This window comes from Kribbella sp. NPDC003557 (assembly GCF_040610805.1).
In the GTDB taxonomy this organism is placed as follows: Bacteria; Actinomycetota; Actinomycetes; order Propionibacteriales; family Kribbellaceae; genus Kribbella.
This window is the reverse complement of the sequence record NZ_JBEXMY010000011.1, coordinates 110,184-221,239: the sequence shown is the minus strand read 5'-3', so window position 1 is coordinate 221,239 and position 111,056 is coordinate 110,184. Positions and strand designations below refer to the sequence as shown.

The 111,056-nt window shown below is 69.8% G+C and carries 102 protein-coding genes, 7 tRNA genes and 2 pseudogenes (1 of these 111 only partly in view); 50 read left to right on the top strand and 61 right to left on the bottom strand.

Annotated features, from left to right (window positions below):
- The 6 genes and pseudogenes from ABZW60_RS37185 to ABZW60_RS37160 all read left to right on the top strand — a co-directional run.
- Positions 1 to 434, top strand: a 434-nt coding sequence (locus tag ABZW60_RS37185; RefSeq protein ID WP_355485051.1) for a WhiB family transcriptional regulator, incomplete at its 5' end; no start/stop codon positions are given.
- A gap of 40 nt (positions 435 to 474) precedes the next feature.
- Positions 475 to 675 carry a hypothetical protein gene (locus ABZW60_RS37180; RefSeq protein ID WP_355485049.1) on the top strand — a complete coding sequence of 67 codons (201 nt, stop codon included), beginning with the start codon at positions 475 to 477 and terminating at the stop codon, positions 673 to 675.
- A gap of 13 nt (positions 676 to 688) precedes the next feature.
- Positions 689 to 1,468 (top strand): annotated as a pseudogene (locus tag ABZW60_RS37175) (replication initiator); the annotation flags it as partial.
- A gap of 41 nt (positions 1,469 to 1,509) precedes the next feature.
- The gene (locus ABZW60_RS37170) at positions 1,510 to 2,343 is read left to right on the top strand and encodes a replication initiator (protein WP_355485047.1); all 834 of its coding nucleotides are present in this window, start codon (positions 1,510 to 1,512) and stop codon (positions 2,341 to 2,343) included.
- A 15-nt stretch (positions 2,344 to 2,358) separates the two neighbouring features.
- Complete coding sequence (locus ABZW60_RS37165; RefSeq protein WP_355485045.1) at positions 2,359 to 2,541, top strand: helix-turn-helix domain-containing protein; 183 nt, start codon at positions 2,359 to 2,361, stop codon at positions 2,539 to 2,541.
- Entirely contained in the window at positions 2,541 to 3,659 is a 1,119-nt protein-coding gene (locus tag ABZW60_RS37160) for a site-specific integrase (RefSeq protein WP_355485043.1), read from the top strand. The genes ABZW60_RS37165 and ABZW60_RS37160 overlap by 1 nt, the downstream gene beginning before the upstream one ends.
- A 247-nt stretch (positions 3,660 to 3,906) precedes the next feature.
- Here the strand turns inward: ABZW60_RS37160 and ABZW60_RS37155 are convergent.
- Positions 3,907 to 3,982: transfer RNA gene (locus tag ABZW60_RS37155), tRNA-Thr, on the bottom strand.
- An 832-nt stretch (positions 3,983 to 4,814) separates the two neighbouring features.
- On the opposite strand from ABZW60_RS37155, the gene ABZW60_RS37150 reads away from it, so the two are divergent.
- From ABZW60_RS37150 to ABZW60_RS37100, 11 genes are all read left to right on the top strand, one after another.
- Positions 4,815 to 4,890: transfer RNA gene (locus tag ABZW60_RS37150), tRNA-Pro, on the top strand.
- Positions 4,891 to 4,984: 94 nt separating this feature from the next.
- Positions 4,985 to 5,058: transfer RNA gene (locus ABZW60_RS37145), tRNA-Arg, on the top strand.
- Between the two features lie 2 nt (positions 5,059 to 5,060).
- Positions 5,061 to 5,134 (top strand) — tRNA-His (locus tag ABZW60_RS37140).
- 127 nt (positions 5,135 to 5,261) lie between these two features.
- Positions 5,262 to 5,335 (top strand) — tRNA-Leu (locus tag ABZW60_RS37135).
- A gap of 72 nt (positions 5,336 to 5,407) precedes the next feature.
- A complete protein-coding gene (locus ABZW60_RS37130) occupies positions 5,408 to 5,854 on the top strand; it encodes an HNH endonuclease (protein ID WP_355485041.1) in 447 nt (148 codons plus the stop codon).
- 33 nt (positions 5,855 to 5,887) lie between these two features.
- A tRNA-Gln gene (locus ABZW60_RS37125) sits at positions 5,888 to 5,960 on the top strand.
- An 86-nt stretch (positions 5,961 to 6,046) separates the two neighbouring features.
- Positions 6,047 to 7,192 (top strand): RtcB family protein, encoded by a 1,146-nt coding sequence (locus tag ABZW60_RS37120; protein WP_355485061.1) that lies wholly within the window; start codon positions 6,047 to 6,049, stop codon positions 7,190 to 7,192.
- 42 nt (positions 7,193 to 7,234) lie between these two features.
- Positions 7,235 to 7,325 (top strand) — tRNA-Ser (locus ABZW60_RS37115).
- A 126-nt stretch (positions 7,326 to 7,451) separates the two neighbouring features.
- Positions 7,452 to 8,279: an alpha/beta hydrolase gene (locus ABZW60_RS37110; RefSeq protein ID WP_355485039.1), complete on the top strand. Its 828-nt coding sequence runs from the start codon at positions 7,452 to 7,454 to the stop codon at positions 8,277 to 8,279.
- Positions 8,280 to 8,419: 140 nt separating this feature from the next.
- The gene (locus tag ABZW60_RS37105) at positions 8,420 to 8,689 is read left to right on the top strand and encodes an isoprenylcysteine carboxylmethyltransferase family protein (RefSeq protein WP_355485037.1); all 270 of its coding nucleotides are present in this window, start codon (positions 8,420 to 8,422) and stop codon (positions 8,687 to 8,689) included.
- 350 nt (positions 8,690 to 9,039) lie between these two features.
- Entirely contained in the window at positions 9,040 to 10,953 is a 1,914-nt protein-coding gene (locus tag ABZW60_RS37100) for a heparinase II/III family protein (RefSeq protein ID WP_355485035.1), read from the top strand.
- On the opposite strand, the gene ABZW60_RS37095 is transcribed toward ABZW60_RS37100, so the two are convergent.
- From ABZW60_RS37095 to ABZW60_RS37060, 8 genes are read right to left on the bottom strand one after another with little or no spacing between them, the layout of a single operon-like run.
- Positions 10,933 to 12,228: an alpha-L-fucosidase gene (locus ABZW60_RS37095; RefSeq protein ID WP_355485033.1), complete on the bottom strand. Its 1,296-nt coding sequence runs from the start codon at positions 12,226 to 12,228 to the stop codon at positions 10,933 to 10,935. The two genes, ABZW60_RS37100 and ABZW60_RS37095, sit on opposite strands and share 21 nt — an antisense overlap.
- Entirely contained in the window at positions 12,225 to 13,592 is a 1,368-nt protein-coding gene (locus ABZW60_RS37090; protein ID WP_355485032.1) for an FAD-linked oxidase C-terminal domain-containing protein, read from the bottom strand. The genes ABZW60_RS37095 and ABZW60_RS37090 overlap by 4 nt, the downstream gene beginning before the upstream one ends.
- Positions 13,582 to 14,448 (bottom strand): U32 family peptidase, encoded by an 867-nt coding sequence (locus tag ABZW60_RS37085; RefSeq protein ID WP_355485030.1) that lies wholly within the window; start codon positions 14,446 to 14,448, stop codon positions 13,582 to 13,584. Before ABZW60_RS37085 ends, ABZW60_RS37090 begins: the two co-directional genes overlap by 11 nt.
- Positions 14,445 to 15,689: a DUF2088 domain-containing protein gene (locus tag ABZW60_RS37080; RefSeq protein ID WP_355485029.1), complete on the bottom strand. Its 1,245-nt coding sequence runs from the start codon at positions 15,687 to 15,689 to the stop codon at positions 14,445 to 14,447. The genes ABZW60_RS37085 and ABZW60_RS37080 overlap by 4 nt, the downstream gene beginning before the upstream one ends.
- A 59-nt stretch (positions 15,690 to 15,748) precedes the next feature.
- Complete coding sequence (locus ABZW60_RS37075) at positions 15,749 to 17,569, bottom strand: IlvD/Edd family dehydratase (protein ID WP_355485027.1); 1,821 nt, start codon at positions 17,567 to 17,569, stop codon at positions 15,749 to 15,751.
- Positions 17,566 to 19,041 (bottom strand): aldehyde dehydrogenase (NADP(+)), encoded by a 1,476-nt coding sequence (locus ABZW60_RS37070; RefSeq protein WP_355485025.1) that lies wholly within the window; start codon positions 19,039 to 19,041, stop codon positions 17,566 to 17,568. Before ABZW60_RS37070 ends, ABZW60_RS37075 begins: the two co-directional genes overlap by 4 nt.
- A complete protein-coding gene (locus tag ABZW60_RS37065) occupies positions 19,038 to 19,931 on the bottom strand; it encodes a fumarylacetoacetate hydrolase family protein (RefSeq protein ID WP_355485023.1) in 894 nt (297 codons plus the stop codon). The genes ABZW60_RS37070 and ABZW60_RS37065 overlap by 4 nt, the downstream gene beginning before the upstream one ends.
- Positions 19,932 to 19,958: 27 nt before the next feature.
- Positions 19,959 to 22,673: a UxaA family hydrolase gene (locus ABZW60_RS37060; protein ID WP_355485021.1), complete on the bottom strand. Its 2,715-nt coding sequence runs from the start codon at positions 22,671 to 22,673 to the stop codon at positions 19,959 to 19,961.
- A 117-nt stretch (positions 22,674 to 22,790) separates the two neighbouring features.
- On the opposite strand from ABZW60_RS37060, the gene ABZW60_RS37055 reads away from it, so the two are divergent.
- Genes ABZW60_RS37055 through ABZW60_RS37045 form a run of 3 tightly spaced genes read left to right on the top strand, consistent with a single transcriptional unit; the run spans position 22,791 to position 24,537 of the window.
- Positions 22,791 to 23,471 (top strand): GntR family transcriptional regulator, encoded by a 681-nt coding sequence (locus tag ABZW60_RS37055; RefSeq protein WP_355485019.1) that lies wholly within the window; start codon positions 22,791 to 22,793, stop codon positions 23,469 to 23,471.
- Positions 23,468 to 23,878 (top strand): hypothetical protein, encoded by a 411-nt coding sequence (locus ABZW60_RS37050; protein ID WP_355485017.1) that lies wholly within the window; start codon positions 23,468 to 23,470, stop codon positions 23,876 to 23,878. Before ABZW60_RS37055 ends, ABZW60_RS37050 begins: the two co-directional genes overlap by 4 nt.
- A gap of 29 nt (positions 23,879 to 23,907) precedes the next feature.
- Complete coding sequence (locus tag ABZW60_RS37045; RefSeq protein WP_355485015.1) at positions 23,908 to 24,537, top strand: hypothetical protein; 630 nt, start codon at positions 23,908 to 23,910, stop codon at positions 24,535 to 24,537.
- A 4-nt stretch (positions 24,538 to 24,541) separates the two neighbouring features.
- Here ABZW60_RS37045 and ABZW60_RS37040 read toward each other — a convergent pair whose 3' ends face one another.
- From ABZW60_RS37040 to ABZW60_RS36955, 18 genes are all read right to left on the bottom strand, one after another.
- A complete protein-coding gene (locus ABZW60_RS37040; protein ID WP_355485013.1) occupies positions 24,542 to 24,880 on the bottom strand; it encodes a VOC family protein in 339 nt (112 codons plus the stop codon).
- Between the two features lie 38 nt (positions 24,881 to 24,918).
- Complete coding sequence (locus tag ABZW60_RS37035; RefSeq protein WP_355485012.1) at positions 24,919 to 26,115, bottom strand: Gfo/Idh/MocA family oxidoreductase; 1,197 nt, start codon at positions 26,113 to 26,115, stop codon at positions 24,919 to 24,921.
- A 65-nt stretch (positions 26,116 to 26,180) separates the two neighbouring features.
- Positions 26,181 to 26,858, bottom strand: coding sequence for a glycerophosphodiester phosphodiesterase family protein (locus tag ABZW60_RS37030; protein WP_355485010.1), 678 nt, complete (start codon positions 26,856 to 26,858; stop codon positions 26,181 to 26,183).
- Positions 26,855 to 28,174, bottom strand: coding sequence for an ABC transporter substrate-binding protein (locus tag ABZW60_RS37025; protein ID WP_355485008.1), 1,320 nt, complete (start codon positions 28,172 to 28,174; stop codon positions 26,855 to 26,857). The genes ABZW60_RS37030 and ABZW60_RS37025 overlap by 4 nt, the downstream gene beginning before the upstream one ends.
- A gap of 2 nt (positions 28,175 to 28,176) precedes the next feature.
- Positions 28,177 to 28,989 (bottom strand): carbohydrate ABC transporter permease, encoded by an 813-nt coding sequence (locus tag ABZW60_RS37020; protein ID WP_130387921.1) that lies wholly within the window; start codon positions 28,987 to 28,989, stop codon positions 28,177 to 28,179.
- Positions 28,986 to 29,936 (bottom strand): sugar ABC transporter permease, encoded by a 951-nt coding sequence (locus ABZW60_RS37015; RefSeq protein ID WP_355485006.1) that lies wholly within the window; start codon positions 29,934 to 29,936, stop codon positions 28,986 to 28,988. Before ABZW60_RS37015 ends, ABZW60_RS37020 begins: the two co-directional genes overlap by 4 nt.
- Positions 29,937 to 29,938: 2 nt before the next feature.
- Complete coding sequence (locus ABZW60_RS37010; protein WP_355485004.1) at positions 29,939 to 30,727, bottom strand: inositol monophosphatase family protein; 789 nt, start codon at positions 30,725 to 30,727, stop codon at positions 29,939 to 29,941.
- A 41-nt stretch (positions 30,728 to 30,768) separates the two neighbouring features.
- Complete coding sequence (locus ABZW60_RS37005; RefSeq protein WP_355485002.1) at positions 30,769 to 32,154, bottom strand: MFS transporter; 1,386 nt, start codon at positions 32,152 to 32,154, stop codon at positions 30,769 to 30,771.
- On the bottom strand, positions 32,151 to 32,612 hold the full coding sequence (locus ABZW60_RS37000; protein WP_355485000.1) for a MarR family transcriptional regulator: 462 nt from the start codon (positions 32,610 to 32,612) through the stop codon (positions 32,151 to 32,153). Before ABZW60_RS37000 ends, ABZW60_RS37005 begins: the two co-directional genes overlap by 4 nt.
- A gap of 22 nt (positions 32,613 to 32,634) precedes the next feature.
- On the bottom strand, positions 32,635 to 33,330 hold the full coding sequence (locus tag ABZW60_RS36995) for an MgtC/SapB family protein (RefSeq protein ID WP_355484998.1): 696 nt from the start codon (positions 33,328 to 33,330) through the stop codon (positions 32,635 to 32,637).
- Between the two features lie 21 nt (positions 33,331 to 33,351).
- Positions 33,352 to 34,371: a 2-hydroxyacid dehydrogenase gene (locus ABZW60_RS36990; protein ID WP_355484996.1), complete on the bottom strand. Its 1,020-nt coding sequence runs from the start codon at positions 34,369 to 34,371 to the stop codon at positions 33,352 to 33,354.
- Positions 34,368 to 35,828 (bottom strand): FGGY family carbohydrate kinase, encoded by a 1,461-nt coding sequence (locus ABZW60_RS36985; RefSeq protein WP_355484993.1) that lies wholly within the window; start codon positions 35,826 to 35,828, stop codon positions 34,368 to 34,370. Before ABZW60_RS36985 ends, ABZW60_RS36990 begins: the two co-directional genes overlap by 4 nt.
- A gap of 12 nt (positions 35,829 to 35,840) precedes the next feature.
- A complete protein-coding gene (locus ABZW60_RS36980) occupies positions 35,841 to 36,641 on the bottom strand; it encodes a DeoR/GlpR family DNA-binding transcription regulator (protein WP_355484991.1) in 801 nt (266 codons plus the stop codon).
- On the bottom strand, positions 36,638 to 37,255 hold the full coding sequence (locus ABZW60_RS36975) for a histidine phosphatase family protein (protein ID WP_355484990.1): 618 nt from the start codon (positions 37,253 to 37,255) through the stop codon (positions 36,638 to 36,640). The genes ABZW60_RS36980 and ABZW60_RS36975 overlap by 4 nt, the downstream gene beginning before the upstream one ends.
- Positions 37,252 to 38,586, bottom strand: a complete 1,335-nt coding sequence (locus ABZW60_RS36970) for an FGGY-family carbohydrate kinase (protein WP_355484988.1) — start codon at positions 38,584 to 38,586, stop codon at positions 37,252 to 37,254. The genes ABZW60_RS36975 and ABZW60_RS36970 overlap by 4 nt, the downstream gene beginning before the upstream one ends.
- Before the next feature lie 140 nt (positions 38,587 to 38,726).
- Positions 38,727 to 38,960, bottom strand: a complete 234-nt coding sequence (locus tag ABZW60_RS36965; protein WP_355484986.1) for a hypothetical protein — start codon at positions 38,958 to 38,960, stop codon at positions 38,727 to 38,729.
- 318 nt (positions 38,961 to 39,278) lie between these two features.
- Positions 39,279 to 41,930, bottom strand: coding sequence for a hypothetical protein (locus tag ABZW60_RS36960; RefSeq protein WP_355484984.1), 2,652 nt, complete (start codon positions 41,928 to 41,930; stop codon positions 39,279 to 39,281).
- A gap of 25 nt (positions 41,931 to 41,955) precedes the next feature.
- The gene (locus tag ABZW60_RS36955; protein ID WP_355484982.1) at positions 41,956 to 42,180 is read right to left on the bottom strand and encodes a hypothetical protein; all 225 of its coding nucleotides are present in this window, start codon (positions 42,178 to 42,180) and stop codon (positions 41,956 to 41,958) included.
- A gap of 144 nt (positions 42,181 to 42,324) precedes the next feature.
- On the opposite strand from ABZW60_RS36955, the gene ABZW60_RS36950 reads away from it, so the two are divergent.
- The 3 genes from ABZW60_RS36950 to ABZW60_RS36940 all read left to right on the top strand — a co-directional run bounded on the left by ABZW60_RS36950 (position 42,325) and on the right by ABZW60_RS36940 (position 44,618).
- The gene (locus tag ABZW60_RS36950) at positions 42,325 to 42,534 is read left to right on the top strand and encodes a hypothetical protein (RefSeq protein ID WP_355484980.1); all 210 of its coding nucleotides are present in this window, start codon (positions 42,325 to 42,327) and stop codon (positions 42,532 to 42,534) included.
- Between the two features lie 118 nt (positions 42,535 to 42,652).
- A complete protein-coding gene (locus ABZW60_RS36945) occupies positions 42,653 to 44,056 on the top strand; it encodes a glycoside hydrolase family 43 protein (protein ID WP_355484978.1) in 1,404 nt (467 codons plus the stop codon).
- Positions 44,057 to 44,069: 13 nt separating this feature from the next.
- The gene (locus ABZW60_RS36940; RefSeq protein ID WP_355484977.1) at positions 44,070 to 44,618 is read left to right on the top strand and encodes an NADAR family protein; all 549 of its coding nucleotides are present in this window, start codon (positions 44,070 to 44,072) and stop codon (positions 44,616 to 44,618) included.
- Here ABZW60_RS36940 and ABZW60_RS36935 read toward each other — a convergent pair.
- Genes ABZW60_RS36935 through ABZW60_RS36925 form a run of 3 tightly spaced genes read right to left on the bottom strand, consistent with a single transcriptional unit; the run spans position 44,602 to position 47,082 of the window.
- Positions 44,602 to 45,372 (bottom strand): hypothetical protein, encoded by a 771-nt coding sequence (locus tag ABZW60_RS36935; RefSeq protein WP_355484976.1) that lies wholly within the window; start codon positions 45,370 to 45,372, stop codon positions 44,602 to 44,604. The genes ABZW60_RS36940 and ABZW60_RS36935 overlap by 17 nt on opposite strands.
- 49 nt (positions 45,373 to 45,421) lie before the next feature.
- On the bottom strand, positions 45,422 to 46,243 hold the full coding sequence (locus ABZW60_RS36930) for a carbohydrate ABC transporter permease (protein WP_355484974.1): 822 nt from the start codon (positions 46,241 to 46,243) through the stop codon (positions 45,422 to 45,424).
- Positions 46,240 to 47,082: a sugar ABC transporter permease gene (locus tag ABZW60_RS36925; protein WP_355484972.1), complete on the bottom strand. Its 843-nt coding sequence runs from the start codon at positions 47,080 to 47,082 to the stop codon at positions 46,240 to 46,242. Before ABZW60_RS36925 ends, ABZW60_RS36930 begins: the two co-directional genes overlap by 4 nt.
- A 161-nt stretch (positions 47,083 to 47,243) precedes the next feature.
- Between ABZW60_RS36925 and ABZW60_RS36920 the strand changes: the two genes are divergently transcribed.
- Positions 47,244 to 48,440, top strand: a complete 1,197-nt coding sequence (locus ABZW60_RS36920; RefSeq protein WP_355484970.1) for a transposase — start codon at positions 47,244 to 47,246, stop codon at positions 48,438 to 48,440.
- 38 nt (positions 48,441 to 48,478) lie between these two features.
- On the opposite strand, the gene ABZW60_RS36915 is transcribed toward ABZW60_RS36920, so the two are convergent.
- Positions 48,479 to 49,762, bottom strand: a complete 1,284-nt coding sequence (locus ABZW60_RS36915) for an extracellular solute-binding protein (protein WP_355484968.1) — start codon at positions 49,760 to 49,762, stop codon at positions 48,479 to 48,481.
- Between the two features lie 311 nt (positions 49,763 to 50,073).
- Between ABZW60_RS36915 and ABZW60_RS36910 the strand changes: the two genes are divergently transcribed.
- Both ABZW60_RS36910 and ABZW60_RS36905 read left to right on the top strand, forming a co-directional pair.
- The gene (locus ABZW60_RS36910) at positions 50,074 to 50,787 is read left to right on the top strand and encodes a hypothetical protein (protein ID WP_355484966.1); all 714 of its coding nucleotides are present in this window, start codon (positions 50,074 to 50,076) and stop codon (positions 50,785 to 50,787) included.
- An 87-nt stretch (positions 50,788 to 50,874) separates the two neighbouring features.
- Complete coding sequence (locus ABZW60_RS36905) at positions 50,875 to 51,594, top strand: hypothetical protein (protein ID WP_355484964.1); 720 nt, start codon at positions 50,875 to 50,877, stop codon at positions 51,592 to 51,594.
- 1 nt (position 51,595) lies between these two features.
- Here the strand turns inward: ABZW60_RS36905 and ABZW60_RS36900 are convergent, their stop codons facing one another.
- A complete protein-coding gene (locus tag ABZW60_RS36900) occupies positions 51,596 to 52,324 on the bottom strand; it encodes a metalloregulator ArsR/SmtB family transcription factor (RefSeq protein WP_355484962.1) in 729 nt (242 codons plus the stop codon).
- 66 nt (positions 52,325 to 52,390) lie between these two features.
- On the opposite strand from ABZW60_RS36900, the gene ABZW60_RS36895 reads away from it, so the two are divergent.
- Entirely contained in the window at positions 52,391 to 53,533 is a 1,143-nt protein-coding gene (locus ABZW60_RS36895; RefSeq protein WP_355485059.1) for an MFS transporter, read from the top strand.
- A gap of 123 nt (positions 53,534 to 53,656) precedes the next feature.
- Here ABZW60_RS36895 and ABZW60_RS36890 read toward each other — a convergent pair whose 3' ends face one another.
- On the bottom strand, positions 53,657 to 55,627 hold the full coding sequence (locus tag ABZW60_RS36890; protein WP_355484960.1) for a serine/threonine-protein kinase: 1,971 nt from the start codon (positions 55,625 to 55,627) through the stop codon (positions 53,657 to 53,659).
- 61 nt (positions 55,628 to 55,688) lie between these two features.
- On the opposite strand from ABZW60_RS36890, the gene ABZW60_RS36885 reads away from it, so the two are divergent.
- Both ABZW60_RS36885 and dhaK read left to right on the top strand, forming a co-directional pair.
- Positions 55,689 to 56,249, top strand: a complete 561-nt coding sequence (locus ABZW60_RS36885) for a sigma-70 family RNA polymerase sigma factor (RefSeq protein ID WP_355484958.1) — start codon at positions 55,689 to 55,691, stop codon at positions 56,247 to 56,249.
- A 46-nt stretch (positions 56,250 to 56,295) separates the two neighbouring features.
- Complete coding sequence (dhaK, locus tag ABZW60_RS36880; RefSeq protein ID WP_355484956.1) at positions 56,296 to 57,300, top strand: dihydroxyacetone kinase subunit DhaK; 1,005 nt, start codon at positions 56,296 to 56,298, stop codon at positions 57,298 to 57,300.
- Between the two features lie 38 nt (positions 57,301 to 57,338).
- Here the strand turns inward: dhaK and ABZW60_RS36875 are convergent, their stop codons facing one another.
- The gene (locus ABZW60_RS36875; protein WP_355484954.1) at positions 57,339 to 58,334 is read right to left on the bottom strand and encodes a transposase; all 996 of its coding nucleotides are present in this window, start codon (positions 58,332 to 58,334) and stop codon (positions 57,339 to 57,341) included.
- Positions 58,335 to 58,438: 104 nt separating this feature from the next.
- Here ABZW60_RS36875 and dhaL point away from each other — a divergent pair, with 104 nt between their 5' ends.
- The 3 genes and pseudogenes from dhaL to ABZW60_RS36860 all read left to right on the top strand — a co-directional run bounded on the left by dhaL (position 58,439) and on the right by ABZW60_RS36860 (position 61,494).
- Positions 58,439 to 59,065 carry a dihydroxyacetone kinase subunit DhaL gene (gene dhaL / locus ABZW60_RS36870; protein WP_355484952.1) on the top strand — a complete coding sequence of 209 codons (627 nt, stop codon included), beginning with the start codon at positions 58,439 to 58,441 and terminating at the stop codon, positions 59,063 to 59,065.
- A pseudogene (gene dhaM / locus ABZW60_RS36865) lies at positions 59,062 to 59,442 on the top strand (dihydroxyacetone kinase phosphoryl donor subunit DhaM); the annotation flags it as partial. The gene dhaL and the pseudogene dhaM, both read left to right, overlap by 4 nt.
- A gap of 84 nt (positions 59,443 to 59,526) precedes the next feature.
- Positions 59,527 to 61,494, top strand: coding sequence for an HPr family phosphocarrier protein (locus ABZW60_RS36860; RefSeq protein ID WP_355485057.1), 1,968 nt, complete (start codon positions 59,527 to 59,529; stop codon positions 61,492 to 61,494).
- Here ABZW60_RS36860 and ABZW60_RS36855 read toward each other — a convergent pair.
- The 3 genes from ABZW60_RS36855 to ABZW60_RS36845 form a co-directional block, all read right to left on the bottom strand.
- Positions 61,473 to 62,123, bottom strand: coding sequence for a hypothetical protein (locus ABZW60_RS36855; RefSeq protein ID WP_355484950.1), 651 nt, complete (start codon positions 62,121 to 62,123; stop codon positions 61,473 to 61,475). The genes ABZW60_RS36860 and ABZW60_RS36855 overlap by 22 nt on opposite strands.
- Positions 62,120 to 62,662: a GNAT family N-acetyltransferase gene (locus ABZW60_RS36850; protein ID WP_355484949.1), complete on the bottom strand. Its 543-nt coding sequence runs from the start codon at positions 62,660 to 62,662 to the stop codon at positions 62,120 to 62,122. Before ABZW60_RS36850 ends, ABZW60_RS36855 begins: the two co-directional genes overlap by 4 nt.
- A gap of 69 nt (positions 62,663 to 62,731) precedes the next feature.
- Positions 62,732 to 63,436 (bottom strand): DUF1707 domain-containing protein, encoded by a 705-nt coding sequence (locus tag ABZW60_RS36845; RefSeq protein ID WP_355484947.1) that lies wholly within the window; start codon positions 63,434 to 63,436, stop codon positions 62,732 to 62,734.
- A gap of 168 nt (positions 63,437 to 63,604) precedes the next feature.
- On the opposite strand from ABZW60_RS36845, the gene ABZW60_RS36840 reads away from it, so the two are divergent.
- Together ABZW60_RS36840 and ABZW60_RS36835 are read left to right on the top strand one after the other, a co-directional pair.
- The gene (locus tag ABZW60_RS36840) at positions 63,605 to 64,198 is read left to right on the top strand and encodes a sigma-70 family RNA polymerase sigma factor (RefSeq protein ID WP_355484945.1); all 594 of its coding nucleotides are present in this window, start codon (positions 63,605 to 63,607) and stop codon (positions 64,196 to 64,198) included.
- Positions 64,185 to 65,018, top strand: coding sequence for a hypothetical protein (locus ABZW60_RS36835; protein ID WP_355484943.1), 834 nt, complete (start codon positions 64,185 to 64,187; stop codon positions 65,016 to 65,018). The genes ABZW60_RS36840 and ABZW60_RS36835 overlap by 14 nt, the downstream gene beginning before the upstream one ends.
- On the opposite strand, the gene ABZW60_RS36830 is transcribed toward ABZW60_RS36835, so the two are convergent.
- Entirely contained in the window at positions 65,011 to 67,374 is a 2,364-nt protein-coding gene (locus ABZW60_RS36830; protein WP_355484942.1) for a beta-L-arabinofuranosidase domain-containing protein, read from the bottom strand. The two genes, ABZW60_RS36835 and ABZW60_RS36830, sit on opposite strands and share 8 nt — an antisense overlap.
- Positions 67,375 to 67,619: 245 nt before the next feature.
- On the opposite strand from ABZW60_RS36830, the gene ABZW60_RS36825 reads away from it, so the two are divergent.
- Positions 67,620 to 68,591 (top strand): LacI family DNA-binding transcriptional regulator, encoded by a 972-nt coding sequence (locus tag ABZW60_RS36825; RefSeq protein ID WP_355484940.1) that lies wholly within the window; start codon positions 67,620 to 67,622, stop codon positions 68,589 to 68,591.
- Here the strand turns inward: ABZW60_RS36825 and ABZW60_RS36820 are convergent.
- Positions 68,580 to 69,074: a DUF1707 domain-containing protein gene (locus tag ABZW60_RS36820; RefSeq protein WP_355484938.1), complete on the bottom strand. Its 495-nt coding sequence runs from the start codon at positions 69,072 to 69,074 to the stop codon at positions 68,580 to 68,582. The two genes, ABZW60_RS36825 and ABZW60_RS36820, sit on opposite strands and share 12 nt — an antisense overlap.
- A 186-nt stretch (positions 69,075 to 69,260) precedes the next feature.
- Between ABZW60_RS36820 and ABZW60_RS36815 the strand changes: the two genes are divergently transcribed.
- Positions 69,261 to 69,893 (top strand): hypothetical protein, encoded by a 633-nt coding sequence (locus tag ABZW60_RS36815; protein ID WP_355484936.1) that lies wholly within the window; start codon positions 69,261 to 69,263, stop codon positions 69,891 to 69,893.
- Between the two features lie 7 nt (positions 69,894 to 69,900).
- Here ABZW60_RS36815 and purL read toward each other — a convergent pair whose 3' ends face one another.
- The 4 genes from purL to purS are packed head-to-tail and all read right to left on the bottom strand — an operon-like array spanning position 69,901 to position 75,155.
- Positions 69,901 to 72,162: a phosphoribosylformylglycinamidine synthase subunit PurL gene (purL, locus tag ABZW60_RS36810; RefSeq protein WP_355484934.1), complete on the bottom strand. Its 2,262-nt coding sequence runs from the start codon at positions 72,160 to 72,162 to the stop codon at positions 69,901 to 69,903.
- Between the two features lies 1 nt (position 72,163).
- Positions 72,164 to 74,191 carry a hypothetical protein gene (locus ABZW60_RS36805; RefSeq protein WP_355484932.1) on the bottom strand — a complete coding sequence of 676 codons (2,028 nt, stop codon included), beginning with the start codon at positions 74,189 to 74,191 and terminating at the stop codon, positions 72,164 to 72,166.
- A gap of 50 nt (positions 74,192 to 74,241) precedes the next feature.
- The gene (gene purQ / locus ABZW60_RS36800; RefSeq protein WP_355484930.1) at positions 74,242 to 74,910 is read right to left on the bottom strand and encodes a phosphoribosylformylglycinamidine synthase subunit PurQ; all 669 of its coding nucleotides are present in this window, start codon (positions 74,908 to 74,910) and stop codon (positions 74,242 to 74,244) included.
- The gene (gene purS / locus ABZW60_RS36795) at positions 74,907 to 75,155 is read right to left on the bottom strand and encodes a phosphoribosylformylglycinamidine synthase subunit PurS (protein WP_355484928.1); all 249 of its coding nucleotides are present in this window, start codon (positions 75,153 to 75,155) and stop codon (positions 74,907 to 74,909) included. Before purS ends, purQ begins: the two co-directional genes overlap by 4 nt.
- Before the next feature lie 112 nt (positions 75,156 to 75,267).
- On the opposite strand from purS, the gene ABZW60_RS36790 reads away from it, so the two are divergent.
- The 5 genes from ABZW60_RS36790 (at position 75,268) to ABZW60_RS36770 (ending at position 78,970) form a co-directional block, all read left to right on the top strand.
- Entirely contained in the window at positions 75,268 to 75,786 is a 519-nt protein-coding gene (locus tag ABZW60_RS36790; protein WP_355484926.1) for a PadR family transcriptional regulator, read from the top strand.
- Entirely contained in the window at positions 75,786 to 76,460 is a 675-nt protein-coding gene (locus ABZW60_RS36785; RefSeq protein ID WP_355484924.1) for an ABC transporter ATP-binding protein, read from the top strand. Before ABZW60_RS36790 ends, ABZW60_RS36785 begins: the two co-directional genes overlap by 1 nt.
- Complete coding sequence (locus ABZW60_RS36780; RefSeq protein ID WP_355484923.1) at positions 76,460 to 77,782, top strand: FtsX-like permease family protein; 1,323 nt, start codon at positions 76,460 to 76,462, stop codon at positions 77,780 to 77,782. Before ABZW60_RS36785 ends, ABZW60_RS36780 begins: the two co-directional genes overlap by 1 nt.
- Complete coding sequence (locus ABZW60_RS36775; RefSeq protein WP_355484921.1) at positions 77,779 to 78,399, top strand: CDP-alcohol phosphatidyltransferase family protein; 621 nt, start codon at positions 77,779 to 77,781, stop codon at positions 78,397 to 78,399. The genes ABZW60_RS36780 and ABZW60_RS36775 overlap by 4 nt, the downstream gene beginning before the upstream one ends.
- 82 nt (positions 78,400 to 78,481) lie before the next feature.
- Positions 78,482 to 78,970: a hypothetical protein gene (locus tag ABZW60_RS36770; RefSeq protein ID WP_355484919.1), complete on the top strand. Its 489-nt coding sequence runs from the start codon at positions 78,482 to 78,484 to the stop codon at positions 78,968 to 78,970.
- Here ABZW60_RS36770 and ABZW60_RS36765 read toward each other — a convergent pair.
- A complete protein-coding gene (locus ABZW60_RS36765; protein WP_355484917.1) occupies positions 78,967 to 79,842 on the bottom strand; it encodes a phosphoribosylaminoimidazolesuccinocarboxamide synthase in 876 nt (291 codons plus the stop codon). The two genes, ABZW60_RS36770 and ABZW60_RS36765, sit on opposite strands and share 4 nt — an antisense overlap.
- Before the next feature lie 21 nt (positions 79,843 to 79,863).
- On the bottom strand, positions 79,864 to 80,925 hold the full coding sequence (locus ABZW60_RS36760) for an FAD-dependent monooxygenase (protein ID WP_355484915.1): 1,062 nt from the start codon (positions 80,923 to 80,925) through the stop codon (positions 79,864 to 79,866).
- A 53-nt stretch (positions 80,926 to 80,978) separates the two neighbouring features.
- On the opposite strand from ABZW60_RS36760, the gene ABZW60_RS36755 reads away from it, so the two are divergent.
- Positions 80,979 to 81,557, top strand: a complete 579-nt coding sequence (locus ABZW60_RS36755; protein ID WP_355484913.1) for a TetR family transcriptional regulator C-terminal domain-containing protein — start codon at positions 80,979 to 80,981, stop codon at positions 81,555 to 81,557.
- On the opposite strand, the gene ABZW60_RS36750 is transcribed toward ABZW60_RS36755, so the two are convergent.
- The 9 genes from ABZW60_RS36750 to ABZW60_RS36710 all read right to left on the bottom strand — a co-directional run bounded on the left by ABZW60_RS36750 (position 81,541) and on the right by ABZW60_RS36710 (position 89,215).
- Entirely contained in the window at positions 81,541 to 81,963 is a 423-nt protein-coding gene (locus ABZW60_RS36750; RefSeq protein WP_355484911.1) for a hypothetical protein, read from the bottom strand. The genes ABZW60_RS36755 and ABZW60_RS36750 overlap by 17 nt on opposite strands.
- Before the next feature lie 138 nt (positions 81,964 to 82,101).
- Positions 82,102 to 82,602: a hypothetical protein gene (locus ABZW60_RS36745; RefSeq protein WP_355484909.1), complete on the bottom strand. Its 501-nt coding sequence runs from the start codon at positions 82,600 to 82,602 to the stop codon at positions 82,102 to 82,104.
- Positions 82,603 to 82,606: 4 nt separating this feature from the next.
- Positions 82,607 to 84,634, bottom strand: a complete 2,028-nt coding sequence (locus ABZW60_RS36740) for a glycosyltransferase family 39 protein (protein WP_355484907.1) — start codon at positions 84,632 to 84,634, stop codon at positions 82,607 to 82,609.
- 1 nt (position 84,635) lies between these two features.
- A complete protein-coding gene (locus tag ABZW60_RS36735; protein ID WP_355484905.1) occupies positions 84,636 to 85,853 on the bottom strand; it encodes a bifunctional glycosyltransferase family 2/GtrA family protein in 1,218 nt (405 codons plus the stop codon).
- Between the two features lie 63 nt (positions 85,854 to 85,916).
- Positions 85,917 to 86,309, bottom strand: coding sequence for a hypothetical protein (locus ABZW60_RS36730; protein WP_355484903.1), 393 nt, complete (start codon positions 86,307 to 86,309; stop codon positions 85,917 to 85,919).
- A 1-nt stretch (position 86,310) separates the two neighbouring features.
- Positions 86,311 to 86,667 carry a hypothetical protein gene (locus ABZW60_RS36725; protein ID WP_355484901.1) on the bottom strand — a complete coding sequence of 119 codons (357 nt, stop codon included), beginning with the start codon at positions 86,665 to 86,667 and terminating at the stop codon, positions 86,311 to 86,313.
- A 3-nt stretch (positions 86,668 to 86,670) separates the two neighbouring features.
- On the bottom strand, positions 86,671 to 88,107 hold the full coding sequence (gene purB, locus ABZW60_RS36720) for an adenylosuccinate lyase (RefSeq protein WP_355484900.1): 1,437 nt from the start codon (positions 88,105 to 88,107) through the stop codon (positions 86,671 to 86,673).
- A gap of 15 nt (positions 88,108 to 88,122) precedes the next feature.
- Positions 88,123 to 88,734 (bottom strand): hypothetical protein, encoded by a 612-nt coding sequence (locus ABZW60_RS36715; protein WP_355484898.1) that lies wholly within the window; start codon positions 88,732 to 88,734, stop codon positions 88,123 to 88,125.
- Positions 88,727 to 89,215 carry a SigE family RNA polymerase sigma factor gene (locus ABZW60_RS36710; protein ID WP_355484896.1) on the bottom strand — a complete coding sequence of 163 codons (489 nt, stop codon included), beginning with the start codon at positions 89,213 to 89,215 and terminating at the stop codon, positions 88,727 to 88,729. The genes ABZW60_RS36715 and ABZW60_RS36710 overlap by 8 nt, the downstream gene beginning before the upstream one ends.
- Before the next feature lie 277 nt (positions 89,216 to 89,492).
- Here ABZW60_RS36710 and ABZW60_RS36705 point away from each other — a divergent pair, with 277 nt between their 5' ends.
- Positions 89,493 to 90,077 (top strand): hypothetical protein, encoded by a 585-nt coding sequence (locus ABZW60_RS36705; RefSeq protein ID WP_355484894.1) that lies wholly within the window; start codon positions 89,493 to 89,495, stop codon positions 90,075 to 90,077.
- 59 nt (positions 90,078 to 90,136) lie between these two features.
- On the opposite strand, the gene purD is transcribed toward ABZW60_RS36705, so the two are convergent.
- The gene (purD, locus tag ABZW60_RS36700; RefSeq protein ID WP_355484892.1) at positions 90,137 to 91,414 is read right to left on the bottom strand and encodes a phosphoribosylamine--glycine ligase; all 1,278 of its coding nucleotides are present in this window, start codon (positions 91,412 to 91,414) and stop codon (positions 90,137 to 90,139) included.
- A 97-nt stretch (positions 91,415 to 91,511) separates the two neighbouring features.
- Here purD and ABZW60_RS36695 point away from each other — a divergent pair, with 97 nt between their 5' ends.
- The 3 genes from ABZW60_RS36695 to ABZW60_RS36685 are packed head-to-tail and all read left to right on the top strand — an operon-like array spanning position 91,512 to position 94,705.
- Complete coding sequence (locus ABZW60_RS36695) at positions 91,512 to 92,447, top strand: sugar ABC transporter permease (RefSeq protein WP_355484890.1); 936 nt, start codon at positions 91,512 to 91,514, stop codon at positions 92,445 to 92,447.
- Positions 92,444 to 93,286 carry a carbohydrate ABC transporter permease gene (locus tag ABZW60_RS36690; RefSeq protein WP_355484888.1) on the top strand — a complete coding sequence of 281 codons (843 nt, stop codon included), beginning with the start codon at positions 92,444 to 92,446 and terminating at the stop codon, positions 93,284 to 93,286. Before ABZW60_RS36695 ends, ABZW60_RS36690 begins: the two co-directional genes overlap by 4 nt.
- A 15-nt stretch (positions 93,287 to 93,301) precedes the next feature.
- Complete coding sequence (locus tag ABZW60_RS36685; protein WP_355484886.1) at positions 93,302 to 94,705, top strand: ABC transporter substrate-binding protein; 1,404 nt, start codon at positions 93,302 to 93,304, stop codon at positions 94,703 to 94,705.
- Positions 94,706 to 94,965: 260 nt separating this feature from the next.
- Here ABZW60_RS36685 and ABZW60_RS36680 read toward each other — a convergent pair whose 3' ends face one another.
- Entirely contained in the window at positions 94,966 to 95,691 is a 726-nt protein-coding gene (locus ABZW60_RS36680; RefSeq protein ID WP_355484884.1) for a hypothetical protein, read from the bottom strand.
- Between the two features lie 175 nt (positions 95,692 to 95,866).
- Entirely contained in the window at positions 95,867 to 96,727 is an 861-nt protein-coding gene (locus ABZW60_RS36675; RefSeq protein ID WP_355484883.1) for an alpha/beta hydrolase, read from the bottom strand.
- A gap of 81 nt (positions 96,728 to 96,808) precedes the next feature.
- Here ABZW60_RS36675 and ABZW60_RS36670 point away from each other — a divergent pair, with 81 nt between their 5' ends.
- Positions 96,809 to 97,180: an FKBP-type peptidyl-prolyl cis-trans isomerase gene (locus ABZW60_RS36670; protein WP_355484881.1), complete on the top strand. Its 372-nt coding sequence runs from the start codon at positions 96,809 to 96,811 to the stop codon at positions 97,178 to 97,180.
- A gap of 59 nt (positions 97,181 to 97,239) precedes the next feature.
- Here the strand turns inward: ABZW60_RS36670 and ABZW60_RS36665 are convergent, their stop codons facing one another.
- On the bottom strand, positions 97,240 to 100,935 hold the full coding sequence (locus tag ABZW60_RS36665) for a S8 family serine peptidase (RefSeq protein WP_355484879.1): 3,696 nt from the start codon (positions 100,933 to 100,935) through the stop codon (positions 97,240 to 97,242).
- A 142-nt stretch (positions 100,936 to 101,077) separates the two neighbouring features.
- Here ABZW60_RS36665 and ABZW60_RS36660 point away from each other — a divergent pair, with 142 nt between their 5' ends.
- Genes ABZW60_RS36660 through ABZW60_RS36650 form a run of 3 tightly spaced genes read left to right on the top strand, consistent with a single transcriptional unit; the run spans position 101,078 to position 103,958 of the window.
- Entirely contained in the window at positions 101,078 to 102,061 is a 984-nt protein-coding gene (locus ABZW60_RS36660) for a hypothetical protein (RefSeq protein ID WP_355484877.1), read from the top strand.
- Between the two features lie 54 nt (positions 102,062 to 102,115).
- On the top strand, positions 102,116 to 102,730 hold the full coding sequence (locus ABZW60_RS36655; RefSeq protein WP_355484876.1) for a hypothetical protein: 615 nt from the start codon (positions 102,116 to 102,118) through the stop codon (positions 102,728 to 102,730).
- A 10-nt stretch (positions 102,731 to 102,740) separates the two neighbouring features.
- Complete coding sequence (locus ABZW60_RS36650; protein ID WP_355484874.1) at positions 102,741 to 103,958, top strand: glycosyltransferase; 1,218 nt, start codon at positions 102,741 to 102,743, stop codon at positions 103,956 to 103,958.
- A gap of 163 nt (positions 103,959 to 104,121) precedes the next feature.
- On the opposite strand, the gene ABZW60_RS36645 is transcribed toward ABZW60_RS36650, so the two are convergent.
- From ABZW60_RS36645 to ABZW60_RS36635, 3 genes are all read right to left on the bottom strand, one after another.
- Positions 104,122 to 109,347, bottom strand: a complete 5,226-nt coding sequence (locus ABZW60_RS36645) for an AAA domain-containing protein (protein ID WP_355484872.1) — start codon at positions 109,345 to 109,347, stop codon at positions 104,122 to 104,124.
- On the bottom strand, positions 109,344 to 110,510 hold the full coding sequence (locus ABZW60_RS36640) for a M48 family metalloprotease (RefSeq protein WP_355484870.1): 1,167 nt from the start codon (positions 110,508 to 110,510) through the stop codon (positions 109,344 to 109,346). Before ABZW60_RS36640 ends, ABZW60_RS36645 begins: the two co-directional genes overlap by 4 nt.
- 78 nt (positions 110,511 to 110,588) lie before the next feature.
- Positions 110,589 to 111,056: the 3' portion of an ABC transporter ATP-binding protein gene (locus ABZW60_RS36635; protein ID WP_355484869.1), read on the bottom strand. 426 nt of this gene lie beyond the right edge of the window; the window shows 468 of its 894 coding nt (coding positions 427-894); its start codon lies beyond the right edge, outside the window; the stop codon is at positions 110,589 to 110,591.

Sequence of the window (111,056 nt, the reverse complement as noted above, 5' to 3'; positions counted from 1 at the left end):
TGAGAGATTCCTCGAAGAATCACGCGGTGACCGCACCCACGTCCACACCCGGGCCGGCCACCACCACGTCGTACACCACTCTGCTGGACGCAACTGCCTGCCTCGGCAGCACCGATCCCGCGTTCACCAGCGAGGAACCCACCGCCAGGGAACAGACCGACGCAGCGCAGACCGTCTGCGCGATTTGCCCGGTCCGCCGATCCTGCCTCGCCTCCGCACTGCTCAACGACGAACAAGGCGTTTGGGGCGGCACCACCGACACGGACCGGGACGCCATCACAGCCAAGCTCGCCGGACTCTCGGCGTACTGGGCACGGATCGCGCCCTGGCCGCTCCCCGCCGCCTGCCGAACCGAATGGACGCCGGGACCCAAGGCGCTCGACCCCACCAAGCCCCTTCCGGTACCGCGCGACGCAGAGAGAGCCGCAGCATGAGCAACGCCGGCCGAACCTTCGCTGGCTGGGCGGCCTTGTGATGACCGTGCAAATGCGTCTGTCCGGCGACCCAGCGGAGATCGAGGTCATGGTCAAGGTCCTCGCCGTTGTGTTCCAACTCGACGGCTCCGGGCGGCTGGACACCAACCAGGGAGCCGCGGGCGCTCGCTGCTACGTCACCGCCCGAATCCCCAACAAACACGACCGATCCGAGCCGCTGACGCCGGATCAAATCCAGTAGGGAGGTGGTCCAGATGACCGACACCGCAACGCACGGCAGGATCACGCTGGACCGCTTCCCGCTGGACGTCGTACAAGATCTCGCGATCACCAACGGCGTTTGCGTCCGGCCGATCCTGAACCGCGTTGTCGACACCGAGACCGGCACCGAGCGCATCGTCGGTGTCTCCTGCGGGTCGACCCTCGTCTCGAAGTGCCCGCCTTGCGCTGAGGCCAACCGGCGACTGCGGATGCAGCAGTGCCGCGAGGGCTGGCACCGAGACACCGAACTCGAACTCCCCGCCGACACTGACCAGCTCGAGGACGAGGACCAAGCCGAACCCGAGGACGCCGGCACCGACGAGGACTCCACTCGCCGGGTGCGCTCGACCCGTCGACGCCAGGACGCGCCGGACCTGCCGCGGGTCCCGATGAGCAAGCGCACGGTCGGTACGACGTTCCACGCACCCAACGGCAAGACCTACCGCCCCTCGATGTTCATCACCGTCACACTCGACTCGTACGGCGCGACACACCGTCTCCCGTACCGGGTCAAGGGCAAGCTCGTGCCGTGCTCGTGCGGCGTCCACCACAGCCTAACCTCGCCCGTCCTGTCGACGCCGGTCGACCCGTCGACGTACGACTACCGCCGCGCCGCACTCGACGCGCTGCACTTCTCCAAGGGCGTCGACCGCTTCGTTCAGAACCTGCGCAGGTGCGCCGGGTACAAGGCGCAGTACTTCGCCGTGGTCGAGCCACAGAAGCGCCTCGCGCCGCATCTGCACATGGCAGTCCGGGGGACCGTGCCGCGTGAGCTCGTCCGTCAGGTCGCCGCCGCGACCTACCACCAAGTCTGGTGGAGACGCCCGTCTACGGCGCTCAGACCGGCTGTGATCTCCCTGTCTGGGACGAGGACACTGAACGCTTCCTCGACCCCGCCACGGGCGTCCTGCTGCCCACCTGGGACAACGCCTTGGACGACCTCGCCGCCGACCCCGCCGCGCAACCCGCGCACGTCGTCCGCTTCGGTGAACAGGTCGACTACAAGGGCATCGTCGCGGACTCAGACGCCAAGGTCGGCAAGGCAATCGGCTACCTGACCAAGTACCTCGGCAAGGCGATCGGCGAGACCTACGGCGACGACCGCGCCGACCTGCACCCGGCCCAACTCGACCACTTGAACCGGCTTCACGAGCACGTCAAGGTGCTGCCCTGCTCGCCGGCCTGCGCGAACTGGCTCCTCTACGGGATCACCCCGAAGGACGCGACCGGCAACCTCGTCCCCGGCGAATGCGACAGCAAAGCCCACGACCGTTCACATCTCGGCCTCGGTGGTCGCCGCGTCCTGGTCTCCCGTCAGTGGACCGGCAAGACCCTGACCGACCACCGCGCCGACCGCGCCGAAGTCATCCGCCATACCCTGGCCGCCGCCGGCGTCGAGATGGACGACCAAGCCGCGCTGTCCGTCGACCAGACCACCAGCGACGACGAGCAACTGCGGTTCATCTGGCCCCCCGTCCGCCCCGGCGACGAGGACGCACCCACACAGAAGGAAGTCCTGGCCTACAGCATCACCAAACGCATCCGCTGGCGCGAGCAATACGAGGCGGCCAAACAACGCGCCCGCGACGGCACATCACCACTTGACGAACCCAATTCGGCAACCGGCACCGCCGCGTCTGCGGCCTGAACACGAGGGATACCCATGCAAGACATCAAGCTCCTGTACCGCGTCCCGGAGGCCGCGCAAGCGCTAGGCATCAGCCGCGCGAAGGTGTATCAGCTCATCCAGTCAGGCGCTCTGCGGTCGGTCAAGATCGACAGCTCACGCCTTATCCGAGCCGCCGATCTCATGGAGTTCGTGGCTGACCTGGATCGGGCCGCCTGATGGGGAAGCTCAAGGACGGCGTGATGAAGCGCGGCAAGACGTGGTCGTACGTCATCCGCGTGATCGATCCGGACACCGGTCTGAGCAAACCCAAGTGGGTCGGCGGCTTTGCGACCGAAGACGACGCCAAGGAAGCCCGCGACGATGCTAGACGGGCGGCACGACGAGGTGAGTACGTCGACCGTTCGGCAATCACCGTCAAGGAGTACCTCGGTGACTGGCTCGATGCTCACGCCCTGGAGACCAAGCCGCGGACGTTGGCCGGCTACCGCTGGCTCATTCGGCAGTACGTCGAGCCGCGCATTGGCCGTCAGCGTCTCCAGGCGATCCGGCCCACCACGTTGACGAAGCTGTATCAGGATCTTCTTAAGGGTGGTCGAGCCGACGGCGACCCGCTCGCTAGGGCAACCGTCGACAAGGTTCACGCGGTACTGCGGAAGGCGTTCAACGATGCCGTGAAGTTCGAGGGCGTTCTGTCGAGTAACCCGGCTGACCGCGCGAAGCGTCCACGGCGTACCGCTCGCCCGTCTGTGGAGGTTTGGAACGCCGACGAGCTGCGTCTGTTCCTGGGCCTCATGGCCACCCATCGACTCCGGGCGTTCTACCGGCTGGCGGCGTATACAGGCGCTCGGCGTGGAGAGCTGCTGAACCTGCGATGGGCTGACATCGACTGGAAGGCGCCGGCTGTCCGAATCCGCGGCTCGGTTGGCATCGTGGAGGGCGAACGGGTGGAGGGGACCACGAAGGGCGGACGGGAACGGGTCGTGAGTATCGACCCCGACACGGTGACGGAACTCAAAGCACACCGCCGCCGCCAGATGGCGGACCAAGCCAAGATCGGAGACGCCTGGCCTGACACCGGCCACGTGTTCACGACCGGGCTCGGTGAGCCGATCTATCCGGACACGGTCACGCAGTTCATGGGCAAGGTCATCCGCGCGTACAACATGCCCGACCCTGAGAACCCGGACAAGACGCCGCTCCCCCACGCGCGGCTGCACGATCTGCGGCACGTTCACGCGACACTGCTTCTCATCGCTGGCGTACCGGTGCATGTCGTGGCCGAGCGGCTGGGCACGCTGATCCGGCCATCACTCTCCGGATCTACGCGCACGTGATCCGGACCCACGCAGCCGGCGTCGCCGGCATCTTCGCCACTGCCGCTGCAAAGTCGGAGCCTGCTAACACATACGAGGACGACGCCGACGAGCCAGACGATGAAGACGGTCCGGAGGCCTCCGCGCTGGTGCCCAGTTAGCAAGGGTGTTAGCAAACTCGCACCATGAGTGGCACCACGAGACAGCTCGGACATGCAGAACCCCAGGTCATGTTGCCCGTGACCTGGGGTTTCTCCGTCTACCGGAGTGGAGCCGCCTGTCGGAATCGAACCGACGACCTTCTCATTACGAGTGAGACGCTCTGCCGACTGAGCTAAGGCGGCGTGTACCGAGGCAAGAGTGTAGCGGGAGGAGGGCGTGGATTCCGAATCGGATCCTTGGTGAGGGTACGGCGGGGTGGCGGGTGTGGTCGGAGTCACCTTCCTCGGGTCTGGGGTACGGGGGCGCCATGACCGGCAATAGGGCCGCGCAGCGGGTCACAAGCCGCGGCACACCGGTCGGCCGAGGGCGCCGTACGACGGGAGGGGTCGATCGCGTGGGTGGGCCGGGCGCAGCCGGGCTGCGACGGAACTGACGACGCCGACGTACGACGGAGCTGACGCCGGCGAATACAGCCGGGACATCAGCCGTCGGCGGGAATGCCTCGTGGGATGCCGCGCGTGGATGCGGAACCGACTGCACAGGGCGGCCGTCGGAGGGGTGTGGAAATGGTGGGGGAAGAATTGTTTCGGGAAATGCGTTGACTTGAACCGACGTGCTGGGTGAGACTATTTCCCGCAAGACCGAGAAACCTGAGGAGAAGATCGTGTACGGGACGGACATTCTGAACGAGGCCTGGCGGCGGCGCCGTGTGGTCTTGTCGGTGTGCCTGCGACCCGTGGGCGACATGGCCTTCGAATACCACCAGCTCAGCCCGCGTTCGGGCGGTCCGCCTGGGTGATCTCCGTGTTGGGAGGTCTCCAGCGAGCCGTCTGAGCCGGGTTCCGGCAGCAGGCGGCTCTTTTCTTTTGCCCGGGAACGGGCCACGTCGGTGCGCAATGGTTGCGGACCGGATTCCAAACCCGCGTCACGAGGGTTCGACTCCTTCCACCGATGCTTTTCCGGTATTCACGGATATCGGCACGAACAATTGACAACTGGATATCTATCGCAATTCCAGCTGTAGGCCAGCGGCCAGGCCACCTCATTTGGGTTGAGGGGATCGGAGGTTCGAGTCCTCCCAGCTGGACCAGGCGCCCGCAGGATGCTCTGCTACCGGCCGAGCGGGCGCCACAAGCGTGCCCTGCGCCGGAAATCCGCAGTACATCCGGCGCAGGGCGCCACGAACGCCCGTGGCTCAACCGGACAGAGCGCCTGCCTACGAAGCAGGAGGGTGCAGGTTCGAATCCTGCCGGGCGTGCTGTGTCCGAGGCAGAAGCGGGCGATGCGCCGGGATGTGGACCCGGAGGAAGCGGGTTCGAGCCCCGCCGGACACCCTGAGTGGCACCCGGGATGACACCTCGGGTGACGCCCGTGCGACACACCGTCGCCACACGCAACCGTCGCCGTACGCGACTGTCGCCGTACGCGACTGTCGCCGTACGTAACACAACGCAGTACCCCGCGGCTCTGGCCCAACTGGGAGAGGCGCCTGGCTTAGGACCAGGAGGTTCAGGGTTCGAATCCCTGGGGCCGCACGCACTGACCGACACCGATTTCCCCGACCTGCCGACCGCGGGTCGGGCACACTGGGAGGGAGGAGGAACCACATGAGCGGTGTGATCGTCCTGAACGCCTCGTACGAGCAGCTGCACGTCGTGTCGATCCCGCACGCCATCCGGATGCTCGTCCGCGAGGTCGCGGTCGTCGAGGAAGCCCACGACGGCGCCAGCATCGGACCGTTCCCTCTCCCGCGCGTGCTCCGGCTCGTCCGGTACGTCGTGATGAAGTGGCGCTACGCCTCCGGCCGCCTGCAGTACACGCGGGCCGGCGTCCTGAAGCGCGACAAGTACACGTGCGCGTACTGCGGCAAGCTCGGCGCCACCACGATGGACCACGTGGTGCCACGATCACGGGGTGGACGGGGCGAGTGGCTGAACGCCGTCGCCGCGCACTCCGCGTGCAACGAGAAGAAAGGCTCGCGAACACCGGAAGAGGCCGGCATGCCGCTGTTGTGGCAGCCGTGGATCCCTTCCCGTGCCGAGATAGCGCTCTGACGCGACACCCACCGGTGCCGCCGACGAGCGCGATGCCAGGTGGGCGACGGTGACCCACCCTCGGTTCTGACCCGAGGTCCCGCAGGTTCGAGCCCTGCCCTGGCAGCTGCATGCATGCATCCAGACAGACGAACGAGGAGGGGAATCGTGGAGCTTCCGGTTGAGCTGAGTGGGGCGAAGAGCTCCACGCTCATGTGGGCGCAGGAGTACGACGTCGACGCGAAGGCGCTGCAGCAGCTGCGGAACATCGCGGCGCTGCCGTGGGTGCACGGCGTCCGGGTGATGCCGGATGTGCACCTCGGCAAGGGTGCGACGGTCGGGTCGGTGATCGCGATGTACCAGGCCGTGTCGCCGGCGGCGGTCGGGGTCGACATCGGGTGTGGCATGGAAGGTGTGCTGACCTCGCTGACGGCGGCGGACCTGCCGGACGACCTGTCGGCGATCCGGTCGCGGATCGAGGCCGCCGTACCGGTCGGTTTCCGGGCCCACGAGGACCCGGTCGGCGTACGGCGGCTCGGGCTGGACCCGCGTCCGTGGGACCGGCTGTGGGGCGGGTTCACGAGTCTGCACGACGGGGTGCAGGACCGGGAGCGCAAGGCCAAGCAGCAGATGGGGTCGTTGGGCGGGGGCAACCACTTCATCGAGGTGTGCCTCGACGACGAGGACCGCGTGTGGCTGATGCTGCACTCCGGCAGCCGGAACATCGGCAAGGAGCTCGCGGAGCGGCACATGCGGATCGCGCGGGAGCTGCCGCACAACGCCGATCTGCCGGACCGCGACCTGGCGGTGTTCCTGTCCGGTACGCCGGAGATGGACGCGTACCGCCGGGACCTCACGTGGGCGCAGGAGTACGCCGCCCGGAACCGGGCCGTCATGCTCGCGCTGGTGATGCAGGCGGTGCGGGAGTCGTTCGAGGTCGACGTACGGTTCGAGCAGCCGATCTCGTGCCACCACAACTACGTGGCCGAGGAGCAGTTCGACGGGCTCGACCTGCTGGTCACCCGCAAGGGCGCGATCCGGGCGGGGCGCGGGGACCTCGGGCTGATCCCGGGGTCGATGGGCACCGGTTCGTACGTCGTCCGCGGGCTCGGCTCGGAGCGCTCGTTCTACTCGGCCTCGCACGGGGCAGGCCGGCGGATGAGCCGCAACGAGGCGAAGCGCCGCTACACCGTCGACGACCTGGTCGCCCAGACCAAGGGCGTCGAGTCCCGCAAGGACGCCGGCGTCGTCGACGAGATCCCCGCCGCCTACAAGGACATCGACTCGGTCATCGCCGCCCAGTCCGACCTGGTCGAGGTCGTCGCCCACCTGAAGCAGGTCATCTGCGTCAAGGGCTGAACAGGTTCCTGCCGTGTTCAGGGGACACGGCAGGAACCTCGAGGTGAGGTCCGCCTGTTGGTAGGGGCAGCGGTTTGCTGAACCGTCGGTCGGCTGGCATGTCGGCTCGTGAGTTCGAATCTCACTCTCACCGCTGGGTGGCCGGGATGGACCGGCCACCCTGCCAACCCTGGGTACGTGGTTGTTCGCAGGGGTGGTCTGAGCAGTTTGGGTAGTTCTTCCGAAGCGGGCGTGCGGCGTCGCCTCTTACGTTGGCGTCATGATCGAGCGGGAGCGGCTGCTGGACGGGCTGCCTGTCGGTGAGCGACGGGTGGATGTCGGCGGTGTGTCCACGGTCGTTCTCGAGGGTGGGAACGGGGCGCCGCTCGTGCTGCTGCACGGCGGGATCGAGTGCGGAGGGGCCTATTGGGCGCCGGTGATTCCGGCGTTCGCGCAGCAGCACCGGCTCGTCGTACCTGACGTGCCGGGGCTCGGCGAGTCCGAGCCGGTGGCCCGGCTGGACCAGGCGACCTTCGACGGTTGGCTGGCGAAGCTGCTCGAGCTGACCTGCGAGCAGCCGGCGGTCTTGGTCGCGCACTCGCTCGTCGGCACACTGGCCGCGGGCTTCGCCGCGCATCACAGGAAGCAACTGCAGCGGTTGGTGCTGTACGCCGTACCTGGCGTCGGGCCGTACCGGCTGCCGATCGGCCTGCAGATCACAGCGATCAGGTTCGCGCTCCGTCCGTCCGAGGCGAACATGGTGCGGTTCGAGCAGTGGGCGTTCGCCGACCTCGACTCCGCCCGCCGCCGCGACCCGGACTGGATGCACGCCTTCACCACGTACACCAGGACCCGCGCCCGCGTGCCGCACGTCAAGCGGACGATGCGCCACCTCGTCACCACCTGCACGAAGCAGATCCGCGACCACATCGACGTACCGACGACGCTTCTCTGGGGCGCGAAGGACCGATTCGTACCGCTGAGGCTTGCCGAAGAGGCCGCGAGCAGGCTGAACTGGCCGCTGAAGGTGATCGACGACGCCGGGCATGTCCCGCACATCGAGCGACCCGGCGCCTTCCTCGAGGAACTCACACGGACACGAGGCTGACCAACATCCCGATCCCCGAAGCCACCGTCGCCGGGATCGCGATCGGGTTCGCCCTCGAGCAGCTACGCCCGGGGCATCTCCGCAGGCGCCGCGCCGGGTGGGCGCTCGTCGCCGCCGGCGGCCTCGTCATCGCGGGCGCGTTGCGAGCAGCAACAACCACCGACCTCGCCCACCCCCGGCAACTCGTCACCAGCGGGCCGTATGCACTGAGCCGGAACCCGATGTACGTCGGGTGGTCGCTCATCCATCTCGGGATCGGGCTGGCTGCAGGGTCGGTGTGGGTCGTGGCGACGGTGCCGCCGGCCGGGGTGGTCGTCCACCGAGAGGTGCTGGCCGAGGAGCGCCGGCTGGAAGAGCAGTTCGGAACCATGTACCGGCAGTACCGCGCGACCGTACGCCGGTACGTCTGACAACAACCATCAGAGAGGAGGACCGGCCGTGGCCGACCTCAGGAACAGGAAGCGAGTGCCCAGTGGCAGGACCGGTGCTCCAGTCCGGCAGGGACACTCGATGCGACGCGTGCTGCTTGCCTGCGGGCATGTGCAGCGCGATCGGATCGCCCAGCGTGGGGATCACGTGTGGTGCGAGGCCGAATGCTCCGACTGGATCCGCGTGGTCTCTGTCGAAGAGTAGTCACCCGATCACGCCGTCCCAGGCAACAAAACCCGCCGCAACTTTCTCCGCCGGTTGACCATCGTGGCGGTTGTACAGGTTGTCACCGCCGGGCTGGGGGGCCGCGGACGAGTGGGTGGGGAAATGCATGATCAGATGGTTGCCGGTGCTCGGCCTGGTGGCCGGCGGGCTGGCGGGTACCGCCGGTATCGCTGCGGCCGAGACCGGTCCGGGGATCGCGATCGCCGCGGATCTGCCGGAGCCGCAGGGCGCACAGTTCATGCCAGGGGCAACAAACGTCGTCCCGGCGACCGCTGTGGTCGCGAAGAGTGCCCGAGCGATCACTACCGGGGCAGGTGGCACCTACACCTGCCCCGGTTTCAGCACGGTCGACGACGCCACGCCGGTGTCGTCGATACTCCAGGACACCTACACCTGGGGCGGATTCAAGCCGTACAAGGTTGGTGACGGCAACGGAAACGTCAACTGGCGACTGAATCCGTACAACAATCCCAGCTGGTACATGTGGCTCCACTCGCTTCGTTGGCTGGGCCAAGGAATCACCGCGGCCGCGCAGGGCGACACCGCCGCGCTCGACCGCGTGACGACGATCGTCCGCGACTGGGTCCGCGACAATCCGTACTCCTGGAAGGGTGATGTCGGCGCCTGGGAGTCGACGATGCACCGCACCAACGTGATCATTTGCACTCGGCAAGCAGTTCTCGCCGCCCTGGACGCCACTACGCTGCCGGCCCAGTACGGCTGGCTCGACGCGGCGCTGCTCGACCACGCCCAGTTCCTGGTCAACAACTGGAGCGGCGCCTGGAACCACGGCACCGACGAGAGCATCGCGCTGTTCGGCGTCGGCTGCACGCTCGACCGCCCCGACTACCTGACGCTCGCGCAGCAGCGCCTCGACACCGGCATCACGACCTCGATCGACGCCGAGGGCTCGACCAACGAACAGTCGACCGCGTACGCGCAGTTCAACTACTCCCTCTGGGGCCGTGCCGTCGACGTCCTGCGAGCCTGCGGCGCCGACCCCGGTACGACGATCGCGGCGCGCCGCGCACTGCTGGCCGACTGGCTCACCCTGGCAACGAACTCCCTGGGCAACCTCCACCAGATCGGTGACTCCGAGGTCGTCCGTACTGCGGCCGTCGCCGGAACGCCGCTCGAGTACGCCGGAAGCCTCGGCGCGACCGGCACCGCGCCGACCGAGCGTGTCGGCATGTTCTCCGCGGGCTATGTCTTCGGCCGGTCCGGATGGAGCAAGTTCGCGGACCAGTCGTCGTACAGCATCAGGTACGGTCCGACGCGACAGTTGCACGGTCACAGCGACCACACGTCGCTCACGTACACCGCTCGCGGGCGGGACATCCTGATCGACGGCGGGCACGCCGGCTACCAGAACGACGTCTGGCGGACCTGGGCGAAGAGCCCCTTCGCCGGCAGCGCGATGACGACGCCGCTGTCGGCGGACACGCGGCCGGTAACCAAGCTGACCCGGTCGCAGGTCAAGCCGAACGCCGATTTCTTCGAGTTCTCGGACGTGCCGGGAGCCGGCATCAGCCGCGTCCGCGGCGTCCTCGTGCTCAGCAATCCGGACCTGGTCGTGACGCTCGACCGTGCGTCGTCCAAGACCGCGCAGCAGTTCCAGACGCTGTGGCACCTGCCCGCGGACCAGAAGGCGACCGTGTACTCACGGACCACCGCCCTGGCGGCGAAGCCGGGTGAGGACACCCGGACGATCCTCTTCCAGGTGCCGTACCGGCAGGCCCTGCCGCCGGGCGCGATCCTGCTCAAGCAGGCGCAGACGAACCCGATCCAGGGTTGGACCTACCCGAACATCAACACGCGGCTCCCGGCGCCGACCCTGATGTTCGCGCGGTCCGGCACCACGGCATCGATCCTGTCGTTCATCGCGCCCGTCAGGGCCTCCGGGGGCGTCACGTACGCGACCCGCTGGTCCGGTACGACCTACGTCGTCGACCTGAGCGTGGCCGGCGTCCGCACGTCGATCGGTATCACCGCGGGCGGCTCACTCGTTCGCCTGGCCTGACCGATCCAGCAACGGGTCGAAGTGGACGGTCAGCGAGACGTCCGTTTCGGCCCGGCTGGACAGGACCCGGACGCGTACGTCGGCAGGCGTGATCGGCGAGGGCAGCGTCAGCAGGCGACGATGCCCGATGGTCGTCTCCCGGGCGATCTCCTGCCACCCGCCGTCGACCAGCGCGTCCACCGCGAAGGACTCGACCTGCTGTCCCAGAGAGATGTCTTCTCGCAGGTCCAGCACGTTGACCGTGCCGGGCAGTGTCACCGGTGTGTCGTAGTACTCACGCACCGCGGCCCCGAACCCGGCCAGCGCGGCAACATCCGGATCGGCGAACAGGCCGCGCCGATCGGGCGGGACGTTCAGCAGCAGTACGGCGTTCCGCCCGACCGACTTGCGATAGATGTCCAGCAGCTCCGGCACCGGCTTCACCGCGGCGTCCTCGGACGCGTGGTAGAACCACCCGGGCCGGATCGACACGTCGACCTCGGCCGGGTACCACCGGAGCTCGTCGGCCTGGGCCAACTCCTCCGGCCCGGCCACCGAGGCCGCGGTCTGCGCGGCCACCATCTCGCCGCCGGCGAACGGGACGACGCTCCACTCGGTCTCCCGCGCGAACCCGTCCTCGTTGCCGACCCACCGCACATCGGGCCCGCCGATCGCGATGGTGGCGTCCGGGGCGAGCCGCCGGATCAGGTCGAACCACGCGTCGTACGCATAGGTCTGCGCGCTGCTCGTCGGATTCGCGCCGTCCAGCCAGACCTCGGCGATCGGCGCGTACGACGTCAGCAGCTCGTGCAACTGCTGCAGGTAGAACCGGTTGTAGTCGTCGACCACATACGAGAACTCCCCGATCCGCGACGCGACCGCCGGGCTGCCGTTGCCGTAGTACCCGCCCGGCGCCTTCTCCTGGTACAGGTCCGCGGGCGACAGATACACGCCGAACCCCAGACCGGCCGCCTCACACGCGATCGACAGTTCGCCGACCACGTCACGACCGTACGACGCGGCAACGGTGTGCGGCAGATACTTGCTCGGCCACAGGCAGAACCCGTCGTGGTGCTTGGCCGTCAGGATCACGCTCTTGAACCCGGCGGCGACCAGCGTGGAAACCCACTGCGAGCAGTCCAGCGCCGTCGGCTCGAACGCGGCCGGGTCGTCGAGACCGGTCCCCCACTCGAGGTCGGTGAACGTGTTCGGCCCGAAGTGCACGAACGCGGTCAGCTCCTGCCGCTGCCACGCCAACTGCCGCGCCGACGGACGAACGGCGGACGGATCGATCACAGCAGCACCTTCCCGGGGTTGAGCAGGTTCAAGGGGTCGAAGGCGGCCTTGATCCGCCGGTGCAGCTCGAGCCCGACCGGTCCGAGCTCGGTCTCCAGCCAGCGTGCCTTCAGCGTGCCGATCCCGTGTTCGCCGGTGATCGTGCCGCCGAGCCGCAGCCCCAGCTCCATCACCGCCCCGAAGGCCTCGAGCGCCCGCGCCTCGGCGGCCGCGTCGTCGCGGTCGAACACCACGGTCGGGTGCATGTTGCCGTCGCCTACGTGCCCTGGGCAACAGATCAGGACGTCGTACTTCGTGCTGATCTCGGCGATCCCGCGCAACAGTGTGACCAGCTGCGAGCGCGGCACGGAGACGTCGTCGATCAAGGTGACGCCGAGCGGCTCCAGCGCCGAGTTGACGAGGCGGCGGGCTTCGAGCAGCATCCGCGACTCCTCGGCGTCCGAGGCCTCGGCGACGTCGATGGCGCCATGGTCGGAGCAGATCGCAGCGATCCGGGCCACATCCTCGGCGGCCCGCTCTCCCCGGTCTGACTGTGCCAGCAGCATCGAGCCGACGTTCTCGGGCAGGCCCATGTCCCGGTAGCTCTGGATCGCCCGCAGCGTCGGCTGGTCCAGGAACTCCAGCAACGACGGCCTCAGACCAGACGCCATCACTGCGGCAGCGGCCGCGATCCCATCCTCGATGGTCAGGAAGGTGGCGGCCGCGGTCAGCGCGGCTTCAGGGGCAGGCTGCAGTGCGAGGGTCGCCTCAGTCACGACACCCAGCGTGCCTTCGGAGCCGACGATGAGCCGGGTCAGGTCGTACCCGGCAACGCCCTTCGCCGCCCGGCGACCTGTCCGGACGACTTCGCCCGACGCCAGCACGACCTCCAGGCCGCGCACGAAGTCCGACGTCACGCCGTACTTCACGCAGCACAACCCGCCGGCGTTGGTCGCGATGTTCCCGCCGATCGTCGACATCTCCCACGACGACGGGTCCGGCGGATAGAACAACCCCTGCTCCAGGACGGCGCGGGACAACGACGCGTTCACCACGCCTGGCTGGACGACGGCCACCTGGTCCTCGACGGACACCTCGAGGATGCGCGTCATCCGGGACGTCGACAGCAGCAGGCAGCCGTCGATCGCGTTCGCGGCGCCCGACAGCCCGGTCCGCGCGCCCTGGGTGACCACCGGCACCCGGAACTCGGACGCCAGCCGCAGAACGTCCTGCACCTCGGCGGTACTCGTTGGTCGCACCAACGCGCGCGGAGAACCCGCGGAACAGAACGTGGCGTGGTCGTTCCGGTGATTTTCCAGGATTTCCGGATCGTCGACGACGTCGCCGAGGACCGACCGGAGCCGGTCCGCGAAATCATCCCTCATCTTGCTCAGCGAGCAACCGCAGGATCAGCTCCGCCCGGCGGACGCGTTCACGACCGAGGGCCTCCGCCGTAGCCGAAAGATGCGCGCCGACCGGATAGATGTTCGGCGCGTTCCGCAGCCCCATCTTCAGGTACACCGGCGCCGCCGCCCGGACGACGTCCGGTACGTCGTAGAAGCGGACGTGGCCGCCCTGGTCGTCGGGAACCTCGATGTACATGTCGATCGGCACCGTCGTCACCGAGCGGATCTCCGCCAGCACCGGCACCGGCAGGTCGGTCGACACGTTCAGGCTGGTCGCGCCGAGCCGCTCGTACAACCGCGCGGTCGGTGCGTTCGGCAACGGCATCAGCACCGACGTCTTCAGCACCAGGTCCGACGGCAGCTCGCCCTCGATCTTCAGCCGGCCGAGGATCTCCAGGACGCCGATGTCGCCGACCAGCAGGCTCCGCACGCCGAGCTCGACCGCGCGGTACGCGTCACACAACGACGCGGCCACCTGGTCGTTGCCCCGCGCGACACCGCCGACCGCGGCCGACACCTTCGCCTGGCCGCCGATGTCCCAGGCGCCGCGCGGCCCGAGGAACAGGCAGACCTCGACACCCGCGGAGGCGCCGAGCGACAGCATCTCCTCGATCTCGCCGTCGGTCAGCATCATCACGCCGCTGCCCTGCGACACCCGGTCGATCGTGACGCCGCGCTCCTTGGCCTCCTCGAGGACCGCCGTCATCACCCGCGGCCCCTCGCAGGACGGGATCTCCACCTTGTACGGCGACCCGTCGGGGAAGGTCTTCGTGGACGCCTCCCCGGGCCGGAAGCCGCGGTCGGCGAGCAGGGCACGTGCTTCGCGAAGGTTCATGTCTCGCTCCAAGGTCCGAGTCGTCCGGCCGGCGTCAGGTCCCGCGCCGTACCGGTGATCTCCAGGTCGAATCGTTCGGCCGCCTCGGTCAGCAGGGCCGGTGTCACCATCAGCTCGTTCGGCGACAAGGTGTCCTTGATCCGGGCCAGCCGGAGCTCGGACCAGTGCCGCCGCCCGCACATCGTCACGGCGGCGAGGACGGCAGCCTCGTCGTCCTCCATCACCATCGGCAGCCGCGAGCGCCGTGCACCGCCGGCGCCCGACGTCAGCGCGTTCACGTAGCTGGCGCGCAGGTCGATCTGCTCCAGCAGCCGCGCCGGGATCACGTCGGCCAGGCCGAGCCCGGACGCGTTCCCGTGCGAGGCCGGCGACAGCGAGTGCACGCTGATCGCGGCGATCGACGGCGACTCGAACTCGGGGATGCCGTGCACCCAGCACCGGCCGATCACGTTCGTGTCCATGCCCGCGCCGGACTTGTCCTTGCCGAGCTCGTCGACCACCAGGACGTCGAGCTGGTCGAACGGCAGCCGCCCCAGCAGGCTCGATGCCCTTTGCAGCAAGGCGTTCTCGGCCGCCGTGGCGATGCCGTCGGCGGCCAGCAACTCGACCGCCGCGGTCTGCTCGTGGGCGTTCTCCAGGATCGCCAGACCGCCGAGGATCTTGCCCTGCGCGACCACCATCCGGGCGGCGGCCTCGATGTTGGCGCCGAGCGACGGGATGCCGCCGGCGTGCAACGAGGCCGCGCCGAGGTGGTTGCCGAGCCCGATCGCGAGGATCTTCGCGATCCCGCTCTCGATCGGTCCGCGGAAGTCGGTGTGCGGTTTGATCCGGTTCACCAGCAGGACGCCGTCGGCCTTGGCGGCGATCGCGTCGTGGTGCACCTCGGTCCCGTCCGCCAGGGTGCCGACGACGACGGTCTCCATCGTGGCCTCGATCGGACAGCCGACGGTCTCCGCGGTGATCCCGAGACCGGCGAGCATCTCCCGCTGGCCGTCGGCGGTCGCACCGCCGTGCGAGCCCATCGCCGGGATCACGAACGGCGCGGCGCCGGTGTCCCGCAGCCAGTCCACGGCCGCCTTCACCACCGGCACCAGGTCGTGGATCCCGCGGCTGCCGGCCGTCACCGCGATCCGGGCGCCGGGCAGCACCCGGTCCCGGAGCGGTTCGAGCGCCGCGCGCGCGTCGCCGTACGGGTCGGCCGAGACCGGCAGATCCGTGAGGATCCGCCGGATCGGCGTCACCTGCGGGAGGGTCCCCGCAGGCCGCAGCCCTCGAACCGCCTCGAAAGGTCCCCAGGACATCAGTGGCTCTGGCGGGCGACGGCGGAGCCGGTGCGGCCGATGAGGAAGTCGAGGTCGCAGCCCTGGTTGGCCTGGGTCACGTGGTCGACGTAGAGGCGGGCCCAGCCGCGGTCCGTGGGCGGTGTCGGCGGCTGCCAGTCCGCGCGGCGCTTCTCCAGCTCCTCGTCCGGCACGTCGAGGTGCAGCCGCCGCGCCGGGACGTCGAGCTCGATCCAGTCCCCGGTCCGCACGAGCGCCAACGGCCCGCCCACCGCGGCCTCGGGCGTGACGTGCAGGACGACGGTGCCGTACGCCGTACCGCTCATCCGTGCGTCCGAGATGCGCACCATGTCGTCGACGCCGATCTCGGCGAGCTTGCGCGGGATCGTCATGTTGCCGACCTCGGGCATCCCCGGGTATCCGCGCGGTCCGGCGTTCTGCAGCACCAGCACGGTGTCCTCGTCGACGTCGAGATCCGGGTCCTCGACCGCCTTGTCGTACTCCTCGATGCTGCTGAACACCAGCGCCTTGCCGCGGTGCCGCGACAGCCGCTCGGAGGCGGCCGACTGCTTGATGACCGCGCCGTCCGGGGCCAGATTCCCCTTCAGTACGGCGGTTCCCGCGCCGCTGCCGAGCGGGTCGCCGACCGGGCGGATGACGGCGTACGTCTCGCTGCCGGGCGCCGCACCGGGGTACACCGCTTCGATCCGCTCGGCGCTCGCGACGTTCTCGCCGATCGTCTTGCCGGTGACCGTGATCGCGTCCGGCTTGAGCAGCGGCAGGATCTCCTTCATGACTGCGGGCAGGCCGCCGGCGTAGTAGAAGTCCTCCATCAGGTACTTGCCCGACGGCTGCAGGTCGACCAGCCACGGGACGCCGCGGGCCCACTCGTCGATGTCGTCGAGGGTCAGCTCGACGCCGACCCGGCCGGCGATCGCGAGCAGGTGGATGACGAAGTTCGTCGAGCCGCCGATCGCCGCGTTCGCGCGGACCGCGTTGGCGAACGCGTCCCGGGTGAGGATGTCGCTGATTTTCAGGTCGTCCTTGACCATCTCGACGATCCGCTGGCCGGACTTCTGCGCGATCACGTACCGGCGGGAGTCGACCGCGGGGATCGCGGCGGATCCGGTCAGCTGCAGGCCGAGCGCCTCGGCCATACAGGCCATCGTGGACGCGGTGCCCATCGTCATGCAGTGGCCGTTGCTGCGGGACTGGCCCGCCTCGGCCGCCGCGAAGTCCTCGGCCGACATCCGGCCGGCGTTGAGGTCCTGCGTGAACCGCCAGACCGCCGTACCGGAGCCGATGTCGCAGCCACGGAATTTACCGTTCAACATGGGGCCGCCGGTGACGACGATCGTCGGCAGGTCGACGCTCGCGGCGCCCATGATCGAGCCGGGTGTCGTCTTGTCGCAGCCGGTCAGCAGCACCACTCCGTCGAGCGGGTTGCCGCGCAGCGACTCCTCGACGTCCATGCTCAGCAGGTTGCGGAACAGCATCGCGGTCGGCCGCAGCAGCGTCTCGCCGAGCGACATCACCGGGAACTCCAGCGGGAACCCGCCGGCCTGCCAGACCCCGCGCTTCACGGATTCGGCGAGCCGGCGCAGGTGTGCGTTGCACGGCGTGAGCTCGGACCAGGTGTTGCAGATCCCGATCACCGGGCGACCGTCGAAGGCCTCCTCGGAGAAGCCCTGCGACTTCATCCAGGACCGGTGGATGAAGCCGTTGCGGCCGTGCTCACCGAACCAGTGGTCGAAACTCCGCCGGCCGGTCGACGCCGGGGCCTCTTCACCGGGCAGGACGTTGCCCTCGGCCGGGTCGTTCGTCGGGGGCACATCAGTCATCGCGACACCTCACCTGTGGTCACGGTTCCGTTCACCCGGCGGCTGATCCCGGCCGGGTTCGAGTCCTTCAGTACGTCGGGCAGCACCGCGTCGGGCGCGTCCTGGTACGCCACCGGGCGCTGGAACCGCCGCGCCGCCGTCACACCGACGCTGGTGTGGATCGAGCCGACCGATGACGGGAACGGCCCGCCGTGGTGCTGGGCCCAGGACACGGCGACGCCGGTCGGCCAGCCGTTCCACAGCACGCGGCCCGCGCGGGCGGTCAACTTCGGCAGGAGTTCCTGCGCGAGCTCGGCGTCCGATTCCTCCGCGTGCAGAGTCGCGGTGAGATTGCCTTCGAACGCCTCGAGCGCCTGGACGAGTTCGTCATGAGAGCCGTACTCCACCACGATCGAGACGGGGCCGAAGCACTCCTCGAGGATCTCGTCACGGCGGGCGAGCAGCTCGGGCACGGTGGTCTGCAGCAGCGTCGCGCCGCCGGACGCCCACACGCGGATACCGTCGATCTTCTCCAGCCGGCCGAGCCCGGAGGTGAAGCCGTCCTTGATCCGGTCGTTCAGCATCGGCGCTTCGGCGACACCGCCCGCGGCCTCGGACAGCTGGTCTTGCAGGCCGTGGCCGGCCGGCAGGAACAGCAGGCCGGGCTTGGTGCAGAACTGGCCGACGCCGAGGCTGAACGAACCGACGTACCCGGTGGCGATGTCCTTGCCCCGGGCATCGATCGCGGCCCGGGTGACGAACACCGGGTTCAGGCTGCCGAGCTCGCCGTAGAACGGGATCGGCTCCGGACGGGTCACCGCGATCTCGTGCAGGGCCTTGCCGGCCGGGACCGAGCCGGTGAACCCCGCCGCGGTGATCCGCGGGTCCTTCAGCGCGGTGACGCCGACGTCGAAGCCGGAGATCAGGCCGAACGTACCCTCCGGTGCACCGGCCGCCGCCAACGCCTCGATCATCACCTCGGCGGTACGGACGGACAGCTCCGGGTGGCCCGGGTGCGCCTTGACGATCACCGGGCAGCCGGCCGCCAGCGCGGACGCGGTATCGCCGCCGCACACGCTGAACGCGAACGGGAAGTTGCTGGCGGCGAAGACCAGCACGGGCCCGAGCGGCACCAGCACGCGGCGCAGATCCGGCCGCGGGACCGGCTTGGCCTGCGGGTCCTTGGTGTCGATGACGACCTCGAGCAGCGAGCCCTCCTCGAGCACGTCGGCGAACATCCGCAGCTGACCGGTGCTGCGCGCGACCTCGCCGGTCAGCCGCGCCTCGGGCAGCGAGGACTCGCGCATCGCGATCGGGACCAGCTCCGCGGAGGCGGCGTCCAAGGCGTCCGCCACCGCACGGATCCAGCCCGCTCGTACGGCGGGCTCGGCAGTCCCGAACGCGGGTGCCGCCGCGGTGGCGGCGGCCAGGGCCTGCTCCAGCTCCGCAGGCGTGGTGTCGGCGACGCTCGAGGGGTCGGGGGCCGGGGTCATCGCGTTCCTTCCAGGTTGTCGGTGGCCAGGAACCGGAACGGCTCCCGGCCGGTGGCGACGGTGTTGGTCAGCGTGCCGACCTCGTCGATGGTGATCGTGATGACGTCGCCCTCGGCCAGCGCGAAGTCCAGCTCCGGCACGATCCCGGTGCCGGTCGCGAGGATCACGCCGTCCGGGAAGTCGTTCGGCAGGAAGAGTGCGTCGATCAGGTCCTGCAGCTCGCGCACCAGCTTCTCGGTGGACGTCGTACCGCTGAACACCTGCTCGCCGCCGCGGCGGATCACCAGGTCGATGGTCAGCGCCTTCGGGTCCGCGACCTCCCACGCCGGGCGGATCCCGGACGCCAGCGCGCAACCGCCCGCGAACAGCTTCGCCTGCGGTACGTACAGCGGGTTGACGCCCTCGATCGAGCGCGAGCTCATGTCGTTGCAGACCGTGAAGCCGACGATCTCACCGTGGCTGTTCGCGACCACGGCCAGCTCCGGCTCGGGGACGTCGTGGCCGGAGTCGGACCGGATCCCGACCGGCTCGCCGTCGACCACCACCCGCCAGGCCGGCGCCTTCTGGAACAGCTCGGGCCGGTCGGCGGTGTAGACCTTGTCGTAGACCGACTGCTCGGTGCTCTCCTCCATCCGGGCTCCGCGCGACCGCTCGTACGTGACGCCGGCGCACCACACCTCACCGCGGCCGTCGAGCGGCGGCAGGAACCTCAGTCCGTCGGCGGGAAGCGTCTCGCCGACCTTGTCCACCTCCGCCTGCAGGTCGGCGAGCGGGAGCCGGAGCAGTTCGGCGAACGTGTTGACGCCCTGCAGCGACGCCACCGTGTCCCCGGTGCGCACGCCGGGGATCGGGCGGCCGTCGACCGGGGAGAGAAAACGGACCAGGTGCATGGAAGGGCCTTTCTTTCAAAAGCACAGTTACATCGACGTACCGAGCAGACCGCGGGTGATCTGGAAACCTACGTTGCCGGAGGCAACAGCCTTGGGGACGAGCCGGCGGGACGCGACGGCGGCGATCGTGTCGAGCCCGGTACGCGCCTGCTCGGCCGCGTCGCCGGTGGCCACCGCGTCCAGGTCGTCGCCGTACGTCGCGACCGTCTCCGGGTCGTTGCTGAACTCGACGACCGGCACGAACCGCTGCGCCGACAGCGTGCCGCCGGCGACGTGCGCGAGGATCTGCTGGACACCCGTCGCGCCGAAGCCGGTCGCGGTCTCCATCCAGTCGGTGCCGGGCATCCGCATCACGTGCCACCCCGGCTCCGCGAGCCGCTGCCCGTGCGCGACCGTCGGGCCGACCGGGTCCGCCGACCCGAACGCCGCCGTACGGAATCCGCCGTGTGCCAGCAACGCGCCACGCGACGACAGTACGACGGAACCGCCGGAGCCGACGATCTCGCGGCCGACCAGCGCGAGCGCCTCGGCGGTCTCGTCCGAGAGCGGACCGCGCGCCTCCAGCCCGACCGTGAGCGCACCGAGGTCGCCGTCCAGCTCGACCGGCGCCGGGATCCGGAAGCCGCTGAACCAGTCCTTGACCCTGCCGCCGACCGCGTCGAGACCGCCGTCGGCCTGGATGCTCGCCCAGCCGAACCGGGACGGATCCGCGCCGGCCTCGACCAGCCGCGAGCGGAAGTAGTCGTTGTGGGTCTTCTCGCAGCCGTGCTCGAGGAGCAGGGCCATCCGCGTGTTCGGGTGCAGGAGGTAGCCGAGCATGATCCGCGCGAACGTCTCCTCCGACGCGCCGCCGCTGCTGCCGCAGCCCTCGGTGTGCGGGAGCGCGACCATCCGCGTGACCGCGTCGCCGGCCCACTTCTCCAGCTCTGCCTGGGCCGCGATGCGCAGCGCGATCTGGCCGGAGCAGAGGCTGGTCGGCAGGATCAGGCCGACGGCCTCGGGAACCAGCCGGTCGTCGACCTTCAGGAGCTCGGTCAGCGTGCGGCCGTCGGAGGTCAGGCCGCGGTGCGGCAGCCCGTCGAGCGGGGCGTCACGATCCTCGCCCGGCAGGTCGGTGAGCTTGCGGCTCATCCGGCCGTCCGTGGTGATCGAGATACCTTCGCGCGGGCCGGTCTGCTTCCAGTTCCGCCAGATCGACACCTGGCTGTGGCCGGCCCGCTCCCCCGCGCTCTTCTCGCCCGACGCGACGCGGACGACGAGGTCGAAGGTCTCCGCGGTCAGGTCCGCCATCGACGTACCGGTCAGGTACTTGCCGGCGTCGACGTCCATCTCGGCGTGCAGCCGTTCGTACCTGGCGCTGGTGGTGACGAACTTCAGCGTCGGCACGAACGGGAAGTTGGTGATCGACCCGTTGCCGGTGGTGAAGAAGATCAGGTTGCAGCCGCTGCCGATCTGGCCGGCCACCGACTCGAGGTCGTTGCCGGGGCTGTCCATGAAGATGTAGCCGTCGCCGGGCAGCGGTTCGCCGTAGTCGATGACGTGGTCCAGCCGGACCTCGCGCGGCAGCTTTCGGGCGGCGCCGATCGACTTCAGCACGATGTTGTAGAGGCCGCGGTACACGTTGCCGCCGGACGGGTTGCCCTCCGCGGTGTGGCCGTGCCAGCCGACGCGTTCCTTGAACGACTTGATCGTCGCCAGGAAGCGCTTCGCGGTCGCGAGGTCGCGGACGTTCTTCAGCACGTACGGCTCGGCGCCGATCAGCTCGTCGGTCTCCGCGAGCACCGCCGTACCGCCGTGCCGGATGACCTCGGCGCTGACCTGGCCCGCGAGCGGGTTGGCCGAGATCCCGGAGAAGGCGTCGGAGCCACCGCACTGCAGCGCGATCTTGAGATCCGCGAGCGGGACCTCCTCGCGCGGCTGCGCGTCGACGATCGGCAGCCACGGCTCGATCAGCGCACCGGCCGCGGTCAGGTCGTGCTCGAAGCCGCCCGCGCGGGTGAAGTACGCGTGCGGCACCGTGATCGACGGGTAGTCGTGCTCGGCCATGAAGTTCTTGATCGCGTCGCCCGAGACCACGTCGCCCTCGGCGTCGACGACCAGAACGGCGCCGACGTTCGGGTTCAGGGTGAATCCGGCCAGCGTGGCGAGCAGGAAGTGCAGGTTGTTCGGGACCTCGTCCTCGCCGCCCTCGGTGTGCGCCACCGGGACGACGCCGTCGCCGGCGGCCGCGCCGTCGAAGCGCCGGGCGAGCTCGGTGACGAACCCGCTGCTCCGCGAACTGGTGGCCAGCAGTACGACGTGGTTCCGGGTGCCGGCCGGGCCCTGCTCACGGGGGTAGCCCAGGAACGTGCCGGGCTGCTCGACGCTGGTCACCTGGGCGCCGAAGTGCAGCGCCGACTCGTCCAGCTCGAACGGGTCGAGCGGCTCGTTGGTCGCGCTCGGGACGTCGGGCAGGCCGTCGACCCCGCGCGCGGTGACCGCGGCCAGGCTGGTCGGCGTACAGACGTAGTCGCCCGGGACCAGGTCGCGGGAGGCGCGGGCGAACGCGGTGTTCCACGAGGTCAGCGCGTCGCCGGTGGCGACCGGCGCGACCACGAACCGGTGCCCCTCCAGGACGGTGTGCGGCAGCGTGATCGTCGCACCGTCGAGCTCGACCTCGGTCCCGGCCTCCAGCCGCCGGGAGGCGATCGCGACGTTGTCGCCGGACTCGGGCAGGACGCCGATCTGTTCGAACCTCACCATTCGCGCCTTCCCTGGCTTCCTCGGGTCAGAATCGTGCATGATGCATGATTACCAGTGTTACCCTGCCGAAACCTGACCGGTGGGGTCAAGCCCGCGACCAGATTCCGGAGACACCAGATGAGCGAGTCAGTGGCACCGGTGGACCGGCGACTGCTCCGGCGGCAGATGCTGGCCGACGACGTGTACGAGGCCATCAAGACGATGGTCATGGACCACGTCATCCGCCCCGGGGCACGGATCTCGATCGACGGGCTGGCCCGGGAGTTCCAGGTGTCCTCGACGCCGGTGCGGGAGGCGCTGGCGCGGCTGGAGTCGGAAGGGCTGGCGGTCAAGGAGCCGCTGAAGGGCTATCGCGCGACGCCGCTGCTCTCGCTCGAGGAGTTCGACGACCTCTACCGGTTTCGGCTCCTGCTCGAGCCCTGGGCGGCCCGGCGGGCGGCCGAGCTGATCTCCCCCGAGGGTGCCGAACAGTTGCGCGCCGAGCTGTCGACCGCGGTCGAGCCGACCTCGATCGACTACGCCGGATACAAGTCGCTGACCGTGCACGACAACCGGTTCCACTCGCTGATCGCGTCGCTGTCCGGCAGCGAGCAGGTGCGATCGGCGTTCGAGCGGACCCACTGCCACCTGCACATCTTCCGGTTGCACTACGACCGCGACATCGGCCCCGAGGTCCTCACCGAGCACCGCATGCTGGTCGAGGCCATCACCTCCGGCGACCCGGTCGCCGCCGAGTCGGCGATGACCCGGCACATCGAGAACTCGATGACCCTTCGCCTGCGTCGAATCTACGAATGACCCGGCGCCCGTTCCCACTCGCCGTACCTCCCGGGTTGCAGCACCACATCCTGGACTTCCACTGGGATCTCGAGCGGCTGCACGCGCTCGACCTCCCCACGACCTCGCTCCAGGTCGCCGATCTGGCCGATCACCTGGACCTTCCGTTCTGGGCGTACGAGGGTCGCCCGTTCCAGGTCACGCCTCACCAGGTCGCCGCCGCACCTGCCGTGTACCAGGAGCAGTACGCGCGAACCCTGGCCGCCGACCTGCGGCACCCGCTCGACGTCGTCCGCCGGCCCGACGGCCGCGTCACGGTCCTCGACGGGGTCCATCGGCTGTTGCGGGCCGAGCTCGAAGGCCGGACGACGGTCGCCGTCCGGGTGCTGCCGTGGAGCGAGCTGGACCGCATCGCCGTCCCCGTTTGACCCCATCGGCACCGGGCACCAGGTGGAGAATGGAACTGCCTGCGCCACGCCCCGTCCTGTGGCCGTTGCGTCCACTCGAATCCGCGGCGGTCTCCACCTCCTCCGACGAGAGCCGCACCCTCGTCACCATCGCCCACGCACCGCTCGAGCAGGTGACGCCGGAGATGCTCGCCTGGTGGTACACCCATGTCCCGGGCGACATGCGGTACGCCGGCTCGACCTGGCCGCGGTACCTGGTCTGGCATCCGCTCGACCACATCTCGTACGAGGCGACCACCCCCGGGCAGATCGAGCCGGGCGCCCGGCTGCACATCAAGGAAGCACTCGGGCGTGACCCGTCGATGCTGCTCGATCTGGAGGTCATGGTCGAGACCGTCGACAGCCAGTCCGCCGTGATCAGCAAGCGGATCCTCGGCAGCTCGATCGTCCGGCTCGAGAACGAGTTCACCCGCACCGGTTCGGGCTGCCGCTACACGACCCACCTGACGATCGGCGACACCACGCCGCTCGCTCGCCTCTTCCTCAACCGGACCGCGCACCGCCGCGCGTTCCCCGGCCCCAAGCTCTCCGCCTGGATCCGCCACCACATCGAGGAGATCGGCAACCTGGAGAACTTCCTCCCGGACCTGTACCGCTACCGCGCCGACCGGGAGGCCTGACGGGTCACCCGACCGGCGCACCGCCGTACGAGACCTCGTTCCCGTCCGGGTCGAAGAAGGTCGCGTGCCGCACACCGTTCTCGTACGTCTCCCGCACCGCGGGCTCCAGCCCGCGCTCGGCGATCCCGGCCAGTGCCGCGTCGAAGTCCTCGACGAACAAGGTGTGCTGCGCATGCCCGGCATGCTCGGGCACGACCTCGATGTAGAGGAACTGGTGCTCCCCGAGCTCCCAGACAGCCTCGACATCGTTGGGCAGGAAGCTCGGCGGCCCGCCGAGCAGCTGCTCGTACCAAGCGACCGCGGTCTGGTAGTCACGGACGGAAACTCCGGCGAACAGATCCATACCAGATCTTATCCGCCGGAGGTTCTTCGCCCGGTCTGTCAGGCGGGAGCGTCGCCGTGGTCGGGGATCTCGAGTTGTACGCCGCCCTGGAGGGCGGACTGGTGGGCGTAGATGCCGGGGAGGGTGTAGCGGGCGGAGACCCAGGCGTTGATGGGCGGGAGGGTCTTGTCGGCGACCGCGCGGACGAAGTCGTCGGCCAGGTAGTGGTGCGAACCCTCGTGGCCGTTGTGCAGGCCGGCGAACTCCTCCGGCAGGCGGGAGCGGTCGTGCACCGGGGAGAGACCGGAGCGGAACGCGTCGCGCAGGGCCGGGTCGACGTTCGCCAGGTCGGCGTCGTCGTGCGAGCCGCTGGGCTTGGTCTCCATCAGGTGGCTGACGTCCTCGACGCCTTCCTTGTTCTGCCACAGCGTCGTGGTGGCGAGCTGCTCGAAGCTGCCCTCGGTGCCGAACACCCGCAGCCGCGACTCGCGGATGTGCGACGGGTACCCGACCCGGCGCATCTCGTTGGTCCGCATGATGCCGCCGTCGGCGAGCTTGAACAGCGCGGTCGCGTTCGAGAAGTCGTTGTCGAACTGGCTGACGTCCTTGTCGAACACCCCGTCGCCGCGGTCGTCCTTGACGCCGATCGCCGACACGTGGGTGGCGTGCTGACCGGTCACCGACAACACGTTGCCGACGGCATGCGTCGGGTAGAGCAGTGGCGGGAACGACGCGGTCTTCTTCCAGTCCTCGCCGCCGGAGTACTGGTACGCCGCGTAGAACCCGAGGTCCATGTCGTGGACGTAGTCGCCCTCGCTGTAGAACACCCGGCCGAACGCGCCGTCGGCGAGCTTCTGCCGGCAGTACACCGAGGACGGGTAGTAGTAGCTGGTCTCACCCATCATGTAGGTGAGCCCGGTCTCCTTCACCAGCTCGATGATGCGCGCGATCTGGTCGGCCTCGATCGCCATCGGGACCGTCGAGTACACGTGCTTGCCGGCCTCGAGCGCCCTGATCGCCATCTCACCGTGCAGCCAGCGCTGGGTGAAGATCGCGACCGCGTCCACGTCCGACTCGAGCATCTCCTCGAACGACGAGTGCGTCACTGTGATGCCCTGTTCGGCGGCCATCTCCGCTGTCCGCTCCGGGATGACGTCGGTCAGCCGCACCTCGGACACCTCCGGGTGCGCGGACCACAGCCGCAGGAACGAAGGAGCGAACTGGCCGGCCCCGGCCACACCGATGCTGATTCCCATGCGGACAAGGCAATCACACATTTATGTTCCACGGAAGAACATATTCGGACGTTGATTTGTGTGACTCAGGACACGCCGGTGAGGAGGTGTGGGTGGTCGGTGGTGATGCCGTCGACGCCCAGGGCGGTGGCCTCGGCGAGGGTTTCGGGGTCGGGGACCGGCCAGGCGGTGGTCAGCAGGCCGGCCGCGTGGAGCTCGGCGACGCCCTCGGCGGTCAGCCCGGCGATGCCGCAGAGGGCCCACGAGGCGCCGGCCGCGCGGGTGCGGGCGATGACCTCGGGGATCTCCGGCGTCCGCCCGAAGATGTGACCGGTCGTCACCTCCGGGAACGCCTCCCGGACGGCGAGCAGGATCTCCGGGTGGAACGACGTGACCAGGGTCCGCTCGGCCAGCGACCGGTCCTCCTTCAGGGACTGCGCCAGCAGCGGTACGGCGGCCTCCGCCTTCACCTCCGCCTGGATCCGGACACCGACGGCCGCGACCGTCTCGGACCACGTCGGCACCTGCTCACCGAGGCCGGCGTCCAACGCCCGGATCTCGTCGAGCGTCAGCGACGCCACCTCCCCCGACCCCGAGGTGGTGCGGTCGACAGTGGCGTCGTGCATGATCACGAGCTCGCCGTCGGCCGTCACCCGCAGGTCGAGCTCGATCTCGTCACAGCCGTCCGCGACCGCCCGCCGGAACGAGCGCAGGGTGTTCTCCGGTTCGGTCCCGAGTGCGCCCCGGTGGCCGGTGATGATCACAGAACCTTCTCCTCGTAGAGCCGTTGGACCTCGTCGCCGATCGCCTCGAGCCGGCGCGCGACCGCGGCGAACACCTTCTTCGGCTGCGCGTTGTCGGCGTAGATCTGCTGCAGCCCGGTGTAGATCTGGACGTTCGCGTTCCGCCCGTACAGCCGGATCGCGTCCTGCTGGCGGGCGTTCTCCAGTTGCGCGATCGCGACGCCGTAGTTCGGCTGCTCGGCGATCAGCTTCTTCAGCTCGGCGTCCTCGCGGGCCTTGTTCACCACCGGCAGGTAGCCGGTCTGCGTCGTCCACCAGGCCGAGTTCTCCGGCCGGGCCAGGAACTGCAGGAACGTCGCCGCGGCCTGCTTGCGCTCGGTCGAGATGTTCCGCAGCATGCCGATCCCGCCGCCGCCGGTCGCGATCCCGGACGCGACCTCGGACGGGATGAAGCCGGCGCCGACCTTGAACTTCGCCTTGCTGCTGATGGTCTTCATCCCGCCGGTCGACTCCTGGATGACCCCGACCAGGCCGTTCGCGAAGTCCGTGCTCGGGCTGCTGGCCATGTACGCCGCGCCGAGCTCGTGCACCATCTCGCGCTGCCAGTCGCCGGCCGCGACCGCGCCGGCCTCGTCGATCGTGACGTCGAGGCCCTTCGAGTACGCGCCGCCGAACTGCCACACGTTGCCCTGGAACTGCCAGTCGCCGTCGATCTTCGCGAACGCGATCGTCCGCAGCGACCGACCGCCGGACTGCACCTTGGCCAGCTCGGGCACCCACGAGCGCAGTTCGCTCCAGGTCCGCGGCACCCGGTCGGGCAGCCCGGCCTTCGCGAACGCGTCCCGGTTGTAGTACATGATCGGCGTACTGCGGGCGAACGGCACCGCCCAGCTCTGCCCCTTCACGACGTACTCCCCGAACAGCTTCTCCTGGAAGACGCCCGGGCCGAACCCGTCGTCGAAGTAGCCGTTCAGCGGCTCGAGCGCCTCGTTCAGGAAGAACCGTTCCCAGGTGACGTCCGACAGGACGGCGAGATCGGGCGCCTGCTTCGCGACCAGCGCGGCCGCGACCTTCTGCGCGACGTCGTCGTAGCTGCCCTGGAACTGCACCTCGACGTACACGTCGGCCTGAGAGTCGTTGAACTTGGCAACGAGCTTGTCGACCGCCTTGCCGTTCACACCGCCGTACGGCGACCAGAAGACCACGCGGGTCCGCTTCGCGTACTTCGACGGCACCTCGCCGGCCGGCTGTGAGTAGATCGCGTCCACGGAGCGGTAACCGCAGCCCGCCAGCGTCGCGCCGGCCGCCAGCCCGAGGAACATCCTGCGCTTGAGCATCGTCATCCCTTCAGAGCTCCGGCCGTGATTCCACCGACGATGTACCGCTGCGCGATCAGGAAGATCAGCAGCATCGGCGCCAGCACCAGCAGCGTGCCGGCCATGATCGTGCCCCAGGCCGCGAGACCCTCCTCGTCCTTGAGGATCAGCAGCCCGACCGGCAGCGTCCGCATCGAGGCGGTGTTGGTGACGATCAGCGGCCAGACGAAGTTGTTCCACTCCTCCACCGCGGTGATCACCACGACCGTGATCAGCATCGGCCGCGACATCGGCAGCACGACCCGCCACAGGGTCCGCAGGTGCCCGGCGCCGTCGACCGCGGCCGCGTCGGTGACCTCGGTCGGCAGTGTCAGGAAGTGCTGGCGCATCAGGAAGGTCGCGAACGCTGAGCCAATGCCCGGGATGATCAGGCCGGCGTAGGTGTTGATCCAGCCGAGCGTCGCGACCGTCAGGTAGTTCGGCAGCAGCGTCACGTGGCCGGGCACCATCATCGCGCCGAGCACGGCGAAGAACAGGATCTTCTTGAACGGGAACCGCAGGTAGGCGAAGGCGTAGGCCGTCAGGACGGCGTTGACCACCTTCAGCGCGGTCCCGATCACGGTGATGATCGTGGAGTTCAGGAAGAACCGGTCGAACGGCGCGGCCTTCCAGGCCAGGCTGAAGTTCTCCCAGGTCAGGTGCGGCCACCAGGCCGGCGGCCACTGGTAGATCTGCGTCGGCTGCTTGAACGCCGTGGACAGCAACCAGTACAGCGGGCCGAGGAACACGGCCGCCACACCGATCAGTACGACGTACTGGATCGCGCGTGTCTTCATCGGTAGTGCACCCGCCTCTCCATCACCCGGGCCTGCACGGTGGTGACGAGCAGCAGGATGACGAACATGATGATCGACAGCGTCGCCGCGCGGCCCGCGTTGAACGCCTGGAATCCCTCGTTGTAGATCGACCAGCTCAGCGTGGTGGTGGCATCACCAGGGCCACCACCGGTCATCACCGCGATCACGTCGAACGCCTGGAAGGTGCCGATCACCGTAGTGATCAGCAGGAAGAACGTGATCGGCGCGAGCAGCGGCAGCTTGATCGAGCGGAACCGCGTCCAGGTCGACGCGCCGTCGATCGCGGCGGCCTCGTCGAGCTCCTTCGGCAGGCCCTGCAGGCCGGCCAGGTAGATCAGCGCGGCGAACCCGACGTTCTTCCACAGGTACACGATGACGAGTCCCGGCAGCGCCCAGTCGGAGTTGTTCATCCAGTCCGGCGGCTCGGCGCCGAACGGCTCGATCAGCGCCCGCATCAGACCGTACCCGGGGTCGAAGATGAACGCCCAGATGGTCGCGACCGCTGCGCCGGACAGGATGTGCGGCGCGAACGCGATCGTCCGGACCGCCCCGCGGCCCTTCAGCGGCAGGTTGAACAGGAACGCCAGCGCCAGCCCGATCACCAGGCTGCCGACCACGATCAGACCGGTGAACACGACCGTGATCCACAGCGTCTTGTGGAACGCCGGGTCGGTCAGTGTCCGGCCGTAGTTGGCCAGGCCCACGAACTTCGGGCGGGCGGCGATCATGTTCCAGTCGGTCAGGCTGAGGAAGGCGTTGTAGATGATCGGCCAGTACGCGAAGACCGCGATCACCAGCAGGTTCGGCGCGACCAGCAGTGCGAACAGGCCGTACTCGCGCCGCCTCCGGCGCTTCCGCTGGTCATTGCCCTCAGCAATGGTTCGTTCGTCCGGATGGGTCCGGGCCGGCAGGTCTACTACTGTCACACCTACCTCCTCGTGAGTAGCTCTTGCAGTGGGGCGGCCACCGAGGGGGCGGCGGCCAGGATGCCGTGCGGGACAACGGGTCCGCGGACGACCGTCGCACCCGCCTCGCGGGCGATCAGCGCGCCCGCGGCGACGTCCCAGGGCTGGATCAGGTGCTCGTAGTACGCGTCCGCCGTACCGTCGGCGACCGAACAGAGGTCGAGTGCGGCGGAACCGCCGCGGCGGATGTCCCGGACCGCGGGCAGCAAGTCTTGCAGGAGTGCTGCCTGCTCGGCGCGGCGCTCCGGCAGGTACGAGAAGCCGGTGGAAACCAGGGCCCCCGGCAACTCGGTCTCCCGGAGCACACCGAGCGGCCGGTCGTCACAGTACGCGCCGTGATCCCGTACGGCGGACCAGGTCGTGCCTGTCCGTGGCTGGTGGACGACGCCGGCCAGCGCGCCCGCCTCGTCCTCGACCGCGATCGAGACGCACCAGTCGAGACGTCCGTACAAGTAGTTGACCGTGCCGTCGAGGGGATCGATCACCCAGGTCAGACCGGTGCTCGAAGGACGCGAAGCCCCTTCCTCACCGAGCAGTCCGTCGCCGGGGCGGGCCGCGGTCAGGCCGTCGGTGATCAGCTTCTCGGAGGCGCGGTCGGCCGCGCTGACCGGGTCACTGGCCGAGCTCTTGGTCTCGACACCGGCCGCGTCGATCGACAGACTCCGCTGACGGGCCAGGAGCTCCTCGCCCGCCGCGATCGCCAGCCGGACGGCCAGTTCGCGCAGGTCAGCGGGGTTCAGGGGAGCGGGCATGCCGGTGAAATTATCACCGAACGATGGTTACGTATAGAGAATCACTGTGATTTTCTCACGAAGATCACATCGAGAAGCAGAATCGTTGCAATCCCGCCGACCAGCAGGCCGAGACGGTGCAGACCCGCGTCGGTCGCCGGACCCGCGAAGACGATCGCGATCGCCGCCGCGGCGAGGTTCGCCCCGACGTACTGCGAGGTGCGGAACAGGCCCGCCGCGGCGCCGGCCACCTCGGGCGGGGCGGCCCGGTAGACCGCGAGCTGGTTGCCGAGCCCGTTGAAACCGTTGGGTACGCCGAGGATCGCGCTGATCAGCACCAGGACGACGATCGGCGTACCGGCATGGACACCGAACGCGAGCGCGGCGCCGCCGATCAGCAGACCGGCCGAACCGACGAGCAGGAGCAGGCGGGGCCCGTGGCGGCGGGCGAGGCGGGTGGCGACCGCGACGGTGATCGCGCCGAGTGTGGCGATCGGCAGCACGACCAGGCCGACGCGCGCCGGATCGAGGCCGCGGCCCTGCTCGAGCCAGCCGGGCAGGCCGTAGAAGATCGCGTAGAACGCCACGTACGTGAGCATGGTGCGCAGGTAGCCGAGCGAGAGCGGCGCGCTGCGGGCGAGCAGGCGGACGTCGACGAACGGCGTGGCGGAGCGGCGTTCCCAGACGATGAAGACGGCGCCGAGCGGGATCGCTGCCGCCAGCAGCCACCAGGTCGGGTCCGTGCTCAGCGAGAGCAGCACGAGCATCAGGCCGGTCATCGCGAGGGTGAAGAGGAGCAGCCCGACCAGGTCGATCTCGCGCCAGAGCTTGCGGCCGTCGCCCGCCGGCCGGGGCGGGTCCTTCGGGACCAGACGCAGCACGGCGAGGCCGGCGATCGCGGCGACCGGGAGGTTGACGAGGAAGATCGCTTCCCAGTCGAAGGTGCCGACGAGGAATCCGCCGACGCTCGGGCCGAGCGCGGCCGAGGTCTGGGCGAAGACCGACAGCAGACCGAGGGCGCCGACCGCGGAGGCTTTGCGGCGGTCGGCGATACGCCGGATCATCGCGACTCCCGCGGGGAACTGCGCGCCGGTCCCGATGCCGAGCAGCACCCGCGCCACGATCAACCAGCCGAGACTCGGCGCCAGCGGCGCGAGGGCGGACACCACGGCCACCAGGACGAGCCCGGTGAGGAACACTCGGCGCGCGCCCAGCAGATCAGCCAGCCGCCCGGCTGTCGGCGCCGACACCGCGGTCGCCAGGTACAGCCCCGAGACCAGCCACTGCGTCTCGGTGCCGGCGTGGAACTCCGCTCCGATCGCCACCAGCGCGACCGCGATCATCGACGAGTTCAGCGGCTGCAGCAGCGTCCCGAGCCCCACGGAGGCGGCGTACTTCGCGGGCAGTCCCGGCGCCTCTGCCCGAACCTCCTCCGCAACCTTCGTCACGCCGCACCGCCTCCTCCGCGGCTCTCCTCGGGCGTCATCTCGGCGAGCTTGTCCATCAAGCGGGCGGCGAGGTGCAGGAGCTCTTGCTCGGTCGGCGTGAGGGTGGCCGCCATCGCCTTGGCGAGGAAGGTGTCCCGGCGGCGGCGATCCTCGCGGACATGGGCGGCACCGGTGGGCGTGATTTCCAGCAGGACCTGGCGACGATCGGCAGGATTATCAGCACGGTTGATGAACCCGGCGGCGACCAGGTCCGCGGTCGCGCGCATCATGGCCTGCGGGGTGACGCGCTCGGCCACTGCCAGATCGGCGTTCGTCATCGGGCCCTCGCGCTCCAACCAGCCGAGAACATTGAGACGTGAGTAGCTCAGCTCGCCCTCGGGACGCTCCTGGCGGAGCCGGCGGACGAGCCGGAACAGGCTGGTACGAATCTCGTGCGCGGCAACCTCGGACGCGGGCATATCATCAGCTTAGCTGATGACCTCAATCGTCGTCGTCGTTCCGCAGCCGGACGCCGGTGACGCCGTCGAGGTCGTCCAGCGCGAGCACCAGGTTCTGCAGCGGCGCGCGCCCGGAGAACCGCATCGAGGCCCGCACCTGGGGCCGCGCCCCGTCGCGGTGCACCTCGGTCCCGAGCACCGACGCCTCGAATCCCATCGACGTCGCGGTCCCCAGGATCGACCGCAGGACCCCGGCCCCGTCGTCGTACCGCACCGTGACGATGCGGCGCCGGTCCGGCGACGGCAGGAACCGCGCGAGCCGGGCGAACGGGCCGACCGCGACCAGGTGCAGGAGGGTCGCGGCGACCGCCAGGACCGGCATCCCGGCGCCGCACGCCATCCCGATGGCGGCCGTCATCCAGATCGTCGCGGCCGTGGTCAGGCCACGAACCACGTCGCGGCGCATGAAGATCACCCCGGCGCCGAGGAAGCCGACGCCGGAGACGATCTGGGCCGCGATCCGGGACGGGTCGAGGTTGACGTCGGTCCCGAGGACGGCGCTGAAGCCGAAGCCGGACACCAGCGTGAACAACGCCGCGCCGGTGCCGACCAGTGTGTGCGTACGCATCCCGGCGCTCTTCTGCCGCATCTGGCGCTCGATGCCGATCACCATCGACAGCACGAACGCGATCAGCAACAGGAGCAGCTCGGTCCAGGTAGTGGAGGTTGCCAACTTCATGATCCGTGTCCAGTTCCCCGCTCAGGCGGAGACCAGTCCGACGGGCTCCTGTCCGGCGAGGAAGGCGGCCACCGCCTCGGCGGCGATCGAACCGGCGCGGTGAGCGGTCTGCCGGGTGGCACCGGCCAGGTGCGGTGTCATCACGATGTTAGGCGCGGTCAGCAGGCGCGACCCGGCCGGTACCGGTTCGGCGGGGAAGACGTCGAACGCCGCCGCCCCGAGCTGCCCCGACTCCAGCGCGTCCACCGTCGCGTCGTAGTCGAGCAATCCGCCACGCGCGGTGTTCACCAGAACGGCGCCACGTGGCATCGCGGCGATCTGCTCCGCGCCGATCATCCCGCGGGTCTGGTCGGTCAGCCGTGCGTGCAGGCTCACCACGTCCGACCGCCGCAGCAGGTCGTCGAGCGCCACCAGCTCGATGCCCTCGGGCGCCTCGTCGACGAACGGGTCGGCGACCAGGACGCGGGCACCGAACGCCAGCAGTACGCGGGCGACCCGCTGGCCGATCGCGCCGTACCCGACGAGGCCGACGGTCGACCCGTCGAGCTCGATCCCGCACTCGTCGTACGCGTACAGGTCGGAGCGCCACTCCCCCTGCTCCAGCGTCCGCTGCAACCGGGGAAGGTTGCGCAGGGCACCCATCATCAGCGCGACCGCGTGCTCGGCGGCCGCCACCGCGTTGCGGCCCGGCGTCGACGCGACGGCGATGCCGCGCTCGGCGGCCGCGGCCAGGTTCACGTTCACCGGACCGCCACGGCACACGACGAGGAATCGCAGGTCCGGCGCGGCGTCCAGCACCCGCTCGGTGAACGGCCCCATCTGGGTGACCGCGAGCTCGACCCCGGCGAGGGCCTCGATCAGCTGGTCCTCCGCGTCACTCGCCTCGTCCACCTCGGCCACCCGCCCGTACGGCGTCAGCGGCCAGGGCAGCGTGACCTCACGGAACTCGAACCCGACGTCCGGGATCGTGGTCAGCGCCGCGGCGAGCAGGTCGTTGCGCACGAAGTGGTCGCCGGCGAGCAGCGTCTTGACGGTTCTCATCGATCTCCTGAAAAGGTGGGGGCTGGGTCGGACCAGCGCGGGCGGGCCGACTCGATGCGGCGCAGGTAATGGGCGTAGCCGTCGGCGTAGAAAGCGGCACGGGACGGGTCCGGGTCGATCTGGCGGGTCTCGGCGATCCACCCGTCCCCGGCGCTGTCCGGATCGACCGCGCGCCGGGCACAGATCACCGCACCGCGCGCGGCGACCTGCTCGGCCTCGGCCGTGTGCAACGGCGCGTTCAGGACGTCGGCGAGGATCTGCGTCCACTCGCTGCTGCGGGCTCCACCGCCGCACACCGTGACGCGGCCGGTCCAGCCGGCCGCCTCCAGACAGTGGCGAGCGGCGTACGCGATGCCTTCGCAGGTCGCGCGCACCAGATCGGCCGTCGTGGTGGACAGCGAGATGCCGTCGATCGTGCCGCGGGCGCGGGTGTCGACGAACGGCGCGCGTTCGCCGGCCTCGGACAGGTACGGCAGGACCGTCACTCCGGACGCACCGGGCCGGCTGTCCGCGAGCAGCGACGGTAGTTGATCGGTGCCGACGCCGACCAGGGCGAGTACGCGGTCGAGGGCCGCCGTACCGACCATGGCGGGCATCGCGCGAAGCCACACGCCCGGCGTCCAGGTGCCGAGGAACAGGCCCGCCGGCTCACCGTCGACGGGGAGCTCTCGGGTCACGACCTGGCAGGCCAGCGTCGTGCCGACGGTCAGCAGGGCGTCGCCGGGGTCTGTCACACCGGCGCCCGCAGCTGCGGCCGGGAGGTCGTACGGGCCGGCGGACACGCGGGTACCCGCCGCCATCCCGGTCGAGTCGTCGCGCAACTCCCCGACAGGCCCGTCCGCAGCCACCGGCGCGAGCAATCGCCGCACCTCGGACAGACCGGTCGCGGCCAACGCGTCCTCGTCGTACGCACCGGTCCGCGGGTCGAGGAACGGCGCTGACGCGTCGGAAACATCCGTCGCGCGGACGCCGGTCAGCGCCTGCATCACGACGTCCTTGCAGTACGCCGCCGTACCGGCCCGCTCGATGACGGCGGGTTCCTCCGCGAGGACGGCGGCCAGCAGCGGGCCGGACGCGCCCGGGAACATCCGGTTTCCGGAACGCCGGAACACGTGTTCCGCGACGCCGTCCGCGGTCCACCGCTCGAGGATCGTGCTGCTGCGCGCGTCCAGCCAGGAGATCGCGGGGCGGGTCGGTGTGCCGTCGTCGTCGACCAGCCACAACCCGTCGCCCTGGGCGGTGATCGCGAGGACGTCGGGGCGCGTGCCGACGGTCGCGGCCAGTTCCCCGACCACCTCGTTGACTGAAGCAACTATTTCCGACGTCTCGTGCTCGAACCGCCCGGGACTGCGGTGCAACAGCCTGGTCGGCCGGGATGCCTCGGCCAGTGGACGGCCGTCGGCGCCGAACGCGACTGCCTTCGTGACGGTGGTGCCTACGTCAACGCCAACGTCCATACATGCCCCCTCCTAGAGTTTGGCGACCTCCACCGTCGCGCCGTGGTCACGCAGCGGGTCGATCAGGGTCTTCGGGGTCTTCTCGTCGACGATCACCACGTCGAAGTCGGTCAGCGGGGCCAGCCGGTGCAGCGCGGTGCGCTGCAGCTTGGCGTGGTCGACGAGCAGCACCTTGGTCCTCGCCGAGCGCAGCATGGCCCGCTTGACCAGGACGATCTCCTCCTCCTGGTGGAACGCGTGCGTCGCCGACACCGCCGAGACCGAGCAGAACAGCAGGTCGGTGTGCAGCGCCTCGACGGCCTCCGCGCACGGCATCCCGCCGAACGAGTCGTGGGTCGCCGAGTAGATCCCGCCGAGCGCCAGCAGGGTGATGTCGCGCAGCTGGGCCAGTCTGGTGATCGCCGGCAGGAAGTTCGTTGCCACGGTCAACGGAGTGATGTCCTCGAACAGGTCGACCAGGGCCAGCGCGCTGGTCGAGTCGTCGAGCATCACCGACATCCCCGGCTCGATCATCGCGCGGGCGTGCCGGGCGATCGCGGCCTTCTCCGCGTGCGCGGTGTTCAGCCGGTACGCGACGTTGCTCTCGAAGACGCTCGTCGGCTGCGCGCTGACGCCGCCGCGGTACTTGCGGACCACACCCTGCCGCTCGAGTTCGTCCAGGTCGCGGTGCACCGTCATCACGCTCACGCCGAACGCCTCGACCAGGTCGTTCGCCGAGACCGAGCCGTGCTTCACGACGTACGCCGCGATCTCGGCCTGCCGGCGCGCGGGACGACTCAGTTCGGTGGTGTCGCCGTCGACATCCGTTGTCATGCCAGGGTCTCCAAACGCAGAGGAGGAACGTTGTATGCCTCGAGACCCACTGTGCCGTCCTGCCACCGGAAACGCACCAGCGCCGCGGGACCGAGCGCAGGTAGCAGTCTGCGGTAGTCGTTCAGCCGCAGGCCGAGCACCCTGCACACGAGCAGCCGGATGAGCGTGTTGTGGGCGACCGCGAAGACCTTCTGCCCCTCGTGCCGCCGCCCGATCTCGTCGAAGACCTCGCGCACCCGGTCGGCCGCCGCGGCCGGGTCCTCGCCGCCCGGGAAGTGGTTCCGCACCGGGTCGAGCTCGAACGCCTTGCCCACCGCCGGCGGCAGCTCGCCCAGCATCCTGCCCTCGGCGGACCCGAAGTCGACCTCCCGCAGCCGGGCGTCGACCGTCGGCTCGGCCGCGAGGGCCTCCGCGAGCGGCGCGATGGTCTGGCGAGCCCTGAGCATCGGCGAGCACCACAGCGCGTCCGGTGCGTAGTCGAGCGCCCACTCCGTCAGCTGCCGCGCCTGCTGGACGCCCACCTCGTCGATCGGCAGGTCCGTGGAACCGGTGTAGCGGTTGCCGTGATGCCATGCGGTCCGGCCGTGGCGGGCCAGCACGATCGTGGTTCTCATCCGCGATACCCCCGGCGGTCGAGTTCGGCGACGAAGGCGCCGTACAGGTCGTCGAGCCGGTCACCGCGCGGTTCGAGGACGCGGTCCACACGGACCATCCGGCGCGCTGTCCCGGTGAGGTCGGTCCCGCCGGATGCGGCCAGGACCGCCATGCCGTACGCCGGGTCGGGTACGGCGGGAAGCTCCACCGGTACGCCGAGGACGTCCGCGCGCAACTGGTTCCAGTACCTGCTCCGGGTGGCGCCTCCGGTGAGCGAGACCGAGCGGACCGGGTCCGCGCCGAGCGTCTCCAGGTGCTCGAACGCGAGTCGCTCGATGAAGGCGACGCCTTGCAGGACGGCGGCGTAGGTGTGCAGCTCATCCGGGGTGTCACCGAGCGTGAACCGTTCGGCTTGCGGGGCGACGAACGGGAACCGCTCGCCGGTCTTGGTCAGCGGGTAGGTGACGGCCTCGATCGGGTGGGCGGCCCGATCCAGTGCGTCGAGGTCGGCTCCGGGGAGAAGCTCGGTGAGCAGGCCGGCGCCGGTGCTGGACGCGCCGCCCGGGAGCCAGCCGCCGTCCGGGTGCCGGTGGCTGTAGACGGCGCCGGTCGGGTCGGTCAGCAACTGATCGCTGACGCCTTTCAGGACGAGCGTCGTGCCCAGGACCGAGTTCCACGCGCCGGGGCTCAGCGCGCCGGCCGCGATCTGCGCGGCGCAACCGTCGGTCATGCCGGCGTACACCGGAACTCCCGCGGGCGTGCGGCCGAGCTCGGAGCCGGGGCGGACGACCTCGGGGAAGGCGGTGAGCGGGAGCCCGAGCTTGTCGAACGCCGCCGTCGGCCAGGCGTCGGCGATCAGGTCGTACCCGGTCTTCAGCGCGTGACTGGTGTCGGTGGCGACCGGGTGGCCGACGAGGTGGGCCGCGACGAAGTCGGCGCTGTGGACGACGCGCCGGCCGGCCAGGTCCAGATCGAGGATCTTCGGCAGCGCCCAGGTGGGTTGCATGCTCGTGGCCCAACGGTCCGGGTCGGCGTCCACGATCTGGTCGCGACGGGCGGCCGAGCGCGCGTCGTCGTACATCAGTGCCGGGGTGACGGGGCGGCCGCCGCTGTCGGTCAGCAGGAAGGTGCCGGAGGTGGAGCAGATCGCGATGCCGTCGAGGTCGGTCACTCCCACCTCGGCGAGGACCTCGTCGACGGCGGTCAGCCAGGCCTGCGGGTCCTGCTCGTGCCGGACGCCGTCCCGGTGACTGGTGAGGGGGCGCGTTGCACGGGACACAACGCCGCCCTTGGCATCGGCCAGCACGGCCCGCACACTTTGCGTGCCGAGGTCGAGACCGATCCAGCCCACGAAGCGCCTCCCAGGTGAGTGTTATCTAGGTTGATAACATAACACCAGAAGACGGTAAGAACGCGCCACCCCTGACCGAAGGCGGACATGAGACGGCTCCCACACGCCGGTCTGGCCTGTGGGAGCCGAAGGGCTTCTGATCAGGAGTGCATGAGGACGAGCGCCGGGTCGACGCCGGCCAGCTCGAGCCGGCCCGCGTCGACGGCGCCGTACGCACCGATCGGGCCGCTGCTGTGCCGGCCGTTCCGATTGAGCCAGAAGCGCCAGCCCGCGGGCGGTGCAGGCCAGGTCGGGTCCGGCGTCCAGCCGGGCGGCGGACGCCACTCCGAGGTCGGCAACTCCGGCCAGTCCGGTGGCGGGTTGAACTTGTGCACGAGCGGGTCCCTCCGGATTCCCCAGCGATCCGCTGATCGCGAACTGTCTGACAGATCAACGACCTGACGCACCGATCGTCACGGATAAATCTTCGTAAAGTTTCATCCGCTGTACGGGGACCAATCTCAGCACCGAAAGCGGCCCCCGGCAACCGCTCTCTCACCAGCCGGACTGCACGTGCAGAGGCACCGGCATTTGTTGCCTCCTCCACAACTCATCCCCTGGTTGTCCACAGCAATCGTCCGTTGTCCACAGCGGTTATCCACAGGAAATACGCACCGTGCCGACCCACTCACTCACAGGCCACACCGTCACTGTCAGGGTGTCGAGGTGTCTTCGAGGCGGGCCTTCACGCGGTGGTGGTCGGTGAGGGAGGCGGTGAGGGTGTGGCCGAGGGAGCGGTAGGCCTCGAAGTCCCATTCGTCGTAGAACTGGTCGCCGGTGGTGCGGCGCGGGAAGTCGGTGTGCTCGACGGCGTACTGCTCGAGGTCCCAGTCCAGGTGGCCGGCGAGGACTGCTTTGACGAAGAAGATCTCGGTCTTGTACGGCTTCTCCTCGTCGTCCTCGAGCGGATGCGTGGCGATGCCGTAGGCCCACGGGCGGTCGGCGCGGGCCTTGCCGCCGCGGACCATCGGCGACGGGTCGATGTCGATGTCGATGCCGTGGTCCATCCGGGCGGTGGCGATCGCCTCGGCGAGGGCGGTGAAGCGGTCCTCGGCGTCGTTCGACGCGTCGATCGCGATCACCTGCGCGGGTTTGCGGCGCAGCGCCTCGACCAGGCCGAGGTTGTCGTAGTGCCCGCCGTCGGTCACGTAGATGCGGCGCTCGTACATCGACGGCGACCCGACCGCCTCGTGCAGCAGCCGGTACGGGCCGGGCTTGTCGATCACGCTGCCGACGTACCGCCGGACCTTGGCGACGACGCCGTGCCGGTCCGGGAACGACGCCTCGGCGCGGTTGTTCCAGTACGGGTTCGGCAACCACACGCCGAGCCGCGCGTTGAGGACGGCCAGCAGCAGCCGGACCGGCCGCGTCCGCGCGTTCACCCGGCCGGTGAGCGGGCTGAACGCGGCGCCGCTGATCGCCATCGCCGCCGGCACCGTGACCTCCCGCTTGAGGACGTCGGCCTCGCGCTCGTAGTCGGCCGTCGCGCGGCGGCCGCCGTCCGGCAGCGACCGGTCGCCGACGATGCCGATCTGCTCGGCGTCGAACACGAACGGCACGCAGTCGCGCTGCGTCGGCACGAAGTCCGGGTCGTCGACGTTCGCGACGCCGGCGATGACGAGCTGCGGCCCGCCGTCCAGCGGCTTCGCCCAGTCCGAGTACCGCAGCCGCAGGTGATAGTCCAGGGCGACCGCGGCGCCGTTGTCCTGCCGCTTCACCAGGAACGCGCGTGACAGCCGCTCGCGGTAGAACGAGTGCAGCGAGGTCCGGTTCGCGTCGGTGAGCACCTTGATCGCGAGCGCGATCGCGACCAGGACCAGTGCGACGTCCCAGTCCTGCTGGTACGCCGGGTCGGTCGCGTAGCCGCCGGTCCAGCGCAGCAGCACGATGACGGCCGCGAGCACGATGATCGTGCTGCCGGCCCACGGAGCGAGCTTGGTGCGCGCGAACATCAGCAGCCGCGCGCGCAGCCCGGTCGCTGCCTTGCCCTCGACGGTCAGCCCGTTCCAGACCGATTTGCCCAGGCCGATCAGGACGACGACCAGCGCGCCGAACGATGCGACCCCCTGTTTCGTTGGATCGACCAACGCCAATAGCGCCGACGGCAGGCTCGGCTGGTCCGCGGAGTCACCAGGGAGTTTCCCCAACAGGTACAGGCCTCCCGGCACACCGAGGAGCAGGACCGCGACGGGTACGCCGAACCGCAGCGTCACGTTGCCGATCGTGGTGAGGATCGTCCGCACCACGTCCGGCATCCGCGCCCAGCGGTCCCAGACCTTCTCGATCAGGAACATCAGCGCGCTCACCGCGAGCAGGAACACGGACATCCCGACGAAGTACCAGGAGTCGTCCGGCCGCCAGTTCACGTCGGGGCCGGGCGTGATCACGCCCTGGTCGGCGAGGAACCAGCCGAGCACCCACGCGATCGCGCGCAGCGTGATGCCGATCAGCAGCAGGTTCACGACCAGGCCGAACAGCACCGACAGGGCCGCGCGGAACATCGCCCGGCCACCGGACAACAGGTAGCGCGTCTGCCGGCGCAGGCGCGCCAGCTCGGGCGACCCCGGCGAGAACGGGTCGGTGCAGGTACGCCGCAGTATGTGGAACGCAGCCGCCATGTAGCCCCCGCCGCTGACGCCGATCACGGTCGACGCCTTGTCGTACAGGCCGCGCTCCGACAGCAGCTGCAGCGCCCCGAGACAGAACGACGCCGAGCGGATCCCGCCGCCGGAACAGGTGATGACGAGCCGGCCGTCGTCCTTGCCGTCGCGCTTCGGGCGCCGGAATGTCGCGGGCGGCGCCAGCTCCACGCCGTACCACTTCTGCTGGCCGAAGCGGCTCGTCGCGAGCAGACAGACCGCGAGGACGAGTACGCCGGCCACGAAGACGGCCCGCATCAGCCAGGTGAACCAGCCGGTCGAGAGGTCGGCGCACGGCGCCGAGCCGGAGTCGCCCCACAGCGTCAGGTTCTCGGCGATGTCGAGGACGGCCGCGGCGAAGACGGTCCAGGAGCCGACGGCCGCGATCGTCTTCCAGGACTGGCGATCCAGGTACCGGACGTACTTGTACGCCCGGTACGCCGCGTACACGTAGGCCAGGACGAATGCCGAGTCGACGAGGATCGAGAGCCGGCCGGGCACCTCGCAGCCGGCCGACGCACCGGCGGACTCGTTGACCGCGGCCCGCATCGGCACTTGCACGATCGCGAGGACAACCGCGAGCTGGAGTGTCTTGGTGAACGTCCGTCGGCGACCGATCTGCTCGATCGTGGCCTTGCCTCTGGTGCCGTCCGATTCCCCGAGCATCGCTCAATCATGCCGGGGCCGGGGTCTAAGCGGCCTCGACGCGAGTCTCACTGAGCCGCGGCGGGACGGTGCCGGCGGCGACGCGCTGGTCGAGGGCGGCGAGTTCGGCGCAGGCGAGGGCGATCGCCTCGGCCTGCGTCCGGCAGTCGGCGTACCAGAAAGGATCGTCCGGCTGCCGGTCCTCGGCGTCGTCGATGTCGGCATACCAGCGATCGTGCCGGTAGTGCACGACCCGCACCTTGAGCTTCATGTGCGGTACGACGCCATACCCCGTCCAGGGGTTCCGGAAGGCCACCTTTCGACGTGCATCGAATGGCTCGGAACCCTGGAACCACAAGGCTTTTCGGCCACGTCCGAGCCCCGTCAGCACAACGAACCGAGGGAAGGAAACACCGTGGGACGATGGGGACGGAACCCGAGCCCGGCCGAGCAGCTCGAGGCCGCTCAGAAGCAGCTCTCGGGCGCGAAGCAGCACCAGAAGGACCTGTCCGAGCTGCGCGGGATGCCGGGCTACAAGGAAGCTCTGAAGTCCAGCGCCGACAACATCAACAGGGCGCAGAAGGCGGTCAAGGCAGCCGAGAAGGCCGTCAAGAACGAGCGCTGACCCGGGGCCGGGTACGGCGGACCGTTCGATCCTCGGGCGAACCGTTTACAACGATGGTAAAGAGACGGTACAACCGAAGGCGAGACCGGTCCGCCCCCCAGGTTTCGAGAGGTGAGTCATGAGATTCGTCCGTGCCGCCGTGGTCGCCGTACTGCTGATTGCCGTACTGGCGCCGACCGCCCCAGCCGCCGAGACGCGGGAGAACGCAGTGACGTCCCAGACGTTCCGGAATCCGGTGAATCCGTCCGCCGATCCGTCGTTGATGTTCCACAACGGCAGGTACTACGTCGCGACCACCCGCGGCGACCGGATCGGGATCTGGTCGTCGGCCAGCCTGGCGACGCTGCTCGTGCAACCCGAGCAGGTGGTGTGGCGGGACTCCGACCCGAGCCGCGACACCCAGATGTGGGCGCCGGCGTTCCGGCACGTCGGGAACCGCTGGTACATCTACTACACGGCCTCCGACGGCGTGGACGCGAACCACCGGATGTACGTGCTCGAGTCCGCCGGCGACGACCCGCTCGGCCCGTACAGCTTCAAGGCCAAGATCGCGGACTTCGGCGAGTACGCCATCGACGGCGAGCCGATCACGGTCAACGGTCAGCAGTACTTCGTGTGGACCGGCCCGGGCCGCGGCCAGGGCGGACCGGCGCAGCTGTACATCGTCCGGATGAGCAACCCGTGGACCGCGACCGGCGGCCGTGTCGCGATCCCGGCGGACGGCGGGTGCACCGAGGTCCGGGAGGGCCCGACCCCGCTGTACGGCGCGACGCGCACCTTCCTGACCTACTCGACCTGCGACACCGGCAAGCCGGACTACCAGCTGTGGATGAAGAGCATCGCGAACGGCGCCGACCCGATGGTCGCGGCGAACTGGGTGCAGCACCCCGGCCCGGTGTTCTCGCGGAACGACGCGACCGGCGTGTGGGGCCCCGGGCACCATTCGTTCTTCAAGTCGCCGGACGGGACCGAGGACTGGATCGCGTACCACGGCAAGAACACCAGCACCTACACGTACTCGTACCGCACGACGCGGGTCCAGAAGATCACCTGGAACGCGGACGGTACGCCGAACCTCGGCCGGCCGCTTGCTGCCGGTGCGACGCAGAACCTGCCGTCGGGCGACCCCGGCTCGGCGAACTACTGGATCAACGACACCGACACGGCCGTCAGCTACACCGGCGCGTGGAGCTCCGGATCCGGCTGTGGCAACCAGTGCTTCTGGGGCAACGACCACTGGAGCTGGGAAACCAACGCGACAGCCACGATCCAGTTCACCGGCACCCGCGTAGCCCTGCTGAGCGTCGCCGACACCGGCAACGGCATCGCCGCCATCTCGGTCGACGGCGGCCCCGAACAACGCATCGACTACTACAGCTCGATCCGTGTCGGCGAGCAGTTGATGTACATCAGCCCCACCTTGCCGTCCGGCCCGCACACCTTGAAGGTCCGCGTAACCGGCGACAAGAACCCGTCCTCGACAAGCACAGTGATCAGCCTGGACCGCATCGAGGTGTACTGACACCCTGGGCCCCGTGAACAGCGAAGACCTCCAGCAACGGATCGCGTCCGGGGAACGGGTGAAGTTCCTGTACTTCTGGGGCCACCAGCCGCAACGGGACGGGAGCATCGGGCCGGGCTGCCTGAGCCAGTGGTGGCCGGCAGAGTTCACCGTGGACGGGGTGCGCTACCCGAGCGCGGAGCACTACATGATGACCGAGAAGGCCCGCCTGTTCGGGGACCTCGCGGCAGTGGATCGGATCCTGGCGGCGCGGACGCCGGCCGAGGCGAAGAACCTGGGGCGGGAGGTTCGCGGGTTCGACGGCGAGGCGTGGGAGGCTGCTCGGTTCGGGATCGTCGTCGCGGGCAGTACGGCGAAGTTCGGACAGGATCCGGCGCTGCGCTCGTACCTGCTGAACACCGGCCGCCGGGTTCTCGTGGAGGCGAGTCCGCTGGACCGGGTGTGGGGTATCGGGCTCGCGGCCGACGACCCGCGAGCGGCGGACCCCGCCGGGTGGCGGGGTCTGAACCTGCTCGGGTTCGCGTTGATGGAGGCGCGGGCCTCGCTCAGTGGAACGTCTTGACGATCGTGCGGCCGTTGACCATCCGGAGGTGGCCGTCGTCGGTGAGTTGGAGGACGCTGCCCGGGCGGCGGGTCTGGTAGAAGAAGGTGAGGTCGCCGAAGTTGTTGACCGTGGCGAAGTCACCGTTCGGGCTCACCCAGCCGTACGCCCCGGGAGCGTTCTTCACGCCGGTGCTCCAGAGCACGGTCGTGCCGTTCTTCAGCAGCACGAGGTTGCCGGTCGGCAGGAACTTGAGCGTGTAGACCCGGTTGACGGAGTACATGATGACTTCGTCCCAGTACGCGTCCGGGGCGGCGAGCTTGCTCTGCGGCATCAGCGTGCCGACCACCATGTGCCGGTTCCAGTTCGCCTTGCCGCGGGTGTTGTAGATCGCCAGGTTCCCGTTGTCGGGCAGGACGAGCTTGGCGCCGGGGCTCTTGATGCTCATCGACCAGATCTTCGTCCGGCCGTAGATGACCTGCAGCGTGCCGTCCGTGCCCATCATCAGCACCGAGTTCGGCCGCCAGGTCCCCGAGGCCCACAGCGGAGCCTTCACTCCGCGCTGGTAGAGCTTGACGTCCCCGGCCGGCTGCACGATCAACGTGAAGACCCCGCTCCGCGACCGGATGTACTGCCCGGCGAGCAGCTTCTGCCCCGGCAGCAGCGTGTCCGAGACCGCCACGGTCCGCGCCTCGGCCGGCGCCGTTCCCAGCACCACTGCCCCGCCCAGCAGGGCCCCGACCGACAGCAGCCCGGCCACAAGTCGACGTACCATCCCACGCCCCCTCTTTGTTTGTGTGTGCTCAGTGTCGTCGGAGGAGAGGTCACCCCTTCAGCCCGGAGGCGAAGCCGCGGATCACGTAGCGCTGCAGGACAAGGAAGAGCAACAGGATCGGGAGCGCCGCGAGCACCAGCCCGGCCGCCACCAGACCGTAGTCGGACGTGTATTCGTTGACGAAGGCGAAGACGCGGACCGGGACGGTCTCCCGGCCGGACCCGCCCAGGTACAGCAGCGGGGTGAAGAAGTCGTTCCAGATGTGTACGGCGTTGAGGATGAGGACCGTGCCCGTGATCGGCCGCAGCAGCGGGAAGATCACGTGCGCGAACGCCTGCAGGTGCGAGGCTCCGTCGATCAGTGCCGCGTTCGTGTAGTCGGCCGGCAGTGAGCGGATGAACCCGGTGTAGAGGAACACCGTGAACGGCAGCTGGATACCTGTGTAGAACAGGATCATCCCCTGGTACGTACCGAGCAGCCCCAGGTCGTTGACGAGCTGGTAGAGCGGGATCATCCCGAGCTGGAACGGCAGGATGATGCCGACCAGGAACAGGATGTAGAGCGTATAGCTCAGCCGCGTCGCCGTACGGGCCAGGAAGTACGCCGCCAGCGAGCCGAGCACGATCAGCACGAGCACACTGCTCGCCGTGATCAGCGTGCTGTTCAGCAGCGCGGAGCCGAGGGACGCCGACTGCCACGCCTCGCCGAAGCTCCCGACCGTCGGCGGATCCGGCAACGACAGCGGCTTGTTGGCGATCTGGCCGGGGTCCTTGAAGGCCAGCGTCACCAGGGCGTAGACAGGGAACAGGAAGGCGACCGCGGCCGCCACCATGACGACTTCCAGCACGAACGTGCGGGGCTTGTATTTCATGCCGTCGTCTCCCTCGAGCGCAGGTACCCGATCTGGATGAAGGACACCGCCGCGACGAAGATCGCCAGCACCAGCGCCACCGCGGTGCTGTAGCCGAACTTCCCGAAGACGAAGGCCTGCTTGTACAAGACGGTCGACAGCGTGTCGGTCGCGTACCCCGGGCCGCCGTTGGTCATCGCGATGATCTGCGTGAACAGCGTCAGGCCACCGACCGTGGACAGCATCAGGTTGATCGTCACGGCCGGTGCGAGCAGCGGCCAGGTGATGTGCCGGAACCGGGCCACGGTGCCCGCACCGTCGACCATCGCGGACTCGTGCAACTCGGCCGGCACCCCTTCCAGGCCGGCCAGGAAGATGACCATCGAGTACCCGGCGCACTGCCAGATCACCGTGAAAGCGACCGACCACAACGCGATCGACGGATTACCCAGCCAGTCCTGCCGCAGCCCGTCGAGCCCGATCGCGCCGAGCGCCGCGTTCAGTCCGGCATCCGGCGCGGGGTTGTACACGTACTTCCACAGGAACGACACCATCACCGGGCTGACCACGACGGGCGCGAAGAAGATCACCCGCAGCAGCATCCGGCTCTTGATGCCGGTATGGACGCCGAGCGCCAGCAGCAGGCCGATCCCGTTCTGCACGACGACGATCGCCACCGTCAGCAGCAAGGTGTTGCGCAACGCGCCGAGCGCCTGGTCGTCGTGGAACAACTCCTGGAAGTTGTCCAGCCCCACGAACGACCGCTGCGCCCCCACCCCCGACCAGTCCGTGAACGCCGACCCGGCCCCGGAAAACGCCGGATACAAGACAACCAGCGCATAAACCAGCAACGCCGGCACCGCGAACAACCACGGAGGCCCGAGCCTCCCACGCCGCCGCCACGAAGGCCGGACCGCGTCCCGGCGTACTGATTCTGGTGGCGGACTAACGAGTGTTGTCACTGTGACTGCCTCTCTTCGAAGACCAGTGACTGTCGGTCCCGACTGATTAGGTGGTCGGCATGGCGCGGTTCCGCATGTACCCGACTGCAGTGCAGCAAGCTGTGCTGCTCGAACACTGTGCGCATGCCCGGTATGTGTGGAATCTGGCACTCGAGCAGTGGTCGATGTGGACCCGCGGCCGGCGTCCGGCTCCGGGATACCTGGAGCAGGCAAGGCAGCTGACCGAGGCGCGTGCGACTTTCAGCTGGCTGCGGGCAGGATCGCAGACCGCGCAGCAGCAGGCGCTGCGGGACTTCGACCAAGCGGTCAGGAATTTTCGCGCGGGGACCCACGGCCGGCCGACCTGGCGCAGAGCTGGACGCCACGAGGGATTCCGGATCGTGGGTGCTCAGGCCCTGCGGGTGTTGACGCACAACCGCAAGTGGGGGGCGGTGAACGTGCCGAAGGTCGGCTGGGTGCGGATCCGGTTGTCCCGTGCGGTACCCGAAGCGAAGTCCTACCGCGTCACCCGTGATGCTGCTGGGCGGTGGCACCTCGCGTTCGCCGTGGTCCCCAGGCCGATCCAGGCGCCCGACAACGGCAAGATCGTCGGAGTGGATCGCGGAGTCATTGTCTCGGCCGCGCTGTCCACGGGCGAGCTCCTGTCGTGCAGCGGCCCATCCGACGCCGAACGGGGAAGGCTGAAGCACCTGCAACGTCGTTTGTTGCGGTGCCGTCGCGGGTCCGGCCGTCGCCTGCGGGTGAAGGCAGCGATGGCCAAGCTCTATGCCCGTCTCGCCGACCGCCGCCGAGACTGGGTGGAGAAGACCACGACCGACCTCGCGCGCCGGTTCGACCTCATTCGCGTCGAAGACCTGCGCATCCCGGCGATGGTCAGGCGCCCGAGGCCGAAGCCTGATCCCGAGCGGCCCGGTCAGTTCCTGCCGAACCGGCGCCGTGCCAAAGCCGGACTCAACCGGGGCATCATGGCCAACTGCTGGGGTGTTCTGGTACGCCGCCTGGACGACAAGGCACCGGGACGCATCGAAAGAGTGAATCCTGCGTTCACGTCTCAGGCCTGCAGCGCCTGCGGGCACTGCGCACCGGAGAACCGCGAGAGCCAAGCGGTCTTCCGGTGCGCGGCCTGCGGACGGCGGGCACACGCAGACGTCAACGCGGCAGCCAACATCGCGGCCGGACGGGCCGTCAGCGCACGCCGAGAGATGCCGGTACCGGTCTCGCCGAAGCGTGAACCTCAACTCGCTACCTCCGCGTAGTGGTTTGGAATCCTCCGTCCGCACGACGGGGGAGGACGTCAAGCGCTCTTCCGGTAGGCCTCGTCCATCTTCTTCAGGGCGGCGGGGACCGTGGATTTGCCGCCGAGGAGTTCCTGGACGACGGCGAAGTGGGTCGGTTGTACTTCGGCGTTGGGCCAGCGCTGGTCCATGAACGGGACCGCCTTGTTGTCCTTCAGGTACGGCAGGAACGGTTTCAGGACCGGGTCGACCTTGGCGTCGCCCTCGGAGTAGAGCGGGACGCACGCGACGGCTTCGGCCCACGCGTTCACGACGTCCGGCTGACCGCAGTACTCGACGAACTTCTTGGCCTGGTCGGCGTGCTTGCTCTTCACGTTGATCCCGATGCCGACCACGACGCCGCCCGGGATCCAGTTGTCGGCGGCCACGTCGGTGGCCGGGAACGGGAACATGCCCAGGTCGTCGGGCGTCGGCGACGCCTGCCGGAAGGCCTGCAGGACCGCCGACACCTGGACGGCCATGGCGGCCTTGCCGGTGCCGACCATCGACGTGGCCTGCTCGTACGTCGTCCCGTTCGGGTTGTCGTTGAAGAAGCCCTTCTTCTGCAGCTCGAGGTACTTGTCCATCGCGTCCGCCCAGCCGGAGTCCGCGAAGGACGCGCTGCCGGCGATCATCTTGTCGTCGAAGTCCGGGGTCTTCGCGTAGACCGTGCCCGGGACGAGCGCGTAGTCGATGAGCTGCGTGACCCACGGGGTCTGGGCGCCGAGCGCGATCGGCACGATGCCCTTCTTCTTCAGCTTGTCGCAGGCCGACAGCAGCTCCGACCAGGTCGTCGGCACCTCGACGCCCGCGGTCGCGAACGCCTTCTTGTTGTAGATCGCGCCGAGCACACTGGTGCCGGGCGAGAAGATGAACGTCTTGCCGTCGTTCTGGAACGCGCCCTTGAAACCGGTCGGGATCTTCTGCGTCCAGGACTGGCTGCTGAGGTCGGTCAGCAGGTTCGCCTTGCTGAGCTGCGCCATCGACATCGCGCTGCCGTTGCCCGGGTACACGGCGTGCAGGTCGGGGGCGTTGCCGGCCGCGAGCTGCGCGCGGAGCGCGGTCTGCAGCTGGTCGGCCGGCGAGAACGACAGGTTGAAGTCGAAGTCGGAGTTCGCCTTCTTGAAGTCGTCCAGGGCCTTGCGGAGGCCGGCCTCCTGACTGCCGGCGCCGATCACCTTGAGGGTGCCGCCGGACGCGGAGCTGCCGTTGCCACCACCGCAGGACGACAGGGCGCCGGCCAGGCTCGCACCGCCGGCCAGTTGCAGGAGCCGCCGGCGGCTGATGGACCGATCGAGTGCCATGGGTTCCTCCTGAGCGCCGAAGTACCGGCCAAGAATGTGAAGTAACCGAAAGATCGTGTTACTTTTGTCACGCGGGACGCTACGGACGGCCCGGGAGGGTGTCAAGACCTCGTTGAAAGGATTCAGTCCGGATGGTGTGAAATGACCGGGGCGGTGCGGCGGGGAAGGAATTCCACCAGCCTCCCCCGGCGTTGTGGGCGGGTGCCTGTCTCGCCTGAGAAGATGGGCGACGTGCCCGTGACCGCCTCCCCGCATCCGGCCGGTACGACGTCGCTCGTACCGCCTGCGCCGACGTGTGGCCGGGTGCCGGCGTGAGACGAGTCCTCCTGGCCGGGCTGCTGTTGCTGGCCCTGGCGCTCGGCGTCGGCGGTGGCTACTACGCCGGCGACTACCTGGACGCCCCGGAGCCGACGGCGTCCGGCACCGCCGGCCCGCTCGGCGAGATCTCCCCGTCCGCCGGCCCGTCACCCACCGAGCCGTCGATTCCGGTGAAGACCCCGGTCCCGAACAACGAGGAGCCGCTCGCGACCGGTCTGGACTACAGCGAGCGCACGTTCTCCGTGACGGCGAAGGACGGGCAGTCCGTCCGGCTCGCCCTCGAGATCCCGCAGGGCTGGCGGCTGACCAGGGATCCCAAGCACACCGACCAGGTCAGGTATGTGGAGCAGATCGAGCAGCGCGGCGTGCGGGTCCAGGCGGACGAGCCGGCCGAGGCGACTCCGGAGGCCGAGATGTCGCAGCTCATCGTCGACCTCAAGAAGAGCCAGGCACCGGAGAACGACGTCCGCATCCTCGACCACACGACGGAGGTGGTCACCGGCGACGACGGTGAACCACGGTCGGTCGCGACGCTGGTCTACACCTACATCCCGGGCAAGACGCTCTGGTACGTGATGGTCCGCTGGATCGCCGTGAACGGCGACAACACCAACGTGGAGATGAGCGTCACCGGCCTGCCCCAGGACGCCGACGCGCTGCACGAGATCCTCGAGAAAGCCACGGCCTCCGTCAGCGAGGTCGGCTGACCCGTTTTCACGAAATCGTTACGCAGCCGGCGCAACCTGCGCGGGGGCTCAAGTGTCTTCTGTAAGTAGGTCTGGGGAGGTGAGGACGTGGCGAGGACGGTGACCCGGCGAGCGATGCTCGGCGCCGGCCTGCTGACGCTGGCAGGGGTCGGCGGAGCGGGCGGGTACGGCGTCGGCCTGTTCCTCACCGAAGAACCAAGCCTGGCCGGCACCGCGAGCCCACTCGCGGTCGGGCCGGTCCCGAGCCCGGGTTCCCCCACGCCGACGCCCACCGGTCCGCCCCGCAAGGTCACGTACGACGACTCGCCGGCGCTGCGGGCCGACGACCTGCGCTACGTGACCCGGAACTTCACGGTGACCGACATGTTCCGCTCCCGGATCTCGGTGCGGGTGCCGTCGGACTGGGTCTACACGAAGCAGACGTCACCGAAGGCCGGCCGGTTCACCGACCGGACCAAGAAGCGCTGGATCCGGATCGAGGCCGGCTTCACGATCACCCGGCCGCCCGCGGACTCGCTGGCCGCCCGGCTGAAGCAACTCGCGATCATCTCGAAGGACCAGATGGTGAAGGTCCTGTCGCAGGACGTGGAGGCGAACCACGCCACGCTCACCTACACGTACGTGCCGGACGAAGAGCTCTCCCCCGAAGGCATCCTGCGGTACGTCGTCGTGCGGTGGATCGCCGACGACAGCGGGAACTGCGCCGTCGAGATGAGCTCGACCGGTCTCCCGCAGGACAAGGACGCGCTGCTGGACGTGCTGGACCACGCGACGGACAGCGTCGAGCGGCGCGACAGCTCGCTCTGACTCAGAGCAGCCCGGCGAGAGCTTCGCGGCCGGCCTCGGTCAGGTCAACGGCTCGTTGGCCGTTGCGGCGGCGGAGCCAGCCGCGGACGAGGAAGGCTTCTGTGACAGCGGAGCCCAGTTGGCCGGCCAGGTGGTGGCGTTGCTCGCTCCAGTCGACGCAGAAGCGGAGAAGGGGACGGCGGGTCGGTTGTGTGGTCAGGTCGACGCCTAGGTCGGCGAAGACCTCAGCAGCGTTCGGTCCCAGGGCGTACGGGCCGTCGGGGAGTTGCTGGGCCAGGGGGTCGTCTGGGCGGCGCTCGGCCCCTTTGCCGCCGTCGGTGCGTTTCAGGGCGTCCCGGCGTACCAGGCCTTCCAGGAGGGCCACACCGAGGCGGCCGGCCAGGTGGTCGTAGCAGGTGCGTGCTTCGCGCAGGGCCGCGGCGCGGGTGCTCTGGCGGAGCGACGTGATGGGCTGCGGCTTCGCGATACGCGCCAGGGCTTCAACGGCCGCCGCGACCTCCGGGCCGGCCAGCCTGTAGTACCTGTGCCGGCCGGAGCGCTCTACTGTGACCAGACCACCGTCCAGCAGCTTGTGCAGGTGAGCACTCACCGTCTGGGGTGAGACACCGGCTTCCGAAGCGAGCAGCGACGCCGGTAGCGCGCGGCCGTCCGCAAGTGCCATCAGGACCTTTGCCCGCGCAGGCTCGGCCATCAGGCTCGCGGCCCGGGCGACATCGGCATCTCCGTCCATGCCCTCCATGCTCACACCGGCACACTTCGACACAACCCGAACTGTTCCGGTGGAAGCGTGGAAACCATGCTGCTCGCCTTGCTGTGCGTCGGAATCTTCCTGATCCAGCTGGACGTCACCGTCGTCAACGTGGCGTTGCCGACGATCCGGACCGACCTGGCGACCGGTGCAGCGGCGCAGCAGTGGGTGGTGAGCGGGTACATGATCGTGCTCGCCGCGCTGCTGCTCGTCTGCGGCGCATGGGGTGACCGCGTCGGCCATCGGCGTACGGTTCTGGCCGGGCTGGCTGTCTTCGGCGGGGCCTCGCTGGCCTGCGGTGCGGCGCCCAACATCGAGCTCCTGATCGCAGCCCGAGCAGTCCAGGGCGTCGGCGCGGCCCTGCTGCTGCCGAGCACGCTGGCTGTCATCTCCGAGCAGTACGCCGACAGGGCCGCAAAGGCTCGGGCTGTTGGGATCTGGGCGGGCGCGGGTGCCCTGGCACTCGTCGCGGGCCCGCTGTGCGGCGGCGTACTGGTGAGCGGGCTGGGGTGGCGCGCGGTGTTCCTCGTCAACCTGCCGGTCGTCGCGATCGCGTGGCCGGTGGCGTGGAAGATCGTGCCGCGGTATCAGCCGGCCCGGCCTGAGGCCCGTCGTCGCTTGCGGATCGGCGCGGACTTCGTCGGCGCCAACGTAGTGGCCGGTCTGATGAACCTGGTCGGTCTGGGCACGCTGCTGGCCCTCACGCTGTACCTGCAGGAGTACCTGCACCACAGTGCTCTGCGGGCCGGGCTGGAGTTGCTGCCGGTTCTGTTGCCCCTGGCGGTCCTGGGTCCGATCTCAGGCCGGGTCACCGGTCGCTACGGGCCACGTCTCCCGATGTCAGTCGGGCTGGCACTGGGAGCGGTCGGGTCGATCTGTCTGCTCGGCGTACACCCCGGCAGCGGCTATGCGGCAGTCGTTCCGGTGGAGCTGTGCCTGGGCATCGGCATGGGTTTCCTCACCGCCGCCGTGGTCAACGCCGCGGTCGTTGCCTTACCCCCAGATCGCGCGGGCCTCGCGAGCGGCGTCAACAACACTGCACGCCAAGGGGTCGGCGCACTGGGCATAGCTCTCTACAGCGCCATCCTCAGCCACTCCCCCGCCTTCACCGCCGGGCTGCACACGGTCGGCTGGCTGGGTGGGGCGTTCTGGGTGCTGGGCCTGGCTGTCACTTGGCTCACTGTTGCCTAGTCAGTCGACCGGCCAGATGGTGCGGAAGATCTGGGAGCGCAAGCGGTAGAACCTGCGGCGGGCGGACTGGAGCAAGGCCGGCGACGGCCGGAACCGTTCGGTCGGAAAACGCATGGAGACTTCCTAGGGGACGTACTGCACCGAATCTGCGATCTCGGTGGCCCGGTAACTGTCCGATCCCGGTACGACCACCTGAACGAGCAGCGAGCCGCCGTCCCCGTGATCGACGACCCGTTGGAGGAGCACGATATCTGCTCCGAAGCAGTCCCCGGACAGCCGGTCGGTGACCGGCCGTTCACTGACCGTGTGCGGGAACGGAGTGCCCGCGTTGTCGCACTGCTTGCCGTCGGGGACCGCCAGCTTCGACTTGGACACGCCGATGAACACGCCCGGCGTCCTGCCCGACCAGTTGGCGTCGCGGCTGACGCGGAACGCCGGGCCGGTGCCGGTGGTGCCCGGGGCTGTCCAGGTCGACTGCGCCATCGAGCGGGCCCAGGACTCGGGCAGCCGGACCGAGAACTGGCCCTCCGAGACCTGGATCATCTTGCGGCCGGAGAGGTACCAATGCCCGGCGTACCCGGCACCACCGCCGAGCAGCAGCGCCAGCACGGCGGCGACAACCCAGCGGCCACGCCGCTTGCGCGGCACCGCGGGTTCCGCGGTCGCGACGGCTGCGGTCTCGGCGTCCGCGGCACCACCCTCGACCGCTGCACGCTCTCCGGCCCCGCGGTCCCCAGCCGCGCGGCTCCCGGGCGCACGGTCCCCAGCTGCCGCTCCGGCGGCGCGGTCCCCGGCGGCACGGTCCCCGGCACGGTCCTCTGCAGCCCGGTCCTCGGCGCGGTCCCCGGCGGCGCCGTTCCCAGATGCGCGGTCCACAGACGCGCCCCCGCCGGAGCCGTGCCCAGACGCACCCCCGCCGGATCCGTCACCAGACGCGTCCCCGGCGGAGCGGTCCCAGGACGCGCCGCCAGAGCCGTCTCCAGACGCGCCACGACCGGAGCCATCTCCGGACGCGCCACCGGCGGAGCCGCTTCCGGACGTGCCCACGGCAGAGCCGTGGTCAGACTCGCTGCGCCTGGAAGCGTCGCCCCCGGCCGCGGTGGCTGCCGAGGCGCTGTTGCCGGCGGTGGTCCCGATCGCGACGGTCTCCACGTCGGCTTCGGACAGGTCGCTGGGCTTGACGATCGTCGGCTGGTTCTCGTCGCTGAGTGCGGTCTTCGCGTCCAGGTCGTCCGGCGTGATCGTCACCGTCTCGCGGCCCGCCAGCGGGAAGTTGCGGGTGGTCTCGTCGAGCGCACCGACGAGCTGCTTGGTGAACGCCTGGACGTCCGGCCAGCGGTTCTCCCGGTCCGGGTCGAGCGCACGGACGATCGCCGCGTCGACCTGTCCCGGCAGCTCGAACCCGAGTGAGCTCGGCGGCGGCGCCACCTTCACCCGGCTCGCGGCGCCCAGCCCGTCGACCTGGTGCGGCGACCGCCCGGTGAGAGCGGCGTACGCGACCGCGCCCAGCGAGTACTGGTCGGCGCGCTGGTCCAGGCGCTCGCCGAGAGCCTGCTCGGGAGCGACGTACGACGGGGTGCCGCCGGGCATGGTGATCCGGGACACCTCGTCGAGGGACTTGCCCAGCCCGAGGTCGGACAGCACCGCCCGCTCGCCGTCGTCGGTGCTGCGGAACAGGACGTTCGCCGGTTTCACGTCGCGGTGCAGCAGGCCGCGCCGGTGCAGCGCCTGCAGGCCGCGGCCGACCTGGACGACCACGTCCACGGCGCCGGCCAGCGGGAGTGGCTCCTTCTTCAGGCGGTCCGCCAGCGTGCCGCGGTCGGCGTACGTGAGCACCAGGAACGGCCGGCCGTCCTCGAGCTCACCGACGTCGTGGACCTGGACGACATGCTCGGACTCGACGCGGCGCAGGAACCGGCCTTCTTCGAGGAACCGCCGCCGGACCGAGTCGTCGTGCCCCCAGTTGTCGGCGAGCACCTTGATCGCCACCTCGGCGTCGAGCTGCTCGTCCTGAGCCAGCCACACGGTGGCGAAACCACCCGAGCCGAGGCGTCGGCGCACGACGTAGCGACCGAGTCTGGTTGGGACCCCCATACAGGGCATTATGGGTCATTGGAGTGTCCCTACCGGGGCCCATCGAGAAGCAAAGGCGCAGATGAGCGAGAGCACCAGTCCGACCGACGACCTTGCCACCCTCGCGGAGCAGGCCCAGGCGGGCGACAAGAACGCGATGGACGACCTGCTGCGGCAGGTGTATCCGCGCGTCCTGCGGATCTGCCGCAGCGTCCTGCCCTACTCCGCGGACGCGGAGGACGCGGCTCAGGAGGCGCTGCTGAACATCGCCACCAAGATCAACACGTACTCCGGCCGCAGCAGCTTCTCGACCTGGGTCCACTCGGTCGCGGCGAACTCCGCCCGCTCGACGTACCGCAAGCTCAAGCGCTCCGCGCAGGCCGCGCACAACCCGGAGACCATGGAGAAGCCGGACCCGCGCACCACGAGCGTGATCGCCGGCACCCGCCTGGACCTCCTGGAGGCCCTGGAGACGCTGGAGCGGGACCGGCCACAGATGGTGACCCCGCTGGTACTGCGGGATGTCTACGGGCTGTCGTACGAGGAGATCGCGGCCGAGGTCGGCGCCCCGCTCGGCACCGTCAAGTCCCGGATCCACGACGCCCGCGAGGTCGTCCGACCGCTGCTGCGCCCCAAGGACTGAAATCGGGGCCTCCCGTTCGGCGGGCTCCTGTGCTCAGATGGAGAGCATGAAGAAGCTCATCAACGACCCTGCTGATGTTGTGAGTGAGGCGCTGCGCGGGATGGCCGCAGCGCATCCGGACCGCCTGCGGGTGGACCTGGAGAACCGGATCGTCTACCGCAAGGACGCGCCACGGTCCGGCAAGGTCGGGCTGATCTCCGGCGGCGGGTCGGGGCACGAGCCGATGCACGGCGGGTTCGTCGGCCTCGGGATGCTGGACGCGGCCTGCGCGGGCGAGGTGTTCACGTCCCCGGTCCCGGACCAGATGATGGCCGCGACCAAGGCGGTCGACGCCGGCGCCGGCGTGCTGCACATCGTGAAGAACTACACCGGCGACGTGATGAATTTCGAGATGGCCGCCGAACTGGCCGCCGCCGACGCCGGCACCGAGGTGCTGTCGGTGGTGACCAACGACGACGTCGCCGTCCAGGACAGCCTGTACACGGCCGGCCGGCGCGGGGTCGGCGTGACCGTGCTGCTGGAGAAGATCGTCGGCGCGGCCGCCGAGGAGGGCCGTCCGCTGCAGGACGTCGCGGACCTGGCCAAGCGCGTCAACGACAACGGCCGCAGCATGGGGATGGCGTTGACGTCGTGCACCGTCCCGGCCGCCGGCAAGCCGACGTTCGAACTGGCCGAGAACGAGATGGAGGTCGGTATCGGCATCCACGGCGAGCCCGGCCGGCAGCGGCTGCCGCTGGCTCCGGCCCGCGAGATCGCCGAGCTCCTGGTCGACCCGGTGGTCACCGATCTGCCCTACCAGCAGGGCGATGCGGTGATCGCGTTCGTCAACGGCATGGGCGGCACGCCGCTGATCGAGCTGTACCTGATGTACAACGAGGTCGCCCAGCTCCTCGACCGCGCCGGGATCACCGTCGCCCGCTCGCTGGTCGGCAACTACATCACCTCGCTGGAGATGGCCGGCTGCTCGGTCACACTGCTGAAGGCGGACGACGAACTGGTACGCCTCTGGGACGCCCCGGTAAACACCCCCGGCCTACGCTGGGGCGCTTGACGTCCTCCCCGCCTCGAAGGGGGCGGGGATTCCAACTTCTACGCGGAGGTAGCCAGTTGAGGTTCACGCTTCGGCGAGACCTGTACCGGCGTCTCTCTGCGTGCGCTGACGGCCCGCCCGGCCGCGATGTTGACTGCTGCGTTCACATCCGCGTTCGCCTCGTGCCCGCAGGCCACACAACGGAACACCGCTTGGCTCTTGCGGCTCTCCGGTGCGGCATGCCCACAGACACTGCAGGTCTGAGACGTGTTGGCAGGACTTACTCTCTCAACTCTCCCGGGTGCCTTTTGTTCCAGTCGACGTACCAGGTCCCCCCAGCCGTTGGACAGGATGCCGCGATTCAGGCCGGCCTTCGCCCGTCGACGGTTCGGCAGGTAGTGCCCCGGTCGTGCCGGATCGGGTCTGGGCTTGGGCCGCCTCGTCATCTGCGGAATGCGCAAGTCCTCGACGCGGATCACGTCGTACCGGCGAGCGAGCTCGGTACTGGTCTTCTCGACCCAATCCTTGCGCCGATCAGCAGCCCGTGCGTGCAGTTTGCCGATTGCCGTCGCCACCTTTCGTCGGCGCCTCGACCCACGGCGGCATCTGGCGAGTTTGCGTTCCAACTGGTTGAGCCGGGACCGCTCCCGCAACGACAGTCCAGGACAAGCCAGAAGCTCCCCCGTACTCAACGCTGCCGAGACCACCACGCCGCGATCCACGCCGACCACCTCGACGCGGAAGCCGTCGTGCTGGCCGGCCTTGCGCCAGACCGGCCGTTGGTGCGTGCGGGCGTGGAAATTCTTGACGGCCTGGTCGAAATCCCGCAGCGCCTGCTGCTGCACGGTCTGCGACCCTGCCCGGAGCCAACCGAACGTGGCCCGCGCCTCGGTCAATTGCCGACACTGCTCGACGAAGCCCGCAGCCGGTCCCTTGTCACGGGTCCACATCGACCACTGTTCCAGGGCCAGGTTCCATACGTACCGGGCGTGTCTGCTTTGCTCGAGCAGACCGGCCTGCTCTGCTCGCGTCGGGTACATCCGGAACCGGGACACGGGTCGTATCCAATCAGCACGGACCGACAGTCCCCGATCTCCGAAGGGAGGCAGTCGCGGCCGCAGCGAATCCTGACCAACCGAGTTGCTCCGCGGCGCCACAGGTGAGCACAGAAGTCGATTCCTTCGTCAACTGGTTGCGGGACAGCGCGGGGGTGCTGCACGAGAACGCGGCGTACCTGACCGAGCTGGACTCGGCGATCGGGGACGCGGATCACGGGGCGAACATGGATCGCGGGTTCGCCGCGATCGTGGAGGTGCTGGACGGTACCGAGTTCGGGTCGGCCGACGAGCTGCTGAAGAAGGCCGGGATGACGCTGGTCAGCAAGGTCGGCGGGGCGAGCGGGCCGCTGTACGGGACGTTCTTCCTGCGATTCGGGACCGCGCTGGCCGGTGCCGACCTGACGCCCGAGACGATCGGCAAGGCGCTGCACGCCGGGGTCGAGGGCGTGCTCGCGCGCGGCAAGCCGGAGCTCGGCGACAAGACCATGTACGACGCGTGGGCGCCGGCCCTGGACGCGTACGACACCGCCGTCGCGGGCGGAGCGGACCTCGGTACGGCGCTGACCGCGGCGGCCGAGGCGGCCGCGAAGGGCCGGGACGCGACGATCCCGCTGGTCGCGCGGAAGGGCCGCGCGAGCTATCTGGGTGAACGCAGCGCCGGTCACCAGGACCCCGGCGCGACCAGTACGACGCTGATCTTGGAGTCCGCGGCCCGCACACTGTCATGATCGGGATCGTGGTGGTGTCGCACAGCCGCGCGCTGGCTGATGCGGCGGTCGGGCTCGCCGCGGAGATGGTTGCCGAGGACAAGCGTCCGGTGATCGCGGTGGCGGCCGGGCTGGACGCGACGACGTTCGGGACCGACGCGATGGCGGTGTCCGAGGCGATCGGCGCCGCCGACAGCGCGGACGGCGTCCTCGTGCTGCTCGATCTGGGCAGCGCGGTGCTGAGCGCGGAGCTGGCGCTGGAGTTCGTCGATCCGGAGGTCGCCGCGCGGGTGCGGCTGACGAGCGCTCCGCTGGTCGAGGGCCTGGTCGCCGCGGTGGTCACCGCGTCGACCGGTGCTTCGCTGGACGCGGTTGCGGCCGAGGCGGCGCGTGGTCTGGCCGGCAAGCAGGACCATCTCGGCGATGCCACGGTCGCCGAGACCACCCCGCTCGCCGAGGCTGATCGCACCGTCGAAGTCCTGGTGGGCAACGAGCACGGGCTGCACGCTCGGCCGGCCGCGCGGCTGGTCGGGCTGGTGAACGGGTTCGACGCCGTGGTCACACTCACCGATCTGGACACCGGGCGCGGACCGGTGGATGCGGGCAGTTTGAGCATGGTCGCGACGCTGAACGCCCAGCAGGGGCATCGCCTGCGGGTGGGGGCGAGCGGCGCTCAGGCGGCGGAGGCGCTGGCGGCGATCGAGAAGCTGGCGGCCGAGAACTTCGGCGACGAGCCGGCCGCGAAGGCGGCTCCCGCGCCGGGCGGGTCCGGGTTGGACGTCGCGATCGGGCCGGCTGTACTGGCCGGGGACGCGGTGGACCTGAGCGGGTACGTTGCCGGTGACAACGAGCTCGGCCGGCTGGACGACGCGGTCCGGGTCGCGGCCGACGAGCTCAGGCCGCTGCAGGACGGGGAACACGGCGGGATCTTCGCGGCGCATCTCGCGCTGCTCACCGATCGCAAGGTGCTCGAGGAGGTGCGGACGGCGATCTCCGCCGGGACCTCGGCGCCGGTCGCCTGGAAGCAGGCGTACGACGACCTCGCCGCGACCTTCGAGGCACTCGACGACGCGTACCAACGTGAACGCGCCCAGGACGTCCGCGCAGTCCGCGACCGAGTCCTCCGGACCCTGACCGGCACCTCCGACTCAACCCCCGACGGGGCAACGGCGGCCGACGGGGCGGCGGTGGGTGGGCCGGTGGCGACCGGCGAAGGTGAGCGGCCGGCGGTGGTCGGCGACGGTGAGCGGCCGGCGGAGGCCGGCGAAGGTGGGCGGCCGGACGTTCCCGTGATCCTCGTCGTGGCTGAGTTGGATGCGGCGACGGCGGCCACGCTCGACGCCACCCAGGTTGCCGGGATCGCTGTTCGGGCGGCGGGGACGACCGGGCATGGTGTGATCGTGGCTCGGTCGCGGGGGATTCCGTTGATCACCGGGATCGGGGACGTCCAGGTATCCGCGGGGACGACGGTCGCGTTCGACGCGCGGACGGGAGCGTTCGAGATCGCTCCGGACGAGCAGGTCGTGCGCGAAACGATCGCCGAGCGGGTCGGCGAGCGGCGCCGGGCGCTCGAGGAGGCGGACCGGCCCGCGGTCACCCGGGACGGCAGGACGATCGACGTGCTCGTGAACGTGGGTGTCGTGCAGGACGCCGTGGACGCGCGCGGCGCGGACGGCTCCGGGCTGGTGCGGACCGAGGTGCTGTTCGGTGACCGCCGGACGCCGCCGACCGTCGACGAGCAGGCCGACACCTTCCGGGCGATCGCGCGAGCGCTCGGCGGCAAGCCGATCACGATCCGCACCTGGGACGTCGGCGGCGACAAGCCTCTGCCGTTCCTGCCGCAGGCCGCGGAGGCGAACCCGTTCCTCGGCGAGCGCGGCCTCCGCGTGTTCCGCCACCGCCCCGACCTGTTGCGCGACCAGCTCGAAGCAGTCCGGCGTACGGCGGCCGAGACGCCCGTACACGTGATGTTCCCGATGGTGACGACCGCCGACGAGGTCGCCTGGGCGCTGGAGGAACTCGGACCGCGCGACAACCTCGAGGTCGGCATCATGGTCGAGGTCCCAGCAGCCGCGCTCCGGGTCGCCACACTCGCCGCGAACCTCGACTTCGTCAGCATCGGCACCAACGACCTCACGCAGTACACGACCGCGGCCGACCGCACCAACGCGGCGGTCGCTCCACTGGCCGACGGCCTCGATCCCGCCGTACTCCAGCTGATCGACCACGTCGCCCGCAACGCCGGGGTCCGCGTCGCGGTCTGCGGCGACCTGGCCAGTGACCCACAGGCCGCCGTACTGCTGGCTGCGCTCGGTGTCGCCGAACTGAGCGCTGTCGGCCCTCAGGTCCCGCTCGTCAAAGCCCAGCTACGCCAGGCTGACCTGACGCAACTGGACACCGCAGCAGCGCTGGCTGCCCGCGACGCGGCTCAGGTACGCGGCCTGCTGTAGTAGCGCAGCTCAACGAGGTTGAAGCCGGACGTGCGCTCCGGCTTCGCAGGAAGGGTGTAGGACTCCCCCGGCTCCAGATAGGTCACGTCAGGCTGCGACAGGTCCAAGTCGACCACGAGAGCCGGGTACGGGCCGGTGTGCCAGGTGTAGGACTCGCCGGCCTCGGGGGTGACGTGCTGGACCCGTACGTCGTCCTCGTCGACGACGACCTTGGCGGGGATCTCACCGGCCTGCTCGAACCCTGCCGCGGCGGTGTCGATCCCGAAGTACGGGTCGCCCGAGGCCTCCTCGCCCAGGTCGAGCACCTCGATCAGGCGGTTCAGGTACAGCGCGTCGCCGTCGTTGGTCAGCATGTGCACCGGGGAGACCGGGCGGTAGACCGATCCGCCGACCGTCTCGCTCAGGTGCCGTGCCGGGCTGCCGTCCAGCCAGTCCATGTGGCACGGCGACGTCGACAGGCACAGCACGACGTACGGGTTGTGGTGCAGGTGCCAGCCCTGGGCCTCACCGGGCTGCAGCCACACCTCCCAGACGCGGACGCGTGAGTTCTTCAGCAGCACGCGGGTCCCGATCTCACCGAGAACGACCTCGGTGCCGTCAGGGGCGGTGACAGTCGTACCTGCGGTCATGCCTTCTCCTCAATCGGTCGTTCCATCGCGACACCGGCGAGCATGGTGCCGTCCGGCATCGGCAGCTGGGCGGACTCCACCTCGGTGAAGCCGAAAGCCTTGTAGAGCGGTACGCCGGGCAGGGTCGACATCAGTGCGAGCCTGGTGAACCCCTCCGCGCGGGCCGCGTCGGTGCAGGCGGTCAGGATCGCCCGGCCGAGTCCCCGCCGGGTCCAGTCCGCCCGGACGAACATCGCCCGGATCCGGGCCGGTTCGGTCGCCGGGTCCAGCAGCCGTTCGTCGGCTCCCGCCGTACTCGCGTTGAACAGCTTGTTGCGCCGGCTCCACCCGCCGCACGCGACAACCTCACCGCCCGCCTCCAGCACGTAGTAGGTGCCGTCGTCGATCAGTGCGGTGTCCAGCGTGGTGATGTGCTCGGCCGCACTGGCTGTCTGCTGCGCGTCGTAGTACGCCGGGAACTGCATCTCCACTGCGGCCCGAGCCAACTCAGCCACCGCGGGCCCGTCCTCGCTCACCGCCAACCGCAACACAGCCTCCACGCCCACAGGCTAGTTCACGACTTCCGGCCACCCGTCGCGGTACGCCGACACGAGGCTCGAGCAGCGGGTTCACTTGCGGAAGCGTTTTCCGCGGTACGCCCAGGCGATCCTCGCGGCGACCAGCAGCAGGAAGATCACGACGGTGACGGCGCTCGCGCTCGACGACAGTGCGTGGTCCAGGATGATCGCGACGACGATGAGCACGGGCAGGGCGATCCAAGCAAGCGTCCCCCAGGTGGGGGGCTTGGTCCCGGGCGGTGGCTGGTACGGCGCGGCCAGGGTGGGCTGTGGCAGGCCCTCGAAGATCGGCTCCAGGTCCTCCCGGATCCGCGCGGCGAGCAGCTGGTCCGTCCGGCGTCCGAACTCGGCCCGGTCGAGCCGGCCGGCGGCGAACTGGTCCGCGAGCGCGGACGAGCAGACCGACCGGTCGTCGTCGGACAGCCGCAGCTTCTCCAGCGGCGTACCCGGTGGTTGCAGCGGCCGCACCACCTGAACGACCATCGCGCCGAACACCTTCGCCATGGTCTTGAGCGGCGACTCGACCAGGTCCTCCATGAGCTGCAGCCGACCGGTCCCGGCCTTGGTCAGCTCGTAGTCCGCCGGGCCCGCGTCCTGCGGGCGCCGGGCGACGAACGTGCCCGTGATCAGGTCGTTCAGCGAGGCCTGGACCCGCCTCTCGCTGACACCGGTTCGGCGGGCGAGCTCCGCACGGCTCAACGGCGCGAACCGCAAATGCTCCAGCAGCGCCTGCTCCAGCGCCGGGTCGTTCTCCACAGGTTCCCCCCTCGACGGCCCCACCCGATTGTCGCAGGCACCCGTGGTCATCGAACCCACACGGAAAGCTGCAGGAAGCTGCAATCTCGGCGGGGTGAAATGGATGGCCGGGCCGGTGGACATATCCCGGGTATGACGCTGATACCGATCGAGGCTCGGAGTGGGCCGGTGAGTGAGGGAGTCGTGGCCGACTCACCACCAGATGCGCGCCGGGAGCGGTTCGAGCAGGTCTTCGCGACGCACCGGGACGCTGTGCTCGGCTACCTGCGCCGCAGGACGGACAGCGGCCACGACGCCGCCGACCTGCTCGCCGACACGTTCCTGGTCGCCTGGCGCCGGCTGGACGACGTACCGCTCGACCCGCAGACCAGACCGTGGCTGTACGGCGTGGCGCGCCGGGTGCTGGCCAATCACCGCCGAGGTGAGGGCCGCCGGCACGCCCTGGCGACGAAGCTGCGCGGTGAGCTCAGCGACGCCGTACCGGACCAGCACCCGTTGCAGGAGGACAGCCCGGCGGCACGGGCGTTCCGCGCGCTGCCCGAGCAGGACCGGGAGCTGCTCTCCCTGGTCGCCTGGGAGGAGCTGGACACCGCGCAGATAGCCACGGTCCTCGGCATCTCGCGCAACGCCGTACGCATCAGGCTGCACCGCGCCAGGAAGCGGTTCGCCAAGTTGCTCACCGCCCCACTCGCGAACCGCTCTGTGGTCGCCCTCAGCACTGAGCCCACCCTGAACGAAGGGGTTTCCCATGAAGACGCATGACATCGACGCCGCCGTCCGCGGCCTCAACCCGCACCAGGCCACCGACCACGTCACCGACGACGCGTGGGGTGAGCTGGCCGACGCCGTCACCGCGGCCGAGTCCGCTCCGGTGGTGCCCCTGCGCCGCCCGTCGCAGCACCGCCGTCTCGTGCTGGCTGCTGCCTGCACCCTGCTGATCGGCGGCGTGGTCGCCGCGACGGTTGTCAACCGCCCGGACCAGAACCAGCCGCAGGCCCTGTCGTTCACCGAGCGCGGCGACAAGCTGATCGTCCGGGTGGTCGATCCGACCGCCGACCCGAAGCGCTACAACGCCGAGTTCAAGAAGATGGGCCTGGACGTCAAGGTCCAGAGCGTCCCGGTCAGCCCGCCGTGGGTCGGCAGGATGATCAGCTTCAGCGGCCGCAACGACAAGGACATGAGCCAGCTCAAGCTGCTGGAGCCCGGCGAGCAGTGCAACGGAACGCTGAACGCCTCGGACCCGGGCTGCCAGGAGGGTGTCGAACTGCCGAAGAACTACGACGGCAAGTCCGACATCCAGTTCGGCCGCACGGCGAAGCCGGGTGAGCTCTACGTCCACACTTCGTCATCGGCGACGGACAAGGGCGAGGTGCTGGCCGGGCTGACCGTGAAGAACAAGACCATCGGCCAGGTCCTGCCGCTGGTCAAGTCCCGCGGTGTCCGCGAGATCGAGTACCTGATCAGCGACGGCCGCAACCTCAACCAGGTGAAGTCCCCGCCCGGCAACTGGTACGTCGACGACGCCTCCACGTATGCCGAGGGCGAGGTCTCCCTGTTGGTCAGCCCGACCCCCGTCAAGTAACCAGGAGCTGGAGCAAGCCTCCCGAGTACGTCGGACGCAGTACGGCCTCCACCCGGACGTACTGCGTCCGCACCGGCGTGAACGCGGTCGTGTTGAGCCGGTCCACCGCCACGTCGTACGCCGTGGTGTTCTGGACCGGCCGCCACGTCTCACCGTCCAGCCACAGCACCCGCCACGACTGCGGGACCCGGCACTGCCCGGAGCCGGTGTCGTCGAACCAGTACGCCGACGCCTCGGACAACTCCCGTACCGAGCGCAGGTCGTACTCGATCCACTCCGTCGTCCCACGCCGGTCCCACCAGGTGAAGCGCGGAATCGACGTGTCCGCGGAGGACTGCGGCGTACGACCCGAGTCCGGCGCCTCGAGCGAGTCCCCGTCGTTTACGTGGGACGCGGTGATCCTGGTGCGGTAAGTCCACTCCTCGCCGTCCGGGGCGACCTGTGGGAACGACGTGACCCGCAGCCGGGCCGCCCCCATCGGGATGAGGGTCACGGTCTCCACAGGCTCGCCCGACCGGGCCGGACCAGGCTGCAGCAGTCCGACGACGTCCTCGGTGTCTGTCTCCCACTGCGGGATCCGCCGGGCCTGTGTGGTCAGCGCGAGCGGCACTCCGTCCGTGGTGAACGGGTTCTCCCCCGCGTCCCGCCGTACGAGGTCGAAAGTCGCGCCGGTGACCAGCCCGCAGTTCCACGGCGACTCGGGATAGACCGAGAGCTCCGGCCACTCGTCGGTGCCGCCGATGCGCTCGTAGCGTTCCTCGATCTGCAGCGAGTACGTCAGCGGGCCGCGGTCGACGGACACCGAGTGCTGGTTGTCCTTCCACACCCGGGTCGTAGTGCGCATCGGCAGGGTGAGCTCGACGCGATCGCCGGTCTGCCAGGTGCGGTCCACCTTCATCCAGTCGCCGGAGGTACGCACCTCCTGCCCGTTGACCCTCACAGTGGCGTCATGTGTCCACCCAGGACGCCTTAGGTAGAAGGGGAATCGGACAGGCCGCGCGGTCTCCACGGTGAACGTGATGGTGTCCGAGAACGGGTACTCCGTGTCCTGGACGACGGTGACCGTCTGACCCGAGCCGGCTCCGACCCTCGCGGTCACCTTGCTGGCGGCGTACATCGACGCAGCCAGACCGTTGTCCGTCGTGGCCAGCCAGAGTTCCTGCACGTAGTACGGCCAGCCCATGCCGTAGTTGTGCGGGCAGCACCGGTACTGGTGCACGCCGTACTTGTAAGCCTGCATGGCGAACGGGTTCTCGAACTGCCCGTGCTTGCGCCCGTCGTCGAGCTGCACGCTGTTCGCGCAGGTGATGTAGTGCATCACCTGCTGCCGCGGGTCGTACGACGCCGGCAGCGAGTTGAACGCCAGCTCCTCGCACCTGTCGGTCCAGGCGACGTCCCCGGTGAAACGGGTGAGCATCTCGCAGCTGTGCATCAGCTCGACGATCCCGCACGTCTCGAAGCCCTGTCGCGGGTCGACGAACCCGGGCCGCGAGTTCTCGTCTCCCGCGAACCCGCCACCCGGGAACTGGCCGTACGTCCCCATCACGGTCGCGTAGTTCCGGTACGTCGCCGCGCGGTGCTCGGCGTCGCCGGACAGCAGCCAGTACTGCAACGGCTCACGGAACCCCTGGGCCAGGTTGACGTTGTGCCACGTGGGGATGCCGCCGACGTAGTCCGCCGACCCGCTGTGCATCTTCGTCACCAGGTCGAGCAGCCACGACTCCCCGGTGCGGTTGTAGAGCCAGTACGCGCTGTCGATGTTGTCGCCCCAGCGGAACGCACCCCACGACCGGTTGAACACCTCCGGCGGCTGCGTGTTCTGGAAGCGCAGGTACTTCGTCATGAACGGAATGGCCCGCTCGTCACCGGAGTACTCGTACCAGGACCGGAACGCGGCCAGCAGCGGCATACCCGGCCAGAAGTCCGGTCCGTTCTCCAGCGAGGTCCGCAGCCGCTCCGGACCGAACCACCCGTCCGGCGCCTGGGTGGCGAGGATGCCGTCCATCCAGCGCTGCATCCTGGTCAGTACGCCGGTGTCGCCGGTGACGTACCCGAGGTCGCCGAAGCCGCGCAGCCAGTACGGCAGCTCCTCCCAGGCCCCCTGCGCCGGATCGACCCAGCCGTTGCTTTCGTAGGTCAGGAAGTCCGAGATCTCGTCGTACCGGCCGCAGAGGCCGTGGACCTGCAGGTCGAGCTGTTGCGCGAGCCAGCCGCGGGCCTCGATCGCACCGGGCGGGAGCTTCTGGAACGGGACAGGCCGGAGCGGAGCGCGCTGCGGGACGTAGTGCCCGCCGCGGGCGGCCGGCGGCCCGGACGGCTGCGCGGCCTCGGCCAGCGCCGGATCGATGGCAGTCATGACAGCCGCCGCGGCGAGGGAGACACCAAGGAAGTCACGTCGGGGCATTCCTTCGGGAGTGGGGTCGGGCATGGGTGTGCCTTTCGGGTGACGGGGGCGGACATCACACCGACGGAAAGACCGCACACGTTTTCCGTCGTTGACAACGTAGGACTGCGGACCGCGCCGGTCAAGATCAAAGCGCAGGTCAGCAGGGTGCACCGGGGATCCTGCTAGGCTTCCGCGCAGGACGGGAAGGAAACCTGATGAAGAGGCCAGCGGTACGGATGGTGGATGTCGCCGCGCTCGCCGGCGTGTCCGCCGGGACCGCGTCGAAGGCGCTCAGCAACACCGGCCAGCTGAGCCAGGAGACCCGCGACCGGGTCCGCCGGGCCGCGGCGCAACTCGGGTTCACCCCGGACGCCCGGGGTCGCGCGCTCTCGTCCGGCCGCACGTACACCGTGGCGCTGCTGACCACCGACAGCTCGGGCCGCTTCAGCATCCCGATCATGCGCGGCGTCGAGGACGTGCTCAGCGCGGGCGAGCTCGCGACCGTGCTCTGCGACACCCGCGACGACCCGCTGCGCGAGCAGACGTACCTCCGATCGCTCGTCGCGCGCGGTGTCGACGGCATCGTCGTCACAGGCCGCCGTACCGAGCCGCGACGGCCGATCGACGTCCCGCTGCCGGTCGTCTACGCGCTCGCCGCCTCGACGAACCCGGCCGACGCCTCGGTGATCGTCGACGACGCGGCCGGCGCCGCCGCCACCATCACGCATCTGCGCGGGCTGGGCCGGACCCGCATCGCCCACATCACCGGCCCGGCCGATCATCGCTCCGCCGCCGAGCGCGCCCAGGCCATCACCCCGGATCTCTGCACCGAGCCACTGTTCGGCGAGTGGAGCGAGCGTTGGGGCCGCCAGGCCACGGACCTGGTCCTGCGTCAGCGCCCGGATGCGATCACCTGTGGCAGCGACCAGATCGCCCGCGGCGTCTGCGACCGCCTCCGCGAACTGGGCCACTCGGTCCCCGAGGACGTCGCCGTCACCGGCTACGACAACTGGCCCGTCATGGCGCTGGCCAGCCGCCCGCCGCTCACCACCGTCGACCTCCGCCTGGAAGACCTCGGCCGCCGCGCGGCCACGCTGCTGCTGGAGGCCATGGACGGCAAGCCGCACCACGGCGTGCTGGAGCTCCCGACGCAGCTGGTTACGCGGGAATCGACGCTAGGAGCCTGACCGCCGGCGCTCCTCGCGCAGCGGCCGGGACGCCCAGCGGTAGGTGAAGAACACCCACGCCAGCGCGGGCAGTCCGAAGATCGCCGCCACGACCTCACGACCGAACACCAGGAACACGAGCCCGAGCAGCGCGAACGGCAGCGCCATCCACACCGCGCCCACGAACGCCGCCCACCGCCACCGACCGGGCTTGCGCGGTGCCGGCTTGTACAGCGACGGCGTCGGCAGACCGGCGAACACCGGCTGCAGGTCCCCGTGCGTGACGGCGTCGTTGAGCAGATCCACCCGGCGGTGCAGCTCGCCCTCGTCCAGCCGGCCGATCGCGAACTGCTCGGCCAGCTCGTCGGTGCAGGCGTGCCGCTCCTCGTCGGTGAGCCGGATGTTGATCATCCGCCGCCGGGCCGCGACCTCCCGGGCCTCCTGACCGGCCGCCGTCGCGAACCCGATCAGATCGCCCGGTTTCACCGGCCGCCGCTCCGCCATCCGCCTCACCTCACCTCGTCCCTTCGAGTGTGCCAGACGCGCCGGAAGGCGTCGTCAGACGTCGCACCGAGGCACTTGGTTGCCGAGACGCTGATCACAAGAACGGCACTCAACGTCGTCGCAACACCGAGCCATCTCTGATCTCGACGGGCCGAACGGAGCCCCCTTGACGATGGAGAAACAGACATGAAGAAGACGCTCACCGCTCGCGTTCTGGCCGGCGCCGCGATCATCGCCGCCGCGGGGCTGTTCGTCGGGACCGCGCCGAGCGACGCCGCGGTTCCGGCCCGGACCGCCGCCGTCACCGCGCACGCCAAGCCCGCCCTCAAGGCGTCGAGCCTGCACTTCGGCTACAAGTGCTGGGGCCGCGGGAGCCACTGCAACGTCGCGGTGTACGCGCCGACGGGCTGGAAGTTCACCCAGCTCAGCCGGGAGCAGGCGAAGTTCACCGACAGCTCGAACACCTGGATGCTGCGCGTCAACGGCGGCCTCGGCGGCAAGGTCAGCACCAGCCGCGCCGCCGACCAGCGGGTGCACGCCCTGCACGGCGTCGCCGGCTTCAAGCTGAAGTCCCGCGGCAACGGCAGCACCGCGTCCAAGGTCGTCTGGGACGCGCCGCGCGTCGCCTACACGCAGATCACCTACACCTACCGCGACGGCGCCCGTGGTCAGCGGTGGGTCGCCACCCGCTTCGTCGACACCTTCGAGAACGGCCGCCGTGCGTACATCGAGATCACCGTCGCCGGCCGTCCCCAGGACCAGGCGGGACTCACCAAGGTCCTGACCGAGGCCACCCAGCGAGTGGCCCTGGTCGGCTGACGCGACGTCAGTTGAGAACCGATGGCAGTGTGGACGTCCAGGCCTCGCGCAGTTCGGTCAGCGGGACCTCGAACTGGTCCTGGACGTCCAAGGTGTCGCCGGTGATGACGCCGATCTTCGCGTGCGGGAAGCGGCGGGCGGTGCACATGTCGGTGAACCGCACCTCCTCGGTCCGCGGGACGGCGACGACCGCCCGGCCGGCCGACTCCGCGAACAGGAACAGGAACGGGTCCAGCCCGTCCGGCGCCCACACCCGCGCGCCGACGCCGCCACGCAGCGCCGACTCGGCCAGGGTCTGCGCGACACCGCCGTCACTGACGTCGTGCGCCGCGTCGATCAGCCCGTCGCGGGACGCGTTGATCAGGATGTCGGCCAGCTGCTGCTCGGCCGCCAGGTCCACCGCCGGCGGGCGTCCGCCGAGGTGCCCGTGGATCACGTGCGCCCACTCGGACCCGGACAGCTCCTCCGCGGTCTCACCGAGCAGGTACAGCTGGTGGCCCTCCATCTCGGCCGTGAACCCGATCGGCGTCCGGCGGGTGACGTCGTCGATGACGCCGAGCACACCGACCACGGGGGTCGGCAGGATCGCGGTCTCGCCGGTCTGGTTGTAGAACGACACGTTCCCGCCGGTGACCGGGATGCCGAGCGCCTTGCAGCCGTCGACCAGGCCGCGGATCGCCTCGGCGAACTGCCACATCACCGCCGGGTCCTCCGGCGAGCCGAAGTTCAGGCAGTCGGTGACCGCGACCGGGCGGGCCCCGGTGGTCGCGACGTTGCGGAACGACTCGGCGAGCGCGAGCTTGGCGCCGGTGTACGGGTCGAGCTTCGCGAACCGGCCGTTGCAGTCGGTCGACACCGCGACGCCGAGGCCGCTGGTCTCGTCGACCCGGATCATGCCGCTGTCCTCGGGCTGCGAGAGCACCGAGTTGCCGAGCACGTACCGGTCGTACTGGTCCGTCACCCAGGACTTGTCACACAGGTTCGGCGAGGCGACCAGCCTCAGCAGGGTGTCCCGCAGCTCCGCCCCACTGCTTGCCCGCGGCAACTTCTCGGCGCCGTCGGCCTGCAGCTCGTCCTGCCAGGACGGCCGCTCGAACGGGCGGTGGTAGACCGGGCCCTCGTGCGCGACGGTCTCGGGCAGTACGTCGACGACCCGCTCGCCGTGCCAGTCGATCTCCAGCCGCCCGGTGTCGGTGACCTCACCGATCACATCGGCCTGGACGTCCCACTTGGCGCAGATCTTCAGGAACGCCTCGACGTTGTCCGGGGTGACGCAGGCCATCATCCGTTCCTGCGACTCGCTCATCAGGATCTCTTCGGGCGACAGCGAGGCGTCCCGCAGCGGCACCTTGTCCAGCGACACCCGCATGCCGCCGTCGCCCGCGCTGGCCAGCTCCGACGTCGCACAGGACAGTCCGCCGCCGCCCAGGTCCTGGATGCCCTCGACGACGTTCGCGGCGAAGAGCTCGAGGGTGCACTCGATCAGCAGCTTCTCCATGAACGGGTCGCCGACCTGGACCGCCGGCCGCTTGGTCGGGCCGCCCTCCGCGAAGGTCTCCGACGCCAGCACCGACACGCCGCCGATGCCGTCACCGCCGGTCTTGGCGCCGTACAGGATCATCTGGTTGCCGACGCCGGTCGCGTTCGCGAGGTGCAGGTCCTCGTGCCGCATCACGCCGACGCAGAGCGCGTTCACCAGCGGGTTCCCGAGGTAGGTCGGGTCGAAGACGACCTCGCCGCCGATGTTCGGCAGGCCGAGGCTGTTCCCGTAACCGCCGACGCCGGACACGATGCCCGGCAGCACCCGCTTGGTGTCCGGAGCGTCCAGCGGCCCGAACCGCAGCGGGTCCATCACCGCGACCGGGCGGGCGCCCATCGCGATGATGTCGCGGACGATGCCGCCGACACCGGTCGCCGCGCCCTGGTACGGCTCGACGTACGACGGGTGGTTGTGCGACTCCACCTTGAACGTGACGGCGTACCCCTCGCCGATGTCGATGACGCCGGCGTTCTCACCGATCCCGGCGAGCATCTTGCCGGCCGGGGTCTCCTGCGGGATGTCGGCGAACTTGCGCAGGTGCACCTTGGACGACTTGTACGAGCAGTGCTCGCTCCACATCACCGAGTACATCGCCAGCTCGCAGCTGGTCGGGCGCCGCCCGAGGATGTCCCGGATGCGCTGGTACTCGTCCGGCTTCAGCCCGAGCTCAGCCCACGGCTGCTCGACGTCCGGCGTGTTACTTGCGTTGCTAACAGTGTCGGTCGACAACTCAGGACTCCTGCACTAGGTGGGACTCAGGTGAAACGGTAGCTGGCTGGTGGGAGGCCATCAGATGGGCCACCAGGAGTGGGAGGGCGAAACCTGCCATGATCGCGGGCAGTGCGACGCCGGCGTCGTTGAGGAGCATGCCGACGAGGCCGCAGGTGGACAGCGCCAGCAGCGTCGGCCGGACCATCGGGAAGCTGTCGTAGAAGGCGCGGTACGACGCCGAGGGCACCCGCTGCGGCAGGACCGTGGCCAGCATGCAGGCGATGACAGCGACGAGCATCACCCAGCCCGACGGCCCGCTGAAGAACTGCACCGCCATCTGCAGCTTCCGGATCAGTACGTCACTGACGTCGCCGTCGAGCAGGCGGGCGACGAACGCGCCGAAGTGGCTGCGCTGGTCCGCCGGGCGCAGATAGTCGAGGAAGGCGACCGCAGACACGGCCAGCAGACCGGCCACGCCCACGCCGATCAGTGCGCGCAGTGAGATGCTGCCGCGCCACGTCAGCCAGGCCATCAGCAGCACGGCCGGGGTCAGCGCGATGATGCCGCCGAAGTCCGTCCCCCAGCCCGGTCGGCCGTCAACGACGATCGCGGCGCCGCCGATGACGAGTACTGCGACCGCGGCCTGGACCCTGCTCTTGTTGATGAGCTTTTGCGCCGCCCAGCCCGCAGTGACGAGTGCTCCGACCGCCAGTGTCGCGAAGGTGGAGTTCCCGAAGCCGTAGAACCGCCCGCCGATGACAGGCCCGTCCGCGAACATGCTGCCGACCTGTAGCGGCGTACCGAGCACACCGTCGACCAGCAGGATCACGTACGCCGCCAAGGCGAGACCCAGGAACGCATACTTCTTCAGGACGAGCTGTGCCACTGCTGCGGACAGGGCACTGATCCCGATGATCACGCAGTACAAGGAGAATCCGGGCGACGGCCAGCGCCACCAGACGGTCAGCGTGGACAGGAAGACCGCCAGGAAGAACCCGCCCTGCATCAGCAGCGTGAACACCGCTGTACGCCGCGCTGCGGGCGTGCGCCGGAAGTAGAACCAGAGCAGCGCGAGCACCTCGGCCGCGACGATCGTCAGCGCTACCGCGAACAGCATCGGCCGCGGCTGCTCGAACCGTTCGTTGGCGTCCAGCCGGTCCTCGATGACAGCGGCCGCGTCGGTGTGGACGTCCCCGGTGAAGTGGATCTCGTTGCCGTCCAGCGGACCCGGCTTGGCAGTGCCCGCGGGGTCGACCTCTGCCGCGTCCCGTCCCTTGAGGACCGTCGCGGTCACGTCAGTCAGCTGGATCAGCCCTGGGCGACGGGTGCTGTCGCTGGTCAGCCAGCGCGGTCCGTTGTCCGGCGGCAACTGCATCGCGACCAGCGGCTCCTGGTGCGCGTTCGCGAGCTCCTGGCCGACACCGACCAGCAGCACCCAGCCACCGGCCGCACGGGCCTGTTCGACCAGCTGTGCGACCTTCTGCCGGGCTTCGGCCCGGCCTTCCCGCGGCGGCATCGCACCGGCGTCGACGATCGCGTCCCCGCACTCCGGCTTCGCCAGCTGGGCCGCGTCGAACTCCGGCTGCCAGTTGCGGACGGAGCCGTCGGTCCGGGCCAGGGCGATCGCGGCGCCGGGGCCGAAGCCGCAGATGGGGTACCCGGTCTGGCCCAGGCGGCCGATCGGCGCACCGGTGTGGTGCTCGGCCTGGCGGTCGACGTACGTCTGCCAGTCGGACACCCTGCCGTTGGTCACCTCTGGCAGCTCACACGACTCGTCGGGGACGCTTCCCCAGGCGCGGGTGCCGGCGCTGATCGTCAGCCACCCGTCGACCGGGCAGGTGTGCGGGCCGGCCGTCTTCACCGAGATCGAGCCGACGTGCGACTGGTTCACCAGCGCGGTCAGCTCCGGCGAGGCCTGGACGTCGTTCCAGGTCAGGCCGGGTACGCCGATGACGACGACCTTGGCGAGCAGGCTCGAAGGCTGCGCCGACGCCGTACCGGTGGTCAGGAGCAGGACCGCGGCCGTGAGCAGAACGGCGCGGACCAAGGCCCGTCCGGTGATGGATCGCCAGACAGGCCCTCGCCCGGTGAAGCTCATCAGGAGGCGACGACGGCCTTCAGCACCGAGGTGAAGAAGCCCAGGCCGTCCGTGGTCGGGCCGGTCAGTGTCTCGACGGCGTGCTCCGGGTGCGGCATCAGGCCGACCACGTTGCCTCGCTCGTTGGTGATGCCCGCGATGTCGCGGTAGGAACCGTTCGGGTTGCCGAGGTAGCGGGCCACTACCCGGCCCTCGCCCTCCAGCCGGTCCAGCGTGGCCTCGTCGGCGACGAAGGAACCGTCCTGGTTCTTCAGCACGATGGTGATCTCGTGGTTCGCGTCGTAGTCGCTGGTCCACGCGGTGCGGTTGTTCTCGATCCGCAGCGCCTGGTCCTTGCAGACGAACTTGCGGTGGTGGTTCTTGATCAGCGCGCCGGGCAGCAGGTGCGACTCGCACAGCACCTGGAAGCCGTTGCAGATGCCGAGCACCGGCATCCCCTCGCCGGCCCGCTTGATGATCGTCTCCATCACCGGCGCGAACCGGGAGATGGCACCGGCCCGCAGGTAGTCGCCGTACGAGAAGCCGCCGGGCAGGACGACCGCGTCGACCCCGTGCAGGTCCGCGTCGCCGTGCCAGAGCGCGACCGCCTCGGCGCCGGCCACCGCGGCCGCGCGGCGCGCGTCGGCGTCGTCGAGCGAACCCGGGAAGGTGACGACCCCGATCTTCACTGGTTCTCCACGTGCAGCGTGTAGTCCTCGATCACCGGGTTGGCCAGCAGCGTGTCCGCGGCCTTACGGATCTCGGCGACGCGCTCCTCGGTCACCTCACCGTCCAGGGTGATCTCGAAGCGCTTTCCCTGCCGGACGTCGGCCACGCCGTCGAAGCCGAGCCGGCCGAACGCGCCGTGCACCGCCTTGCCCTGCGGGTCGAGGATCTCGGGCTTGAGCATGACGTCGACGACAACGCGAGCCACTGACTACTCCAGGTTCGTTGCGGGGTGACGCCTGAATCCTACCGACCACGGCCAGGATCGCCGCATCCTGGACTATTCACTCAGTACATACACGCAGTGTATAGTTCTGGCCATGGCCACTGCTGAGCTCGTTCTCGGGCTGCTGTCCGCCGGCCCGGCCCACGGGTACGACGTGAAGCGTGGCCATGACGCCTGGTTCCCGGACAGCCGGCCGCTCGCCTTCGGGCAGGTCTACACGACGCTCGGGCGACTGGAGCGCGACGGACTGGTCGAGGTGGTCGACAAGACGTCCGGCGGCGGACCGGACCGGACGGTCTACGCGCTCACCAGTAAGGGCCGCGACCATCTGAGCGACTGGCTCAACGACCCGGTGCCGCCGGCCTGGGGCAGTGCCGACGAAGTCCTGCGGAAGCTCGTGGCGGCGATCCGGACCGGCGGCGACGCGGCAGGCTTCCTCGCCCGCCAGCGCGCCAGCCACCTGCGCCGGATCCGGGAGCTGCGTGAGACACCCGCCGACGACGACCCGACCTCACCACTCGTCCGGGAGTACATCGTGGCCCATCTCGACGCCGACCTGCGCTGGCTGGACAGCGCCCTCGACCGCATCTCCGAGCAGAGGGGGGCTCGCTGATGGATGCCGTTCTGGAGCTGGACAACGTCGAATACGCCTACCGCCGCAACACCGCACTGCGGGGCGTCAGCCTGCGGCTCAAGCCGGGCGAGGTCGTCGCAGTGACCGGTGCGAGTGGCTGCGGCAAGTCGACGCTGCTGCACTGCGCCGCCGGCATCCTCGCCCCGGACACCGGTGCGGTGCAGGTGGACGGCCAAGACCTGGCAGAGCTGCCTGAGGAGCAGCGTGCGGCGCTGCGGCGGACGAAGGTCGGCATCGTGTTGCAGTTCGGCCAGCTGGTGCCTGACCTGCCACTGGTCGACAACGTGGCGTTGCCGTTGCTGCTGGGCGGACATGAGCGCGGCGAGGCACAGCAGGCCGCCATGCGATGGCTGGAACAGGTGGGCATTGCCGAGGACGCCGACGCGGTTCCAGCCGAGCTGTCCGGCGGGCAGACCCAACGTGCTGCCGTAGCGCGCGCACTGATCACGGGGCCTTCCGTCGTCCTCGCAGACGAGCCCACCGGCAGCTTGGACAGCCGGGCCGGCCAGGAGCTGCTCGACGTACTGCTGCAGGCGGCCCGCTACCGTGGCGCCGCCCTGCTGATGGTCACGCACGACAACCTCGTGGCCGCGTCGGCGGACCGCGAGATCAGGCTGCGCGACGGCCTGATCCAGCACGAGGTAGCGCTCTGATGACTCTCGAGACCCTGGTCCAGCTGGCACGCTCGCGGACACCGGCGGACCGCAGCCGGGTCCAGTTGGCCACCGCGGCGCTCGCGCTCAGTGGAGCACTGCTGCTCGGCGCACTCCGCATCGCGCGTCTCGGCAAGGGTGAGCTCGGCAGTGACATCTACAGCAACTACATCGCCGAGAGCGGCCTCCGCTCGGGGCTGATCGCGATCCTGATCATCCTGGCCGCACTGACCGGCGGTCTCGCGGTCCAGGCGCTACGGCTCGGTACTGCGGCCCGCGAACGGCGACTGGCCGCGCTGCGACTGGCCGGCGCGTCGCGCAAGCAGCTGCGGCAGCTGACTGTCGCGGATGCAGCCATTGCCGGTCTGGCCGGCGGACTGCTCGCCGGTCCTGCCTATCTGGTGCTCAGCCTGCTGTTCGGAGCACTCCCCCGAATGGCCCGGATCCTGCCGGGTGCGGAGCCGGTCGACGCGCTCCTGTGGATCCCAGTGGTCGTGATGATGACGGCCGCCGGCGCGGTTATCGGCAGCCTCCTGCACCGCGACGGGCCGGCCGCCCAGCAACCGCGGTCCGCGACGCAGCGTCATACGGGCATCATCGCCGGACCGTTCCTCATCGCACTCGGGCTCCTCACGTCGCCGTACCTGGGCTACGTCGGGTCCACGATCGCCCTTGCCGGCATGGCGCTGCTGTTCCTGAGCACCTCCGGCGTCTGGATCCGCTGGCTCGGGCGGCGGCTGCAGCGGTCCGGCGACCCCGCCAACCTGCTGACCGGCGTCCGGTTGATGACCGACTCACGGCCCAGCTCCCGGATCTGCATGCTGCTGGGCTGCTGCGGTTTCCTCGTCGGCTCGATGGCGAACGGGATCGCGAGCGTCGTCGCCGACGAGACCGTCACGTCCGCGACCTTCTACACGACCGGATTCGGCCTGACGATCGCCGGCCTCGTCCTGGTTGTGCTGACCGCGATGGCCGCGCTGATCGTCGGCGTCGCCGATCAACTGGTCGACCAGCGCCGGCAGCTCGCCAGCCTGACCGCGCTGGGCGTGGACCTGCCGTTCCTCCGCCGCGTGATCCGCCGCCAACTGACCGTGGTCGCCGCTCCGGCGCTGGCCGCCGGGCTGCTGCTCGGCACGGTGATCGGCATCAACCGCGTGTCCGGCGGCGCGGTCGGGCCGTTCGCGCCGGGCACCCTGCTGCTCGCGGCGATCCTGACGGCCGGCGGCTGGCTGCTCGGTCACCTCGGCGGCGCCGTCGCCGGACTCCTGCTTCGCAACCAACTGCGGGACGCACTCGATCCCGAGAATCTGAGGGCAGCATGACGTCAGTTCCCTTGCTGGTCCGGCCCGCGCTGCTGCTCGGGGTGCCGAACCGGATCACGCTGGCGCGGACCGTGATCGCGATGGCGGTCGCGACCTACGCGTTCCGCACCGGCGAGCTGACCTGGCTCGTGGTGGGGTACTTCGCCTACTGGTTCGGCGACAGCCTCGACGGCTGGGTGGCTCGCCGGCGCAACGAGGAGTCGCTGTCCGGCGCGGTGTTCGACATCGTCTGCGACCGGGCCTGCTCGTTCCTGCTGGCCGCCGCGTTCATGGCGACGTACCCGGACACGATCGGGCCGCTGGCGATCTACCTGGTCCAGTTCGGCGTGCTGGACACGATGCTGACGTTCTCGTTCCTGCTCTGGCCGTGGATGCTCAGCCCGAACTACTTCTACAAGGTCGACCGGCCGATCTACGTCTGGAACTGGTCCAAGCCGGCCAAGGCGCTGAACACCGGCGCCGTGGTCGTCTCGCTGGTCGTCGCCGCGCAGACCGGCGCCCAGTGGCTGCCGTACGCCGTCGCGATCACGGCCGGCGCGGTCAAGGTGGTCTCGTCGTACCGGCTGATCATGATCCTGTGCGGCCGGCGGGCCGCCGTTCCCGGGGACGACCGGTGAGACTCAGGTGTGACCCTGGTCCCTCCCGGAAGTGGTGCTGGCTTCCGTGGCAACGGCCTTGATCGCGCATAGCCTCGATGTCATGTGGTTGTGGCAACTGGTACTCGCGGTGGGCTTCGGAATCGGGTCCGCCGTCGTACCGTTCCTGAACGCCGAGGCGTACGTGCTCGGCGTCGGCGTCACCCACACCCTGAATCCGGTGGTCGCCGCGGTCGGCGTCGCGGTCGGGCAGACCATCGGCAAGGTCGCGATGTTCCTCGCCGTCCGGTACCGGCCGGGCTACGCGGCCCGCAAGACCAAGGAACCCAGGGCGGTCGACCTCGACACCCGCTGGGGCCGCTTCGTCCAGCGCAACCGCGACCTCAGCAAGCGCCTCCTGGACGCGATGAGCGACAGCCGCTGGGGCATGCCGGTCACGCTGCTCAGCGCGTTCGTCGGCATCCCGCCGCTCTACGGCGTGGCGCTGATCGGCGGCGCCTCCCGGATGCGGACCGCCGTCTTCACCGTGGCGGTGCTGCTCGGCCGCGGCGCCCGCTTCGTCCTGCTCGCGCTCGGCGTGAGCCTTTTCTAGCCCTCGAACTGCCGGCCGGTCAGCTGCTCGTAGGCGGCGATGTACGACGAGCGCGTGCGCTCGACGACCTCGTCGGTCAGCGGCGGCGGCGCCTCACCGGACGTGCGGTCCCAGCCCGACTCGAACTGCAGCCAGTCCCGCACGATCTGCTTGTCGTACGACGGCTGCTGCTTGCCCGGGGCCCACTGGTCGGCCGGCCAGAACCGGCTCGAGTCCGGCGTCAGCACCTCGTCGGCCAGCACGAGCGTCCCGTCCGCGCGGGCGCCGAACTCGAACTTGGTGTCGGCGAGGATGATCCCGCGCTCCTCGGCCATCGCCCGCGCCGTCGTGTAGATCTCGAGCGTGGTGTCGCGCAGCACGGCCGCGGTGTCGGCGCCGACGGTCGCGACCACGGCGTCGTACGACACGTTCTCGTCGTGCTCGCCGAGCTCGGCCTTGGTGGCCGGCGTGAAGATCGGGGTGTCGAGTCGGGAACCCTCGACCAGGCCCGCCGGCAGCGGGATCCCGCAGACCGCGCCGGTCGCGTTGTAGTCGAGCAGACCGGTGCCGCTCAGGTACCCGCGCGCCACGCACTCGACCGGGTAGATCGCGAGCTTCTCGCAGACCACGGCCCGGCCCGCGACCTCGGCCGGGACATCGGTGGAGATGATGTGGTTCGGCACGTCCAGCTGCTCGAACCACCACAGGCTCATCGCGGTCAGCACCTTCCCCTTGTCGGGGATCACCGACTCCAGGATCCAGTCGAAGGCGCTCATCCGGTCGCTCGCGACCATCAGCAGGTCGCCGGACTCCAACTCGTACAGGTCCCGGACCTTGCCGGAGTGCAGGTGCTTGGCGCCGGGGATCTCAGGGGCCCGCGGGGGTGTGATCACAGCGCCGATTGTTCCATCCGCCTACCTGCGGGCGCGCAGGGCCATCAGTTTCCCGCCCACCGCGAACAGGCCGTCGCGGACCGTGCAGAGGACCGGGTTCCCGGCCTGGGCCAGGCGGCCGACGCTCCGCGACCGCTTCACCAGCTTGGTCGTCGCGGGCCGCCGCTCCGCGTCGTACGCCGTCAGCGCGCGCACCGGATCGTCGGTCCGCATCAGGTGGCGGCCGAGCGCACCGGCGTCCTCGATCGCCGAGCACGCGCCGCGGCCCAGGTTCGGCGTCATCGCGTGGGCGGCGTCCCCGAGCAGCGCCACCCGGCCCCGCGCGAACGGCACCAGTGGCAGCGTCAGGTCGTAGATGTCGTTCTGCAGGATCTTCTCGCTGCCCGCGATCAGCCGCGGGATCGGGTCGTGCCAGCTCCCGAACACCGCCGGCTCGCCCGTCGCGCCGGCCGGCTGGTTCGCGGTCCCGTACCAGTAGAACCGCCCGTCGATCAGCCGCGCGAAGCCGAACAGTTGCCCGCGGCCCCACGTCTCCCCGCCGCCGTCGTCGAGGTCGACGTCCGCGATCCCGCGGTACGCCGTGAAACCGGAGTACCGCGGTCCGGCGTACTGCGGGTACAGGGCGGTCCGGACCGCGCTCCGGATCCCGTCCGCGGCGACCAGCAGATCGGCGCGCAGGTCGTCGTCGACCGTGACCCCGTCCGCGTCCTGCGTGACGCTACGAACGTCGTACCCGGTCCGGACCGTCACCGCCGGGCCGAACTCGGCCGTGATCAGGTCGTGCAGCTGCGCGCGGTGGATCATCACCGGGAGCTCGACGCCGAGGTCCGGCGCGGTGACGACCCAGCGACCGTCCGGCCTGCGCATCCCCGCGGGCTTCGACTGCACCGATGCCTTCGCGACACCCTTCACGCCGAGCTCCTCGAGCACGGCGACCGCCGGCGGCCAGACCGAGATGCCGGCCCCCACCTCGCCGAGCTCCGCGGCGCGCTCCAGCACCGTGACCTGCCAGCCGCACCGTTGCAGCGCGACGGCCGCCGTGACCCCACCGATCCCCGCTCCGACCACGATCGCCGTACTCATGATCCAGACTCTACGCCTGTAGAGTTTGGTTGGGAAGTGCGAGACTGTGCGGCGTGACGAAGGAGCGGTTGCTCGGGGCCGACCGGCAGGAGGCGATCGCGGACGCCGCGATCCACCTGGTCGCGACCCGCGGGCTGCGCGGCCTCACCCATCGCGCGGTCGACGCCGAGGCCGGCCTGCCACCGGGCTCCACGTCGTACTACCTGCGCACGCGCAACGCCCTGCTCACCGCGTGCGTGAACCGGATGCTCACCCGCGACCTGACCGGGATGCCGCCGGCCGGCGCCGATGCGATCGAGCTGATGGTGGCGATGACACTCGGACTCGCGCGGAACCGGCCGGACGACCTGGTGGCCCGGTACGAGTTGTCGCTGGAAGCGAGTCGTCAGCCGGAGCTGCGCGCGGCGATCAACGCGGGCGGGCAGCAGTTGCGGACGATGCTCGGACAGTTGCTGGCCGGACTCGGCATCCCCGATCCGGAGGCCGCGGCGTGGCCGGTCGCCGCGATGATGGACGGCCTGCTGTACGACCGGGTCGCCGGGGCCGGGGGCACGCTCTCACCAGAAGCGTTCGAGGCCGCCGTACGACGCTCTGTCACGGCGCTGATCGCCGGACTCAGAGACGGTCCGTGACCGTGATGAAGGTGAAGTAGCAGACGCCGAGCAGCATGCCGACGTGGCCGAGGACCGACAGGCCGGCGCCGGAACCCCAGGAATCACTCTGCGCATCCTCGGAGTGCTTTCCGCCGCTCGGCAACCAGCGGGCGAGAAGCAACAGTCCGACGACGGTGAGCAGCCACCAGCCGGTCAGGATCACCAGCGCGATCTCCCGCCGACCGGTGACCAGGGCAACGACCCAGCCGAGCAGCGTGATCACACCGACCAGCGTGTGCAGCCGCAGCAGGACCGCCGAGTACCCGTGCCGGCCCGCGCCGTGACCGGTGCCGTCGACAACAGTCCCGCCGAGGCGGACACGCGTGATCAGTACGACGACCGCCCCGAGCGCGGTCAGGAACCAGGTGACGTTCGACCATTCCACGTCCCGATCCTTACCCCACCCGATGCACCGGCGAACCATCCTGCGTGTCGTCTCATGCTTGACGGTTGTCCAGACAACGACGCCCGGCGGGCCGAGTGTCCGCTCGGGGCCCGCCGGGCTGCCTGGTTCGGGAGCGGATCAGCTGGTGCGCGTCTGACCGGGGACCTGCTGCGTCCCGGTGCCTTGCCCCTGCTGCGTTCCCTGCCCCTGCTGAGTTCCCTGGCCTTGCTGGGTGCCCTGGCCTTGCTGGGTGCCCTGGCCTTGACCTTGGCCCGGGAGTGTGCCTTGGCCGAACCCGTTGCCCTGGCCCGTTCCCTGGCCGTTGCCCTGTGGGAAGCCGCCGCGGAAACCGCCGCCGGGACCGCCGAACTGACCTTGCTGGTTGCTCGTGCCGTCCCACGAGTGCCCGACCGCCATACCGCCGAGGAAGGCCAGCACGGCCAGGATGGAACCGGCGCCCGCCAGCATCAGGTTGCTCGGCCGTCCGCCCTTGGTCCCTTCGGGCTTCACCGCTTCGGGCGGCGGCGCCGGGGAGTACTGCGCGGGCGGCTGCTGAGCCCCAGGCTGCTGGGGCGGCGCGGCCAGGTTGTTCTGAGCGGCCTGCGCCGCCTGGAACTGGGCTTCTGTGGACTGACTCATTTTCTCAGGCTCCTGTTCCGGTGGAGAGGTCGTAGACGGTGGTGTTACCGACGGTCTGGGACTCGAAGTTCTCGCTGACCCAGGTGGCGATCTCGCTGGAGGTGCCGTTGCGGCCGCCCATCATCCCGCCGCCGCCACTCCCGACGAAGTAGTGGATCTTGCCCTGGGCAACCAATTCCTGGAATTCCTCGAGCGACGGCGCCGGGTCGGTCCCGTTGAACCCGCCGATCGCCATGATCGGCTCGCCGGACGCGATCTGCAGCGGCGCGGCCCCGTTCGCGGTCACCGCCGCGGCGGCCCAGGTGTACCCCTTCGCACCGTTCTGTAGCAGCGTCACCAGCTCACTCGAGACCCCGCTGGTCCCGCCACCACCGAGGAACCCGCCGACACCGCCAGGTCCACCCTGCTGCTGCGTCGTACCGGTGCCGGTTCCAGTCCCCGTGCCGGGCTGCTGTGTCGTACCGGTGCCATTCTGCCCGGGCGGCGTGCCCATCCGGCCACCGAACCCGCCACGTCCGCCGCCCATTCCGCCCATCCCGCCGGCGCCCGCCGGCCCGGCGGAGGGCAGCGCACCGGCGTGCGCCGCACTGATCGTCTCGACCGAGTACGCCGTCGGCCCGGCCAGCGCGCTCACCGCGAGCAGCGTGGCGGCGAACAGCCCAGCCCGCCGTGCCGCCGTACGGTGCAGCTTCAGCTCCGGCAGCAGCATCAGCAAGCCGGCAGCGATCACACCGGTGATCAGGACCACCCAGCGCAGCCACGGCTGCCACGACGGCGTCTGGTTCAGCAGTGCGAAGCTCCACCCGGCCGTGAGCAGGATTCCACCGGCCAACGTTGTCCGCGGCAACCACTCCGAACGCCGCCGCCACAGCACCGCCATCGCCGCACCGACCACCGCGCCGATCGCCGGCGCCAGCGCGATCATGTAGTAGCTGTGGATGATGCCCTGCATGTAGCTGAACACCAGCCCGGTGACGACCAGCCAACCGCCCCACAGCAGCGCGAACGCGCGCTTCCGGTCGGTTCGCGGCGCCTTGCCCGCGGCAACGACCAGGACGACGGTCGCGATCAGCGCCGCCGGCAGCAGCCAGGCGATCTGGGAGGCGAACTCACCGCCGAACAACCGCTGGACGCCGGCCGCGCCGCCCCAGCCGGCGTTCCCTGTACCGCCGCCGACCGAGCCTGTCTCGTTGCCGTTCAGCCGGCCGAGCCCGTTGTAGCCGAGCGTCAGCTCGAGAATGCTGTTGGTCGAGGACCCGCCGATGTACGGCCGCGCCGAGGCGGGCAGCAGCTCGACGATCGCGACCCACCAGCCGGCGCTGACGATCAGCGACACCGTCGCCAGCACGAGGTGCACCAGCCGCTTCCCGAGCGCCGGCTTCCCGGCCACCAGGTACGCGATCCCGAACGCCGGCAGGATCAGGAACGCCTGCAGCATCTTCGTCAGGAAGCCGAACCCGACCAGCGCGCCGGCCAGCATCATCCACCGCGCCGCGTGCTTGGTCGAGTCGATGGCCCGCGTCACGGCCCACGCGCCGGCGCACAGCAGCAGGATCAGCAGCGCGTCCGGGTTGTTGAAGCGGAACATCAGCACGGCGACCGGTGTCAGCGCGAGGATCGCTCCGGCCAGCAGCCCGGCGTTCGCGGAGAACCAGCGCCGCACGGAGACGTACACGAAGCCGACGCTGGCGACGCCCATCAGCGCCTCGGGCACCAGCATGCTCCAGGTGCTGAACCCGAAGATCCGCCCCGAGAGGCCCATCACCCACAGCGAGGCGGGCGTCTTGTCGACGGTGATGAAGCTCGACGCGTCGAACGACCCGAAGAACCAGGCCTTCCAGCTCGTCGACCCGGCCTGCACGGCGGCGGCGTAGTACTCGTTGGCGTACCCGTTGCGGGACAGGCCCCACAGGTACGCGATCGCGGTCAGCGCGAGCAGGCCGCCGTACAGCACCTTGTCCTTGCCCAGCGTGTACTGCGTGCTGATCGTGCGAGGTCTGGTCGCCTCGACAGGATCGGACAGCGTGGTCATGTCAGTTGCTCCGGGTGTTCTCGAGAACCGGCGGTTCGAAGGTGTGCAAGGTAGGCGCGTCGTCGTCGAACACCCACGTCTGGAAGAGGCTGAACCGGACCACGGTGGCGGCCAGGTTCGCGATCGTCAGGACGGTGATCTCCACCGCCTGGTGCGGCGCCGAGACCGCGGTGTGCAGCAGCCAGAGCGACGCCGCGGTCAGGCTCCAGCCGATCCCGAAGGTGACCAGGCCGCGCAGCTGGTGCCGCCAGCGGCCTTCCACCCCGCGGACCCCGAACGTGATCCGCCGGTTCAGCGTGGTGTTGCCGACCGCGGTGATCAGCAGCGCCAGCAGGTTCGCGACCTGGGCCGGCATCCCCTGGCGCAGCACGAGGTAGAGCAGCGCGTACGCCGCCGTGCTGACCACACCCACCGCGCAGAACCGCAGCACCCGCGCGGCCATCGCCGTCCGCGGATCGAGGATCCGGGGCCGTCCGTACTTCTGCCGGATCGGCTCCAGGTCGACGCGGCCGCGCATCAGTCTGGCGATCCCCCGCAGATCCTCGCCGACCGTCTTCGCGATCGCGACCCGGGAGTCCAGGTCGTCCACCCAGTCCACCGGCACTTCGTGGATCCGCAGGCCGGCCTTCTCGGCCAGGACGAGCAGCTCGGTGTCGAAGAACCAGCTGGTGTCCTCCACCAGCGGCAGCAGCTCCTGCGCCACGTCGGCCCGGATCGCCTTGAACCCGCACTGCGCGTCCGAAAAGTGTGCGCTCAACGTTGCCCGTAGCAACAGGTTGTACGAGCGCGAGATGAACTCCCGCTTCGGCCGCCGGACCACCCGGGAGCTCTTCGCCAACCGGGTGCCGATGGCAACGTCACTGTGTCCGGCGAGCAGCGGCGCGACCAGCGGCAGCAGGGCGTTGAGGTTGGTGGACAGGTCGACGTCCATGTACGCGAGCACCTCGGCGCCGCTCGCGGACCAGACCTGTTTCAGCGCGCGGCCGCGCCCGGACTGCTCGAGCCGGACCACCCGGACCCCGGGCAGTTCGGCGGCGAGCAACGCGCCGATCTCATAGGTCGCGTCCGTACTTCCGTTGTCCGCGATGCAGACCTCGGCCGGAAACGGGAAAGCGGTGTCGAGGAACTCCCGCAACCGTCTGATGTTCGGTCCGAGGTCGTTCTCCTCGTTCTTGACGGGTACGACGATCTCGACCCGAGGATGACCTGGAATCTGCATGCCACCGATGCTGTCCGGCCAAGCTGAGTCAGCCCCTGTGGGTGGCTGGCAGTTTCCTGGGAGTTACCGGGTGCGACGCAACCAGAGCAGTCCGAGTACGGGGAGCAGCAGCGGGACGAAGCCGTAGCCCTGGCCGAAGTGGGACCAGACGGTCGCGTCCGGGAAGTCGTCCGGTACGGCGTAGCTGAACGCGCCGATCGCGAGCACCCCGGCCAGCTCGATCGCGATCGCGGCCGTGGCGACCTTGCGGGACACCGCCGTGGCTCTGGCCAGCGCGAACGTCGCGGCGCAATAGATGACCGCGGCAACGGCCGACAGCAGGTACGCGATCGGCGCCTCGTCGAACTTGGTCGCGATCTGGACGCCGGCGCGCGCCGTCGCGGCCAGCGCGAACACGCCGTACACCGCGATCAGGATCCTGCCCGGCCCGTGCTTGGTGGCCGCCGGATCCGTCATCTCAGACCGCCCACAGGTCGTGCAGCCGCAGCTCGAGGATCGGGATCACCAGACAGGCGATCGCCAGCGCACCCGCGCCCCACCGGCTGCTCTCGGCCAGCGCCCAGAACGCGCCGATCGGCAGGATGAGCAGCGACCCGATCAGGTACCCGACGAAGAACGGCCCCGACACGTCCCGGTCGGTGCCGCTCAGCTGCACGATCCCCACGACCAGCTGCGCGACCAGCAGGACCTCGACCACACCGAGCACACCCAGCACGGGCCAGTCGATCCGCTTGTTCCGCGCGGCCAGGACGACGGCGTACACCGCAGCGGCCAGCGACAACCCGACGAGAACCCAGGTGAGCGGTGCGAACACGGGTTAGAGGATGTCACCCGGCGTGTAGGCGGCTGCCTCCGGGTAGCGCTTGGCGAGTTCGTCGATCCTGGCGACGACCGCGCCGACCTGCGCGACGGCCGCGCCGGTGAACGACAGCGGCTCGCCGACGATGCCGACGATCTGCTCCTCGGTCAGGCCGAGACGGCCGTCGGCGCCGAGGCGGTGGAACAGGTCGTTCGCGGCCAGGCCCTTGCGCAGGTCGAGGGCGGTGGCGACCGCGTGCTCCTTGATCACCTCGTGGGCGGTCTCCCGGCCGACGCCGTTCTTCACCGCGGCCATCAGCACCTTGGTCGTGGTCAGGAACGGCAGGTACCGCTCGAGCTCGCGGCTGATGACGGCCGGGTACACCCCGAACTCGTCCAGCACGGTCAGGAACGTCTCGAACAGCCCGTCCAGCGCGAAGAACGCGTCCGGCAGCGCGACCCGCCGGACGACGGAGCAGAAGACGTCGCCCTCGTTCCACTGGTTGCCGGCCAGCTCACCGGCCATCGACGCGTACCCGCGCAGGATGACGGCGAGACCGTTCACCCGCTCGCAGGACCGGGTGTTCATCTTGTGCGGCATCGCCGAGGAGCCGACCTGGCCCTCCTTGAAGCCTTCGGTGACCAGCTCGTGCCCGGCCATCAGCCGGATCGTGGTCGCCAGACTCGACGGCCCCGCGGCCAGCTGCACCAGCGCGGACACGACCTCGTAGTCGAGCGACCGCGGGTACACCTGGCCGACGCTCGTCAGTGTGTGGCTGAACCCGAGGTGCTGGGCGATGTCCTGCTCCAGCTGCTCCAGCTTGGCCGGGTCACCGCCGAACAGGTCCAGCATGTCCTGCGACGTACCCACCGGGCCCTTGACGCCGCGCAGCGGATACCGCTCGATCAGTTCCTCGAGGCGGGCGATCGCGACCAGCAGCTCGTCGGCGGCAGAGGCGAACCGCTTGCCCAGCGTCGTCGCCTGCGCGGCCACGTTGTGCGAGCGCCCGGTCAGCACCAGCGCCGCGTGGTCGGCGGCGAGCTGGCCGAGCCGGACGGCGGTCGCCACCGCGCGGTCCCGGACGAGCTCCAGGCCGGCGCGGATCTGGAGCTGCTCCACGTTCTCGGTCAGGTCACGACTCGTCATCCCCTTGTGGATGTGTTCGTGCCCGGCGAGCGCGCTGAACTCCTCGATCCGCGCCTTCACGTCGTGCCGCGTGACCCGCTCGCGGTCCGCGATCGACGCCAGGTCGACCTGGTCGATCACCCGCTCGTAGTCCTCGACGACCCCGTCCGGCACCGTCACCCCGAGCCGGCTCTGGGCCTTCAGGACGGCGACCCAGAGCTTCCGCTCGAGCACGATCTTGTGCTCCGGCGACCACAGCTCCGCCATCGACAGACTGGCGTAGCGCGCGGCGAGAACGTTCGGGATCCGGGGTTTGGTCACGAACCCCATTCTCCCAGATTGCTGCTAGTTGACCGTCACCAGACCACAGAGCAGCGCACCGGACAGGGTGCACACCCGGTACGACCCCGCGGGCAGGCCCTTCGGCATGGCCAGCGTGTACGGGCCGGAGCCGCTGTAGGACGGGATGCTGATGCCGACCTCGCCGCCCATCCGGATCGCGTACGGCGTGGTGGCGTCGCCGGGGATCTTCGCGACCAGCGTGTACAGCGCGACGTCCGGCTTGGAGGCCGACGACAGCGAGAACGTCGCGGCGCGGACCTGCTTGTCCGGGAAGGTGGCGACGAACTGGCCGCCGGCCACCGCGACCGCGGACTTCAGCCCGAGCGCGCCCGCCTTCGGCAGCGGCTGCGTGGACGGGATCGCCTCGACCGACGGCGGGACGACGGCGTTCGTGGGCACCGGGCTCTCGGCGACCGGCACGTTGTTCGCCGCCGGACGGAGGGTGGGGACGATCGCGACGGCGCCCACCACCGCCGCCGCGCCGATCACGGTCAGGCCGGCGGTCCGGCGGCGCTTGCGCGTCCGGGCCGTGGTCAGGACGGAGTCGAAGTCTCCGGTGGATTCGGCAGCGCGGCGGTCGGCCAGCGCCTGCAGGTCCTCCTGCAGCTCAGGCATGGTCGTCACTCCTCAACAGCAATGATTCGGACAGGGCGTCCCGGGCGCGGGACAGGCGCGACTTCACCGTGCCTTCCGCGATCCCGAGGGCGTCGGCCACCTGAGCCACGCTCAGGTCACAGACGTAATGGAGGACGACGACCTGCCGGGTCGGCATCGGCAGGCCGGCGAGAGCCTGCTCGAGATCACCCGAATACCGGTCGGCGGGGTCCGGGACGTGCTCGGCCGGCAGCCGGTGGAACAGCTGCGTGAACCGGTTGCCGTCCCGGTGCCGGTTGGCGGCCAGCCGCATCGCGACCAGTCGCACCCAGGCCTCCGGAGCCTCGTACCGCGACACCTTCTCCCAGCGGGGCACGAGCCGGACGAACGCCTCCTGGACGATGTCCTCGGCCTCGGCACGTGACCCGGTCAGCAGCGAGATGACACCCACCAGCCGCGGCTGGTGGGCGCTGTAGAAGTCTCGCAGCCCCTCCGTCTCCATACCCACCTACACCCCCGACCCGGCGATCCGGTTCCCTGAATCGGTGACCCTGTCCAAAGTCACTCTGAGTACATGACCAAGTTGACCACATACGAGGCCGCTTGGCCTCCTCGCCGGCGCTGAGCGGGTAGCGACAGGGCCCGGCGGGTTGGGGTCCATGGGCCCGGCGATCAGGGCCGTTCGGTGCCTGTGCGTGAGGGTGGGTTCGGGCGAACACTCGGAGTGAAGAACAACCACACTCCGCGGCCCGAAGACCGCGGCCCGAAAGGAATCCGCCATGCGCCGCAAGACATTCGACGCGCTGCTCACCTCCGCCGGACTCGTCCTCGCGATCGTCCTGGTCGCCGCCGGCGGTCTGTTGCTGTGGGCCCACGCCTTCGTCGACAACCAGGTCCACGACCAGCTGGCCGCCCAGCAGATCTACTTCCCGAAGGCCGGCAGCGAGTCGCTCGAGGACCCGGCGGTCAAGCCGTACCTGTCCAAGTACGCCGGCCAGCAGCTGGTGAACGGCGCGCAGGCCGAGGCCTACGCGAACCACTACATCAAGGTGCACATCGACGAGATGGCCGGCGGCAAGACCTACGCGCAGCTGTCCGAGGCGTCGCGGGCGAACCCCGACGACACCAAGCTCGCGGGCCAGGTGCAGACCGCCTTCCGCGGCGAGACCCTGCGCGGCCTGCTGCTGAACGCCTACGCGTTCTGGAAGATGGGCCAGATCGCTCTCATCGCCGGGATCGCCGCCTTCGCGGCCGCCGGGGTGCTGCTGATCCTGTCGATCCTCGGGTACGCGCACCTGCGCACCGTGCCCGCCGGTGCGGAGGTCATGCCCAAGCTGACCGGGCCTACTCCGCACACCGCCTGACCCAGGACAGACAGAGCCGCCGACCGCGCCTGGGCCGGCGGCTCTGTCGCGTCCGGAGCTCAGACGGTGATGTCGCCGCGCTCGGCCTTGAGCGCGATGTCGGTGCGGTGCTGGGAGCCCTTGATGCGGATCTGGCCGACGGCCGCGTACGCGCGCTGCCGGGCCTCGGCGAGATCCTTGCCGACGGCGCTCACCGCGAGCACGCGCCCGCCGGCCGTCACCAGCTCGTCGTCCTCGAGCGCCGTACCCGCGTGGAAGACGCGGACGGTGTCGCTCTCCGCCTGCTCGATCCCGGTGATCACGTCGCCGCTGCGCGGGCTCGCCGGGTACTTCTTCGCGGCGACCACCACCGCGACCGACGACGCGTTCCGCCAGCTCAGGTCGCCGTGATCGGCGAGCTTCCCGGTCGCCGCGGCGTACAGCAGGCCGCCGAGCGGGGTCTTCAGCATCGGCAGCAGCGCCTGCGTCTCCGGGTCCCCGAAGCGGCAGTTGAACTCGATCACCCGGACGCCGCGTGACGTCAGCGCGAGGCCGGCGTACACGAGGCCGCTGAACGGCGTACCCCGGTGGCGGAGCTCGTCGACGGTCGGCTGCAGCACCTTCTCGGTGATGTCGGCGACCAGGTCGTCCGGCGCCCACGGCAACGGGGTGTACGCGCCCATGCCGCCGGTGTTCGGGCCCTCGTCGTTGTCACCGAGGCGCTTGAAGTCCTGCGCCGGCTGCATCGGCAGCACGGTCGTGCCGTCGGTGATCGCGAACAGCGACACCTCCGGGCCGTCCAGGAACTCCTCGATCAGCACCTGGTCGCATTCGGCCGCGTGCGCGAGCGCCGCCTCACGGTCCGATGTGACCACCACGCCCTTGCCCGCGGCCAGCCCGTCGTCCTTCACGACGTACGGCGGGCCGAATGCGTCGATCGCCGTCGCCGCCTCCTCGGCTGTCGTGCACACGTACGCCCGGCCGGTCGGCACGCCCGCGGCGGCCATCACGTCCTTGGCGAACGCCTTCGAGCCTTCCAGCTGCGCGGCCTCCCGGGACGGGCCGAAGACCGCGATCCCGGCCTCCCGCAGCGGGTCGGCCAGACCGGCCACCAGCGGAGCCTCCGGACCGACGACCGCGAGGTCGACGTCCAGCTCCCGGGCCAGCGCGACGACCGCGTCGTGGTCGGAGATGTCCACCGGACGGCAAACGATCGTTTGCCCTTCGTACGCCGGACGCAACGCGGCAATGCCAGGGTTTCCCGGGGCCGCCACCACCTGCTCGACCTCCGAGTCCTGGGACAGCGCCCAGGCCAGAGCATGCTCGCGACCACCCGAGCCGATCACCAAGACCTTCACGGGCGCTCAGCCTAGCGTGCCCGCGCCGGAAAGGCCCTTGGTGGTGTAAGACTGCGCTCTTACTGGAGGTAAACGATTGACTACAACAAGCTCAACGGTGGGTGCTCGCCGCCGCCCGACCCCGGCTCCGCCAGGTCCGTCCGCACCAGGACGAGTCGCCCGGGCGTCCCTGCTGTCCTGGCTGATGCTCGTGCCCTGCCTGGTGGTGTTCGGGCTGTTCATCGTCTGGCCGCTCGGCAAGTCCGTGTCGCTGTCGCTGCACGGCTCCGACCTGTTCGGCCGGCCGGACGCGTACGTCGGGTTGCAGCACTACAAGGACATGCTCGGGTCCGCCGAGTTCCGGCACATTCTCTGGGTGACGTTCGCGTTCGTGCTGCTGACCGTCATCCCCGGTGTCCTCGGCGCGCTCGTCGTCGTACTGCTGCTCGAGCAGCACATCAAGGGCATCCGGATCTTCCGGACCGCGTTCGCGCTGCCGTTCGCGTTCTCGGTCGCCAGCGCCTCGGTCATCTTCGCCACCGTCTACAACCCGGCGATCGGCCTCGCCAACGGTCTGCTCGGCCGCTTCGGCATCGACCGGATCGGGTGGCTGACCGACCCGTCGTGGGCGCTGATCAGCGTCTCGATCACGACGGTGTGGATGAGCGTCGGGTACAACGTGCTGGTCCTGTCCGCGGGCATCGGCGCGATCCCCACCGAGATCAACGAGGCCGCCACCCTCGACGGCGCCGGCGGGTTCCGCGCGTCCCGGTACATCACGATCCCGCTGCTCGGCCCGCAACTGTTCTTCCTGGTCGTGATCTCCACGATCCAGTCCCTGCAGGGCTTCGGGCAGATCAAGATCCTGACCCCCGAGGGCGGCCCGGAACAGTCGACGAAGACGCTCGTCTACTCGATCTACCACACCGCGTTCGCGAACAACGCCAGCGACTTCGGCGCCGCGTCCGCACAGGCGATCGTGCTGCTGGTGATCCTGCTCGCCTGCACGGCGATCCAGTTCGGCGTCCTGGAGAGGCGGGTGCACTACAAGTGAGGGTGGGTCGTGTCGTCACCTACGTGGTCCTGATCGGGGCCGCGCTGCTGGTGATCTTCCCCGTGTACTACGTGATCGCCGGGTCGGTGATGGCGCCCGGGCAGATCTCGTCGTACCCGCCGGACCTGTTCCCGCACGGGATCTTCACCGGCAACTACCGGGGCGCGACGTCGTCGGGCACGCCGATCGGGCAGCAGTACGTGAACTCGATCCTGCAGACGTCGATCATCACGCTGTCCCAGCTGATCACCAGCGTGCTCGCGGCGTACGCGTTCGTCTTCATGAAGATGTGGGGCCGCACACTGCTGTTCGGGCTCTTCCTGGCCACGCTGATGGTTCCGTGGGAGTCGATCGTGCTGCCGAACTACCTGACCATCACCGGCTGGTCGATCGGCGGCGAGCGGCTGACCGCGTCGTACGCCGGGACGATGATCGCGCTGGTGCTGCCGTTCCTGGCGAACGCGTTCGGGGTGTTCCTGCTGCGGCAGTCGTTCCTGCAGTTCCCGTCCGAGCTGCGCGACGCGGCCACCATCGACGGCTGCGGGCACTGGCGGTTCCTCCGCCGGATCCTGCTGCCGCTGAACAAGCCGGCGCTGATGGCGGTCGGGCTGTACGTGTTCCTGGCCGCGTGGAACCAGTTCTTCTGGCCGTTGCTGATCGGCGACTCGGCGTCCCGCCGTACCTTGCAGATCGGCATCAGCCAGCTCAACGACGCGGAGGCCGCCGACCCGGGACTCATCCTGGCCGGCGTCACGCTGTCCATCCTGCCCACGCTGGCCATCGTGGTCTTCGGCCAGCGCTTCATCGTCCGCGGGCTGACCGCGGGTGCGATTCGCTGAGAAAGGTTGGTGCTGATGAGATCCGTCCGACGTACGGCGGGTGCCGCGTCCCTGCTGGCGGTGCTGGCTCTGGTCGCCGCCGGTTGCGGTGGCAACTCCTCCGATGACGACTCCGGCAGCGGGGCGCTGGACGCTCCGGACGCGAGCGCGCTCGACAAGGCGAGCGGGGTCACGAAGGTCACCTTCTGGCACGGCATGAAGGGCGCCAACGGCGCCGCCGTCGACAAGCTGGTGAAGGCGTTCAACGCCGCGAACAGCGGGAAGATCGAGGTCACCGCCGTCTACCAGGGTGACTACGACGAGACGATCACGAAGTACAAGACGTCGGTGCAGCAGGGCAACACGCCGTCGGTCGTGCAGATCTACGACATCGGGTCGCGGTTCATGATCGACTCCAAGCAGACCGTGCCGGTGCAGAAGTTCGCCGACAAGGACGGCTACACGCTGGACTCGATCGAGCCGAACATCGCGAACTACTACTCGATCGACGGCAAGTTGAACTCGATGCCGTTCAACACCTCGATGCCGTTGCTGTACATCAACAAGGAAGCCTTCGTGAAGGCCGGCCTGGACCCGGACAAGCCGCCGTCGAACCTCGACGAGATCATGGCGGCGGCGAAGAAGCTGACCATCAAGCAGGGCGGGAAGACCGTCCAGTACGGCTTCAACGCGGCCATCTACGGATGGTTCATGGAGCAGCTGATCGCGCAGTCCGGGACGACGTACTGCGACAACGACAACGGCCGCAAGGACCTCGCGACGAAGGTCAACTTCGCCGACGAGCAGGGCGTGAAGGTCGCGACCTGGTACCAGGAGATGGTCAAGCAGGGCCTGATGCCGAACACCGGCAAGAAGACCGACGACGCGCAGGCCGTCTTCAAGTCCGGCACGTCGGCGATGCACCTGGAGTCGACCGGATCGCTGCGCGGCTATTTGGACGCGGCGAAGGGCAAGTTCACCGTGATGACCGCGCCGTTCCCGCACCTGACGGCGTCCGACACCGGCGGGCCGATCATCGGCGGCGCGTCGCTGTGGATCGACGGCCCCGGCCACTCGGACGCCGAGAAGCGCGCCTCGTGGGAGTTCGTGAAGTTCGCGTCGTCCCCCGCGCAGCAGGCGGCCTGGCACACCGGCACCGGCTACTTCCCGATCAACAAGAAGGCCCTGGACGAGCCTTCGGACAAGGCGTGGGTGGCGCAGTACCCGCAGTTCACCACCGCGATCACCCAACTCCACAACACCAAGCCCACCAACGCCTCCTCCGGCTGCATCCTCGGCGTCATGCCCCAGGCCCGCAAAGCCGCCGAAGACGGCCTGGAGAAAGCCGTCCTGGGCACCGACCCAACCACCGCCATGAAGGCCGCCGCCGACTCCATCAAGCCCCAGATCGACCAGTACAACAAGACAGTCAAGAAGTAGCTTCTCGGTAACCACAGCCGCCCGAAGACATCCTCTTCGGGCGGCTGTTCGTTCAGCCCCACGCAGTGCTACGCGCGGCTCCTTCGTCGCCTTGCTACGCCCTGCTCCCACCCAGCCCCGGGCTAGCGCCCGGAACACAGTTTCCGGCTGGCGCCGGGGGTGGTCGGCTGCCGCCGACAATCTGCTCGCTACCGCTCGCCGGCGACCGCCGCGGGTGGGGCGTGACCCATCGCCGGAAGCGACCGGCTGCCCCCGGGACCTCAGTAGTGCCAGTAGTTGCGGCCGTCGGCGTTCCAGGGGAGGGGGACTGTGGTGCGGTTGGTGAAGGCCATGCCCAGGCCCTTGGCGAGCTCGACGGTGCGGGTGAGTTGCAAGGAGAAGGCGTGTTGGTTGTCGTCCCACCATTGCTCGTACTGGGTGATGCAGGTCTGGTTCTTGTAGTACGGGTTGGAGCAGGGATGGGGCGGTAGCCACTTCTGGAGGTGGCGGAAGTTGACCGTGGTGGAGCCGTTGGGGGGCTTGATGGTGCCGGTGGCGTCGAGGCAGTAGGCGGTTGAGGGGATGGTCCAGCGGACGTAGTGCTGGCGGCCGCCGTTGGACGGGATGGGCTGCACGTTGTTGCAGTTGGCGTCGCCGAGTTTTTCGGAGGTGACGCGTTGGATCTGGGTGAGCGGCCGGCCCGCGCCGTCGTTGTAGCCGTCGAGGAGGACCCAGTCGCCGTCGTGGATGAAGTGCTCGGCTGAAGCGGGCGGCCACGCCGCAGGGTCGCCCCAGGAGATGTCGGACTCGGTCGCGCTCAGCGGGGTCCAGGCCCACTGACCGGCCGCGGTGCCGCCGGCGAAGTACTGGCCGGCGGACTTCTCGAACATCAGCGAATACTCCGCGTACGTCTCGGTCGCCGCATCCGAGGTCCGCCGATCGGCCGCCGCGCCAACCGTCGTCAGCAGCGCCGAGAGACCCATCACCAGGCCAAGCGTTCTGATCACAGACCGTGACTCTAACCCAACCCCGTCCAAGTCCCCCGCCGCGCCGGTTCCATTGCAGGGTTCACCTCGCAGATTGCCCCTTCTCCCGTCGCACAACGCAGGTGAAGGGGCAATGGCGGAGGTGAACCCCTGAAATGGCTGGTGCGGGCGGACGACGCCGCCCCGCCTCAGGGATCTAGCCGAGCACCTCGCGGAGCTTGGCGGCGAACTCCGCGGGCTTGCCGGGCTGGCCGTATTCGTTGCCGAGGAAGCCGCCGTGGTTGCTCGGGAACACGACGGGCGTCAGACCGAGCCGCTCGGCGGCGGCCTTTCCGCCACGGCCCGCGAGGGCGTTGTGCGACTCCTCGCCGACCCCGACCACGATGCGGTCCCGGACCTTGTCCAGGGCGTCGAAGTCGGGCTGGTACGACGTACAACCGCGCAGGTTCTGCCCGAGCAGCGCGTCCGAACGCGACCCGTCGTCCGCAACCGGCAGGCCGAACATCGCGGGATCCGGCGCGGGCTGCTGCGTGTAATCGGCGGGGATCGCGCCGTCGTACATGACCAGCGTGATGAACTTCGCCATCCCGGGCCCGAGTCCGTCGCGCTGATAGGTCTCGTACATGTCCGTGACAGCCGCGAGCGCGGCCGTGCTGTCCGGGAGGATCGCGGCGAGCGGCGGCTCGTGGGCGACCAGGGTGTTGATCAGATCGGGACGACGGGCCGCGAGCGCCAGCGCGTTCACCGCGCCGCCGCTGCTGGCAAAGATGTCGACCGGGCCGACGTCCAGGTGGTCGATCAACGCGGCGAGGTCGGAAGCGTGGTCCTCCGGTGAGAGCTCGGTCAGCTCGCCCTCACGGACGCTTCGCTCGACTCCGCGCGGGTCGTACGTCACCACGGCCCGGTCCTCGAAATGCGAGGCCAGCGTCGGGAACCCGCTCGCCCCCATCGGCGACCCGATGGTCAACAGCACCGGCCGCCGCGCCAGGTCGCCGCGAACGTCGTACGTCAGCGTCGCGCCCGGCACCTCGAGCGTCCGGGTCACAGGCTCCGTCATCACATCTCCCCAAAGGTCCGGCCCACCCCCATTGGTCGGCCTCCTGACCGCGAGCCTAAAGGAGTCTGCTTAGCTGGGGGTATGACTGAGAAGCCAGAGATCGACTTTCCGGACGGGCCGCCGCCGGCGGATCTCGAGATCACCGACATCACCGTGGGCGACGGCGACGAGGCCAAGGCCGGCTCGCGGGTGAACGTGCACTACGTGGGCGTCGCCCACTCCACCGGCGAGGAGTTCGACGCGTCGTACAACCGCGGCGCCCCGCTGGCGTTCCAGCTCGGCGTCGGCCAGGTCATCCAGGGCTGGGACACCGGCGTCCAGGGCATGAAGGTCGGCGGCCGGCGCAAGCTCGTCATCCCGCCGCACCTGGGGTACGGCGACCGCGGCGCGGGCGGCGCGATCAAGCCGGGCGAGACCCTGATCTTCGTCGTGGACCTGATCAGCGTCAGCTGAGTACACAGACAAACAGCCGGCAGTGACCTCCTGGGGTCGCTGCCGGCTGTCTCATGTCGTCACCGGATCGCGGCCGCCCGGATCACCTCCTGGCTGACCTTGTTCCCGGCGTCGTCGGCCGCGGTCGCCCGCAGCGAGAGGTACGACGGCCCCTTCGGCAGCCGGACGTCGGCGGACCAGCCGGCACCCGTCCGGGACAGCGAGGTCGCCTGCCAGTGAGCGCCGTCGTCGTACGAGACCTCCAGCGTCGCGCCCTTCACCTTCCCCGCGCCCTCCACACCGGCGAGGTGGAACGCGGACAGCCCGATGCGCTGTTTGCTGCCACCCGCGAACGCGCCGTTCAGGTCAGTCGCCAGGTGGTAGTCGAGCTGGATCAGCGGCAGATACACCCAGTCGCTCGAGTCGGCAGTCTGCGCCCGGAAGTCCCACGCGCTCGCCGTCCTGGTGCCCAGCTTCCAGCTCGCCGGACGGGTCGTGTCCATCTCGAACCGGTAGTCGGCCCAGCCGGACGTCGCCGGCACGCCGGTCTGCACCGCCTGGAACGTGCTCTTCCGCACCAGCGTCCCGTTCTGGAACAGGCGCGTCTCGACGGTCGAGTCGTCGTCCATCGACCCGGTGACCCCCTGGTCGCCGCTGCTCGCGGTCGGCACGTTCACCGCGAAGAAGTCACCGCTGCGACGCGGGTTCCAGTACCCGGAGCCGACCCGCGGCCGGGCGGCCGGCGCGAACCAGGAGTTCGTCTGCACCGACAGCGGCTTGTACGTGTGCCGCTCGCCGCGCTGCTCCCAGCCCTGCGGGTGGTTCGTCTGCTCGTACCAGTCCGTCCCGGCCTGCGTGGACACGAAGTCGACCCGCTGGGTCCCGAGGTGGATCGGCTCGGTCACCTGCAGGCACGGCGGCCAGAACCCGATCCGGCAGTCGGCCCGGCTCTCGAACGCGAGCTCGCCGGTCGGCCCGACGAACCGGTTGACGACCGTGGCCAGCTCCCCGACCTGCGGCGCGTACCGCAGGTCGGCCGGTACCGAACCGGTGTAGGCCTTCACCAGGTCGTACAGGTACGGCGGCGCCTCGGTGCCCATGACCCGCAGCCGAACGTTGCCGCCAGCACCGATCCGCGTCACCAGCGGACCACCTTCGGCAGCCGTCAGCGAGTACACGGGCAGATCGGTCCCACCGGCGAGGTCGTAGTACTTGCCGGCACCGCTGTTCACCACGACGAGCAACCGCGCTCCGGCGTCGCGAGCAGCCGTCGCCCGCGCGCTCGGTGTCACCGCACCGCTCGCCGTCACGAACACGGCCTTGCCACGAACGTCCTTGCCCACATAGTCCGCGGCCGCACCGGCACCGGCGTACGCCGCGGTCAGCGTCGCCTTGCCGTCCCACCGCTTCGATCCGCGCTGCAGCAACGGGTGCAGCTGCGTGAGGTCGACGCTCATCGACACCAGCGGCGACGTCCGGCGCCAGCGGGACGAGAAGTCGAACACGCCGCCGGCCACCGCGCCGGTCGGAGCGGCGTACACCTTGGTCACCACCGGCGTCGGCACGTACTGGCTGAGGAACGTCGCGTACTGCCCGCCGATCCCCGAGTCGTGGTACCAGCCGGACCGGCGGTAGACGTCCTCGCCGGGCAACGGCGTGCTGAGCGTGATCGGGTTCGCCTGCCGCGCGTCGAGCGTGAGATCGGTGTTCCGTTGGACCACGAGGTGCGGGTTGCCGACCAGCGCGACACCGTCCTCGCCGTCGACGGGCAGCCAGGAGTACGCCGCGTACACACCTGGCTCGAGGCGCTGCTTCGAGACGGTCCCGGTGGCCGGGTCGATCTCGAGCGTGGTGACGAACTGGTCGCCGTACTTGTAGAGCGTCAGGAACCCACCCGCGGGCTTGCCGTCACGGCCGGTCGCGTGCACGTTGAGGTCGTACCGCTCGCCCTCCATGACCAGGCCGATCGCGGTCTGAGCGATCTGCTTGGCGTCCTGCTTCGCGACGACGGTGCCCGAGTAGGACAGTCCCGGCGTGGCCAGGTTCGGCGTGGCGGTCACGCTGACCGAGGCGGTGCCGTTCGCGGGTACGGTGACCTGCGCCGCGCCGAGCGTGAACAGTCCGGCCGGCGCGGGCGTCGTACCGTCGCTGGTCACGTCGGTCGACAGGTCCAGCGTGACAGCGGTGTCGCCGAGGTTCGTGTACGTGACGGTGCGCTCGACCGGCGCGTCGTCACCGTGCGGCCAGGCGTGGAACCCGAACTCGCGCGTCGCGGTCGCGGTGATCTTCCCGAACGCCGCGGCCGGTACGTCGAGCCGCCCGCCGCCGACCTGGTACGCCGTCTCGCCGGCGAGCGGCTTCGCGGTGCTGACCAGCGCGGACTTGACCTGCTCACCCGTCCAGTCGGGGTGCTTCTGGACGAGCAGCGCCGCAGCGCCGGCCACGTGCGGCGTCGCCATCGACGTACCACTGAGGGACTTGTAGAAGCCGGTGCCCGACGACTTGGACGCGCGGGCCGCGAGCACCGAGACGCCCGGTGCCACGATCTCGGGTTTCACGGTGGCGTCGCCGAGCCGCGGGCCCATGTCCTGGAAGTACGCCCGCTCGTCGTTCTTGTCCACGGCGCCGACGGTCAGCGCGGACGACGCTGCGCCCGGCGAGCCGATCCCGCCGACCCGGCCGTAGTTGCCGGCGGCAATCACGAACAGGGCGCCGGTCTCGACGCTCAGCTCGTCGACCGCGAGCGCCATCGGGTCGGTGCCGTCGCTGGCCTCGGTGCTGCCGAGGCTCATGCTGACGACCTTGGCCCGGTGCGCGGCCCACTCCATCCCGTCGATGATCCAGGACGCGGCGCCCGAGCCGCTGTCGCTGAGCACCTTGCCGATCGCGAGCTGCGCGGCCGGCGCGACACCCTTCTCGACGCCGTCCGACGCGGCACCGGTGCCGGCGACCGTGGAGGCGACGTGGGTGCCGTGGCCGTTGACGTCCTCGGCGGTCTCGCCCGGGACGAAGCTCTTGGTCTCGACGATCCGGCTCGACACGTCGGGGTGGCTCTGGTCGATCCCGGTGTCCAGGACGGCGACCGTCGTCCCGGCGCCGTCGAGACCCTGGGCCCAGGCGTCCGGCGCACCGATCTGGGCGACGCTCTCGGCCAGGCTGGCCTCGACCTTCTCGTCGAGGAACACCTTCTGGATCCCGGCGCCGAACTGCCCCGGCGTCGCGGACCGAGCAGTGCTGGCGGTGATGCCCGACCAGAACTGCGCGGCCTCAGCCTTGCGCGCCGACAGGCCCTGACCGCCGATGCTCTCCAGCGTGGCGCCACGATCGGCGTGCTGCGGGGTCGCCGCGGCGGCGCGCAACCCGGCGCGGTACTGCACGATCAGCGGGATCGACTTCACCGAGGCGTCGTCGTACCCCTGGTCGACGAGCGAGGTGACGTTGAAGAGCTCGGGGTCGAGACGGCCCGAGGCGAGATACGGCAGCGCGACGTCCGGTACGACGTGCAGGTCGTCGCCGACCTGCTGGATCTGGACGCCGCCGGCGTTACCGGCCGCCTGCTCGACGGCCGCGGTCGGCGGGCCGCCGGCCGTTTCGGTGAGGGTCACCACGTCACCCGTCACGAGCGTGACGCGGTGCGTGGCCCCGGTGGCGGGCTGGGTCGATGGAGCGGCAGCAGGTATGGCAACGCCGTCGGCCTGTGCGGGCGTCGTCGCCACCGCGGCCAGAGCCACGAGTGCGGCGAGCCCACCGGCGACGGCGCGGGCGGATCGGGACATGGGCGGACCCTTCCTGGGGAGGATCTGGGGAACGGATGGCATGAACATGTCACGCGGCCGTAGACTGCTCAATGGCGGGATTGCGGCATGACAGGTGTCCGCCAGGCCGGACACCACCGGAGGGCCCTCGAAGGAGCGCACGATGCTCGACGTGCTGGGACTGGATGCGATCGAGGAAGGTGCCTACCGGCGGCTGATCGCGCTGCCGTCGGAGTCGCTGGAGACGCTGGCCGCCTCGATGCGGGTCGAGGTCGCCGACCTCGCCGCGGCCCTCGACGGGCTCGAGGAGAAGGGTCTGGTGGCGCGGTCGACCGCGATGCCGGGCCATTTCGTCGCGTCCCCGCCGGCGCTCGCGCTGGGCTCGCTGATCGTGCAGCGCCAGGAGGAGATCCGGCGGGCACAGCTCGAGCTCGGGCGGCTCGCCGAGCAGTACCGCGGCGTGATGGCGGACCGGTCCGACACCGACGTGATCGAGGTGGTTCGCGGCGCGCAGGCGGTGGCGCAACGCTTCGGCCAGATGCAGCGCGGCGCGTCGGACGAGGTGCTCGCGCTGGTGAAGGCGTCGGTGGCGATCGTGTCGGCGGACGAGAACGTCGACGAGGACGTCGCGCTGGCGCGTGGCGTCACCTATCGGGTGGTCGTCGAGCGAGCAGCGTTCAGCAAACCCGGCTTCGTCGACCTGGTGTCGGAGTCGCTCAAGGCCGGTGAACTGATCCGGGTCACCGGCGACCTGCCGCTGCGCCTGGTGGTCGCCGACCGCTCACTCGCGTTGTTGCCGTTGGCCCCTACCGCCACGGACTCCGCGGGCGGCGGGCTGCTCGTCCACCCGTCGGGGCTGCTGGACGCGCTGCTGCACCTGTTCGACCTGATCTGGGCGAGCGCCAACGAAGTGCTGCCCACCGACACCGGCACGACCGAGCTCGCGGCCGACCGCCTCGACGACGTCGACGCCCGGATCCTGACCTTGCTGCTGGCCGGTCTCACCGATCAGGCCATCGGCGGCCAGCTCGGCATGTCGCTGCGCACGGTGCAGCGCCGGGTCAGCCAGCTCATGGACCGCGCCCAGGTGATCACCCGCTTCCAGTTGGGCCACGAAGCTTCCCGCCGCGGCTGGCTGGGCGTCTGATGTTCGGGTAGTTGTACTCATCCGCCGCCCGTGGCGGGCCGATTGACTGGTGGTATGACGACGATGGTTGCCACACCCGCGATACGCGTGAACCGGATCCGGTACGGCGCTCTGCCGGCCAAGATCCTGCTCTTCGGGTTGTTGCTGTCGGCACTGATCTGGCCGGACCTCAGCGGGATCAAGGGAAAGGCGTCGACCGCCCGGCTGATCGTGTACCCGATCGGCGCGATGATCCTGCCGCTGTGGTGGTGGGCGTACGGGCGGGCGCGCAGCACACTGCACCGCAGCTTTCCCTGGTCGGCGGACCTGCTGATGACGTTGCCGTGGCTGATCGATCTGATCGGCAACCGGCTCAACCTGTTCGACACCGTCGACTGGTGGGACGACGCGATGCATTTCGTACTGTGGGGTTTCCTCACCGCCGGCGTCCTGCTGGCCTTCGCGCCCCGCGATCTGTCCCGCCCCATCACCACCTTCGTCGCCCTCGGCTTCGGCGCCACCGCCGCGATCGTCTGGGAGGTCGGCGAGTACGTCACCTTCGTCCGCAACTCGCCCGAGCTCGCGACCGCCTACACCGATACCCTCGGCGATCTGACGCTGGGCACCTCGGGCGCCCTGCTGGCGGGGCTCGTGCTGTATCAGTTCCGTAGGAAACCGACCGACAGGTAGGGGATCGCACGTGCGTGTTGTGTTGACGGCTTGGGGATCACGGGGAGATGTCGAACCACTCGTCGCGCTCGCGGTGGCGCTCCGCCAGTTCGGCGCCGAGGCGGTCGTCTGCGCGCCGCCGGACGAGGACTTCGCCGTACTCCTGCGGCGGGCCGAGATCCCGCTGGTGCCGCTCGGCCCGCCGGTGCGGTCGGTGGTGGCCCGCACGAAGTCCGCGGCTCGGCCCGACCCGTTCCAACTGGCGTCAGAGCTGGTCGCCGCGCGGTTCGAGACACTGAGCGCCGTGGCGGAAGGCAGTGACGCGCTGGTCGCGACCGGGCTGATGCCGGCCGGTGCGCGGGACGTGGCTGATCGGCTCGGCCTTCGCTACGTCCTCGCGTGCTACCACCTACTCGGACTTCCCTCGCGGCATTACTCGCCCGGCGCCCGGCCAGGGACTCCGTCGCCGCAGGACGAGACCGACAGGCGCGTGCTGTGGGAGCAGGACGCCCAGCGCGTCAACGCCTTGTACGGCCCCGCGGTGAACAGCCACCGCTCAACGCTCGGCTTGCCGCCCGTGGAGAACGTCCGGGACTACGTACTAACGGATCAGCCGTGGCTCGCCGCCGATCCGACCCTGTGCCCCTCGAAGGGCCTGACCGAGCTCGACGTCGTACAGACCGGCGCCTGGTTCCTGGCTGACGGCCGTGCGCTCCCTGCAGAGCTGAAGACCTTCCTGGACGCCGGAGAGCCGCCGGTGTACGTCGGGTTCGGCAGCATGTCCGCGCACGCGCCTCAGGACATCGCCCGCACCGCCGTCGAGGCGAGCCGCCGTCACGGGCGGCGTGTGCTGCTCTCCCGTGGCTGGTCGGAGCTGGACCTGGCCGACTACGGCGACGACTGCCTTGTCATAGGCGAGGTCAACCAGCAGGCGCTCTTTCCTCGACTGGCAGCCGTCGTACACCACGGCGGCGCCGGCACCACGACAGCTACCGCGCGCGCCGGCGTACCGCAGGTTGTCGTGCCCTTGCTGGGAGACCAGCCGTACTGGGCGTCCCGGGTCGTCGCGCTGGGCATCGGTACGTCGTACGAGGGCTCGACGCCGGCCGTCGACTCGCTGTCCGAGACGCTCGGCGAAGTGCTGGCCCCCGAGGTCCGCTCGCGAGCGGCAGAGGTATCCGGCGCGATCAAGCCCGACGGCGCGACGACCGCGGCGCAGCTACTGCTCGACGGCGCGACCGGCAGCTAGCCGACCAGCGGACTGACCAGCTCGAGGTGGGATCAGGCGGCGTCGGCGGACGTCCGACCGCTTCGCCGAGTCGTGGCGAATGGCTGGTGCGGGGATGTGCGAGTCGTGGATCGCGGCACTTCTGCAGAGCCGATTCTCACGACTCGGCGACCTGCCACGGAGGTCAGTCGTCGGTCGGGCGGTGGAGGGCTTCGAGGAGGTGGGTGACGACCGAGTCGGGTGAGCGGGTCCAGTCGGTCGTCAGGACGTGGTGGACTCGCCAGCCGGTGGTCTTCAGTGCGGTCGGGTGGGTCGTGAGACGCTCCAGGAGCGTGTCGGCGGCGACCCGCTCCGGGGTGTCGACGAGCACCGCGAGCCGGTGGCCGGCGTCGCCGGGGAGCTTCAGGGCGAGGTCGCAGCGGAAGACGGACTCGCCGACCGCGAGGTCGACCTCGACACCGCGCGCCTCGAGCGCGGCGGCGAGTTGCTCGACGACCGGGGTGGGACGAGCGCCGGTCACGGGTGGTGTCCGCAAGCTGTACGACGTGAGCGCGGACTTGGCGGCGGCCTGGTCGCCCCGGGAGACCGCCGCGGCGTACCCCAGGAACCGGCGCAGCGTGTTCGCGCCGTCGTTGTAGGTGTTGGTGATGGCGTCGGGCTCGATGCTGCTGACGATGACCATGTGCTCGCGCGCCCGGCTGAAGATCACGTTCAGCCGCTTCTCGCCGCCGGAGGTGTTGATCGGGCCGAAGTTCATCAGCATCCGGCCGTCCGGGCCGGCGGCGTAGCAGACGCTCATCAGGATGATGTCGCGCTCGTCGCCCTGCACGTTCTCCAGGTTCTTCACGAACAGCCCGGCGTCCTGCTCGCCGTGGGTCCGCACCTGCTCCGCCTCGAACCGCGCGGCGAACTCCGGATCGCTGTCGGCGAGCTCGTCCAGCGCCCGCTCGATCTCGCCCTGCTGCGCCTCGGAGAACGCCACGATCCCGAGACTCTTGCCGGTCTCACGCGCGAGCAACTCCCGCACCAGCGAGGCGATCCACCGGGCCTCGGCCGGGTTGGTCCGCCGGACATAGACGCCGTCGACGAGCCGGACCGCCGTGATACTCCCGGCCAGCACGCTGTCGCACACCTCCGGCACCGGGGAGTCGGCCCGCACGGTCCACGGCGGGGCCGCGTGCGGCGGCAGCCGGTCCGGGACGGTCGCGAGCTTGCCCTGGTAGAACGCCGCGTTGCTGAACGAGATCAGCGCCTCCGAGCGGCTGCGGTAGTGCCACGTCAGCATCGTCGACGCGAGCCTCAGCGCACTGATCGAGAGGAAGCTGTCCTCGGTCAGCGCGATCCCGACCTGCTCGGCGGCCTCGTCGTCCGCCTGGAGATCGTCGGCGTCGCTCCGGACCCGGAAGTACTGCGTCGGCGGCAGCTGCATCTGGTCGCCGACGACGATCACCTGCGGCGCCCGGTGCAACGCCGGGATCGCCTCCTCGACCGGGATCTGACTCGCCTCGTCGTACACCACCACGTCGAACGCGGTGGTCAGCGGCAACGTGTCGGACACCGAGGACGGGCTCATCAACCACACCGGGCGCAGGACGGACACCACCTCGCCCGGGGCGCCGGACGCGAGATCGCGGATCGACCGGTACCGCATCACCTTGCCGAACTCGTGCTCCAGCTCGCGCCGGCCGGTCGCGAAGGTCTTCTTGCGCTCGCGATCCTCCGCCGACATGCCGGTCACGCTGCGCTCGGAGTGGTCGACCTCGGCCAGGAAGCGACGCCGGACCTGCGCGACGACGACGTCGGCGTTGAGCGCGGTCAGGTCGTCGTACACCATGCCCAGCTCGCCGACGATCGCATCGACGCGCTCCGACGACAGCTGCAGCGGCGCGGCCGCGCGGGCGCGGTCCCATTCGGCGGCGCACACGGCGTACTCAAGCTGGTCCGGTGTGGCATCCAGGTGACGCAGCGCCGTCCGGACCGGGGACGGGACGCCGGCGAGGTCGCGGAGCCGGGGCGCGACCGCACGGGCGGTCGGGCTCTCGGACTCCAGCCGACCGAGCAGCTCGCGGAGGTCGTCGACCGCCAGCGCGTCCCATTGGTAGGCGAGCAGGTCACGCGTCGGCTCCTCGGCCTCCTCGAAGCGGTCGGCCAGGCGGGAGAGCCGGGTGGACGCGCCGTCGCGGAGGACGAAGCGCCAGTCAGGAATGTTCTTGCGGGCGGCGGCGAGTTGGTCGATCAGGTCGCGCGGGTCGTCCACGCCCCAGTCGCGCCGGCTCTGTTCGGCGTGTTGTGCCACCGCCGCGGAGGCGGACTGCGCGGTGACCAGATCGGTGAGGATGTCGGTGACCGACGGCTGTACGGCGCGGGTCGTCGCGTCGAAGCGGCTACGGACCAGGCTCTTCACCCGGCGCCAATCCCCGCTGAGGAAGGAGAGCACTCCGCCTTCCTTGCTCTGCGCAACTTTCAGCGCGGACCGCGCGTCGGCCGGCGCCAGCGGCTCCTGCCAGCCGGCGGCCTCCTTCCACGCGGCCCGCTCGGCGCCCACAAGCTGCTTCCGCTCCGCGGCGGCCGCCGCCAGGTCCTGCGCCGCCGGCGAGCGCGGAACGATCGCCTCGACCCGATCCACCGCAGCCAACGGCTCCAGCAACCGCCCGAGCCCCGCCAACTCACGCACGTCCCGCACACTCACAGCCCCGCCCCCGGCACCAGCACTGGCACCAGCACTGGCTCCGGCACCGCTTCCGCTTCCGGCTCCGGCTCCGGCTCCGGCTCCGGCGTCAGCGTCGGCCCCGGCGTCGACCCCGCCTCCGGCTCCGGCACTGGCGTCGGCTCCGGCGTCAGCGTCAGCGTCAGCGTCGGCTCCGGCTCCGGCTCCGGCGGGAGCAGGGTCGGTTGGCCGGTCGATCGTGGTCAGGGTGGTTGCCACTGTGTCCCAGCGGGTGCGGAGTTCACGGGCCGCGGCCGGCACCTCGGCGTCGTCCCAGCGATCGGCCGCGACGAACGCGAGCGAACTCCGCGCCAGCACCCCGCCGGTCGACGGATCCGCCGCGGCCAGCCCGCTGGCCACCTCGCGGACGACGTCCCGAGCTGCCCACCAGTCCCCGACCGCCGGCAACCCCACCCCGAACCGTGCGTTCTGCTCGGAGTCCGGCGCCCAGGCGTGCTCGCGCAGCTCGGCCAAGCGATTCACGACGTCACGAAGACGAGGACCGCCGGCGGCCAGCTGCTGCTCGAACGCATCGACGGTCGCCAACAGCCGATCGACGCGCGCGACGAGATCCGACCGGCGCGCGGTCAACGCGTCCAGGTCGTCGTCCGCGGACAGCCACGCCTCATAGGTGTCCCGGAGCCCGTGGACGAACGCCTTCTTGTCGCCCTGTGAGTCGTGGATCAGGGCGCACAGACCATCCAGCCGCCGGCTCGCGAGCCGTGCGTGCACGACGTCCAGCGCGGCCCGCTTCTGGCAGACGAACAGCACCCGCTTCCCGCGGGCGACGAAGTCCGCGATCAGGTTGGTGATCGTCTGTGACTTGCCCGTCCCGGGTGGCCCCTGGATCACGAAACTCTCGCCGCGCCTTGCCCGCGCGATCGCCGCGACCTGCGACCCGTCCGCGGGCACGACGAGGTAGCGGTCGGCCGACGGCAGCTCCGGCAGCGCGGTCCCCACCGGCCGCGGCCGGTCCGAGAACAGGTGGTCGAACGAGGCCGCGGACTCCCCGGTCGTCAGCAGCTCGTCGTAGTCACGAACCAGGCCGAGCGTCCGGTAGTTGAAGTTCGCCAGCGAGACCGCGCAGAGGTCGACGTCCCAGGAGTACGGCCCGCCCTCGGTGTCGAGCGAATACGTGTCGGTCTCGATCGCCCCCGGCCGCCGCGGCTCCGCGCCGAGCGCGATCCCGAGTGGGAGCGTCTGTTGCGCGATCTGGGTCCGGAAGATCTGCACACCGAGCGGCTGGTAGTCGGTCCGCCGGTAGGAGTACGGATACTGCTTCCCGCCGAACCCGGTCGCCACATTCCCGTGCCGGCGCCGGTTGTACGTCCGCAGGCGAGTCATCGCCCGTTGCCGCACCAGGTCGATCCGCGGCTTCTCCCGCAGATGCAGCTGCAGCCCCGGCTCGGTCGCCTGGATCTCCTTCGCCAGCCGTTCGTGCAACCCCCGCAACGCATCAGGTGCCGACAAGTCGACAGTCTCCGGCAAGGAGATCCCGTACAGCTGCCGCAGGCTGTGCCGCAGCGTCGGATTGACCTCCGCGATCGGATCCGTGACCTGCAACGTGTACGAATCCCGGACGCCGCGCTTCTTGGTCAGTTGGACCTTGGCCAGCACCAACGGCGACGCGAGCCGCGTGTCCCGGTCGTTCTTCAGGTCGTGCCAGCGCAGGAACGCCGGCACCAGCCGCAGCTGGTCCTGCCCGTAGTCGGCCCGGTCCCGGCGCGCGGTGGAGATGAGCTTGTCCAGCGTGTTCGCGGCGTACGGCGCCTCGTCGTACCGGATCCATTTGCCGAGCGGCTGGGCCTTCTTCAGCAACGGCGCCGCGAGGTCGTCGCGCCAGGTGAAGAGTTGCTCGGAGCGGATCGTCCGGACGTCGAGCATCAGCGGGACCGAGACCTCGGTGAGGTTCAGCGTCTGGGCGGTCGGCCGGAAATTGATCAGCCGGTTCCGCCGGGAGAGGTCGAAGAGCCGGTCGCGGAGCGCGCCGAGCACCGCCGTCCGCCGGTCCGCGACACCCCGGACGATCGCCTCGACGTCGAAGTCGAGCGGCTGGTCGCGGTAGTTCTCCAACTGCTCGATGAGCGAGTGCAGGTCCTGCGCGCGCCGGTGCCGGTCCGGCTCGGCCATCTGCGCCGCGACCGAGACGATCACCGGGTGCAGGTCCGGGTCCAGCCGGTACAAGTTGCCTCGGGCATCGATCAGGGTGGCCACATCCGCGGTCCTGGACAGGTCGAGCCCGCAGCCCAGCGCGAGCAGCAGCTGTCCCAGGCTGAAGATGTCGGTGAGCTGGTCGTGGTGCCCGACCACGTGTTCCCAGCTCTGCCACCCGGCCACCAGCGTCGGCGCCGTGATCGCGTCCGGGACCGGCTCGGGCACGACAGTGGTTTCCCGGCCGCCGCTCTCCCCCAGGTCGTAGTCGGCCTGCCGCTGCGCGACCACCTCGACGGCTGACGGCCGCTTGCCCTGCCGTACGTCGATCTCGCGCGTGGCCGGCTTCGGCCGGCCCGCGTCCTCGGGTGCGAAGCCGAGCCTGTTCTGCTCGTCGACCACGATCCGGTCGAGGCCGCGCAGGGGCGCGACCAGCCCGCGCTCGTGCACCGCGGCCGTCTCGTGGAACAACGGCAGCACGGCCGCGAGCAGCGCGTCGTTGCCCAGGCCGCCCTGCGAAACGGCCAGCGCGACCAGGTCGTTGACGCTCATCCGACCACCTCCGCGGCGGCCTGCACGAACCGCGTCCGCTGCTTGTCGCTCCACCCCAGCTCGTCGTCCGCGACGTCGACGTACCCAGGCAGCCCGGACCGCCGGGCGACGACCAGCGACGCGATCAACCCGGCGTCACCGGCCTCCGGATCGGCCGTGGCGAGATCGAGCAGCAGGTACGACAGGTAGCGCTTCGTGGCCGCGGCCAGCGGACGTGGTCGTGGCAACGGTGCACCGTCCACGGGACGCACCGCCAACGGTTCGTCGAAGCGCACCGCTCCTCCTGGCACGCCCAGCGGCCCGGGCGGATCCGCGAAACCTGCGGCTGCCGTCGCAACGGCGTCGGTCCGTAACCCGTCTGCGTGCGCGATCGCCGCCGCGAAGTCCCGGCTCAGCTCTCGCAACAGAACAGCGTCGAGCAGGTCCGGCGCGTCCACGTCGAGCGGTCCGGTCACCAGAACCTCGACGTCCTCGCCGTCCAGCCAGTTCTTCAACGCCCACGCCCGGCCGACCGCCCCCGGGTGTGACGTCCCTCGACTGCCCGAGCGGAGGTCGAGCGACTCGGCCTGCCGCAGGTACGCCGCGGGGTCCGCCGTACTCAGACCGGTCTCCAGCTTCAGCAACGCGCGGATCGTCGTGGTCAGGTCGCCGCAGGCGGTCAACGCACCCCGGTCCGCGAACAGCTCGGTCGCGAGCGACCAGCGGCGATGCGTCTCGAGATACTGCGACGGGGTCCGTGCGTCACCCGCCGCCGCGTCGAGCAACCGGTCGACGGCGAGATACCCGCCGTCATCGGCCTGCCACAGCAGGCGATGCGCCAACTCGTGACCGATCACTGCGGTCAACTCGTCCTCGTCGAGCCGGTCGAGCAACGCCCCCTGGAACAGGATCACCGCCTTGCCGGCCTGGTGCAGGTACGCCGCGTTGGGCTCCCCACTCACCTGGAAGTAGTCGATGTCCGGGTCGAGCTCCAGTGCCGCCGCCGCCCGCTGCCCGGCGCGGAACACCGTCGGGTGCGCGTCGGCCTCCAGGCGATACGCGTTCCGCAGCAGGATCTCGTCCAGCGAACCCTCGGGTCCGCCGTGCAACGCCGTCCACGCACGCTCATCCACCTGGCGGACGACCGCCAGGACGGACCGGTGATACGCGAGCGCTGACAACATGCCCGCCACCATAACCACCCCGACCGACGAAAACCGACCCCCGCGTCCTGGAGTACGAGAGCAGGACGGTCTGGGGCTCTAGCGGGCAGTCGGGCGGCAGACACCGTTGGCCGCGGCGCTGGCGGCCAGTGCCGCGGCTGCCGGGCTGGTCGGGGCGGCGTCCTGGACGGACTTGTGCCGGCCGATCGGCACGACCATCGGTGTGCCGGCGACCGGATCCGGGACGACCTTGACGGCCAGGCCGAACACGTCCTGGACCACGTCCTCGGTGATCACCTGCGACGGGTTGCCCTCGGCAACAATCGCGCCGTCCTTCATCGCGATCAGGTGGTCGCCGAACCGGCACGCCTGGTTCAGGTCGTGCAACACCAGCACGATGGTCCGGTCCTGCGACTTGTTCAGGTCGACGAGCAGGTCGAGCACCTCGAACTGGTGCGTCAGGTCGAGGAACGTCGTGGGCTCGTCCAGCAGCAGGATGTCGGTCTCCTGCGCGAGCGCCATCGCGATCCAGACCCGCTGCCGCTGCCCGCCGGACAGCTCGTCGAT

What these genes read in the sequence shown, in the direction of transcription:
- ABZW60_RS36885 (WP_355484958.1), top strand. Translation starts at nt 55,689, where the DNA reads ATGAGCGAGAGCACCAGTCCGACCGACGACCTTGCCACCCTCGCGGAG.
- ABZW60_RS36770 (WP_355484919.1), top strand. Translation starts at nt 78,482, where the DNA reads ATGTGGTTGTGGCAACTGGTACTCGCGGTGGGCTTCGGAATCGGGTCC.
- ABZW60_RS36670 (WP_355484881.1), top strand. Translation starts at nt 96,809, where the DNA reads ATGACTGAGAAGCCAGAGATCGACTTTCCGGACGGGCCGCCGCCGGCG.
- ABZW60_RS37065 (WP_355485023.1), bottom strand. Translation starts at nt 19,931, where the DNA reads ATGCACCTGGTCCGTTTTCTCTCCCCGGTCGACGGCCGCCCGATCCCC.
- ABZW60_RS36985 (WP_355484993.1), bottom strand. Translation starts at nt 35,828, where the DNA reads ATGGACGTTGGCGTTGACGTAGGCACCACCGTCACGAAGGCAGTCGCG.
- ABZW60_RS36705 (WP_355484894.1), top strand. Translation starts at nt 89,493, where the DNA reads ATGCGCCGCAAGACATTCGACGCGCTGCTCACCTCCGCCGGACTCGTC.
- ABZW60_RS36995 (WP_355484998.1), bottom strand. Translation starts at nt 33,330, where the DNA reads ATGAAGTTGGCAACCTCCACTACCTGGACCGAGCTGCTCCTGTTGCTG.
- ABZW60_RS36735 (WP_355484905.1), bottom strand. Translation starts at nt 85,853, where the DNA reads ATGCAGATTCCAGGTCATCCTCGGGTCGAGATCGTCGTACCCGTCAAG.
- ABZW60_RS37020 (WP_130387921.1), bottom strand. Translation starts at nt 28,989, where the DNA reads ATGAAGACACGCGCGATCCAGTACGTCGTACTGATCGGTGTGGCGGCC.
- ABZW60_RS36710 (WP_355484896.1), bottom strand. Translation starts at nt 89,215, where the DNA reads ATGGAGACGGAGGGGCTGCGAGACTTCTACAGCGCCCACCAGCCGCGG.
- ABZW60_RS37060 (WP_355485021.1), bottom strand. Translation starts at nt 22,673, where the DNA reads ATGGTGAGGTTCGAACAGATCGGCGTCCTGCCCGAGTCCGGCGACAAC.
- ABZW60_RS36815 (WP_355484936.1), top strand. Translation starts at nt 69,261, where the DNA reads ATGAAGAAGACGCTCACCGCTCGCGTTCTGGCCGGCGCCGCGATCATC.
- ABZW60_RS37055 (WP_355485019.1), top strand. Translation starts at nt 22,791, where the DNA reads ATGAGCGAGTCAGTGGCACCGGTGGACCGGCGACTGCTCCGGCGGCAG.
- ABZW60_RS36830 (WP_355484942.1), bottom strand. Translation starts at nt 67,374, where the DNA reads ATGACTGCCATCGATCCGGCGCTGGCCGAGGCCGCGCAGCCGTCCGGG.
- ABZW60_RS37180 (WP_355485049.1), top strand. Translation starts at nt 475, where the DNA reads ATGACCGTGCAAATGCGTCTGTCCGGCGACCCAGCGGAGATCGAGGTC.
- ABZW60_RS36980 (WP_355484991.1), bottom strand. Translation starts at nt 36,641, where the DNA reads ATGACAACGGATGTCGACGGCGACACCACCGAACTGAGTCGTCCCGCG.
- ABZW60_RS36975 (WP_355484990.1), bottom strand. Translation starts at nt 37,255, where the DNA reads ATGAGAACCACGATCGTGCTGGCCCGCCACGGCCGGACCGCATGGCAT.
- ABZW60_RS36675 (WP_355484883.1), bottom strand. Translation starts at nt 96,727, where the DNA reads ATGACGGAGCCTGTGACCCGGACGCTCGAGGTGCCGGGCGCGACGCTG.
- ABZW60_RS37035 (WP_355485012.1), bottom strand. Translation starts at nt 26,115, where the DNA reads ATGGGAATCAGCATCGGTGTGGCCGGGGCCGGCCAGTTCGCTCCTTCG.
- ABZW60_RS37090 (WP_355485032.1), bottom strand. Translation starts at nt 13,592, where the DNA reads ATGAGGGATGATTTCGCGGACCGGCTCCGGTCGGTCCTCGGCGACGTC.
- ABZW60_RS36835 (WP_355484943.1), top strand. Translation starts at nt 64,185, where the DNA reads ATGAAGACGCATGACATCGACGCCGCCGTCCGCGGCCTCAACCCGCAC.
- ABZW60_RS36740 (WP_355484907.1), bottom strand. Translation starts at nt 84,634, where the DNA reads ATGACCACGCTGTCCGATCCTGTCGAGGCGACCAGACCTCGCACGATC.
- ABZW60_RS36915 (WP_355484968.1), bottom strand. Translation starts at nt 49,762, where the DNA reads ATGGCACTCGATCGGTCCATCAGCCGCCGGCGGCTCCTGCAACTGGCC.
- ABZW60_RS37100 (WP_355485035.1), top strand. Translation starts at nt 9,040, where the DNA reads ATGATCAGATGGTTGCCGGTGCTCGGCCTGGTGGCCGGCGGGCTGGCG.
- ABZW60_RS36775 (WP_355484921.1), top strand. Translation starts at nt 77,779, where the DNA reads ATGACGTCAGTTCCCTTGCTGGTCCGGCCCGCGCTGCTGCTCGGGGTG.
- ABZW60_RS36855 (WP_355484950.1), bottom strand. Translation starts at nt 62,123, where the DNA reads ATGACCGCAGGTACGACTGTCACCGCCCCTGACGGCACCGAGGTCGTT.
- ABZW60_RS36745 (WP_355484909.1), bottom strand. Translation starts at nt 82,602, where the DNA reads ATGAGTCAGTCCACAGAAGCCCAGTTCCAGGCGGCGCAGGCCGCTCAG.
- purB (WP_355484900.1), bottom strand. Translation starts at nt 88,107, where the DNA reads ATGGGGTTCGTGACCAAACCCCGGATCCCGAACGTTCTCGCCGCGCGC.
- ABZW60_RS36715 (WP_355484898.1), bottom strand. Translation starts at nt 88,734, where the DNA reads ATGCCTGAGCTGCAGGAGGACCTGCAGGCGCTGGCCGACCGCCGCGCT.
- ABZW60_RS37085 (WP_355485030.1), bottom strand. Translation starts at nt 14,448, where the DNA reads ATGAACCTTCGCGAAGCACGTGCCCTGCTCGCCGACCGCGGCTTCCGG.
- ABZW60_RS37110 (WP_355485039.1), top strand. Translation starts at nt 7,452, where the DNA reads ATGATCGAGCGGGAGCGGCTGCTGGACGGGCTGCCTGTCGGTGAGCGA.
- ABZW60_RS36785 (WP_355484924.1), top strand. Translation starts at nt 75,786, where the DNA reads ATGGATGCCGTTCTGGAGCTGGACAACGTCGAATACGCCTACCGCCGC.
- ABZW60_RS36930 (WP_355484974.1), bottom strand. Translation starts at nt 46,243, where the DNA reads ATGAAATACAAGCCCCGCACGTTCGTGCTGGAAGTCGTCATGGTGGCG.
- ABZW60_RS37130 (WP_355485041.1), top strand. Translation starts at nt 5,408, where the DNA reads ATGAGCGGTGTGATCGTCCTGAACGCCTCGTACGAGCAGCTGCACGTC.
- ABZW60_RS37120 (WP_355485061.1), top strand. Translation starts at nt 6,047, where the DNA reads ATGTGGGCGCAGGAGTACGACGTCGACGCGAAGGCGCTGCAGCAGCTG.
- ABZW60_RS36960 (WP_355484984.1), bottom strand. Translation starts at nt 41,930, where the DNA reads ATGCTCGGGGAATCGGACGGCACCAGAGGCAAGGCCACGATCGAGCAG.
- ABZW60_RS36645 (WP_355484872.1), bottom strand. Translation starts at nt 109,347, where the DNA reads ATGAGCGTCAACGACCTGGTCGCGCTGGCCGTTTCGCAGGGCGGCCTG.
- ABZW60_RS36955 (WP_355484982.1), bottom strand. Translation starts at nt 42,180, where the DNA reads ATGAAGCTCAAGGTGCGGGTCGTGCACTACCGGCACGATCGCTGGTAT.
- ABZW60_RS37165 (WP_355485045.1), top strand. Translation starts at nt 2,359, where the DNA reads ATGCAAGACATCAAGCTCCTGTACCGCGTCCCGGAGGCCGCGCAAGCG.
- ABZW60_RS36660 (WP_355484877.1), top strand. Translation starts at nt 101,078, where the DNA reads ATGCTCGACGTGCTGGGACTGGATGCGATCGAGGAAGGTGCCTACCGG.
- ABZW60_RS37070 (WP_355485025.1), bottom strand. Translation starts at nt 19,041, where the DNA reads ATGACCCCGGCCCCCGACCCCTCGAGCGTCGCCGACACCACGCCTGCG.
- ABZW60_RS37010 (WP_355485004.1), bottom strand. Translation starts at nt 30,727, where the DNA reads ATGCCCGCTCCCCTGAACCCCGCTGACCTGCGCGAACTGGCCGTCCGG.
- ABZW60_RS36780 (WP_355484923.1), top strand. Translation starts at nt 76,460, where the DNA reads ATGACTCTCGAGACCCTGGTCCAGCTGGCACGCTCGCGGACACCGGCG.
- ABZW60_RS36825 (WP_355484940.1), top strand. Translation starts at nt 67,620, where the DNA reads ATGAAGAGGCCAGCGGTACGGATGGTGGATGTCGCCGCGCTCGCCGGC.
- ABZW60_RS36665 (WP_355484879.1), bottom strand. Translation starts at nt 100,935, where the DNA reads ATGTCCCGATCCGCCCGCGCCGTCGCCGGTGGGCTCGCCGCACTCGTG.
- ABZW60_RS37075 (WP_355485027.1), bottom strand. Translation starts at nt 17,569, where the DNA reads ATGACTGATGTGCCCCCGACGAACGACCCGGCCGAGGGCAACGTCCTG.
- ABZW60_RS37050 (WP_355485017.1), top strand. Translation starts at nt 23,468, where the DNA reads ATGACCCGGCGCCCGTTCCCACTCGCCGTACCTCCCGGGTTGCAGCAC.
- ABZW60_RS36920 (WP_355484970.1), top strand. Translation starts at nt 47,244, where the DNA reads ATGGCGCGGTTCCGCATGTACCCGACTGCAGTGCAGCAAGCTGTGCTG.
- ABZW60_RS36730 (WP_355484903.1), bottom strand. Translation starts at nt 86,309, where the DNA reads ATGACGGATCCGGCGGCCACCAAGCACGGGCCGGGCAGGATCCTGATC.
- ABZW60_RS36890 (WP_355484960.1), bottom strand. Translation starts at nt 55,627, where the DNA reads ATGGGGGTCCCAACCAGACTCGGTCGCTACGTCGTGCGCCGACGCCTC.
- ABZW60_RS36685 (WP_355484886.1), top strand. Translation starts at nt 93,302, where the DNA reads ATGAGATCCGTCCGACGTACGGCGGGTGCCGCGTCCCTGCTGGCGGTG.
- ABZW60_RS37160 (WP_355485043.1), top strand. Translation starts at nt 2,541, where the DNA reads ATGGGGAAGCTCAAGGACGGCGTGATGAAGCGCGGCAAGACGTGGTCG.
- ABZW60_RS36900 (WP_355484962.1), bottom strand. Translation starts at nt 52,324, where the DNA reads ATGGACGGAGATGCCGATGTCGCCCGGGCCGCGAGCCTGATGGCCGAG.
- dhaK (WP_355484956.1), top strand. Translation starts at nt 56,296, where the DNA reads ATGAAGAAGCTCATCAACGACCCTGCTGATGTTGTGAGTGAGGCGCTG.
- ABZW60_RS36790 (WP_355484926.1), top strand. Translation starts at nt 75,268, where the DNA reads ATGGCCACTGCTGAGCTCGTTCTCGGGCTGCTGTCCGCCGGCCCGGCC.
- ABZW60_RS37045 (WP_355485015.1), top strand. Translation starts at nt 23,908, where the DNA reads ATGGAACTGCCTGCGCCACGCCCCGTCCTGTGGCCGTTGCGTCCACTC.
- ABZW60_RS37000 (WP_355485000.1), bottom strand. Translation starts at nt 32,612, where the DNA reads ATGCCCGCGTCCGAGGTTGCCGCGCACGAGATTCGTACCAGCCTGTTC.
- ABZW60_RS36760 (WP_355484915.1), bottom strand. Translation starts at nt 80,925, where the DNA reads ATGAGTACGGCGATCGTGGTCGGAGCGGGGATCGGTGGGGTCACGGCG.
- ABZW60_RS36945 (WP_355484978.1), top strand. Translation starts at nt 42,653, where the DNA reads ATGAGATTCGTCCGTGCCGCCGTGGTCGCCGTACTGCTGATTGCCGTA.
- ABZW60_RS37040 (WP_355485013.1), bottom strand. Translation starts at nt 24,880, where the DNA reads ATGGATCTGTTCGCCGGAGTTTCCGTCCGTGACTACCAGACCGCGGTC.
- ABZW60_RS36990 (WP_355484996.1), bottom strand. Translation starts at nt 34,371, where the DNA reads ATGAGAACCGTCAAGACGCTGCTCGCCGGCGACCACTTCGTGCGCAAC.
- ABZW60_RS36895 (WP_355485059.1), top strand. Translation starts at nt 52,391, where the DNA reads ATGCTGCTCGCCTTGCTGTGCGTCGGAATCTTCCTGATCCAGCTGGAC.
- ABZW60_RS36935 (WP_355484976.1), bottom strand. Translation starts at nt 45,372, where the DNA reads ATGGTACGTCGACTTGTGGCCGGGCTGCTGTCGGTCGGGGCCCTGCTG.
- ABZW60_RS36640 (WP_355484870.1), bottom strand. Translation starts at nt 110,510, where the DNA reads ATGTTGTCAGCGCTCGCGTATCACCGGTCCGTCCTGGCGGTCGTCCGC.
- ABZW60_RS36655 (WP_355484876.1), top strand. Translation starts at nt 102,116, where the DNA reads ATGACGACGATGGTTGCCACACCCGCGATACGCGTGAACCGGATCCGG.
- ABZW60_RS37025 (WP_355485008.1), bottom strand. Translation starts at nt 28,174, where the DNA reads ATGCTCAAGCGCAGGATGTTCCTCGGGCTGGCGGCCGGCGCGACGCTG.
- ABZW60_RS36820 (WP_355484938.1), bottom strand. Translation starts at nt 69,074, where the DNA reads ATGGCGGAGCGGCGGCCGGTGAAACCGGGCGATCTGATCGGGTTCGCG.